The sequence below is a fragment of the Thermoclostridium stercorarium subsp. stercorarium DSM 8532 genome (genome assembly GCF_000331995.1).
In the GTDB taxonomy this organism is placed as follows: Bacteria; Bacillota; Clostridia; order DSM-8532; family DSM-8532; genus Thermoclostridium; species Thermoclostridium stercorarium.
Genome location: NC_020134.1, coordinates 1,555,261 through 1,670,603, shown reverse-complemented (window position 1 = coordinate 1,670,603; position 115,343 = coordinate 1,555,261). Strand labels below are relative to the sequence as shown.

At 42.0% G+C, this 115,343-nt stretch carries 98 protein-coding genes, 3 tRNA genes and 2 pseudogenes (2 of these 103 only partly in view); 84 read left to right on the top strand and 19 right to left on the bottom strand.

All coding sequences use genetic code 11. The features are described from left to right. From dprA to CST_RS07230, 9 genes are all read left to right on the top strand, one after another. A protein-coding gene (dprA, locus tag CST_RS07275; protein ID WP_015359213.1) for a DNA-processing protein DprA crosses the window boundary here: on the top strand, positions 1 to 89 show its 3' portion. 1,024 nt of this gene lie to the left of the window's left edge; only the last 89 of its 1,113 coding nucleotides appear in the window; its start codon lies beyond the left edge, outside the window; its stop codon occupies positions 87 to 89. Positions 90 to 223: 134 nt separating this feature from the next. Further along, a complete protein-coding gene (locus CST_RS07270) occupies positions 224 to 2,863 on the top strand; it encodes a hypothetical protein (RefSeq protein WP_015359212.1) in 2,640 nt (879 codons plus the stop codon). Further along, positions 2,863 to 3,798, top strand: a complete 936-nt coding sequence (locus tag CST_RS07265) for an ABC transporter ATP-binding protein (RefSeq protein WP_015485012.1) — start codon at positions 2,863 to 2,865, stop codon at positions 3,796 to 3,798. The genes CST_RS07270 and CST_RS07265 overlap by 1 nt, the downstream gene beginning before the upstream one ends. Before the next feature lie 248 nt (positions 3,799 to 4,046). After that, on the top strand, positions 4,047 to 4,673 hold the full coding sequence (locus CST_RS07255; protein WP_242823531.1) for a hypothetical protein: 627 nt from the start codon (positions 4,047 to 4,049) through the stop codon (positions 4,671 to 4,673). A 32-nt stretch (positions 4,674 to 4,705) separates the two neighbouring features. After that, a complete protein-coding gene (locus tag CST_RS07250) occupies positions 4,706 to 6,424 on the top strand; it encodes a reticulon family protein (protein ID WP_015359208.1) in 1,719 nt (572 codons plus the stop codon). Positions 6,425 to 6,450: 26 nt separating this feature from the next. After that, positions 6,451 to 7,437, top strand: a complete 987-nt coding sequence (locus CST_RS07245; RefSeq protein ID WP_015359207.1) for an AAA family ATPase — start codon at positions 6,451 to 6,453, stop codon at positions 7,435 to 7,437. After that, a complete protein-coding gene (locus CST_RS07240) occupies positions 7,434 to 8,297 on the top strand; it encodes a DUF58 domain-containing protein (protein ID WP_015359206.1) in 864 nt (287 codons plus the stop codon). Before CST_RS07245 ends, CST_RS07240 begins: the two co-directional genes overlap by 4 nt. Before the next feature lie 79 nt (positions 8,298 to 8,376). After that, positions 8,377 to 10,188, top strand: coding sequence for a VWA domain-containing protein (locus CST_RS07235; RefSeq protein WP_015485011.1), 1,812 nt, complete (start codon positions 8,377 to 8,379; stop codon positions 10,186 to 10,188). Beyond that, positions 10,166 to 12,979 (top strand): VWA domain-containing protein, encoded by a 2,814-nt coding sequence (locus CST_RS07230; protein ID WP_015359204.1) that lies wholly within the window; start codon positions 10,166 to 10,168, stop codon positions 12,977 to 12,979. The genes CST_RS07235 and CST_RS07230 overlap by 23 nt, the downstream gene beginning before the upstream one ends. Before the next feature lie 2 nt (positions 12,980 to 12,981). On the opposite strand, the gene CST_RS07225 is transcribed toward CST_RS07230, so the two are convergent. Continuing rightward, positions 12,982 to 14,352 (bottom strand): sn-glycerol-1-phosphate dehydrogenase, encoded by a 1,371-nt coding sequence (locus CST_RS07225; RefSeq protein ID WP_015359203.1) that lies wholly within the window; start codon positions 14,350 to 14,352, stop codon positions 12,982 to 12,984. 406 nt (positions 14,353 to 14,758) lie between these two features. On the opposite strand from CST_RS07225, the gene CST_RS07220 reads away from it, so the two are divergent. Both CST_RS07220 and CST_RS07215 read left to right on the top strand, forming a co-directional pair. Continuing rightward, on the top strand, positions 14,759 to 15,847 hold the full coding sequence (locus CST_RS07220; RefSeq protein WP_015359202.1) for a PRK06851 family protein: 1,089 nt from the start codon (positions 14,759 to 14,761) through the stop codon (positions 15,845 to 15,847). 132 nt (positions 15,848 to 15,979) lie between these two features. Further along, positions 15,980 to 17,911 (top strand): NAD(+) synthase, encoded by a 1,932-nt coding sequence (locus CST_RS07215; protein ID WP_015359201.1) that lies wholly within the window; start codon positions 15,980 to 15,982, stop codon positions 17,909 to 17,911. Positions 17,912 to 18,020: 109 nt separating this feature from the next. Here the strand turns inward: CST_RS07215 and CST_RS07210 are convergent, their stop codons facing one another. From CST_RS07210 to CST_RS07200, 3 genes are all read right to left on the bottom strand, one after another. Next, positions 18,021 to 19,319 (bottom strand): TldD/PmbA family protein, encoded by a 1,299-nt coding sequence (locus tag CST_RS07210; protein ID WP_015359200.1) that lies wholly within the window; start codon positions 19,317 to 19,319, stop codon positions 18,021 to 18,023. A gap of 14 nt (positions 19,320 to 19,333) precedes the next feature. Next, on the bottom strand, positions 19,334 to 20,713 hold the full coding sequence (locus CST_RS07205; protein ID WP_015359199.1) for a TldD/PmbA family protein: 1,380 nt from the start codon (positions 20,711 to 20,713) through the stop codon (positions 19,334 to 19,336). Positions 20,714 to 20,920: 207 nt separating this feature from the next. Next, entirely contained in the window at positions 20,921 to 21,316 is a 396-nt protein-coding gene (locus tag CST_RS07200) for a hypothetical protein (RefSeq protein WP_015359198.1), read from the bottom strand. Positions 21,317 to 21,845: 529 nt separating this feature from the next. Between CST_RS07200 and CST_RS07195 the strand changes: the two genes are divergently transcribed. From CST_RS07195 to CST_RS07180, 4 genes are read left to right on the top strand one after another with little or no spacing between them, the layout of a single operon-like run. After that, positions 21,846 to 23,426, top strand: a complete 1,581-nt coding sequence (locus tag CST_RS07195; RefSeq protein ID WP_015359196.1) for a type I restriction-modification system subunit M — start codon at positions 21,846 to 21,848, stop codon at positions 23,424 to 23,426. Next, the gene (locus CST_RS07190) at positions 23,419 to 24,732 is read left to right on the top strand and encodes a restriction endonuclease subunit S (RefSeq protein ID WP_015359195.1); all 1,314 of its coding nucleotides are present in this window, start codon (positions 23,419 to 23,421) and stop codon (positions 24,730 to 24,732) included. The genes CST_RS07195 and CST_RS07190 overlap by 8 nt, the downstream gene beginning before the upstream one ends. A 14-nt stretch (positions 24,733 to 24,746) precedes the next feature. Continuing rightward, positions 24,747 to 27,635 (top strand): type I restriction endonuclease subunit R, encoded by a 2,889-nt coding sequence (locus tag CST_RS07185; RefSeq protein ID WP_015359194.1) that lies wholly within the window; start codon positions 24,747 to 24,749, stop codon positions 27,633 to 27,635. After that, positions 27,632 to 27,943 carry a M48 metallopeptidase family protein gene (locus CST_RS07180; protein ID WP_015485010.1) on the top strand — a complete coding sequence of 104 codons (312 nt, stop codon included), beginning with the start codon at positions 27,632 to 27,634 and terminating at the stop codon, positions 27,941 to 27,943. Before CST_RS07185 ends, CST_RS07180 begins: the two co-directional genes overlap by 4 nt. 156 nt (positions 27,944 to 28,099) lie before the next feature. Here CST_RS07180 and CST_RS07175 read toward each other — a convergent pair whose 3' ends face one another. Next, positions 28,100 to 28,324 carry a DUF3892 domain-containing protein gene (locus tag CST_RS07175; protein WP_015485009.1) on the bottom strand — a complete coding sequence of 75 codons (225 nt, stop codon included), beginning with the start codon at positions 28,322 to 28,324 and terminating at the stop codon, positions 28,100 to 28,102. 282 nt (positions 28,325 to 28,606) lie between these two features. On the opposite strand from CST_RS07175, the gene CST_RS07170 reads away from it, so the two are divergent. Continuing rightward, positions 28,607 to 28,682: transfer RNA gene (locus CST_RS07170), tRNA-Trp, on the top strand. Between the two features lie 377 nt (positions 28,683 to 29,059). On the opposite strand, the gene CST_RS07165 is transcribed toward CST_RS07170, so the two are convergent. Together CST_RS07165 and trmB are read right to left on the bottom strand one after the other, a co-directional pair. Then, entirely contained in the window at positions 29,060 to 29,347 is a 288-nt protein-coding gene (locus CST_RS07165; RefSeq protein ID WP_015359191.1) for a hypothetical protein, read from the bottom strand. A 716-nt stretch (positions 29,348 to 30,063) separates the two neighbouring features. Continuing rightward, complete coding sequence (trmB, locus tag CST_RS07160; protein WP_015359189.1) at positions 30,064 to 30,726, bottom strand: tRNA (guanosine(46)-N7)-methyltransferase TrmB; 663 nt, start codon at positions 30,724 to 30,726, stop codon at positions 30,064 to 30,066. Between the two features lie 195 nt (positions 30,727 to 30,921). On the opposite strand from trmB, the gene CST_RS07155 reads away from it, so the two are divergent. From CST_RS07155 to CST_RS07115, 9 genes are all read left to right on the top strand, one after another. Next, positions 30,922 to 31,728: a Cof-type HAD-IIB family hydrolase gene (locus CST_RS07155; RefSeq protein ID WP_015359188.1), complete on the top strand. Its 807-nt coding sequence runs from the start codon at positions 30,922 to 30,924 to the stop codon at positions 31,726 to 31,728. Positions 31,729 to 31,857: 129 nt separating this feature from the next. After that, complete coding sequence (locus CST_RS07150) at positions 31,858 to 32,718, top strand: MurR/RpiR family transcriptional regulator (protein WP_015359187.1); 861 nt, start codon at positions 31,858 to 31,860, stop codon at positions 32,716 to 32,718. Between the two features lie 18 nt (positions 32,719 to 32,736). After that, entirely contained in the window at positions 32,737 to 33,963 is a 1,227-nt protein-coding gene (locus tag CST_RS07145) for a BaiN/RdsA family NAD(P)/FAD-dependent oxidoreductase (protein ID WP_015359186.1), read from the top strand. A 93-nt stretch (positions 33,964 to 34,056) separates the two neighbouring features. After that, complete coding sequence (locus CST_RS07140) at positions 34,057 to 34,497, top strand: hypothetical protein (protein WP_015359185.1); 441 nt, start codon at positions 34,057 to 34,059, stop codon at positions 34,495 to 34,497. A 129-nt stretch (positions 34,498 to 34,626) separates the two neighbouring features. Continuing rightward, a complete protein-coding gene (locus CST_RS07135; protein WP_015359184.1) occupies positions 34,627 to 35,052 on the top strand; it encodes a HutP family protein in 426 nt (141 codons plus the stop codon). A gap of 29 nt (positions 35,053 to 35,081) precedes the next feature. After that, positions 35,082 to 35,756 (top strand): (d)CMP kinase, encoded by a 675-nt coding sequence (gene cmk, locus CST_RS07130; RefSeq protein WP_015359183.1) that lies wholly within the window; start codon positions 35,082 to 35,084, stop codon positions 35,754 to 35,756. A 60-nt stretch (positions 35,757 to 35,816) separates the two neighbouring features. Beyond that, positions 35,817 to 36,344, top strand: a complete 528-nt coding sequence (locus tag CST_RS07125; RefSeq protein ID WP_242823530.1) for a lysophospholipid acyltransferase family protein — start codon at positions 35,817 to 35,819, stop codon at positions 36,342 to 36,344. Positions 36,345 to 36,371: 27 nt separating this feature from the next. After that, the gene (locus CST_RS07120; protein WP_015359181.1) at positions 36,372 to 38,408 is read left to right on the top strand and encodes a bifunctional 4-hydroxy-3-methylbut-2-enyl diphosphate reductase/30S ribosomal protein S1; all 2,037 of its coding nucleotides are present in this window, start codon (positions 36,372 to 36,374) and stop codon (positions 38,406 to 38,408) included. A gap of 98 nt (positions 38,409 to 38,506) precedes the next feature. Beyond that, positions 38,507 to 39,298 carry a CheR family methyltransferase gene (locus CST_RS07115; RefSeq protein ID WP_015359180.1) on the top strand — a complete coding sequence of 264 codons (792 nt, stop codon included), beginning with the start codon at positions 38,507 to 38,509 and terminating at the stop codon, positions 39,296 to 39,298. A 68-nt stretch (positions 39,299 to 39,366) separates the two neighbouring features. On the opposite strand, the gene CST_RS07110 is transcribed toward CST_RS07115, so the two are convergent. Further along, on the bottom strand, positions 39,367 to 40,638 hold the full coding sequence (locus CST_RS07110; RefSeq protein ID WP_015359179.1) for a M14 family metallopeptidase: 1,272 nt from the start codon (positions 40,636 to 40,638) through the stop codon (positions 39,367 to 39,369). A 290-nt stretch (positions 40,639 to 40,928) separates the two neighbouring features. Between CST_RS07110 and CST_RS07105 the strand changes: the two genes are divergently transcribed. The 24 genes from CST_RS07105 (at position 40,929) to CST_RS06995 (ending at position 66,837) form a co-directional block, all read left to right on the top strand. Continuing rightward, complete coding sequence (locus CST_RS07105; RefSeq protein WP_015359178.1) at positions 40,929 to 42,305, top strand: MATE family efflux transporter; 1,377 nt, start codon at positions 40,929 to 40,931, stop codon at positions 42,303 to 42,305. Between the two features lie 76 nt (positions 42,306 to 42,381). Further along, positions 42,382 to 42,468, top strand: a tRNA-Leu gene (locus CST_RS07100). A 208-nt stretch (positions 42,469 to 42,676) separates the two neighbouring features. Then, a complete protein-coding gene (locus CST_RS13815) occupies positions 42,677 to 42,811 on the top strand; it encodes a hypothetical protein (protein WP_015359177.1) in 135 nt (44 codons plus the stop codon). Positions 42,812 to 42,847: 36 nt separating this feature from the next. After that, positions 42,848 to 43,621: a tRNA threonylcarbamoyladenosine dehydratase gene (locus tag CST_RS07095; RefSeq protein ID WP_015359176.1), complete on the top strand. Its 774-nt coding sequence runs from the start codon at positions 42,848 to 42,850 to the stop codon at positions 43,619 to 43,621. 136 nt (positions 43,622 to 43,757) lie between these two features. Continuing rightward, positions 43,758 to 45,146 (top strand): UDP-N-acetylmuramoyl-L-alanine--D-glutamate ligase, encoded by a 1,389-nt coding sequence (gene murD, locus CST_RS07090; RefSeq protein ID WP_015359175.1) that lies wholly within the window; start codon positions 43,758 to 43,760, stop codon positions 45,144 to 45,146. A gap of 33 nt (positions 45,147 to 45,179) precedes the next feature. Continuing rightward, complete coding sequence (locus tag CST_RS07085) at positions 45,180 to 46,112, top strand: AAA family ATPase (RefSeq protein WP_015359174.1); 933 nt, start codon at positions 45,180 to 45,182, stop codon at positions 46,110 to 46,112. Between the two features lie 87 nt (positions 46,113 to 46,199). Further along, positions 46,200 to 47,435: a DUF58 domain-containing protein gene (locus CST_RS07080; protein ID WP_015359173.1), complete on the top strand. Its 1,236-nt coding sequence runs from the start codon at positions 46,200 to 46,202 to the stop codon at positions 47,433 to 47,435. Further along, positions 47,416 to 49,911, top strand: a complete 2,496-nt coding sequence (locus CST_RS07075) for a transglutaminase TgpA family protein (protein ID WP_015359172.1) — start codon at positions 47,416 to 47,418, stop codon at positions 49,909 to 49,911. Before CST_RS07080 ends, CST_RS07075 begins: the two co-directional genes overlap by 20 nt. Before the next feature lie 103 nt (positions 49,912 to 50,014). Beyond that, the gene (typA, locus tag CST_RS07070) at positions 50,015 to 51,847 is read left to right on the top strand and encodes a translational GTPase TypA (RefSeq protein WP_015359171.1); all 1,833 of its coding nucleotides are present in this window, start codon (positions 50,015 to 50,017) and stop codon (positions 51,845 to 51,847) included. A 20-nt stretch (positions 51,848 to 51,867) separates the two neighbouring features. Beyond that, positions 51,868 to 52,959, top strand: coding sequence for an endolytic transglycosylase MltG (gene mltG, locus CST_RS07065; protein WP_015359170.1), 1,092 nt, complete (start codon positions 51,868 to 51,870; stop codon positions 52,957 to 52,959). A gap of 62 nt (positions 52,960 to 53,021) precedes the next feature. Then, positions 53,022 to 53,678, top strand: coding sequence for an O-methyltransferase (locus CST_RS07060; protein WP_015359169.1), 657 nt, complete (start codon positions 53,022 to 53,024; stop codon positions 53,676 to 53,678). 59 nt (positions 53,679 to 53,737) lie between these two features. Beyond that, positions 53,738 to 54,958 (top strand): peptidase U32 family protein, encoded by a 1,221-nt coding sequence (locus tag CST_RS07055; protein WP_015359168.1) that lies wholly within the window; start codon positions 53,738 to 53,740, stop codon positions 54,956 to 54,958. A gap of 135 nt (positions 54,959 to 55,093) precedes the next feature. Continuing rightward, positions 55,094 to 55,432, top strand: coding sequence for a zinc ribbon domain-containing protein (locus tag CST_RS07050; protein ID WP_015359167.1), 339 nt, complete (start codon positions 55,094 to 55,096; stop codon positions 55,430 to 55,432). Positions 55,433 to 55,561: 129 nt separating this feature from the next. Then, complete coding sequence (locus tag CST_RS07045; RefSeq protein WP_015359166.1) at positions 55,562 to 56,122, top strand: 5-formyltetrahydrofolate cyclo-ligase; 561 nt, start codon at positions 55,562 to 55,564, stop codon at positions 56,120 to 56,122. 72 nt (positions 56,123 to 56,194) lie between these two features. Continuing rightward, positions 56,195 to 56,989, top strand: coding sequence for a polysaccharide deacetylase family protein (locus CST_RS07040; protein WP_015359165.1), 795 nt, complete (start codon positions 56,195 to 56,197; stop codon positions 56,987 to 56,989). A gap of 196 nt (positions 56,990 to 57,185) precedes the next feature. Next, the gene (locus CST_RS07035; protein WP_015359164.1) at positions 57,186 to 60,845 is read left to right on the top strand and encodes a DNA polymerase III subunit alpha; all 3,660 of its coding nucleotides are present in this window, start codon (positions 57,186 to 57,188) and stop codon (positions 60,843 to 60,845) included. 137 nt (positions 60,846 to 60,982) lie between these two features. Continuing rightward, entirely contained in the window at positions 60,983 to 61,177 is a 195-nt protein-coding gene (locus CST_RS07030; RefSeq protein WP_015359163.1) for a hypothetical protein, read from the top strand. A gap of 113 nt (positions 61,178 to 61,290) precedes the next feature. Next, on the top strand, positions 61,291 to 62,253 hold the full coding sequence (gene pfkA, locus CST_RS07025; protein ID WP_458379757.1) for a 6-phosphofructokinase: 963 nt from the start codon (positions 61,291 to 61,293) through the stop codon (positions 62,251 to 62,253). 31 nt (positions 62,254 to 62,284) lie between these two features. Beyond that, positions 62,285 to 62,713 (top strand): acyl-CoA thioesterase, encoded by a 429-nt coding sequence (locus CST_RS07020; RefSeq protein WP_015359161.1) that lies wholly within the window; start codon positions 62,285 to 62,287, stop codon positions 62,711 to 62,713. Continuing rightward, the gene (locus CST_RS07015; RefSeq protein ID WP_015359160.1) at positions 62,694 to 63,245 is read left to right on the top strand and encodes a CDP-alcohol phosphatidyltransferase family protein; all 552 of its coding nucleotides are present in this window, start codon (positions 62,694 to 62,696) and stop codon (positions 63,243 to 63,245) included. Before CST_RS07020 ends, CST_RS07015 begins: the two co-directional genes overlap by 20 nt. 593 nt (positions 63,246 to 63,838) lie before the next feature. Further along, the gene (locus CST_RS07010; protein WP_015359157.1) at positions 63,839 to 64,300 is read left to right on the top strand and encodes a TIGR04086 family membrane protein; all 462 of its coding nucleotides are present in this window, start codon (positions 63,839 to 63,841) and stop codon (positions 64,298 to 64,300) included. 175 nt (positions 64,301 to 64,475) lie between these two features. Then, a complete protein-coding gene (locus tag CST_RS07005) occupies positions 64,476 to 65,012 on the top strand; it encodes a cob(I)yrinic acid a,c-diamide adenosyltransferase (RefSeq protein WP_034838319.1) in 537 nt (178 codons plus the stop codon). Between the two features lie 20 nt (positions 65,013 to 65,032). Beyond that, a complete protein-coding gene (locus CST_RS07000) occupies positions 65,033 to 66,178 on the top strand; it encodes a polysaccharide deacetylase family protein (protein WP_015359155.1) in 1,146 nt (381 codons plus the stop codon). 341 nt (positions 66,179 to 66,519) lie between these two features. Continuing rightward, positions 66,520 to 66,837, top strand: a complete 318-nt coding sequence (locus CST_RS06995; protein ID WP_015359154.1) for a hypothetical protein — start codon at positions 66,520 to 66,522, stop codon at positions 66,835 to 66,837. A gap of 82 nt (positions 66,838 to 66,919) precedes the next feature. On the opposite strand, the gene argH is transcribed toward CST_RS06995, so the two are convergent. Beyond that, positions 66,920 to 68,296, bottom strand: a complete 1,377-nt coding sequence (gene argH / locus CST_RS06990) for an argininosuccinate lyase (protein WP_015359153.1) — start codon at positions 68,294 to 68,296, stop codon at positions 66,920 to 66,922. Beyond that, positions 68,293 to 69,516 (bottom strand): argininosuccinate synthase, encoded by a 1,224-nt coding sequence (locus tag CST_RS06985; protein ID WP_015359152.1) that lies wholly within the window; start codon positions 69,514 to 69,516, stop codon positions 68,293 to 68,295. The genes argH and CST_RS06985 overlap by 4 nt, the downstream gene beginning before the upstream one ends. Positions 69,517 to 69,698: 182 nt before the next feature. Here CST_RS06985 and ruvC point away from each other — a divergent pair, with 182 nt between their 5' ends. The 7 genes from ruvC (at position 69,699) to CST_RS06950 (ending at position 74,783) form a co-directional block, all read left to right on the top strand. Continuing rightward, positions 69,699 to 70,199: a crossover junction endodeoxyribonuclease RuvC gene (ruvC, locus tag CST_RS06980; RefSeq protein ID WP_015359151.1), complete on the top strand. Its 501-nt coding sequence runs from the start codon at positions 69,699 to 69,701 to the stop codon at positions 70,197 to 70,199. Between the two features lie 25 nt (positions 70,200 to 70,224). Beyond that, positions 70,225 to 70,824 carry a Holliday junction branch migration protein RuvA gene (gene ruvA / locus CST_RS06975; protein WP_015359150.1) on the top strand — a complete coding sequence of 200 codons (600 nt, stop codon included), beginning with the start codon at positions 70,225 to 70,227 and terminating at the stop codon, positions 70,822 to 70,824. A 24-nt stretch (positions 70,825 to 70,848) separates the two neighbouring features. Then, on the top strand, positions 70,849 to 71,868 hold the full coding sequence (gene ruvB / locus CST_RS06970; protein WP_015359149.1) for a Holliday junction branch migration DNA helicase RuvB: 1,020 nt from the start codon (positions 70,849 to 70,851) through the stop codon (positions 71,866 to 71,868). Positions 71,869 to 71,890: 22 nt separating this feature from the next. Next, the gene (proC, locus tag CST_RS06965) at positions 71,891 to 72,703 is read left to right on the top strand and encodes a pyrroline-5-carboxylate reductase (RefSeq protein ID WP_015359148.1); all 813 of its coding nucleotides are present in this window, start codon (positions 71,891 to 71,893) and stop codon (positions 72,701 to 72,703) included. After that, positions 72,700 to 73,155: a ribonuclease HI gene (rnhA, locus tag CST_RS06960; protein ID WP_015359147.1), complete on the top strand. Its 456-nt coding sequence runs from the start codon at positions 72,700 to 72,702 to the stop codon at positions 73,153 to 73,155. Before proC ends, rnhA begins: the two co-directional genes overlap by 4 nt. Then, positions 73,152 to 73,703 (top strand): NUDIX hydrolase, encoded by a 552-nt coding sequence (locus CST_RS06955; RefSeq protein ID WP_015359146.1) that lies wholly within the window; start codon positions 73,152 to 73,154, stop codon positions 73,701 to 73,703. The genes rnhA and CST_RS06955 overlap by 4 nt, the downstream gene beginning before the upstream one ends. Positions 73,704 to 73,931: 228 nt before the next feature. Next, positions 73,932 to 74,783, top strand: a complete 852-nt coding sequence (locus CST_RS06950; protein ID WP_015359145.1) for a tyrosine recombinase — start codon at positions 73,932 to 73,934, stop codon at positions 74,781 to 74,783. Between the two features lie 58 nt (positions 74,784 to 74,841). Here CST_RS06950 and CST_RS06945 read toward each other — a convergent pair whose 3' ends face one another. Further along, positions 74,842 to 75,312, bottom strand: coding sequence for a hypothetical protein (locus CST_RS06945; protein ID WP_015359144.1), 471 nt, complete (start codon positions 75,310 to 75,312; stop codon positions 74,842 to 74,844). 259 nt (positions 75,313 to 75,571) lie between these two features. On the opposite strand from CST_RS06945, the gene CST_RS06940 reads away from it, so the two are divergent. The 13 genes from CST_RS06940 (at position 75,572) to CST_RS06880 (ending at position 92,422) form a co-directional block, all read left to right on the top strand. Continuing rightward, positions 75,572 to 76,774, top strand: a complete 1,203-nt coding sequence (locus tag CST_RS06940; protein WP_015359143.1) for an AGE family epimerase/isomerase — start codon at positions 75,572 to 75,574, stop codon at positions 76,772 to 76,774. A 95-nt stretch (positions 76,775 to 76,869) separates the two neighbouring features. Further along, entirely contained in the window at positions 76,870 to 79,431 is a 2,562-nt protein-coding gene (locus CST_RS06935) for an FtsK/SpoIIIE family DNA translocase (RefSeq protein WP_015359142.1), read from the top strand. 45 nt (positions 79,432 to 79,476) lie between these two features. Further along, positions 79,477 to 81,252 carry a tetratricopeptide repeat protein gene (locus CST_RS06930; protein ID WP_015359141.1) on the top strand — a complete coding sequence of 592 codons (1,776 nt, stop codon included), beginning with the start codon at positions 79,477 to 79,479 and terminating at the stop codon, positions 81,250 to 81,252. A gap of 173 nt (positions 81,253 to 81,425) precedes the next feature. Further along, on the top strand, positions 81,426 to 81,737 hold the full coding sequence (locus CST_RS06925) for a hypothetical protein (RefSeq protein ID WP_015359139.1): 312 nt from the start codon (positions 81,426 to 81,428) through the stop codon (positions 81,735 to 81,737). 211 nt (positions 81,738 to 81,948) lie between these two features. Then, entirely contained in the window at positions 81,949 to 82,800 is an 852-nt protein-coding gene (gene folD, locus CST_RS06920) for a bifunctional methylenetetrahydrofolate dehydrogenase/methenyltetrahydrofolate cyclohydrolase FolD (protein WP_015359138.1), read from the top strand. 241 nt (positions 82,801 to 83,041) lie between these two features. Next, on the top strand, positions 83,042 to 84,625 hold the full coding sequence (gene rny, locus CST_RS06915) for a ribonuclease Y (protein WP_041746657.1): 1,584 nt from the start codon (positions 83,042 to 83,044) through the stop codon (positions 84,623 to 84,625). Positions 84,626 to 84,706: 81 nt separating this feature from the next. Beyond that, the gene (locus tag CST_RS06910; protein ID WP_015359136.1) at positions 84,707 to 85,489 is read left to right on the top strand and encodes a TIGR00282 family metallophosphoesterase; all 783 of its coding nucleotides are present in this window, start codon (positions 84,707 to 84,709) and stop codon (positions 85,487 to 85,489) included. 63 nt (positions 85,490 to 85,552) lie between these two features. Then, the gene (locus CST_RS06905) at positions 85,553 to 87,280 is read left to right on the top strand and encodes a phospho-sugar mutase (protein WP_015359135.1); all 1,728 of its coding nucleotides are present in this window, start codon (positions 85,553 to 85,555) and stop codon (positions 87,278 to 87,280) included. Positions 87,281 to 87,349: 69 nt separating this feature from the next. Beyond that, a complete protein-coding gene (locus CST_RS06900; RefSeq protein WP_015359134.1) occupies positions 87,350 to 87,745 on the top strand; it encodes a hypothetical protein in 396 nt (131 codons plus the stop codon). Between the two features lie 165 nt (positions 87,746 to 87,910). Further along, positions 87,911 to 88,975, top strand: a complete 1,065-nt coding sequence (locus CST_RS06895; protein ID WP_015359133.1) for an HD-GYP domain-containing protein — start codon at positions 87,911 to 87,913, stop codon at positions 88,973 to 88,975. A 17-nt stretch (positions 88,976 to 88,992) separates the two neighbouring features. Beyond that, positions 88,993 to 89,955 (top strand): 3'-5' exoribonuclease YhaM family protein, encoded by a 963-nt coding sequence (locus CST_RS06890; RefSeq protein ID WP_015359132.1) that lies wholly within the window; start codon positions 88,993 to 88,995, stop codon positions 89,953 to 89,955. Between the two features lie 216 nt (positions 89,956 to 90,171). Further along, on the top strand, positions 90,172 to 91,095 hold the full coding sequence (metA, locus tag CST_RS06885; protein WP_015359131.1) for a homoserine O-acetyltransferase MetA: 924 nt from the start codon (positions 90,172 to 90,174) through the stop codon (positions 91,093 to 91,095). 37 nt (positions 91,096 to 91,132) lie between these two features. After that, positions 91,133 to 92,422: a homocysteine synthase gene (locus CST_RS06880; RefSeq protein WP_015485003.1), complete on the top strand. Its 1,290-nt coding sequence runs from the start codon at positions 91,133 to 91,135 to the stop codon at positions 92,420 to 92,422. Between the two features lie 120 nt (positions 92,423 to 92,542). On the opposite strand, the gene CST_RS06875 is transcribed toward CST_RS06880, so the two are convergent. The 4 genes and pseudogenes from CST_RS06875 to CST_RS13230 form a co-directional block, all read right to left on the bottom strand. Next, positions 92,543 to 92,821, bottom strand: coding sequence for a spore coat protein (locus CST_RS06875; protein WP_015359129.1), 279 nt, complete (start codon positions 92,819 to 92,821; stop codon positions 92,543 to 92,545). A 12-nt stretch (positions 92,822 to 92,833) separates the two neighbouring features. Next, entirely contained in the window at positions 92,834 to 93,022 is a 189-nt protein-coding gene (locus CST_RS06870; RefSeq protein WP_015485002.1) for a hypothetical protein, read from the bottom strand. Between the two features lie 270 nt (positions 93,023 to 93,292). Then, positions 93,293 to 93,369, bottom strand: a tRNA-Pro gene (locus tag CST_RS06865). Between the two features lie 140 nt (positions 93,370 to 93,509). Beyond that, positions 93,510 to 93,710: pseudogene (locus tag CST_RS13230) on the bottom strand (IS30 family transposase); the annotation flags it as partial. Between the two features lie 59 nt (positions 93,711 to 93,769). Between CST_RS13230 and CST_RS06860 the strand changes: the two are divergent. Then, positions 93,770 to 94,996, top strand: coding sequence for an IS256 family transposase (locus tag CST_RS06860; protein WP_015358103.1), 1,227 nt, complete (start codon positions 93,770 to 93,772; stop codon positions 94,994 to 94,996). Here CST_RS06860 and CST_RS13390 read toward each other — a convergent pair. After that, positions 94,990 to 95,157: pseudogene (locus tag CST_RS13390) on the bottom strand (IS30-like element ISCth2 family transposase); the annotation flags it as partial. The gene CST_RS06860 and the pseudogene CST_RS13390 overlap by 7 nt on opposite strands. 155 nt (positions 95,158 to 95,312) lie before the next feature. Between CST_RS13390 and nifJ the strand changes: the two are divergent. Continuing rightward, positions 95,313 to 98,828, top strand: coding sequence for a pyruvate:ferredoxin (flavodoxin) oxidoreductase (gene nifJ, locus CST_RS06855; protein WP_015359128.1), 3,516 nt, complete (start codon positions 95,313 to 95,315; stop codon positions 98,826 to 98,828). 188 nt (positions 98,829 to 99,016) lie between these two features. Further along, complete coding sequence (locus tag CST_RS13515; RefSeq protein WP_015359127.1) at positions 99,017 to 99,190, top strand: hypothetical protein; 174 nt, start codon at positions 99,017 to 99,019, stop codon at positions 99,188 to 99,190. A gap of 129 nt (positions 99,191 to 99,319) precedes the next feature. Here CST_RS13515 and CST_RS13225 read toward each other — a convergent pair whose 3' ends face one another. Continuing rightward, positions 99,320 to 99,487, bottom strand: coding sequence for a CDIF630_02480 family spore surface protein (locus CST_RS13225; RefSeq protein WP_015359126.1), 168 nt, complete (start codon positions 99,485 to 99,487; stop codon positions 99,320 to 99,322). A 288-nt stretch (positions 99,488 to 99,775) separates the two neighbouring features. Here CST_RS13225 and CST_RS06850 point away from each other — a divergent pair, with 288 nt between their 5' ends. Together CST_RS06850 and CST_RS06845 are read left to right on the top strand one after the other, a co-directional pair. Beyond that, positions 99,776 to 100,645 carry a class I SAM-dependent methyltransferase gene (locus CST_RS06850; RefSeq protein WP_015359125.1) on the top strand — a complete coding sequence of 290 codons (870 nt, stop codon included), beginning with the start codon at positions 99,776 to 99,778 and terminating at the stop codon, positions 100,643 to 100,645. 189 nt (positions 100,646 to 100,834) lie between these two features. Next, positions 100,835 to 102,058, top strand: a complete 1,224-nt coding sequence (locus CST_RS06845) for a putative glycoside hydrolase (protein WP_015359124.1) — start codon at positions 100,835 to 100,837, stop codon at positions 102,056 to 102,058. Between the two features lie 91 nt (positions 102,059 to 102,149). Here CST_RS06845 and CST_RS13510 read toward each other — a convergent pair whose 3' ends face one another. Then, entirely contained in the window at positions 102,150 to 102,305 is a 156-nt protein-coding gene (locus CST_RS13510) for a hypothetical protein (protein WP_015359123.1), read from the bottom strand. A 210-nt stretch (positions 102,306 to 102,515) separates the two neighbouring features. On the opposite strand from CST_RS13510, the gene guaA reads away from it, so the two are divergent. After that, positions 102,516 to 104,054, top strand: coding sequence for a glutamine-hydrolyzing GMP synthase (guaA, locus tag CST_RS06840; protein WP_015485001.1), 1,539 nt, complete (start codon positions 102,516 to 102,518; stop codon positions 104,052 to 104,054). A gap of 423 nt (positions 104,055 to 104,477) precedes the next feature. On the opposite strand, the gene CST_RS06835 is transcribed toward guaA, so the two are convergent. Next, a complete protein-coding gene (locus CST_RS06835; RefSeq protein ID WP_015359120.1) occupies positions 104,478 to 105,692 on the bottom strand; it encodes a lysophospholipid acyltransferase family protein in 1,215 nt (404 codons plus the stop codon). A gap of 177 nt (positions 105,693 to 105,869) precedes the next feature. Between CST_RS06835 and CST_RS06830 the strand changes: the two genes are divergently transcribed. The 9 genes from CST_RS06830 to CST_RS06790 form a co-directional block, all read left to right on the top strand. Then, complete coding sequence (locus CST_RS06830) at positions 105,870 to 106,832, top strand: acetylxylan esterase (RefSeq protein ID WP_015359119.1); 963 nt, start codon at positions 105,870 to 105,872, stop codon at positions 106,830 to 106,832. A 103-nt stretch (positions 106,833 to 106,935) separates the two neighbouring features. Further along, entirely contained in the window at positions 106,936 to 107,493 is a 558-nt protein-coding gene (locus tag CST_RS06825; protein ID WP_015359118.1) for a DUF4342 domain-containing protein, read from the top strand. Between the two features lie 29 nt (positions 107,494 to 107,522). Continuing rightward, positions 107,523 to 108,209, top strand: coding sequence for a response regulator transcription factor (locus CST_RS06820; RefSeq protein ID WP_015359117.1), 687 nt, complete (start codon positions 107,523 to 107,525; stop codon positions 108,207 to 108,209). Continuing rightward, entirely contained in the window at positions 108,193 to 109,692 is a 1,500-nt protein-coding gene (locus tag CST_RS06815) for a sensor histidine kinase (RefSeq protein ID WP_015359116.1), read from the top strand. The genes CST_RS06820 and CST_RS06815 overlap by 17 nt, the downstream gene beginning before the upstream one ends. A 191-nt stretch (positions 109,693 to 109,883) precedes the next feature. Continuing rightward, entirely contained in the window at positions 109,884 to 110,657 is a 774-nt protein-coding gene (locus CST_RS06810; RefSeq protein WP_015359115.1) for a type II secretion system F family protein, read from the top strand. A gap of 68 nt (positions 110,658 to 110,725) precedes the next feature. Then, on the top strand, positions 110,726 to 111,547 hold the full coding sequence (locus CST_RS06805; protein WP_242823529.1) for a type II secretion system F family protein: 822 nt from the start codon (positions 110,726 to 110,728) through the stop codon (positions 111,545 to 111,547). 20 nt (positions 111,548 to 111,567) lie between these two features. After that, the gene (locus CST_RS06800) at positions 111,568 to 111,762 is read left to right on the top strand and encodes a Flp1 family type IVb pilin (protein WP_015359113.1); all 195 of its coding nucleotides are present in this window, start codon (positions 111,568 to 111,570) and stop codon (positions 111,760 to 111,762) included. Then, positions 111,759 to 112,436, top strand: coding sequence for a TadE/TadG family type IV pilus assembly protein (locus CST_RS06795; RefSeq protein ID WP_015359112.1), 678 nt, complete (start codon positions 111,759 to 111,761; stop codon positions 112,434 to 112,436). Before CST_RS06800 ends, CST_RS06795 begins: the two co-directional genes overlap by 4 nt. Continuing rightward, on the top strand, positions 112,433 to 115,343 hold the 5' portion of the coding sequence (locus tag CST_RS06790; protein WP_015359111.1) for a DUF5702 domain-containing protein. Its footprint extends 167 nt past the window's final position; only the first 2,911 of its 3,078 coding nucleotides appear in the window; the start codon lies at positions 112,433 to 112,435; the stop codon falls past the right edge of the window. Before CST_RS06795 ends, CST_RS06790 begins: the two co-directional genes overlap by 4 nt.

The following is a 115,343-nucleotide window of genomic DNA, read 5'->3' as shown; positions in this document are numbered from 1 at the left end:
TGCCTCTGCTGTACAGTATTCTCCTGAGCCTTGAAATGAAAGGACTTGTCAGACGCGAACCGGGTGGAAGGTATAGCATTGAAATTTGATTTACTAACATTACAGTAATTCTTTTTTATTTTTGAAACTTTTTTTTATTTATTACGTCAATTATATTTGAAATAAAAAGTCTTGTTGTAAAAATACGGATTCAAAAGAAAATCTTTTTAAGGGGTTGTTGTTCTTGCAGAAGATAAGACGCTTTTGTTTGATACTTGTGGTTTTAATTTGTGTTTTTGAATTAATATGGGCAAATTATACCGGAGTATATGCCAAACCCGCGGTGGACGATATTGTTATAGAAGCTGAGGGCGGATTTGGCGGTATTGCGAAATTGGGTGCATGGTCTCCGGTTACTGTCAGGGTTTCCTCAGCTAAAAGAAATATATCGGGGGAAATTGAGGTTGAGGTAAATACCTACCGGCAAAGGAGAGTAATTTTTTCAAAACCGGTTGAGCTTATTGCAGGCATTGAGCAGGAAGTAAGTTTTGAAGTTCCTGTGTTTACGGCAGACAGAGATATTGAGATAAGGCTTACTGAAAAGAACAGGGTGCTTGCAGAGACAACCTGCAGTTTTAAAAGACTTCTTTCGGCGAACGTTATGCAGATTGGGGTTTTGTCCGAGGACGGCGATGCCTTTAACTGGCTGAACGGGGACACTGTTCCGGTTGCTGTGGATAATGGCGTAATGGAGAAAATAAACCCGCCAATGCCGGCAGGAGTAACGTCAGTTTCGTCGTTGCCATTGACGCAGGATGACTATTACCAGAAACATGAAGCGGTGGTAGTTTCCCTTGATTACGGTTCTTTTCCGGACAGCAGTAAGATAATGAATGGTTTTAATATTTTTATAATAAGCAAATATGACACTTCCCTTTTAAATGATTTGCAAATTTCAGCCCTTGAAAAATGGGTTGAGGCAGGCGGGCTTTTAGTAATTGGTACGGGGATTTCATGGCAAAAGGTATACAACGGCCTTCCTGAAAGCCTTAAGCCCTTTTCAGTGACAGGAATTGAAGACGTTCAGACCTCTGATATTATTGAAAGGTTTACGGGAAGGGATGCAGACGGAATAGACCTTAAACTGGCAAAGGGAAAACTTATTTCTGAAAACAGTAAAACAGAGGTTAAGGATCCTTATGTGATCTTGGGAGATGATAATAATCCCGTTGCCGTAAAATACACGAAGGGAAAGGGAACAGTTGTTGTTCTGACCTTTGATCCCACTGTTGAGCCTTTCGCATCATGGCATTACAAGACCACATTAATGGAAAATATTTTCAAGTATACAGGAGCGGGTTTTACGTCGGTATACGGTAATGGCTATACCGGTAATTATACAAGTCAGAGCTTTAATATGCGGGAACTCACGGCCAATGTTCCGTTTGATAAAGTGCCTCCCTTCAAATTGATGTTCATAATACTGGGGGTATATGTTATCGTCGTAGGTCCTGTCCTGTATATCATCCTTAAAGTCAAGGACAAAAGGGATTGGGCATGGGGGCTTATTCCGCTGCTGTCGGTTCTGTTTCTTTCATTTATGTACCTGTTCGGTTATAAAACCCGGTATAATACCGCCGTTGTGAATACCGCATCGGTGATTGAAGCAGAGTCCGGTTCAAGTGAAGCCAGTGTGCTGTCTGCAATAGGGGTGTTTAATAACCGGAGGGGCACGCTGACAATTGAGTACAATGAAAACAACGGCATACAGCAGCCTTTTACCGAACAGGATAATGATCTGTATGCAGCAGGAAACGCAAATCAGGTTGTCGCCAAGTTTACAATTGGTGAAAATGTTAAACTGGAACAGTATGATGCTCCGCTTTGGACGCCCAAGGTTCTTTATGCGAAGAAAACCATACCGTTTGACGGGAATATCCTTAATGATATTACGATAAAAGACGGCAGACTCAGAGGACTTATTTCAAATTCCACCCCATACGATTTGCTTGATGCGGTGCTTGTCATAGGAAACAATTTCGTCCGTGTAGGTGACATTGTTGCGGGGGATTCCGTAACTTTGGACATACCTCTTGACGGGGAGAACGTATACAAACAGCCCGAAGAGTATCTCGATGCGATGTATGGGCATACATGGTACAGTACTCCGAAAGAATATCCTGAAAATTTTGCCGAACTTATCCAAAAACGGAATCTTTTTGAGCAATTTGTTTATTATGTATATAATAGCAATGTGGGAAGGCCTGATTTTACGCTGCTGGCAATGAATGAACAGGAATTTGATTATGGCCTGACCGTAAATAACGGAGAGCCGCAGAAATATAATAAAAATCTGTTTATAATTAAATCCTCGTTGAAGTTTGAGCCGGGGCAGGAAGTAGAAATACCTGCGGGAATAATAATTCCCAGTATGTACCAGGAAAATAACATTGCATGGGTTGGAAGCAATAACAGCGTGACTATAAACGGCGTTGGGGATCTGGTATTTGAGTTTGTGCTTCCGGAGAATATAACTGTAAATGAAATGCGCCTTCACACTGAAAAGCAAATACCACTGAGTATTAAATACCGCATGAGTCAGGATTCTACGGCGCGTATACAGGTTCTGACCAATAAATACGAGTTTTACCTGTACAATGTGTTGTCAAAAACATGGGAGGAAATAAAGTCCGATACCGATAATGACAGTATTTTCAGCAAAACAATAACCGTTAATGATATATCACGGTACATCGGTTTGGGTAACGAAGTACGGATGAAAATCAGTGTAACGGAACTGGGCAGGCCACAGGAAGGAGTATATTCATATTATGAAGAGGAGCTCACAATGCCCGAAATATATATAAAGGGGGTATCCCGATGATGGTGGTGGTTGAAAACCTTACGAAAAAATTCAACAGCACGGTTGCAGTGGACAGATTGTGCATGGAAATACCGAGAGGCGAAATTTACGGGTTCGTGGGCGCAAACGGTGCCGGAAAAACCACAACCATGCGTATAATTGCAGGGCTTCTTGCCCCCACATCGGGAAGGGTTTTAATTGACGGCATTGACACTGCAAAGGAACCTTTGAAGGTTAAGGAACGGATAGGCTATATGCCTGACTTTTTCGGCGTATATGATGACCTTAAGGTAACGGAATATATGGCTTTCTATGCCGGTTTGCAGGGAATCTACGGCGCAAAATGCAGGGAACTGACCGATTCGCTGTTGGAGCTTGTCCGTTTGTCCGATAAAAAGGAAGCTTATGTGGATACGCTGTCGAGGGGAATGAAGCAGAGACTGTGCCTTGCCAGGAGCCTTATTCACAACCCTGAATTCCTTATACTTGACGAACCGGCTTCAGGGCTTGATCCACGGGCAAGGGTTGAAATGAAAGAAATACTGAAAGAACTTCGTTCAATGGGCAAAACGGTTTTGATCAGCTCGCACATTCTGCCCGAATTGGCCGAGCTTTGTACATCTATTGGAATAATAGACTCCGGGCGCCTGGTTGCAAGCGGATCGGTGAAAGAAATAACCGAAAAACTGTCACAGGCGGGGGTAATTAAAATCCGGGTGGCGGACAGGGAGGAAGAAGCGGTAAAAATTCTTATGGAAATGCCTGAAGTTAAGGAAATCAGTTCTTTTGCAGATGAATTGGAAATAAAGGTGAACTGTGAAAAAGACGCTTACGCGGGAATTTTAAAGAAACTCGTAATGAATGAAATACCCGTTATTTCATTCCACCCGCAGGAAAGCTCCCTGGAATCGGTTTTCATGAAACTTACCGAAAGGGGTAACGGAGATGAGAATTAATCCTGTTTTGCAGAAAGATATGAAAACAAAACTGCGTGGGTGGAGGGCACCCGTTCTTATAAGCTGCTATATAATTCTGCTGTCTATTATAATGTTACTGTATTTTACCGCCTATGACATGTTTTACCCATATGGCATTGTTAATTACAGCCCGCGGATGGCGGTAAATGCATATAACATCCTGTTGGTATTTCAGTTTGCGTTGCTTTTTGTCACGGTACCTGCAATAACGGCAACGTCCATAAGCGGTGAGCGCGAAAGGCAAACCTTTGATGCTTGTAACCAAAACTCCGCCAAGAAAAATTGTCATTGGCAAAATTGTCATATCCATTGCTTATACAATGCTCCTGTTCATAGCGTCATTGCCTGTCCTGGGTGTGGTATTTTTCTTCGGCGGAATTGGGATTGAGGATATAGCGAAGCTTACCCTGTTTTATGTTTTAACGGCGTTTTTTGTTGCAAGCAGCGGCGTGTTTTTTTCAACTTTATTTAAAAGGAATATCACCGCCATTATATCAACATACCTGTTTTTGGGCACGGTGACCTTCGGCCCGTTTTTCCTGTACCTGCTGCATATGTCGATAAAGTACAGCGCAGGATACAGCTATGCTCCCACTTATACGGAGATTTTGTCAATTCTTTTTCCCTCACCGGTGTTTGGTTATACTTCATTCTATTTCGGCGGCGTCGATTACAGGGGGTTTGATCTGTGGGGACAAGCGGCTGCGTATATAGACGGTTATCTTGCCCAGGAAACGGGAATACTGAGATTTTTTAAACCATGGATTGCAAACGGGCTTTTCAGCATTATAGTGTCGGTTCTTCTTATAATTTTAAGTACGCTGATATTAAATCCGGTTAGGAGAAAAAAATAATTCTGCAAACCCGGGCATGGATTGGTGATTATATGGATGAGAAATTTATCCTGACGGCGTTAAGGCCGCTGAAAATAAAAATATATTTTTACAAAGCCGCAAAAATATTTTTATCGGCTTTTACAATCTCGGGGTTCATATCATTGCTTCTGGTTATTGTTTCCCGTTTTACGGTTATTCCCTTTGTGAGGCATAAAATGCTTGTAATACTGGGAATAAGCTTTTTTGCGGCAGTTTTAACGTCTTTGTTTTTTATGCCTTCTAAAAAACAGGTCATAATGACGGCTGACAGTCTCGGTTTGGAAGAAAGGGTTATCACCGCTTGGTACCTCCTGGATGATGATTCGGAAATAGCCGAGCTTCAAAGACAGGACACGAAAAGGGCGCTTGAAAACGTAAATCCTGCTTCCGCCTATAAAATAAAAATTGACAGGAAACTATATATAACCCCTGTTTGTATTATAGCTGCAGCGTTTTTGCTGACATTCGTTCCCGGAAAGACATTTAATGAGACAAGAGTGAGAGAGGCTTTGACCGAGCGGATGAATGAGGCAAAAAAGGCAATTGAGGATGAAATTGAGGAGCAGAAACAAAAAAACCCGAGTATAAGCGATGAACAGATGAAACAACTGGAGGAAGCCATAGAAAAGCTGGACGAAGAATTCAGCAAAGCAAAGTCTGAGGAGGATGCACTTAAAGCACTGACACAGATGGAGAATCAGCTGGAGAAACTTAAGAAACAGGAACCTCTAAAAGACTTGAATACGCTGGAAAACCTTCTTGGTAATATGCCGCTTACAAAGGATCTCGCGGAAGCGCTGAAAGATAAAGATGAAAAAGCGCTGAAGGAAGCAATTGACAGGCTGAAGCAGGAACTGGAGAATGAAGAGATTGTAAAGGAATTGAGCGAGATATTGGGGCAGGCTGCGATGAATATGGATGATGATTCAATGCTTGCAGAATCGCTTCAGAACCTTGTGTCGGAAGCAGAATCACAAAATATAAACGGAAGTGAATTAATCGAAAGTTTACTGGAGCTCATCCGGCAGGCCGAAAAAAATGCGCTGGGACAGGAAGGCTTTGAAAACACTCTTGACAATATCGGCGGAATCTTGAAAGATGCCCGGAAAGCAATATCTGCGGTTGACAGCAGGATAGCTTCAGGCAATACAACAGGTACGCAGGGCCAGGCAGGAGACGGAAACGCAAACGGCTCACGAAATGGGGGTATATCAGGTAACGGCGGCAGTAATCCTGATGCAGGCGTGAAAGGGGACAAAAGCGGCAGCGAAGGCAGGAACCCGGCAGAAAACAGAGAAAGGAATAATGCGGGCAGCGGTAACGGAAACAGAAACAAAAACCAGGGAGGAAGCGGAGACGGTTCGGGAGACGGCGAATCAGGAGCAGGCGCCGGTACTGGTTTATCAAGCTCGGACGCAGGGTATTCAGCGGCGGGGCAACAGGCATCAGGAAACAAAACCGAGCCGGGAAAAGTGGAAGAATATAAGATGATTTATGTTCCTGAACGGCTTGGCGGAGACGGAAATGAGATTACGGTTTCCGGGCGGAAGCTTGATTCGGGAAGCAGTACTTATACCGATTCATTCGGTCCCGTAAAAAATGGACAAATGATACCGTACCGGGAAGTATTGGGAAGATACAGGGAGAAAGCGGTTCAGACAATGGACCGGCTTGACATACCTGCGGGAATGAAGGAACTTGTAAAGTCTTATTTCAGTTCACTGGAATAAAATTTACATGTCAGGGAGGATTAAGAGTGCAGAACGAAAATGGTACATTTGAAAAGGTGATGGAAACGGTTTCAAAAATTGAATCGGAAGTTTCAAAGCATATAATAGGGCAGAAGGAAATTATCAGGCAGGTTTTAATGTGTATGCTGGCAGGGGGAAACGTACTCCTTGAAGGGATGCCCGGTCTTGGAAAAACAAGGCTTGTCAATGTACTCGGAAAAGTCATGGGGCTTAAGTTCTCGCGCATTCAGTTTACACCGGACCTTATGCCTGCCGATGTTACTGGAACAAACATTATCGACAGGGAAAGCGTGGAGGAAATGTTTCGGTTTCAGCCCGGCCCTATTTTCAGCAATATAGTGCTGGCAGATGAAATAAACCGTGCAACACCGAAAACACAAAGCGCGATGCTTCAGGCAATGCAGGAGAAAACCGTGACTGTGGCAAACACCACGTATAAACTTCCTGAACCGTTTTTTGTGCTTGCAACACAGAACCCAATAGAAATGGAAGGTACATATCCTTTACCTGAAGCGCAGATGGACAGGTTCCTTTTTAAACTTAACGTACCTTCGCCAGACTTTGGCGAGTTAAAGGACATTATTAAACTAACCACGACAAATCGGGAAGATAAGGTTGAAACAGTCACGAATGCGGAGGAAATAATTCTGATTCAGAAAGCCGCAAGGGAAATACCGATAGCAGAGCCCGTCCTTGATTACGCAATAAGGCTTGTTATTGCAACGCGGCCTGACGGGGAGGGTTCCCCCGAAATGGTTAAAAAGTATGTACGTTACGGTTCAAGCCCGCGTGGCGCCCAGGCAATTATCAGCACTGCACGGATAAGGGCCCTGTTATGCGGAAGGTATAATGTTTCGTTTGAAGACATAAAAAACGTGGCATACCCGTCGTTGCGGCACAGGATATTTGTGAATTTCGACGCTGTTTCTGACGGAATTTCGCCTGATATGATAATAGACGGAATAATAGGGGATGTGAAGATTTATCAGTGAAGATTCTGACAAATGAGGATTTAAGAAAGCTCCAGTCGCTTTCACTGCAGATTAACCTGCCCGTTTCCGGACAGGCGACAGGAAACAGAAAATCAAGAAACAAAGGCATATCTGCAGAGTTTTCAGATTACAGGGAATACACACCGGGCGACGATTTCCGGAGAATTGACTGGAATGCATACGGCCGTTTTAACAGGCTTTTTGTTAAGCTGTATATGGAAGAAAGGGAGGCACCTGTTCGGATTTTTACTGACGTAAGCCTGTCAATGGATTACGGCAGTCCGAGCAAGTTTGCAGCGGCATTGCGGCTTGCTGCCGCAATTTCTTATATAAGCCTGTTATCTTATGACAGTGTGTATATATGTCCATGGAATGAAAAAGTATTGGGGACATACGGGCCTTTCAGGAACCAGGCGGCCTATATTGAGGTTGATAGCTTGCTTTCGGGTTTAAAGGCCAGCGGAAAAAGCAATCTGTATAATGCCCTCAGGAGCATGGAATGGAAACCCGGACGGGGAATAAGTATTGTAATTACCGACGGACTTTTGCAGGGCGGTCTTGAAGAGGGGCTGAAATACCTGAAATATAAAAATCAGGACGTTTTTCTGTGTCTTATCCTTTCACCGGACGAGATGTCGCCGTCCGTTAATGGTGCTGTCGAGCTGATTGACAGTGAAACAGGAGAGAGGATGGAGATTACCGTTTCGGATGTATTGATTAAAAAATATGAAGAGGCAATGAAACGGCATCTGGCAAAAATCCGGGAGCAATGCAGAAAACTGGGAATTCAGCATACAGTACTGACTGCGGATATGCCTGTGGATTTAATGCTGAAAAACAGCGTCATACGGAACCTTTAGAATGTGAACCACGCCGGAATACGGATAAGGGCAACGGCATTTGTGCGGCCAAAAACCAAACGTTAAAGGAAGTGAGTTTTTGTCATTCGAAACACCCTTTGGTTTAATTGGACTTTTGTCAGTACCGTTAATAATACTGCTTTATGTTTTAAAGCAAAAAAGGGAAAAAGTCACTGTCTCAAGCCTTGCTCTGTGGAGCAAGGTTATTGATGACATGCAGGTAAATACACCGTGGCAGAAGCTCAGGAAAAATTTGCTGATGTTTCTCCAGATTGTTGCGGCAATCCTGATTGTGCTTGTACTGGCCGGTTTTTCACTAAAACTGAATACCGGGGAGGCCTTGTCGGTGATTATTGTAATTGACAACTCATTAAGTATGGCTTCTACGGATATAAAGCCGACACGGCTTGCTGCAGCGAAACAGGACGCGATTGAATATGTGGAGAATTTGCCGGGGAACAGCAGGGTAACGGTTGTCACAATCGGAGGAGAACCCGATGTGCTGATTTACGCTTCCACATCAAAGAATGAAGTCAGAAAAAGCATTGCGTCAATAAGCCAGTCATCGGGATATGTGGACGCGGAAATGGCCGGAGAACTGGTCCTGTTCCTTAAAGATCAGGAGAAGGATGCCCGGATTGTCCTGTTCTCGGATACTTTTTTCAGTTTTGGCAACGAAAAAGTAAAATTTTCGGAATACAAAAAACAGAACGATAATATTGCCGTTACAGGACTTACATATACAAAAACAGGCAATGGCATTACGGCAATGAGTATTATACGGAACCAGGGAGAAAAATCTGCCGAAATAACCGTTAGCCTTTATGGTGACGACGAGTTTATTGACTCAAAATGGGTAACAATACCCGGAAACCAGACAAAAACCATATGGTGGAATAAAATCCCAGATAATGTAAGAACTTTAAGGGTCAGCGTGGAAACAGAGGATATACTTCCCGATGACAATAACGGGTATGAAGTTGTTGTTACCGAAAAGGATGTAAAGATTCTGCTTGTCACCAACGGAAACATATTCCTTGAAAAAGCCCTTTCACTGATTGAAGGGGTGGAAGTCGCAAGAACGTCACCGGATGAAACTGTTTACGAAGGTTATGATTTGTATGTGTTTGACGGATTTATACCCGGTAAATTCCCAAAGGACGGAAATATGGTGATTTTTTCACCGACGCCCAACAGCCTGTTTTCTGTCGGTGACTGGATGGATAACCCGCTTGTCAGCCCGTCGGATCATCCTGTATTCAGGTACCTTGACAAATTATCCTTTGCAGTAGGAAGGACCCGGATTATCGGAAAACCCGAATGGGCAGAAGTGATAATGGAGTACAGCGGAAACCCGATTATTATGGAAGGTGTCCTTGACAATAAAAGAATTCTGATATTCGGATTTAACCTGTTTGAAACCGATCTCCCGTTAAGGGCCGAGTTTCCCATTCTGATTTCAAATATAGTTAATGAATACGCGCCATTACGGAGTACGGTGGTTGACCGGATATTTGCCGGGGACGCGGTGCGGTTCAGATTAAAGCCCGATACCGTTAAAGCCTATGTTCATACTCCTGACGGAAGACGCCTGGCAATTGAGCCCGCAGTGCTATCGGAACCCTTTACCGATACCGGCAAACCGGGAATTTATACTCTTGAACAGGTAAGCAGCAACGGCAGCGTAAGCACCTTTTTTGACGTAAATCTCCCTGACGAATGGGTAATGGAAAAAGCGTCTTATGACCGTTCTGATGCGGCGGTTGAATATAAAGCAACGGATATTGCCTTTCAGAAGCAGGCTGTTAAATTTTCATTGCCGGTCATTGCGTTTGTTATTTTGATACTTTTATTTGAATGGTGGTATTATGCAAACAGGAATTACGTTTGACAATCCATGGGCTTTGGCGCTTATTCCTGTGGTTGTTGTCTTTATAATATTAACAGGCCGAAATCTTAAATTTAAATCGGTTATAAGAAAACGAATGATAACAGCATTACGGATTATGCTGATGTTGTGCCTTGTTATTGCCCTTTCTTCACCTAACATAAAATCCACTTTAAACCAGACGGCTACCATATTTGTGGCAGACGTCTCTGACAGTCTTAGAAGAAGCAGGGGCAGAATACAGGAATTTATTCAGGACTCACTGGGTTATATCTCAGACAGAGACATCACAGGCGTTATATCTTTTGCTGATGAAGCGGCGGTTGTAAAAATGCCTGATAAAGCAAACAATGGGAATTTGTCTTTAAATACAAAGATAAAAACCGGCGGAACAAATATTGAAAAGGCATTGACACTGGCACAGTCTGTAATGCCTGAGAATGCCGCAAAAAGGCTGGTACTTTTAACCGACGGCAGAGAAACATCGGGAAATGCGGAGGAAAAAGCAAAAAAGCTTAGCAGGCTTGGATATACCGTTGACGTGGTAGCTTTTGAGGAAAGTATCGGCGATGAAGTTCAAATGGAAGAATTAAGTGTGCCTAAACAGGTGAATGCCGGGGAACGCTTTGATATATCGCTGAAAATAAAGAGTACGGCAAATACCAATGCGGTCATAAGGCTTTATCAGAACAGGACTCTTGCTCAGGAAAAAAGTGTTGAACTGTATGACGGTGATAACCTTTTTGTTTTTACCGACACAGCCGAAGAAACCGGGATGATTACGTATACCGCCGAGGTTGTCGCCGACAGCGACACTGTTATTCAGAACAATCAGCTCTCGGGTTTCACCCAGGTGCTGGACAAACCGAAAATACTGCTTGTGGAAAGGGGTAACAGCGGTGAAAACCTTGTGCGTTATATTGACGGATATGCGCAAATAACAAGGGTAAAGCCTGAAGAAGTACCCGTTACAATGCAGGAAATAATCAAATACGATGCTTTTGTGCTGACGGATATTAATTATGAATGGCTTAATGAAGATTTTGTGGTACTTTTGGAACAGGCTGTAAAGCACAACGGCAAAGGTCTTCTTGTAACCGGCGGAGAAAACAGTTACGCTCCGGGAGGATATAAAGGTACATTACTTGAAACTGTGCTGCCGGTAAATATGGATATAAACGAAAAGGAAGAAAAACCAAACCTTGGTCTGGTGCTTGTGATAGACAAATCATCAAGCATGTCGGGCGGAGAATATGGCATAACAAAGCTGGATCTGGCAAAGGAAGCGGCAATACGTACCGTCGAAGTGCTTGAGGATACCGACTGGCTTGGCGTGATTGCCTTTGACGAAACAGTACAATGGGTTATAAAAACAGAACAGCTTACAGACAAGAAAAAGGCGACTGATTTGATTGGCTCAATTAGACCCGGAGGAGGAACGCAAATAATTCCTCCCCTCAACGAGGCATGGAAGAACCTTCGTGAAAAGGACACGAAACTCAAGCATATAATTCTCTTAACAGACGGTCATGCAGAACAGTATGGCTATGATAGGGTTATCCGAAATATTAATTCGGACGGAATCACACTGTCGACGGTTGCTGTAGGTGAAGAAGCGGACGCTATGTTGCTGAAGGCCCTTGCCCGAGGCGGAAACGGAAGGTTTTACAAGACCGATGAATTTTCCGATATACCAAGCATTTTGGTGAAAGAAACTTTTCTTGCAGGGCAGAAATACCTGCAAAACCGCAGTTTTTATCCCGAACTTGTAAGTTCATCGGGAATTTTGAAAGGGATTGAGGAAATTCCGCCCCTTGACGGGTATGTGGCGACAAGCATAAAGTCCACCGCAAGTATGATATTTAAAAGCGATACCGATGACCCTGTTCTGGCGGTATGGCAGTACGGCCTTGGAAGGACTGCTGCGTGGACTTCGGACATTCAGGGAACCTGGACGTCCCAATGGTCGATATGGCATGACGCGCCGGTATTCTGGGGAAACCTGATAAGCTGGCTGATACAGAAGAATATGAATACCGAATATTCGGTTGACACGACGGTGAAAGACGGTAAAGGCATTATAACCGTAACCTTTGAGAACGAAATACCACAGAATGATACTTTGGAAGGAATACTTGTATCCCCTGACGGCACTACGTCTGATATAAAGCTTCATATAAAAAAGCCGGGAGTTTATGAAGGGGAGACGGATAAGATTTCGCCCGGAGCATATATAATAAACCTTAAATTTACAGGTGACGAGGACGGCGGTAACATAAGCGCCGGCTTTGTAATGCCTTATTCGGATGAATACAGGGTTTTGCGGGATACCGGAAACTTTCTTGAGAAAATTGCAAAAGCGGGCGGCGGAAGGGTTATAACAGCTCCCGAACAGGTTTTCAAAGGTAATGTGCAGAATACAGGCGGAACCAAAAATATAACCAATCCTTTTCTTATCATGTCGCTGCTGCTACTTCTTCTGGATATTGCGGCAAGAAAACTTAATGTTTCGCCGGGCAGGATAAGAGAATTTTACGGTCGGAAAATTGCCCCTGCTGCGGCGGAGGTTGCCGGCAATTTAATAATACGTACAAAAAACATGAAACCTGTGTTAAAAACAAATAATAACGGCGATTCTTCAGAATCCTCAGAAAATATTGATACCGGAATCAGCGCCGCTGCGGCGGAAGCAGACAAACAGGGGAAAATTAAAAAGGAGCCTGAAAGAAAGCTGGCTCCTGAAGAAATTGATCACATTACTGCTTTGCTTACCAGAAGGAAAAAATGGAAATGACATCAAAACCATTTCTGTTTTTCCTTCTGATAATCCTTAAGTGTCATGTCGGTGATTTCTTCAATAATACCAAGGATATTCATTACAAAGACAAAATCATACCTGTCTCTGTAAAAAGTGGAGTATGGCAGCGTATGTTTCAGCAGGTCATTCGGTATGCCGATGTCTTCGGCGTGAATGGGCTGCCGGAATTTTTTGTATATTTCTCTGTATTCGTCCCATGTGGGGAGGAAATCAAGAGCTTTGACAATCTTATCCCAGTTATTGACGATGGAATTATAATGACGCTCAAAGTCTTCTTCGTTAAGGTTAAGGCATTTATTTGATTTTTCAAGCACCGAAAGCCATTCTTCACCGAAACAATGAACAACCTTATTTCTGAAGGAATCCCGGTTCAGTATTCTGTTTTTTGCCTTTTCCTTGTCAAGATTTTTTATATTTATTTTTTTGAAATATTCATACATCCTGAGATAATACCCTGTAGAGCACCCTACGGCGGTACCATGCAAAGGATATGGTTTTCGGGCTTCAAGCATTCTTGTTTCCCAGATATGACCCTGATTATGCTCCACAGAAGCTACCGCACGGGTCTGACCGGTGGTAAAAATGGTTATTCCGGCAAGGATCAGTCCTTCAATAATCGCTTTAAGCCCTTCATCGGTGGCACTGCATATTTCTTCCACATTGCGGGTGAGCTTTTCCAATGCCTGGGTGATAAGGCCTAATGCCTGCCCGTCAACTTCTTCACCGGTTGTTATATTAGACAAAAGCCAGTCGGCCTTGGCTATAAATTTTCCGTAAACGTCGCCAAAACCGGCCATGGTAAGTTCTTTCGGAGCATTTTTCAGTATTTCGGTGTCAAGAACGAGGATTTTTGGAGCATTGCCGTGTCTGTGGACTTTTTTTCCGTTAAAAATCATTGGTGCCGTCACAGATGTGTACCCATCCATTGAAGCTGCCGTTCCAACACTTACAAAAGGCTTTTTTGCGGTATATGAAACAAACCGTGTTATATCGTTGATTACCCCCGAACCGCAGGCTATAAGAAAATCGGGCTCAGGTTCAAGGGACATCATTACCTGCCCGACAGAAAGTTCATCGGCTTCAATTCTTTCTTCTCCTCTGTCACGCAGCAGGCAGACATCGGCTGCAAAACCGTCATGTGCGAAATTTTCGGCGAGCGCTTTTCCTGCAGCAAGGTAGGTGTTGCCATCCGCAACAATCAGGCACCTTTTGCCCATGTTTCTTTTTTTAATATAGGATGAAGTGTTTTTCAGGATACCTTTTCCGATATATATATCTATATCAGAAATGGTATGTTCCGTTGAAATGCCTTCAAGTTTAAACATTTCATTTTCGTAATAGTAATTCATTCAAGCCACCTCCAGGGCACAGTTAATAAATTCGGGAACTATGCTAATTATACCACATAAACCATGACAGACAACCGGATGGCTGTTTTTAGCCGCTTTAAGTGGCCCATGCATTTAATATAAGCCCAATGATCCGGAAAGAAAACTTTTGATAACACAGGGCAGAAAAGTTATATAACTTTTCCTGTTCCGGTAAGTTAAAGCATAAAGCAGTCAGTCTGGAATATGAAAAACTACGCGGGACAGGTCTTAGTAGCTGAATTTTAGGTAAAAGCTCTGTAACGAAAGTAACCTTATATTTCGTTTGGCTATATCATATAATGAACGAATTGGGGCATATATATTGATGTTTAATACAGTGAAAGATTGGTATACGTAACAAAAAGCGTTACCGGGAGGTATTTGTATGTCAAAGTCAAAAGGCGGAAGCAGACGCATGTTTGCCGGAGGAAACACACCCAGAGGTTTTTTCAGTTATTTCGACAATATCCTTCCGCAAAACAGGGCAAAAAGGATTTTTATTCTTAAGGGCGGGCCCGGCACAGGGAAATCCACTTTTATGAAAGATATTGGGGAAGCTTTGTGCAGTGAAGGTTACGATATAGAATATTTTCACTGTTCAAGTGATCCGTCAAGTCTTGACGGGATTGTTATTCCTGAAAAAGGTATCGGAATAATAGACGGCACCGCTCCCCACATAGTGGATCCGAAAAATCCCGGTGCCGTGGACGAAATAGTAAATCTCGGTATGTTTTGGGATGGTGACCGACTGGCCCGAAACAGGGAAAGAATTTTAAAAACAAATGCCGAAATAAGCTCGCTTTTCCAAAGGGCTTACAGATATCTTCAGGCGGCATACAGCCTTTACAGGGACAATGAGGTAATATTCAGCAGAGCAATGGATCATGGAAAGGCCAATGTGGCAATATCCGAAATTACAGATAAAATTTTTAACGGAACCGGGGTTTCTGAAAAACAGGGTGAACAGAGGCATCTTTTCGCGTCGGCCGTTACCCCTGACGGATTGGTAAACTATTTGTCAACACTTGTTACAACCAAAGAGATAATTGTTTTAGAGGGAAAACCGGGTACGGGTACCGAGCGCCTTCTGGAAAGGGTAAGGGCCACAGCTGCGGAACGGGGGTTTTATACCGAGTCTTTTTACTGTGCGCTGAACCCTGAAAAACTTGAGCATCTTATTATTCCTGAACTGGACGTATCGATAACGACGTCAAATGAAGCGCACCATGCCGATGTTAAGGCGACATTGAAAATAGATTTCAACAGATTTCTGGATGCATCGGTGGTACAAAAATACGGCGAGGAAATAAAATTCAACCAGGACGGGTTTGAAATGCTTTTAAACAGGGCGATAGCCACAATAAAGCAGGCAAGGGAAAAACATGACGACCTTGAAAAATTCTATATTCCGAGCATGAGGTTTGAAGAAATCAGAAAGTGCCGGGATGAAATTCTTGAAAGGATTTTAAACTGAGAATTATTTTTCAGGCTTAATAAACGAGAATATGATATAATAATTTCTGATTATAAAGTTGTATTTATAAGAAATACGCGGTTTAATTAGGTTAAAAATAAATTTACGGTAAGAAGAAAACAGGTGATTGTTTTGATAAAGTACGGTTTTGTTCGTGTTGGCGCGGCAGTGCCCGAGGTGAAAGTTGCCGATACAGAATTTAATACACGGAAGATAATTGAAATAATGGATAAAGCCATAGAAAATGACGTGTATTTGACGGTATTTCCTGAGCTTTGCATAACGGGGTATACCTGCGGCGATCTTTTTCAGCAGCCACTGCTTCTGGACATGGCTTTGAAGTCTCTGAAAAAAATAGCCGATAAGTCATCGGGATGCAAAAATGTTTTCATAGTCGGGCTTCCGCTGATGATTAACCAGCAGCTTTACAACTGCGCTGCAGTAGTTCAGAACGGCAAAGTTCGCGGTATAGTGCCAAAACAGTATTTGCCAAATTATAACGAATTTTATGAAAAACGGTGGTTCAGCGAAGGAAGAAACCTTTCGGACGATTATGTGAATATTTTCGGACATGATGTTCCGTGCGGGAATAATTTGATTTTCCAGGACGAACTGACAGGGGAACTTAGCTTTGGCGTTGAAATCTGCGAGGATTTATGGATGCCTGTACCGCCGTCAAGCTTTCAGGCAAAAAACGGTGCGGTGATTCTGTGTAATCTTTCGGCAAGTAACGAAGTAATAGGTAAAAATGAATACCGCAGGATGCTGGTAAAGAGCCAGTCGGGAAGATGCATAGCAGCGTATGTTTATACTTCTTCAGGAGTCGGGGAATCAACCACCGATCTTGTATTCGGAGGGCAGGCTTTAATTGCCGAAAACGGAACCATATTGATTGAAAGCCGGCGTTTTGCAAGGGAATCCCAGCTGATCATGCAGGATGTTGATGTTAAAAGACTCTACTATGAGAGGGCCAACATATCTTCGTTTTCAGAGCCAGATCCGACCGTAGCAGGCCGGAGAGTGGTGTTGGAGCCTGTTTCCTTCGAACTTAAGGAGCTTTTAAGAAAAATAGACAAACATCCTTTCATCCCGGCGGACAGCGCTGAATGCAATGAGCGGTGCAGTGAAATATTCTCCATACAGACAGCAGGGCTTGCCAAGCGGCTGACGCATACCGGGCTGAAAAAGATGGTTGTTGGCATATCCGGAGGACTTGATTCCACTCTTGCGCTGCTGGTCGCGTGCCAGACTGCCGATATGCTGAATTTGCCCAGGAAAAACATAATTGCGGTTACCATGCCCGGTTTCGGAACAACGGGTAGAACTTATGAAAATGCGGTAAATCTTATGAAATCCATGGATGTAGACCTTCGGGAAATAGACATAAAAGCCGCTTGCCTGCAGCATTTCCATGATATCGGACATGATCCTGATGTTTATGATGTCACGTATGAAAACGTACAGGCGCGGGAACGTACGCAGATATTGATGGATATAGCCAACAGGGAAGGCGGACTTGTGGTGGGTACCGGAGATTTGTCGGAACTGGCGTTGGGATGGAGCACGTATAACGGAGACCATATGTCAATGTACGCGGTAAACTGCGGTGTGCCGAAAACCCTTGTTAAATACCTGGTTACATGGTATTCCGAAAACATAGCCACCGGGAAAACGGTAAGTATCCTTAAAAGCATAGCCGATACCCCGATATCTCCCGAACTTATGCCACCAAATGAGAACGGTGAAATTGAACAGAAGACCGAGGATATAATCGGGCCTTATGAGCTTCACGACTTTTTCCTGTACTATATGATACGCCACAGGGCGGATCCCGGGAAAATACTGTACCTTGCACGAATTGCGTTCAAAGATCAATATGATGAAAAGACAATAAAAAAATGGCTGAAGGTATTCTATAGAAGATTTTTCAGTCAGCAATTCAAAAGATCGTGCATTCCCGACGGACCTAAAGTCGGTACGGTAAGCCTTTCGCCGAGAGGTGACTGGAGAATGCCCAGTGACGCAAGCGCTGCGTTGTGGCTTTCCGAGCTTGAGGACGAATAGCCCCATAATGGTTTGGGTTTCAGTGGTGCCGCGGCGGCATAGCAGTATACAAAAGCCCGGGATTTGCGTTTTCCCGGGCTTTTTAAAGAGTAAACGTAGTATTAAACCTTTATTTCCCCGAAATTGTTATACCGTCAAACAGGATATAGGGAAGGACTGTAATGCCGTCACATACCGTTTCGGATGATATGCCTGCTATGTTTTTAAACATCTCGGCGAGATTTCCGCTTACCATTGTTTCACTCAACGCATGAGTTATTTCGCCGTTTTCGATCATGAAACTGTTTTTTGCCACACCTGAAAAATCCCCGTTTGTCGCCGGCTGACCACCGGAAAATCTGTTCATAATAATTCCGCGGTCCACCTTTTTAATAAGCTCATTCAGGCTTATATCACCGGGTTCCACGAATATGTTCTGGCTTAAATTAAGGGCCCTTGGAAAACCTGTTTTCCTTGATCCATAGTTAGAGAGCATAAAGTTTTTCAAGACGCCGTTTTTGATGATTTCCATGTTTTCACTCATAAAACCTTCGTTTGTAAACCTTTCCCCGCAGACAACTTTTTCGTTCAGGGGTTTGGTATAAACCGACAGCTTTTCTGACGCAACCTGCTTGCCAAGCATTGAAATCCACGGGCTTGTTTTGTCTATAATCGTGGAATCAGAAATAAAATTTCCAAAGGCGATTGATAACAAATCAATAAGACAGGAAGGCGTGATTATTACTTTTCCTACAATCTTCCCGGGAAACGGTTTGGTGTCTATTTGACGTTCACTTTCGGCAAAAAGCGTTCTCTGCATGCCAATGTCAATAAGCTTCCGGTCCAGGGAATCAAATTTTGCATAATAACCATTGAATGAAGAGGATTTTTCACCCTCATGGGCTGAAAACATTGTGCTTAAATCGTAATTCCCGCAGGTGTAGGTGAATTCAACTCCGTTGGTGTTCATAAAAACCGTTTCGTTATAGGCGTATTTGGTTACCAATTGTTCAAGAATTATTTTAGGGTAATCTGATTTCACATCAGCCACAAATTCCTTTACTCTTTCGAAAAATCCATCCCTGTCGGGTTCAAGGACCCCTGCGACAAAATTTTCATTTTTTATTTTCGGAGCAATGGACTCCGCATTGTCGCTTACCGACGATTGGGCGGCGGCGATACAATCCTGTACGGCTTTGTCGATGGATTCCTTATCCAGCCGGTTTGCCGATATAACCCCCTTTTTGCCGTCCTTTAAAGCCTTCATTGTTATTGAACTTTCAAACAGTGTTCTGAATAAACTGAATTCTCCGCCGTCAACATTGAATTCGTCCACTTTACCGGTGGATACAATGCACTGGGCGTGATCGGCCCCGGCCTTTTTCAGGGCATTAAGGGTATATTCTGCAATTTCTCTTATTTCCTTCATAAAGATTTACCTCCTTACCTTCCACCGATATTGACTTTGCACTTAATTGCAGGACCGCCCATACCCACTGGCATAGGCTGCTTTTTGCCGCAATACCCAGAGCTTAGCCAAACCATGTCGTCTGACAGCATATCAACTGTTTTAAGCATTTCAAAGGCAACGCCTGAAATGGTTGTATCACGAATGGCTCTGCCGAGTTTGCCATTCTTGATTTCATAACCCATACAAACACCAAACATGAACTCACCCGTCGTGTCGGCCTGACCGTTGTTTGTTTCGGTTAAATAGTAGCCGTCGTCAATTGCGGCAATCATGTCCTCGAGCTTGTCCTTGCCTGGAAGAATGGCCGTGTTTCTCATGCGTATTAAAGGTTCATCGGAAAAGAGGAAGGCACGGGCATTGCCCTGAGGTTTCATTCCAAAATGCTGAGCGGTTTCTCTGCTGTTCATATAACCAACTAAAATACCGTCCTTGATTAAAACCGCATCTTCAGCAGGTGTCCCCTCATCATCAACATAGACAGGCAGAGGGACAGGTTTCCCAAGTGCCGTATGGGCAAAATCCACCATTGTAATCAGTTCGCTTGCAACTTGCCTGCCGAGGTTATGTGCCGCTACTGAGCCACCAAGAACCAGGTCCGCTTCAACTGTATGTCCAACCGCTTCATGGGCGAGAATTCCTGCAAGATTCGGATGCATTACAACATCCTTATAACCTGCCTCGCAGTATACGCCTTCGGCTTTTTTCATCAGTTCGTTGTATACATTGTCTATGGCTTCATATAAATCGGCGGGATTGGTGAAGTTTTCGTCAAAATATCCGAAACCGCCTAACGGTTTGAACAGTTCAACCGTAGTGCCGTCGTTTGCCCAGGTTGACAGGAATATATAGATATAACTGCGCGGCATCAGAGAATGGGAATCCACTCCGTCGCTTACGACAAGCAGTTTTTCAATGCTTTCGGTAAATACCGATATGGTACGGCTTGCAAGAGCAGGGTATTTTTTGCTGATATATGCGTCAATTTCTTTTGCAAAATCAATGAATACTTTCTGCTCCACATCCCTGACGGCGTGCAGAAGTTCCTTTTTTCCTGTTCCTACTGACGGAAACCCGGGTTTGTTTTTCTTAACATGCATGTCCATAAATTTTGCATTTTCTTCAGCCGCGGCCAGTACAGCTTTTACTCTTTCATCGGTATATTCCGAACTTGATGCAAAACCATATACACCGCCTTTATAAACCCTGGCAGAAACTCCGCTTTCGTCGGAACGAATATTGCCTACAAGGTTTCCGTTAAGAAGCGTAACGCGTCTTCTTGTATTGACCTGTGCTCTTAACTCGGTGTGATCATGTAATAATGATTTAAATTTTGAAATTTTGTCTTCTAACACAGTTTTCCCTCCCTTTAAAAAATAAAAAAAAAGCTTATTCCATTATATCATACCAACATTTATCAAAATATTATAATATTTCATTATAAAAAATATCTATAAACCCTGGAAAGTCAATAAAAAAGAGACTTTAAGCGTTTTCGCCCTCACGGGCCGATTATTTTCACTGATATTGATTCTTCATGCGAAAGGTACAAAGATGCGGCGTTATCTTTTCCTTCCGCCTTCAAGAACCTCAAGTTTGGAATCATGGGTACTTACGGTAATGGAAAGGTTGTCCAGCTTAGAACCGATGTGAGCAAGGGATTTATCAAACTCATGGATTGTTTCGTATACTTGCTTATAGCCGTCAAAAAGAGCATTGAGTTTTTGCCCGTGTTCATTTTCAATACGGGTTATATGACCTTCGACTGTATTCAGCCTGTTTTCCACATTGCCAAGTCTGTTTTCCACTTTGTCCAATCGGTTTTCCACTTTATCCAGTCTGTTTTCCAAATTATCCAGTCTGTTTTCCAGTGTATCAAATCTGGAATTGGTTTCTTTCCTGAATTCCGAAAATTCAGCATAAATTTTTTCCAACAGGTCAAAAATTTTATCTTCCACGGTATCGCCTCCATGTTCCTGAAAAAAATTATATCATAATAAACCTGTAAAAAGAAACAGTTATTTATCAGTAGAGACTATAATATGAAAAAAGCCTGCAACCGATGTGTTTGCAGGCTTTTTGATTCTATTTCCGTGCTGTGGGCTGTGGCATGTTTATTAAAACGGGTAATAATAATTTATGCCGTTAAATTAACTCACTTTAAGTATTGACATAAATTTCGTTTACAGGCTGCGTGCGACGGTAAGGCTGAATTTTTGCTTTTCCATATTCTGTTTTAAGTAGACGGAAAAAAAAAGTCGGTGTAGAATAATGTAAGGTGTCTGGCTTGTTTCCCGTAAAGTCTTATATATTCCTGGAAAGCCGGGCAGCAACGAGAATTTTTTTGTGTTTTTGAACGGAATTGTCTGTGATTTTTGCAGTGAATGCCGACAATAATGATGTTTAAATTTTGAATATTATAGAGTTCCTTTACAGAATTTTGATATTTTCAAAAGTTTTATTGGCTAATTTTGAGGAGGTTCAGCTATGGCTGCAGAGACACTCGATCTTCCAACCCTTGAAAACTGGTTATGGGATGCAGCTTGCAGGATACGTGGACCGGTGGATGCGCCTAAATTCAAGGACTATATTCTGCCGTTGATTTTTCTCAAACGTCTTTCTGACGTTTTTGAGGATGAAGTGAATAACCTGGCCGAAGAGTTCGGAAGTGCGGAAATAGCATGGAAACTGGTTGAAGAAGCACATCATCACGGTCAGTCCATAGTGAGGTTTTACTTACCGCCTGAAGCGCGGTGGAATGTGATACGGCAAAAGACCGTCGGTATCGGCGAGTATCTTACCGACGTAATGCGTTCTGTTGCCCGGGAAAATCCGAAACTGCACGGCGTTATAGACGGAGTGGATTTTAACGCCACTGCGGCAGGGCAGCGTATAATTGATGACTCGCCGCTGGCTGAGTTAATCCAGGTACTCAGCAAATATCGTCTTGGGCTGAAGGACGTAGAGTCGGATATACTTGGGCGGGCTTATGAATATCTTCTTAGGAAGTTCGCGGAGGGACAGGGACAGAGCGCCGGCGAATTTTACACGCCACGAGAGGTTGCAATACTCATGGCCCGCATACTGGAGCCCGAACCGGGCATGACGGTCTATGATCCGTGCTGCGGATCAGGAGGGCTGCTTATAAAGTGTCATCTGCGGCTTCTGGAAACACACGGTGAAATTCAGAACGGCCAGCGCCGTTTACCGGCGCATGTGGCCCCTTTAAAATTATACGGGCAGGAAATAAACCCAACGACTTTTGCCATGGCAAGGATGAACGTTTTTATTCATGAGATGGAGGCTGATATAGCCATAGGGGACACCATGCGGAGACCTGCCTTTACCCAGAATGACGGCAGCCTGATGCAATTCCACCTGGTTACCGCAAATCCGATGTGGAATCAGAAATTCTCAACGGAGGTTTATGAACACGATCCCTTCGGAAGGTTTACGTTTTTTGGAATACCACCCGGCTCAAGCGCTGACTGGGGCTGGATTCAGCATATGTATACTTCATTGAACGAACGGGGCAAAATGGCAGTGGTTCTTGATACCGGTGCTGTCTCAAGGGGCAGCGGTAACCAGGGTTCTAACCGCGAAAGGGACATACGCAAGGCTTTTGTTGAGCAGGATCTGGTTGAAGCCGTTATTCAGCTGCCTGAAAATCTGTTTTATAATACCAATGCTCCGGGAATTATTCTGGTAATTAATAAAGTCAAGCGGCATCCGGGGGAAATTCTCCTTATAAATGCATCAAAGCTTTACAGCAAAGGACGTCCTAAAAACTATCTTACCGAAGAGCATGTTGAACACATATCATCCGTCTATGAAAGATGGGCTGCAGAGGAAGGACTTTCGGCCATTATCACCAACGAAGAAGCCGCGCACAATGATTACAACCTTTCTCCCGGACGCTATGTGGTTCAGAATGACGGTGAAGAAGTTTTGCCGCTGGAAGAAGCATTGGTACAGTTGCAGGAAGCGGAAGAAGAGCGCTCAGTTGCGGATCGTGAGCTGGAGGAAATCCTTAAGGTGCTGGGTTTGGGAGGAGTAACACATGACTGAAAACCGGAAAGCTGTCCGTGAAGAGATGAATGAATTACCTGAAGGTTTTAAAATGACTGAACTTGGGCCTATACCGAAAGAGTGGAAAATAGAACGGCTGGAAGAAATGGTTTCGGAAATCATGTCCGGAGAATGGGGAAAGGACGAAAACGCGCCAGGACTGGTGGCTTGTCGGGTACTGCGCGGTACCGATTTTGCCGAAGCTGAAAAATGCAATTTAAGCAAGGTTCCCGTCCGGTATGTCAAGGCTGCCGCCGTACAGAGACGCCAGTTGAAAGCAGGCGATCTGATAGTGGAGTTATCAGGAGGAAGCGAAGATCAGCCAACCGGCCGGATACTGCTTGTGGCCGATGAGCTGTTAAACAGGAATAAAATGCCGGTTTTATACAGTAATTTCACAAAGAGGATAAGAATTTCTTCTGATTATGTTCTTCCCGAGTATTTTGCCTATTACTGGCGGCATTTGTATAACCTTGGCGCTACGCGGCTTTATGAAAAACGCACCACCGGAATAAGGAATTTCAAGCTGGATGATTTTTTAAGAAGTGAAATGATCACCATTCCGCCCGTAAATGAGCAGAAGGCTATTTCACGTATCCTGTTTACCGTGCAGCAGGCAAGGGAAACCACAGAACGGGTAATACAGGCCACCAATGAGCTGAAAAAAAGCCTGATGCGTTATCTCTTCACTTATGGTCCGGTGCCTTTGGAAAAGGCCGAAAGGGTGCCGCTGAAGGAAATTGAAACCGGCTCTGTGCCGGAGCACTGGAGTACAGTGGATTTTGGCGCTGCTGTACTGAATATGCGTTTTCATGTCGGAAAAGTAAAGCAGAAAGAATATCTGAACTCAGGACGTTTTCCGGTTGTGGATCAGGGACAAAAGTTGATAGCAGGATACTGGAACAAACCGGAAGACGTTTATAATGGCCCTTTGCCGGTTATCATATTCGGGGATCATACGAGGGTGTTCAAATTTATTAATTTCCGTTTTGTATGCGGGGCAGACGGTACTAAAATTTTAATTCCGAATACTTCCAAATTTGATCCGGCATTTTTATATTATGCTTTAACAAGGCTGGAGATCCCAAACAGGGGCTATAACAGGCACTATGCTTTATTGAGGCAGCAACGCCTGATATGTCCGCCGCTTTCAGAACAAAAACGGATTGCCGATATTCTTGGTGCGGTAGACAAAAAACTTCGGGCTGAAGAGTTGAAAAAGCAGGCGCTGGAAACACTGTTCAAAACCCTCCTTTACAACCTCATGACCGGGAGAATATCTGTAAAGAACATAAATATAACTTAAATCAGGGAGTTGAAATGATGTCCGCTTTGAACGAACGCGAAACTGTCCAAAACCCGATTATCCGCTATGCTGTCGAAGCAGGATGGACTTATCTTCCGCCTGATGAAGTTCTTCGCATGCGGCGTGGCGAGTCAGGCATTGTTTTGCATGAAATATTGGAAAAACAACTGCAACGCCTTAATAACGGCATTGTGGATCATTTAAAGGCAGAAGAAATAGTGCGCAGATTGATATCGGTATACCCGAATATCGAAGGTAATTTCCAGGTCTGGGAATATCTCAACGGATTGAAAACGGTTTTCATTGAGGAAGAAAACAGGGAACGAAACGTGCAGTTACTGGATTTAAACTTTCCTGAGCGAAATTTATTCCATGTTACCGATGAATTTTATTTTGCGGGCTGCGCAAAACCCATCAGAGCCGATCTGGTTTTCTTTATCAACGGCATTCCCGTGATTATTACCGAAGCCAAATCGGCGACACGTATTGAGGGTATTGCCGAAGCCCTTGACCAGATACGCCGTTACCATCGGGAAGGGCCTGAACTTATGGCTGTTTTGCAGCTCTATGCCATTACACATCTTCTTAAATTTTATTACGGGGCTACATGGAATACTTCAAGAAAAGGGTTGTATAACTGGCGTGATGAACAGGCAGGAGACTTTGAGACACTTGTAAAGACTTTTTTTGCACCAAGGCGTATACTTAGGGTGCTGACCGAATTTACATTATTTGCCCGTAAAGACGGTGAACTTTCTAAAGTTGTGCTGCGTCCCCACCAGATAAGGGCAACGGAGCGTATAATAAAAAGGGCAAAAGATCCGGAAAAAAAGCATGGTTTGGTATGGCATACACAGGGATCGGGTAAAACATATACCATGATCACAGTGGCAAAGCGGCTCTTGGAAGATCCCGCTTTCAGCAATCCGACCGTACTCATGCTTGTAGACCGGAACGAGCTGGAACAGCAGCTTTTCAACAACCTGGAGGCCGTTGGCTTTGGACGGGTGCAGGTTACAGACAGCAGACGGCATTTATACGAGCTTCTCAGCAATGACTACAGAGGGCTTATAGTCTCAATGATACATAAGTTTGACAACATCCCTGCCAGTGTTAACATGAGGGATAATATATATGTTTTGGTGGATGAAGCGCACAGGACCACGGGTGGCAAGCTGGGAACCTATCTTATGGCCGCTCTTCCCAACGCTACATACATAGGTTTTACAGGTACACCTATTGACAAAACTTCCCATGGCAAAGGCACGTTCAAAGTATTCGGCACCGATGACCCGAAAGGATATCTTGATAAATACTCAATACGCGAATCAATTGAAGACGGCACCACCGTACCGCTGCATTATTCACTGGCGCCGAACCGGTTTCTGGTCGACCGTGCAACGCTGGAGAAGGAGTTTTTAAACCTTGTCGAAGCCGAAGGTGTAAGTGATGTTGAGGAACTTGACAGTGTTCTTGAAAAGGCGATAACTTTAAAAAACATGCTGAAAAATCGTGAGCGCATAGATAAAATAGCCGAGTTTGTCGCCAATCACTACAAAACGGTGGTTGAGCCTATGGGCTATAAAGCCTTTCTGGTCGCGGTTGACCGCGAAGCCTGCGCCCTTTACAAGGAGGCGCTGGATAAGTACCTGCCCGCGGAGTATTCATCGGTAGTGATCAGCAAAAACCACAATGATCCTCCTGAGCTTGTAAGATATCACCTTACGGATGAAAAAGAGGAACAGGTGAGAAAAGCGTTTCGAACCCCCGACTCAGTGCCAAAGATACTTATAGTTACCGAAAAGCTTCTGACGGGTTATGACGCCCCGATACTATACTGCATGTATATGGATAAACCTTTGCGCGATCATGTGCTGTTACAGGCAATTGCACGGGTTAATCGCCCTTATGAAGATAATGAAGGACGTCGTAAACGCAACGGGTTTATAATGGATTTTGTAGGGATATTCGACAATCTTGAAAAGGCTCTTGCTTTTGATTCCGAAGATGTGCAAAACGTTGTCGAAGGGATTGATGTATTAAAAAAGCGTTTCGATGTTCTGATGGAACAAGGACGGAAAGAATATCTTCCCTTAATGGAAGGAAAGACGGCAGATAAGGCGGCGGAAGCCATACTGGAGTTTTTCCGGGATAAGGAAAAGAGACATGAATTCTATCAATATTTCAAAGAAATTCAGGACATATATGAGATTATTTCCCCGGATCCTTTCCTGAGGCCGTTCATGAGCGATTACGGAAATCTGGCTCAAATGTACGGAATGCTTAGAGGAAATTACGAAGCCGGAATATCAATAGACCGCGAATTTTTGAGAAAAACCGCAAGACTTGTGCAGAAACATACAAGTGCTGTTTTTTATGATGAGCAGACCGAATTTTACACCCTGAATGAGGAAACTCTTGAAAAAATACTTGATAACAACCGGCCTGATACGGTTAAGGTCTTTAATCTGCTCAAAACAATAAGGAGTATTGTCGGGCAGGAAAGTCATCACTCGCCATATCTGATACCTATAGGGGAACGTGCTGAACAAATAGCCAGGGCATTTGAAGAAAGACAATTGACAACCAAAGAGACTCTTAAACAGTTGGAATTTTTGATCCGGGAGGGTATAGAAGGAAAGAATGCCGAAGCGGAGTCGGACTTATTGCCTGAAGGATTTGCAGTTTTCTGGCTTCTAAAGCGTGAAGGAATGGAAAAAGCCGAAACAGCGGCCCGTAAAGTCCAGGATGCCATAAAACAGTTCCCTTACTGGGAACGCAGCGCAGAGCAAAAAAGAGGTCTGCTGATTGCGGTTTACAAAGCATTAATTGAAGCAGGTACCGAACATGTGGCTGAATTTGCGGAAAAAATAATGAAAATGCTTGGGAGGAGAGCCAATTGAAAAAAAGTACCAAAACGGAATGGGTACCGTTGGAGGAGACAGTGCCTGCGGATGTGTTCAAGGCGGAGGTGAAAGCGTGGGCGGAAAGGATTGGGGTGGAACCTAAGGAGATACATATCCGTCCGATGAAGCGTAAATGGGCCAGCTGTTCACAGACGGGCAGGCTGACGTTTGATACCGAATTATTGCGTCAGCCTGCCGGTTTCAGGGCAGAGGTGATTGTTCATGAACTCCTGCATCTTAAAGTGCCAAACCATGGCCCTCTGTTTAAAGCCCTTCTGAAAGCGTATTTGGGTGAAAAAAATTAAGGTGAAAATTCGAGAATACCGGCTCCGTATTTGAAGGTGTTTATATAAATGAAAGAGGGCTTAACCTTTTGTGAAAGCGGAGCTTTAAAATTATCACAATAATACCCCGGCTTTCCGGAAGCAGCCGGGGTTACCGGAGCTCATTCAAAGTTTAAGTTACATAAGGGGCAGATTGTCCAGATTGTCATTCGGATTGCCGTTGGGCTGGCTTCTCAGATATTCGCGACCGTTCTTGGCGCGTCCGACAATTACACCCTCTATCTGTCCGTTTTTTGCCATCCTGATTGCTTCGTCAATGGCATATACATTTCCGTCGTCAAGCATGACGGCTGTAATGTCGCCGTCCTCATTTTTTTTGACTTTCTGAATTTTTGAGCCCATTTTTTTTCCTCCCCTGTTTGTTCGTATACATAAGTTTGCCTAAAAAAGCTTTTTTTATTCAGAGATAAATCTGGGTAAGCTGTTAAAAGTTACAGAACGTTATTATATTTTAAAACTCTGAAGGAGGGGATATCACTGAAAAAATGCTAATAGAGCAAAAACTCAAAGGAAGATATGCGGATAGCGCTTTTTTACCGCCGAAAGTACATAATCCGGTCCTATTCAGTAATTTAATATTGACATTTCCCTATTAATTATTGTATACTTTATTTTGTCATGCATAGGGGAGTAGCTCAGCTGGTAGAGCATCGGTCTCCAAAACCGACGGCCGCGGGTTCGAATCCTGTCTCCCCTGCCAGATTAAAAGCCTGTAACTTCAAAAGTTACAGGCTTTCTAATTTTTATTGTTGAAATTCATAATGTTTCTGAAAGAACAGGGGGATGCGAATAAAAATTGACCCACACCAAACCAACGACTTCCCATAAAGGTGTTACTTTAGTTTGGAATCAATGTCAAAAATTACACAATAAATAAATTTACATTGACCCCGGTAGCTTTATTACATAAATAAGGTGAAAAATGATAAAGTAGAAATCATTTTTCACCACTTGACAAGACACTATCAATTTTAGAGTTACAAAAGATTTTAGTTAGCAGTGTATTTAATTTAGAAGAATTTATGTATTTTAATGTATGAACATTCGGCTCGGACTTAAATGGGACGGGTTACATCGTTACTCGTAATTTTGTATAATTTCCTTTAAGTATTTAAATTCTTTTTCATTTAAACATATCTCATGAAGAGTATAAGTTCCATGCCTGAGAATGTGCCAGGCAGTTTTGACTCTGTTCTTCAAATTATTGAAAAATCCACTCTGTTCACTGTAATAAGAACTTATTGAAATTGAAATAAAGTATTCTTTAACGCCGTTTTCAAATTCCATTTTTTCTATACCTATTGACTCACAACCGCAATCACATTCAATGATAATTTTTCTGCAGTTTTTGTCAGCTAATACCATACAAATACCTACCTCGTTTTAAGAATAAATTAATCATTGCTTTATGTTACAAGGTATTATCAAATGTTGGCAAGGTTTTCATCTGAACTTATGAATTTTAAAGGTATTTTATCAACTATAATATATATTTTCTGTATGGCTGTAATTTTTCATTGAATACGCTTTTACAAAATCTTGAGTAAATCCATTCATTTAATCACCCGTTTTATTCTAACATAAAATTTTATTTACCAGCAAATATATGCAGGTAACTAATCAAAAAATCTTTTTGACTCATGTAAACATCTTTAACGACTTATAGTCAAAATGGACATTTCAGACTTTGGCTTAAGAAAATGAAAGTACTGCGAACATCCCATGGATTATTACGGGCAAAACAGTAAGTTTATTTGGCTGACGGCAAATAAAATAATGACAATGCAGAAGTGCCCACAAAGTTTACGAAAAAGTAAAGGTTTAATAAACCATGCCTTAAATTTTCTTAATTTTATATAGTTATTTGCTTATATGACGTCATCCCGTGCTGACACCATAACGATAGCAAGACAGAATAAACCTCAATTAATATATGATTGAAAAGATTTAAAGTACTTCCGCTAAAGTAAAATTGTTATGTAAACATAAATATACCCTTCTTTATCCGATAAAATAAGAAGGGCATATTGGTTTTAGGCTTATTTTATATTATCTTTCCTAATGCCTGAAAAATGTGTACATTAGCCGTTTGCACCCATATTTTCGGTTTTATGGGCGGATAGTCTGTATATAGGCTGGCCCAGGCTTAAAAATTTTTCTTCATATTCAGTGGTTACATTTCCCTCTGCGTAAGGGCTGTTGTGCAAATCGTAGGTTATACCCTGCAGCGAAAAGCCCGCAAGTTCAAATTGCTCAATGGAGTATTCAAAAAAGTCACGGTTATCGGTTTTAAATATAATGCAGCCGTTTTCTTTTAATATTTTTTTATACATTTCAAGAAATTTCGGGTTTGTCAGTCTGCGTTTTGTATGTCTTTTCTTTGGCCACGGATCTGAAAAATTGAGGAAAATAATTTCTATTTCCCCCTCACCGAAATATTCCGGAAGATTTTCGGCATCGGCGTTAAATACTGCAAGGTTGGGCAATCCTTCTTCCGGCAGTTTTTTTATCATTTTTCCCAAAATGGGCAGGTATTTTTCCATGGCAATATAATTGATGCTTGGGTTTTGAGTGGCATGGGTTATTATGAACTTACCCTTGCCACAGCCTATTTCCAGATATACCGGATTGGTGTTGTGAAAGTGTTCTTCGGCCCATTTGCCTGCAAAATTTTCAGGCTGGTTTACAAAATTCGGGTGACTGTATACAAAATCAAGGGATTTTGGAATATTTCTGAGCCTCAAAAGCTACGGCCTCCTTTAAAATTTTTGTAATACCAAAGCATGAGCAAAATCTATTATACTTGTTACAGTCTGTGTTGTAAACCGGAATAAATTCATGAAAGCAAGCGGCGAAGAATTTAAGTTGAAGGCGCTATGTTTTCTGTTATAATTAACTTATGAAATCAAAGCAGAACTATGGCCGGAAGGAAGATACTGATGAAATATAAACTGATTGCAGCGGATATTGACGGTACGCTTGTGAACAACAAGAGAGAAATTACTCCGAAAACAAAGGAAAAAATCCATGAAGCGATAAAAAAAGGTGCTGTTTTCACTATCTGCAGCGGAAGGCCTGTGCAGGGAGTACAGCTGATAATGAACCAGCTCGAGGCGGATATCCCGGTTATTACATACAACGGTGCGATGGTAATAACCGGAGAAAGCAGGAAAATTATATATTCGTGCACAATGAGAAAAGAGGATGCAATACAGGTTGAAAAACTTGGAAGGGAACGGAATACAACCATTGCCATATGGGCTGATAATAAACTTTATGTTAACCGTATGGATGAACGGGCTGAAAAATACAGCGATTTAAGCGGCACCGAGCCGATATTGTACGAAAATGTTGAAGAACTTATTGAAAAGGGAATAAACAAAATCCTGTGGTATGACGAAGTGGAGAAAATCAATACTTTTCTGAAGGAATTGCAGGGAAAACTGAACCCGACAATTAATTTCCACACGTCCCAGCCGTTTTTCCTTGAATTTGTCGATGTAAATGCTTCAAAGGCCATTGCCCTTGAAAAGTTGGGGGAATTTTACGGTATCAAAAGGGAGGAAATGATAGCAGTAGGTGACGGGTTTAATGATCTGTCAATGATAGAGTATGCGGGACTTGGAGTTGCAATGGAAAACGCGCCTGAAGAAATAAAAAAGGCTGCGGACTTTGTAACGCTGTCAAATGAAAATGACGGCGTGGCATATGTAATTGAGAAATTCATATTAAACAGTGAGCGGTAAGGTTTTGAATGCTCTTGATTTTAAAAATGCATAATAATATATTAAGATGTGAAATAATAAAAAAATTTCGGAATACCCTTAAGTAACCCAGAAAGGAACTGCTTAAGGGTATTTTAAGGAAGTATGATTATGGACGATTTGTTAAACCTCATAAAAGAAAAGTATCCTACGTTCAGTAAGGGTCATAAGGCAATTGCGTCGTATATTGTAAATCACTATGATAAAGCGGCGTTTATGACAGCAGCCCAGTTGGGAAAAGAGGTTGGAGTAAGTGAATCGACGGTTGTGCGGTTTCCGGCAGAACTGGGGTTTGACGGTTATCCCGAACTTCAGAAAAAACTGAAGGAAATCATAAAAAGCAAGCTGACCTCTGTGCAAAGACTTGAGGTTTCTTCCAGCAGGATTGACAAGGACAATGTTTTAAAAAGCGTCCTTCAGTCGGACATGAACAAGATAAAAATGACATTGGAAGAAATAGATGAAGATAATTTCAACACCATCGTGGAAACAATCCTTAACGCCAGACACATTTATATCCTTGGCGTAAGGAGTTCGGCATCGCTGGCAAGTTTCCTCGGATTTTATTTCAATCTCATTTTCCAGGATGTGAGGCTGGTACATACCACCAGTGTAAGTGAAATGTTTGAGCAGATTATAAACGCAAAGGAAGGAGATGTGGTTATCGGTATCAGTTTTCCCAGATATTCCAGAAGAACCACGAAAGCAATGCAGTTTGTGCAAAAACAGGGCGCGACAACTATTGCAATAACCGATAACCCGAGCTCGCCTTTGGTGAAGTATGCCAATTATTCTATTTTTGCAAGAAGCGATATGAATTCGTTCGTGGATTCTCTGGTGGCTCCTTTAAGTATTATTAACGCCATCATTGTGGCAATAGGTTTGAAAAGGAAGGAGCAGGTACAGTCAACACTGGAGAAACTTGAAAAAATATGGGATGAATATCAGGTGTATGAAAAGGGCGATTCCTGATTAGACGGTGTGGATGTGATGAAAGACATAGGAGTGGTTGGTGCAGGTGCGTCCGGTTTAATGGCAGCCGGGAGGGCGGCTGAACGGGGGCACCGTGTTTTTGTGTTCGAAAAGAACAAAATAGCAGGGAAAAAAATCCGTATCACGGGCAACGGGAGATGTAATCTCACCAATGCCTGTGACTGGGATACCCTTATTTCGAACATACCCGGGAACGGGAAATTTCTGTATTCGTCGTTAAGCCTTTTTTCTAATAAAGACATTATGGATTTTTTCATTAAAATGGGCCTTGATCTCAAAATTGAACGGGATAACCGCGTATTTCCGAAATCAGACAGGGCGAGAGATGTGGTTGACGCTCTTTTAAAATATGCGTCAATGCATAATGTAAGATTTTTATTTGAAAGCAGGGTGGAGGAAATACTGACAAAAAACGGTTGTGTGTCAGGTGTAAGGCTTTCGGACGGAACTGAAAAAAGCCTTGACGCGGTCATAGTTGCCACCGGGGGAGTTACATACCCCGGAACAGGGTCCACAGGTGACGGGCACAGTATGGTTCGGAAACTTGGGCATACTATAACGCCGTTAAGACCTTCTCTGGTTCCGCTGTTGGTTAAGGAAAGCTGGGTAAGAAAGTTACAGGGATTGTCGCTTAAAGATGTATCGGTTGAATTTTTGGACAGGAAAGGCAGCAGAATATATAATGCGCGGGGGGAAATGATGTTTACCCATTTTGGAGTAACGGGACCTGTAATTTTAAGTGCGAGCCGGCATATTCTGGAATACGGCTGCAGGGATATTTTCCTTCGGATGGATCTTTTTCCCGATTTGACAGAGGAAGGGCTTGATATAAGGATTCAGAATGATTTTCAGGAAAACCCCCGGAAAATGTTCAAGAATTCACTGAACAAACTGCTGCCCAGCCTGCTTGTGCCCGTTATTGCGGAACTGAGCGGAATTCTGCCTGAAAAAAGTGCAAATCAGGTAACAAGAAATGAGAGACAGCGCCTTGTTAATCTTCTGAAGAACCTGAAATGTGAAATTACCGGTTCCCGGTCATTTGACGAGGCTGTTGTAACCGCCGGAGGAGTCTGCGTAAAGGAAATTAATCCGAGAACAATGGAATCAAAATTAATAAAAGGTTTGTATTTTGCCGGTGAAATAATGGATGTGGACGCCTATACCGGAGGGTTTAACCTGACAATTGCGTTTTCAACCGGATATGTGGCAGGAAACAGTGTTTGACGGTTCAATGCTTTCAGCGGCCAACGTTTAAAACATAGACGTATGGAAAGAATATAATAAAGTATTTAAAATAACGGTAAGCCGTGTGAAAGCATGAAACTGGGATTTAATTGGGTTCTGATTTTTGTTTCGGTTATAATGGTGGTAATACTGATTGGGGTTCAGATAGTCAGGATTTACCCGTTAGGTGTGGAAATCCCGGCGGATCCGTATCAGGGTCAGCCGCTTTTGCCATATCAGTCGTTGATTAAACGAGGCAGCATTACCCTTGACGTAATAGGCCAATATAAGCCGTATTCCGTTATGATTTTCAAAAATGGCGACCGAATTCTTCTTGTTGAACAGTTTCCGGTTACGGTTAAAATAACCGACGGTGACGTGCTTGAATTATGGGTGCTTGAGGAACTTCCGGGGGCAGCCCTGATAACCGCGAAAACATCTGAAAACGTAAGGCTTAAATATTCCAGAACGTCAATACCGCTCGAAAAGGGATTGCATCGGATAGCAAAGGTATTTGTAAACGGCATGTATTAGACATGTACTCAGAAAGTTTCCATGCCGGCAGGTTCTCCTTGTATTCCGCGGTCTGGTTTTATATAATGATAAATGTTGGTACAAATGCTTAATGAAACTTTCCCTGTTGTTGAATAGCGGAGGATTAATATGTTTGACGGTAACTTGGAATTCGGAAGCAAGGACGTTGTAAGAGCCGCAATATACATGGCTTTGTCCGCGACACGTGATGAGGAGAAACTTCTGAAGCATCAGTACGCCGAAAAGGGTATAAAATGCTGTGCTGTTGACTACGGTGGAGATTTTGTAACTTCAATTGTAAAAATAATTGAAAGGGCCGTGGTTTCCGCTAAACGTGAAGGCGTTATTGTTGAGAGCCATGCTGAAGAGGGAGCGGTTGCAGGTGCCACAAGAGAGGCTTTGAACCAAATTGCAAACAAAGCCATCGGCCTGAACGTCGGCGGAAAAATCGGAGTGGCAAGGTACCATGATCACGTCGCTGTCTGTGTATTTTTCGGCGTGGGGCTTCTTCATCTGAATGAAATATCAATCGGCGTGGGACACAGAGTGGTTTAAAACCAAATAAACACGACGGAGGAATTCATGTGAGAAAACATATACAAATAGCAATAGACGGCCCTTCGGGAGCCGGAAAAAGTACAATGGCGAAGATTGTTGCCAAAAAATTGGGTATCATGTACCTGGATACCGGGGCGATGTACCGTGCGGTGGCGCTGAAAGCGATAAAGTCGGGAATTGATACAAAAGACGGCGATGCTTTGGCCGAAATGGTAAAGGATATAGATCTCAGGATTGTTTATGAAAACGGGGCTCAGAAAGTACTGCTTGACGGAGAAGATGTTACCGAAGAAATACGCACGCCGGCTGTTACGGTAGGGTCGTCCAATGTAGCCGTTAATCCCGCAGTCAGGGAAAAAATGGTTGAACTGCAGCAGAAAATTGCAAAAGAAAACAGTGTTGTAATGGACGGCAGGGATATAGGAACACATGTGCTGCCGAATGCCGATGTAAAAATATTCCTTACCGCTTCAATAGAAGAAAGGGCAAAAAGAAGGTATGAGGAACTAAGGGAAAAGGGTATGCTGAAACAGACTTTTGAAGAACTAAAAAAAGAAATGGAATACAGGGACATAAACGACAGCACCAGGTCACATTCACCTCTGAAAAAAGCCGATGACGCAATTTTACTGGATACGACCGGGTTTTCTTTGGAAGAAGCGGCAAAAGTGGTTCTTAATATTATAAAATCGAGGCTGTGAAATATGTTCTACAATTTTTTGGCGTTTTTATGCAGGATTTTTTTCTCTGTTTTTTTCAGGGTGGAATATAAGGGGCTTGAAAATGTACCTGAAAACGGGCCGTTAATAGTATGCTGTAATCATATAAGTCTTCTGGACATGTTTTTGTTTGCCCACCGAATGCCGAGAAAAATTTATTTTATGGCCAAAAAAGAGCTGTTCAGAATTCCGGTGTTAAATTCCATAATTAAGGCCCTCGGTGCATTTCCGGTAAACCGCGGGCACGGCGATGTTAATGCGGCAAAGACAACCCTCAATCTTTTAAGTGAAGGCAAGGCGGTGGGAATATTCCCGGAAGGAACGAGATATAAGAAGGTTAAAAAAAGAGTAAGGCCGAAAAACGGCGCAGTGCTGTTTGCGCTTGAATCAGGTGCACTCATTCTTCCTGTCGGTATATTCGGAAATTACAGAATATTTTCAAAAATGAAAGTGGTGTATGGAAAACCGTATAAAGTTCAATGGAACAGAGAAGGAAAACCAACTAAGGAGGATTTGCAGAATATGGCTGATGCGCTTATGGAAAAAATATATTCGCTGGAAAATGAATAAAGGCATTGTTTTTGGAGGAACCTGCAAATGGCTGAATTTATAGTGGCAAAAACCGCGGGATTTTGTTTTGGTGTTGACAACGCCGTGAAACTTGCATTTCGGATATCGGAAGAGAATCCGGGAAACACAAGCACGTTGGGAGAAATAATTCACAACAGACAGGTAATGGAAGAGCTTGCGCAAAGGGGCGTAAAGGTTGTCGAAAGTCCGGACGAACTGAAGGAAGGCGAGCATGTAATTATACGCGCCCACGGCATTGGTGAGGCCGTATACAATGAGTTAAAAAAAAGAAATGTTATTATACATGATGCCACTTGTCCATATGTGAAAAGAATACATAAACTGGTCAGGCAAAAACATGCGGAGGGTTGCACAATCATAATAGTCGGAGACAGAAATCATCCGGAAATAATAGGCGTCAACGGATGGTGCGACAACAGGGCGTACGTGGTTTCCAGTATTGAGGAAGTGGATTTGTTACCTGACATTTCCGGTCCTATATGTGTTTTTGCCCAGACCACAATGAAACAGGAAAAGTTTGACGGGATTTATGAAGCTGTAAAGAAAAAGTTTGCAAATACCCAGAAATTTGATACAATATGTAATGCGACTGAAGTGCGGCAACGGGAAGCTCGCGAAATCTCCGGAACGGTTGACATGATGATTGTTATTGGCGGCAAAAACAGCTCCAATACGCAAAAACTGTTTGAAATATGTTCAGAGAACTGCCCGTTGACCTTTAAGATCGAAACAGTGGCGGATTTACCCCCATTGGATATAAAGAATATCAACACTATTGGGATTACCGCGGGGGCTTCTACGCCTGACTGGGTAATCAGGGAGGTTATTGAAACAATGGAAGAAAATTTGAGGAATCAGGAACAGGAAATGTCTTTCAAAGAGGCTTTTGAGGCCTATGAATCGGAGACAGGCGATCTGCGGGCAGGTGAAATTGTCAAAGGTCGCATAATTGGTTACAATACCAGTGAGGTTTTCGTTGACCTTGGGTATAAGTCGGACGGAACAATACCGCTGGAAGAATTCCTGGATGATCCCGATTTTGACCCTGAAAAGGATTTGAAAGAAGGGGACGAAATCCTCGTATATATAACCCGTGTAAACGATATGGAAGGAACTGTGTCTCTTTCAAAGAGAAAAGTTGACCTTATTTACGGGATGGAAGAGATTGAGAAAGCCTATAATGAAAAAAAGCCTCTTGAAGCGGTTGTAAAAGAAGTGGTAAACGGCGGTGTGGTGGCCAATTATAAAGGTATCCGTGTGTTTATACCCGCTTCGCAGATTTCCGATCAGTACGTAAAGGATTTGAATCAGTTCCTGAATAAAAAAGTGAAATTTGAAGTACTGGAGTTGTCGAAAAATAAACGCAGAGTAGTCGGTTCCCGTAAAAACGTTCTGGAAAAAGAAAAGGCACAAAAACTTGAAGAGTTCTGGAATAATATAGAAATAGGAAAAGAATATACAGGAACGGTTAAAAGCCTTACCAATTTCGGCGCTTTTATTGATCTCGGTGCTGTTGACGGGTTGGTCCATATTTCTGAATTATCATGGAAAAAGGTAAATAAACCATCCGATATACTGAAAGTCGGTCAGACCGTTAAAGCCAGGGTTATAGGCTTTGACAAGGAAAAGCAGAAGGTATCCCTAAGCTTAAAGCGGCCCGAAGATAATCCGTGGTACAATATTGAGAAGAAATATTCGGTTGGAGATGTGGTGGAAGGGAAAATAATCCGTCTTGTACCCTTTGGTGCTTTTGTTGAGCTGGAAGAGGGTGTTGAGGGCCTGGTTCACATCTCACAAATTTCCAATGTGCATTTGGCAAAACCCGATGAAGTGCTTTCGGTTGGTCAGGTTGTAAAAATGAAAGTTCTTGAGGTAAATCCCGAATTAAAGAAAATCAGTCTCAGCATTCGGGAAGTAGAGCCTCTGGATCCGAAACGGGCAGGCGGAAATAACAATGAGGCCGCTGCCGAAAATACCGAAGATATTCCCACTTCTCACGTTGAGGAATTGAAAACCACCATCGCAGATTTTATAAAAGAATAGTCGATTTTTGTCGATATAGTTAATAAGACCGGATTATCCGGTCTTATTTGTTTACTTTCAGTTTCGGATGATTAGAAATATAGCTTAAGGTGATGCCGTTGTTCGACTATGAAGAGTTTAAGAAAGCTTTTTATGAGCACTCGGGGATAGATCTGAACTTATACAAGGAAAAGCAGATGAAAAGGCGACTGACATCCCTTGTTGAAAGAAACGGTTTTTCCAGTTTTATGGATTTCTTCAGGACAACGTTGAAGGATCATAAGTTATATCAGTCGTTTATAAACTATCTCACCATTAACGTGTCTGAATTTTACAGGAATCCAAATCAGTGGGAAATACTGAAGAATATTATAATTCCGGATTTGGTTAAAAAAAAGGGTTCAATTGAGAATATAAGAATATGGAGTTCCGCATGTTCAACTGGTGAGGAACCGTATACAATTGTAATGATCCTGAGTAATTTTTTCCCTCTGTCGAAGATTAGAATACTTGCCACTGATATTGATTTGGACGCAATTGAAAAAGCAAAGCAGGGAATATATCTTTCAAGAAGCGTTAAGGATTTGCCTGCTGAATATCTGAAAAAGTATTTTGTCCGTGTCGGCGAAGAGACATATAAAATTTCAGACGATATAAAAAAATGTGTGGAATTCAGGCAGTTAAACCTTCTCAGGGATCCGTATCCGAAGAGAATGGATCTGATTGTCTGCCGCAATGTGCTGATATATTTCACCGAGGAGGCAAAGTCGCAGATATATATCGATTTCAACCGTGCGCTTGCTGACGACGGAATACTGTTTTTGGGCAGTACCGAGCAAATAATCGGGGCAAACAAATATGGTTTCAAACCAATTTATACGTTTTTCTATAAAAAAGTTCAGAGTATATAAATAAAAAAATAAAAATAGAAAAAGGATTTCAATAAACGAAGGTGAATAGCGGATATTTGAATAAAGGTTTATATTATAGGAGCAAGGAGCATGATTTCCTCGTTATTGCTATAAATTGAATTAAACTGGGAAATTGGCAGCGGGTTTCTTCCCAGGCCCACTTCGATGGTGTAGCCGGGGCGGCGGAATTCCTCAATGAACCAGTCTTTGTAACCGGCATAAGCCGCTTCATAAGGTGTTTCCGACAGAGTGTAGCCGCTTGCACGGGCAAAAATTTCACCTATTTCTCTGGCACGCGGAATTTGCATGTTTTTATAAAGCCAGTAAATCACTTCTCCCTGGCTGTGGTATGCAATTACAAGCTTGAAATTGTGCTGTCTTGTAAAATTTACCATTGCCTGGGTTTCAGGCTCGGAAAGAGGGGAAGGTCCTCCATATCGGGTGGGCCCGGGGCCGAAAATCCCGAAGGCTTCCTCCTGAGCCTTGGCATCCTGCCAGCTGGCAGGGTAATTTCTGTTTAAGTCGGTTCCCCTGATATTTGCCTGCCATACCTGTGAAAAGGGCAAACCTGTCCTGTTCCACTGAAGAAGCTGCTCGTAATACGGATTGTCGGGCTTAAGTCCTTCAAGCACGAGATCAACTCCGTCGGGATTTACCATCGGGACAATATAAATGCTGCTGCGGTTCCATATTTCCCTCACATTATATCCCCTTATGGAATAACCTGAAGCATAGGCGCGACAGAAATTTTCGGCAAACTTCATCAGAAGCGGCGCAGTTATCCATTCAAGGGCATGATGTGCCCCGTTATAATGCACTTCAACGGGACCCGTTCCAAGCCTGATGTAATACAGGTTTTTTCCCAGTACGCTTTTTCCGATAATTCCGGTTTCAATAAACGGGTATCTTGCTTCAAGGCCTTCTATGTCCATTTCCAGGATTTCATATGTATAGTCAATGTCGGTAAACACCACCTCTATGCCGTAGGGGACGGTGATTATCTGCCCGACTCGTAGATACAGCGGATTTATGCCGGGGTTTGCGGTAAGTATTGCATTTACGGTTGTATAATACCTTTGCGCAATTCTGTACAGAGTATCACCGGGACGGATGGTGTATGTGTCGTAACCGCGGAGAAAACTTTGAAAGTAATTCCATGTGACAGGGCCGACTATCCCGTCGGGAGTAAGACCGTTATTCCTTTGAAAAGCCGTTACTGCACGTTGGGTGTTGATCCCGTATATACCGTCCACTGGCCCGGGGTTGTAACCAATTCTGGCAAGCAGGCTCTGAACAAGTTTCACATACGGACCCCTCGAGCCCGGTCTTAAGGTTTCCATAATATAACCACCCCTGAAAAATACTGCTATAACATCATATTAAATTGGCCTTATTTTGTTACATGGGAATAGTATAAAAAATGTAATATGATAAAATATGTGAACTGGTGATGTGGATAAATTAAACATTTTAAAACTTTTAGTGCCTGTTAAGTTATGGCTAAATATGACAATGCCCTAAATCACTGTGAAATTTTCCACTTGAAATTTAATTAAAAAAAATATATGATACTCTAAGTTTTTATTTTTGTCGAAACCTGAAATAAATTTATCTAAGAGGGTGCAATAGCTTGCGTAGGAAAAATTACGAAATTGACATGTGTAACGGGCCTCTGCTCGGAAAAATTATTATTTTTTCAATTCCAATGATTTTATCAGGGATTCTGCAGCTGTTATATAACGCAGCCGATGTCATAGTAGTGGGGCGTTTTACCGGAAGTACCGCTCTTGCTGCGGTGGGGTCCACAGGTTCGCTTACAAATTTGATAGTCAACCTTTTTATGGGCCTGTCGGTGGGAACAAGCGTTACCGTGGCGCAGTATTACGGCGCCGGAGATTGGAAAAACGTAAGCCGTGCCGTACATACGTCGATAGCCACCAGTATTATCAGCGGCATTTTGGTGGGCGTATTTGGATTTTGTACCGCAAAAAGGCTTTTGATGGCCATGGATACTCCGGCGGACGTCCTGGATCAGGCGGCATTGTATATGCGCATATATTTTGTCGGTATTCCGGCTTCGATGGTATATAATTTCGGAAGCTCGATCCTTAGGGCTGTAGGAGACACAAGAAGGCCTTTTATATTCCTGTCTGTTTCAGGGTTAATCAACGTAGTACTTAATCTTTTTTTTGTGATTGTCTTTCATATGGGAGTTGCGGGAGTTGCATGGGCGACGGTTATTTCTCAGGTTATTTCGGCAGTATTGATAATCATAAGCCTTATTCAGTTCAACGGACCGTGCAGGCTTTTCCTGAAAGACATAAAAGTCTACCGTGACATGCTTTGGGAAATGGTAAAAATAGGTATTCCTGCGGGTCTTCAGGGTACAATATTTTCCATTTCCAACGTATTGATTCAGTCTTCGGTAAATTCATTCGGTTCGGATGTTATGGCAGGAAATTCCGCGGCTTCCAACATTGAGGGCTTTATATATGCCGCAATGAATTCCATTTACAACACGGCACTTACATTTACAGGCCAGAATGTAGGAGCAAAGAAATACAACCGTATAAACAGAATTCTTGGGATATGCCTTTTGACTGTTTTCACCATCGGATTTGGAATGGGAATGGTGGCGCTGCTTTTTGGCAGGCAGCTTTTGGGCATATATGTCCCGCATGATGATGAAGTTATAAAATACGGCCTTATAAGGCTGAATATAATTACAAAAACCTATTTTCTTTGCGGAATGATGGATGTTATGGTGGGGATGATAAGAGGAATGGGAAAATCGTTTATGCCGATGCTGGTATCGATAATAGGGGTATGCGGTATAAGGATTTCATGGATATTCCTCGTTTTTGCGAAGAATCGTGACCTTGCAATGCTTTATATTTCTTATCCTGTATCGTGGCTTGTTACATTTGCAATTCACTTCTTGACGTACTTTTTTATAAAAAAACGTGTCGCGGAAAAGGAAAATGCATTGGAAATTCAGCCGGTTTAATTTTATATAAAGTTGCATTTCACTATTGACAAAATGCCATAATTCATTTTATAATAATCCTTGTCGCAAGGAACGTGCGAAAGTGGTGGAATTGGCAGACTCGCTAGATTCAGGTTCTAGTGCCCGCAAGGGCGTGTGGGTTCAAGTCCCACCTTTCGCACCAAAAAAAAAGGCTTTCAGGTTTTCTGAAAGCCTTTTTTGCATTAATTAAATTAAAATAAATTTACGTTTTTTTGCAGAACAACATTATGTATTCAGCATTTAAACCGTTTATGGTAAGATAAAATTAACAGTGAAAGTGCTGATAAAATTTTTGCCGCGATCGGTTGTAAGGTGTTTTTAGGGTCATATAACAAAAGGATGGTGGATTTATGAATCACGGTAAAGTCAAGTGGTGGAAAATAGTTTTAATAGTGCTTTCGATTCTCATTCCGGCAGCGGCGGTTACAGCAGCTTTGATTTACCTGAGAAAGGATTCGGGTAAGGATTTTAAAGTGTCTTTATGAATTTTGATTAAAATTATGCATAGAAGGGTCTGACATATGCTTCACGAGTTTTCCAGGACTGAACTTCTGATTGGAAAGGATGCATTAAACAAACTTAAAAACAGTAAGGTTGCCATATTCGGAATCGGCGGAGTGGGTTCTTTTGTCGCCGAAGGGCTTGTAAGGGCGGGTGTCGGCAGGTTTGTTCTTGTCGATGACGATTTGATTTGTCTTACGAACATAAACCGGCAGATTCATGCGACAAGAAAAACAATTGGCAGACCAAAGGTTGAAGTAATGCGCGACAGAATCCTTGAAATAAATCCTAAAGCCGAAGTGGTGGCAATACAGAAATTCTACATGCCCGGTTGTGCAGAGGAAATTCTGCAGGGAGACGAGGATTACATCGTTGATGCAGTTGATACCGTTACAGCGAAAATAGATTTGGTTGTCAGCGCGAAAAAAATGAACATTCCGATTATTAGCGCGATGGGAGCGGGAAATAAACTTGATCCCACAAGATTTGAAGTCACCGATATATACAAAACTTCGATATGCCCGCTGGCAAAAGTTATGAGGAGAGAACTGAGAAAGCGAGGAATTGATTCATTGAAAGTGGTTTATTCGAAGGAAGTACCGGTAACTCCCCATGAGACAGAAGAAAACAGCTGCAGAACCGGCTGTGTATGTCCGAAAGGAACTGCGCGCAAGTGTACAATACGCAGGCAGGTACCGGGAAGTATTTCTTTTGTCCCGTCGGTAGCAGGACTTATTATTGCCGGTGAAGTGGTAAAGGATTTGATTGGCCAAACCGGCGCTCAAAACGGATGATGTCACGAATTTCTTTTATTTTTTTTATACAGATATGTTTTCTTAAGATAAATTATTATATAATGGAATTATGAAATCTGAGGGTTTGTGATGGATTGGACAACGGACCGTTTTTTTAGTGGCAGGTGAAATATTTTTGAATAAGGAACTGGAATCTTTTAAGAAGAAAATTAAAGGTAAAAAAGCGGCAGTGCTTGGTTTTGGTGTCAGCAACAGACCTCTTGCCAAAACAATAGTAAAGTGGGGAGCCGATGTAACTGTTTTTGACAGAAAAAGCGAAGAGAATTTCCCGATGATTTCAGAATACAGGGAAATGGGAATTAAATTTTCCCTTGGCGAAGGATACCTTGAAAATCTTAAGGGTTTTGACATTATATTCAGAACACCGGGAATGAGGTTTGATATTCCGGAAATTCAGAGAGAACTGGCAAACGGAGCCGAACTTACGTCCGAAATGGAAGTTTTTATGGAAGTATGCCCTGCAAAAACCTATGCGGTTACCGGAAGCGACGGAAAGACCACTACAACAACGCTTATTTACGAAATGTTGAAACAAGAGGGGTATAGATGTTTTCTTGGCGGAAACATAGGAACACCGCTAATTGACAGGATCGAAGAGATAGACGGTGATGACAGGGTTGTTCTGGAACTCTCAAGTTTCCAGCTTATGACAATGAAAAACAGCCCGAATGTGGCCGTAATAACCAACATTACCCCCAATCATCTTGATGTACATAAATCAATGGAAGAATATATTGATGCAAAAAAGAACATATTCAGGTATCAGACCGAAAGCGACAGAGTTGTGCTTAATTATGACAACGCGATAACCAGGAGCTTCATACCCGAAGTCAACGGAAAGCTCCTTCTTTTCAGCATAAAGGAAGAATGCACCAGCGGAGCGTTTCTCAAAGGAAACCGTATTTTCTACCGTGAAGACAATACCGAAACCGAAATTCTTCCCATCGAAGAGATTAAACTTCCGGGAATGCATAACGTTGAAAACTGCCTTGCGGCTATATCGGCTGTAATGCCTGAAGTAAGCAGGGAATCCATTATACATGTGGCAAAAACCTTCTCAGGTGTTGAACACAGAATTGAATTTGTCCGCACGGTGAACGGTGTTTCCTTTTATAATGATTCCATTGGTTCAAGCCCCACTCGTACGGCTGCCACATTGAAGTCTTTTAAGGACAGGGTTATTTTAATAGCCGGAGGGTATGATAAAAAGCTATCTTATGATGAACTTGCCGAAACAATACATGCGAAGGTCAAATGCATGGTACTGATGGGCGATACGGCAGACAAAATTGAAACGGCATACAGGAACTTTGCAAGAAAGGAAAACATTGAACCAGTCCCGGTTATCAGGGTGAAAAATATGGAAGAAGCGGTGAATGCAGCTTATGGGATCGCACGGAGCGGGGATATTGTTGTTTTGTCCCCGGCCAGTGCAAGTTTTGATATGTATGCGAACTTCATGGAAAGGGGTAACCACTTTAAGGAAATAGTCCGACATTTATAAAAAGTGCTGAAGCCGGAAAATGGGGGTTTTGCGATGGAGAAAAAAAACATAATGCAGGGCATAGCAGAAAATATAGGAAAAGTGATGGTTGGGCAGAGCGGGGCTGCAAAGTTAATGGTGGTATGCCTTGCAGCAGGCGGTCATGTGTTGATAGAGGATGTTCCCGGGATTGGAAAAACCACCATGGCTAATGCTCTGGCGAAATCCATAGGTGTGTCTTTTAACAGGATACAGTTTACGCCGGATATTTTGCCGTCGGATATTACAGGTTTTTCGATGTACAATCCCAAAACAGGCGAATTTGAATACAAGCAGGGCAGCATAATGAGCAATATTATACTGGCCGACGAAATTAACCGCACTTCTCCGAAAACACAGGCCAGCATGCTGGAGGTAATGGAGGAAAGGCACGTAACGGTGGACGGTGTAACTTACAGTGTCCCCGAACCTTTTATGGTGATAGCCACGCAAAACCCGGTGGAATATATGGGCACTTACCCCCTTCCTGAAGCCCAGCTTGACAGGTTTTTAATGAGAATTACAATGGGTTATCCCAGCAGTGAGGATGAAGTTGATATTCTTTACCGTTTTAAAAACGAAAATCCGCTGAATAATCTTGAACCCGTGGCAGACGGAGAGCAGGTTAAAGAGCTTCAGAGGCAGGTAAGGGATGTCCATGTGGACAGGTCGGTCGGGGAATATATTGTTGAAATAGTGCAAAGTACAAGACGAGTGGAACATGTTGCGCTGGGATGCAGCCCGAGGGCATCCCTTTATCTGATGAGGGCGGCTCAGGCCCTTGCGCTTTACAACGGAAGGGACTATGTTATTCCTGATGATGTCAAAAGTCTTGTGATACCTGTTCTTGCCCACCGCATGGTGCTGAAACAGGAAGCCAAAATAAGAAAGCTGACTGCCGAGAGCATACTTTCGGATTTACTTAAAGACGTCAGGGTTCCGGTTTGAACGGGCGTAAAAAACCGTTACAGGATATTTTGCCCATATCCTGTGTATATAAAAATACATAAAAATACAGAAGGAATTACCGGTATTATGAAAAGAAGCAGAATAACTTATTTGATACTGTTTGTCCTGTCCTTAGTATACATATATTTTGACGGAGGATTCCTTCCCTACACCCTTCTTTACATTGTTTTGCTTCTCCCGGTAATGTCCGTGATTTATCTTCTTATTGTTTTCAACACGTTTAAATATACCGAGAGAATTGAAAAACGTGAATATCAGAAGGGCGAAACTCTGGATTATACTCTGAGAATATATAATAATACGCCGTTTTACATTGCTTACTTTACCGTGTATATGCACATGGAAGGGCAGATGCTGATAAAAGGAATGAAAAACGAGTATCTTACTCTCAGGCCCTTCAGCGTGCATGAGTTTAAATTCAATGTCCCGATTCTGTACAGAGGAAAATATAAAATTGGAATATCACACATAGAAATAAGGGATTTCCTTAACCTGTTCTCGGTAAAATATTATCCGTCGGAAACAAAGCAGATCCGTGTTTTTCCCAGAATTCTTCCCGTGGAGGACCTGGATGTTCCGTATGTAAGAGTGTCGGAAAGGGAGTACCTGTCGCAGAATAAGGATGTCGGCCATACTGAAATCAAGGACATCAGGGATTACATGTACGGAGACAGTTTAAAAAAAATTCACTGGAAACTGTCTTCGAAATTCAGTAAATGGATGATAAAGGAAACAAATGCCTCTTCGGAAAAGGAAGTGTGGGTTCTTCTGAATCTTTCCGCAATGTCCGGCGATGCCGAGGAGGTTTTGAAGACCGAAGACAGAACGGTGGAATTTCTTATTTCTGTCGCAAGGGTACTGCTCAGTTCGGGGTTTAATATAAAACTCTGTTTTTACAGGAATGAACAGATATGTCTTACATATTCAGGCGATAACGGATTTATGCAGCTTTATGAATTTATGGCCTTTATGCGTTTCGATCAGATGGCTGATTTCAGTGATATTATGGCCATGTTTATTGACAGTATTCCCGAAAGGCAAAGCGTTATGATTTTTTCACCGCTTGTTGATGAAAAGCAGCTTGATGCTTTGCAGAAAATGACCGCGAACGGTCATGATGTTTCGCTGTTTTACTGCGAGGTGGAGGAAAGCCCGATAAAAGATGACATAAAAAGGACCCTGGAAAAAGAACTGCCGGAGCTTGGCATAAAGACTGTCAATTTGCTGAAAACTCCTTCAGTTGCGGCCAAGTTCGGACGATATGAACGGGAAGGGACCATTCATGAAGAAACGGTATTATGATTTCTTATCCCTTGCATTAACCGCTGTTCTGTATATTTTTTCGGTTATAAGGGCGACAATTGTTCCTATGCATGTTCCGGTCGGGTCTTGGCAGCTGATTTTTTATGCGGCGGGAACCGTTCTTTTTTATTCTCTCATAAGTACAAAACCGGGGAAAGCGGTTTTTCTTACATCGGCAGGCTTAGGCGCTTGTTATGCGATTTTTCTTGTTATCAGGAACGGAATTTCAAACCTTTCGGAAATTTTTGCGCCTGCTGCAGTGCTGATTAACGTAATAATTCAGGTTGGAACGGGTTATTATGACAATACAGTGTCTGATACATTTCTCATGGTGGCGCTGGTATTGTATTCCTTAATTGTAGGTTTGCCTGTTTATCTGTTTTTAGTAAGAAAATTCAGGTTTTATAAGGCGTTTATACCTGGTCTTGCCTTTTTCATGGTTGTATGGGGACTTAACAGGGACGTGGACAGGCTGTCGTTTTTTATTTTTGCCACTGTTGCGGTAATATGTTACATAAAGCACGTTTATCTGATGAATCTTAAAAGAAGCCGGATAAACGATGAAACAGTGCGGGATGAAATTTTTGTTTACTTTATTCCCGTTGCGGTCATAACCGTTCTTCTGGCGTTTTTAATTCCCGTAAGCCCAAAACCGATAGAATGGCCATGGCTTGACAGAAAGATATACAATCTCTGGTGGGATATGCAAAGAAAACTGACTGTGGACAGATATGATGAGTTTTCGCTGTCCGAAACGGGTTTTGGAAATCCGTCCCGCCTGGGCGGACCTGTATATGCCAATGATATACCCGTTTTACGCGTAGAAGCACCGACAAGGGTTTATTTGCGGGGAGCGGTTTATGATGTTTACACCGGCACCGGCTGGGAGAAATCCGGAAGGGACGGAGAAAATTTATCAGAAGACAGGGTTTACGATCACACGGAACTGTCTTATGGATGGAAGGCAACTGCGACGGATTTGGGAATTGTGTCGTCGGAAGAATACGATGAGTTTTTGCTTAACCTGAAACTGCCGTTAAAAAGGGACACTCTTCCGGCCGAAGAATACGTTGAGTTTCTGAAAACAAGAACAAGGCCGAAGGTTCTGGCAAAACTTTTCCCTGAAGAAAAAGTCGCCGTACAGCATCTGCAGGTGCGAACAAAGACACTGTTTACGCCTCTGAAATTATTCGTACCAATTACCGGGCTTCCGGACGGAGCCTACAATCTGAATGAAACGCCTGAAGGCATATTTATGTCGGACAGAAGGCTTCGCGGCGGGAGTTCTTATTATTTTTCCTACCTACAGCCTGCTTACGGAATGAAGGAGCTGGAAAATTATTTCAATCTCAGCAGGCCGGGTTTATACAGTGACTTCATTGAATACCTGAAAAAGTTTATTAACGAAAACGGGGAAATGGACGAACAGGTGATGCAGCAGCTGTCAGGCATGCTTGAAACATACAAAGAACTTGAAAGTTACAGTGAGAAAGTATACCGTATTTATACACGTTTGCCCGACGAAATACCCGAAAGGGTAATTAAGCTTGCTGAGAACATTACCCGCTCGTGTACTACAACTTATGCAAAGGTCAAAAGCCTTGAAAAATATTTAAGGGAAAATTACAATTACACCCTTACGCCGTCATATCCTCCGGAAGATCGGGATTTTGTAGATTATTTTCTGTTTGACGGGAAAGAGGGATATTGCTCGTACTTTGCCAGTGCTCTATGTGTTATGACAAGGGCGGCGGGGATACCTTCAAGGTACGTTGAAGGGTTTTTATTGCCCGAAAAACCCCCGACCGAACGGTTTTATAACGTTACAAACCGGAATGCCCATGCCTGGGTTGAGGTATATCTGGAAGGAGTGGGATGGGTCACGTTTGAGCCCACACCGCCAATGGCAAATGCACAGAATTATTATGTAAATTTAAGAGAAGCGACAACAGGCAGTGAGGGATATGTTCCCGGGATATTTGAAGAGTATGAGGAAGACACCACTGTGCCGAATATTGTAATTCCTGATGAGAAAACCGAAGTTTCGGATACTCCCGCAATGACGGGAAAAATTGTTCTTATCGCTGTATTTGCGCTTGTGCTCCTCATATTTCTGGCGAATTTATTGTTCATTTTCTTCAGAGGGATAATACTCCGCCTGATTCCCTCCCGAAAAAAGGCGCAAGTGTTATATCGCATGATTATTTCATATCTTTCGCAGGCAGGAAGCACCATACAGCCGGGACAGACTGCTAAAGAATTTGCAACGGCGGTTGACAGGCGATATAATTTCAAATCCATGAATATGTCTGAAATGACCGAACTTTATTACGGTGTGCGTTTTGGCTTGCGTGACGTGGATAAAGAGACAGTGAAACGAATTTTTTCCTTTGCTTCGGAAGTGAAAAAAGAAACAGGCCGAAGCATGTATTTTGCAAAAAAGGTTTTAATAAGGTATATATTGTTTAAAGGTTAAACAATATCTGGGCGAAAAAGGCAATATTCGGCCACTTTTTTGTTGACTTTTCCTTATACATTGACTTAGAATGGGAAAAGTAATTAAGGAGTGAGGCAATACAATGAATAAGGTGCGCAGTGATATAAGGAATATTGCCATTATAGCCCATGTCGATCACGGTAAGACAACACTGGTTGATGCTATGCTTAAGCAGAGCGGTATTTTCCGCGTGAACGAAAAGGTTCAGGAACGGGTTTTGGATTCAAACGAACTTGAACGAGAAAAAGGAATTACAATAATGTCGAAAAATACCGCCATTTCATACAACGGAGTGCGTATAAACATAGTCGACACTCCGGGGCATGCGGATTTCGGCGGGGAAGTGGAACGAATCCTGAAGATGGTTGACGGCGTGCTTTTGCTGGTTGACGCTTATGAAGGGCCTATGCCGCAGACACGCTTTGTATTGAGAAAGGCGCTTGGTATGAATTTAAAACCGATTGTCGTTATAAACAAGATAGACCGAAAGGAAGCACGGCCAAACGAGGTTATTGATGAAATTTTCGACCTTTTTATTGAACTTGAAGCAAGTGACGAGCAGCTGGATTTCCCCGTGGTTTATGCCTCAGGGCGCGAAGGGGTTGCGTACTATAACCTCGGTGATGATTCAAAGGATTTAAGGCCGCTTTTTGAGACAATTCTTAATTATATACCCGCCCCGCAGGGAGATGCCGATGCGCCTTTTCAGCTTCTTATATCCAGCATAGATTACGATGATTACGTGGGAAGAATTGCAATAGGAAAAATTGAACGCGGAACGATATCCGAAGGCGACAGAGTGGTGGTATGCAGAAAAGACGGCAGGATAGAGCCCGTTAAAATCAGCTCAATTCAGGTTTTCCGCGGTTTAAAAAGGCTGAATGTTGAAAAGGCGGAAGTTGGGGAAATAGTATGCATTACAGGATGTGAAGATATAACAATAGGAGATACCGTTTGTGATGCAGAGCATCCTGAACCGCTGCCCTTTGTGGATATAGAAGAACCCACTATATCCATGCAGTTCCTTGTCAATAACAGTCCTTTTGCAGGCAAGGAAGGCGCGTATGTTACGTCAAGGCATTTGAGGGAACGGCTTTTTAAGGAATTGGAAACAAACCTGAGCCTCAGGGTTGAAGAAACCGATTCACCGGATAATTTCAAAGTATCAGGCAGGGGTGAACTGCACCTTTCCATTCTCATCGAAACCATGCGCAGGGAAGGATATGAATTCCAGGTTTCAAAGCCTGAGGTTATCACCAAATATATTGACGGAGTGCTGTGTGAGCCTGTAGAGTACGTTGTTATTGATGTGCCTGAGGAGTACATGGGGCCGGTAATGGAAGAACTGGGAGCAAGGAAGGGTGAAATTGTAAATATTCATCCACCCAATCAGGGTGTTGTCAGACTTGAATTCAGAGTGCCGTCACGGGGTCTGATTGGCTTCCGTTCCAGGTTTTTGACGACAACCAGGGGAAATGGTATAATGAATCATGTTTTTGATGGGTATGAACCATATAAGGGAGAAATAAGAAGCCGGGATCGCGGTTCACTGATTGCGTCGGAAACAGGCGAGGCAGTGCCTTACGGATTATATAACGCTCAGGAGCGTGGCACTTTGTTTATTGGACCGGGTGAGATGGTTTATGAAGGTATGGTTGTTGGGGAAAGCAACAGGGTGGATGACATAGTTGTAAATGTATGCAGGAAAAAGCATGTTACCAACATGCGTGCCGCGGGTTCGGACGAGGCTTTAAGGCTTACTCCGCCGAAAGTTTTAAGCCTTGAGGAATGTCTTGAATTTATTGCTGATGACGAACTGATTGAAGTAACTCCGCAACACATCAGGCTGAGGAAGAAGATTCTTAACGCCGAGTTAAGGGCAAAAGAAAAGAAAAAGGACAAAATGAATACTTAATGGCAGGGAAGGTGAAACCTGTGGTGAAACAGGTTGAGAAAAAAAAGAGAAGGTTTCTCAGGTTTTTGATATTTGTTGTAATATGCATGACACTGTTTTTCTCATCGGCTTATATATCATACAGTTATCTGACAAAGTACGGAATTGAGTATGCTACCACGGGGAAGATACAGATACCTAAAGAAGAACAGATTGAAATAGTAATTCCTGAAGGTTATGGAACGGCCGATATTGCGGAATTACTGCATAAAGAGGGGCTTGTGGAGTATCCGTGGCTGTTCCGGTTCCTTTCAAAATTGAACGGTTATGACGGAAAGTACAAGGCAGGTAAGCATATTGTCAGCAAGAAACTTAACTATGAAGGTTTGATGATTATATTAACAAGCGATCCCGAACCGGAACCCACTGTAAACTTAAGAATTCCTGAAGGGTTTACTGTAGCCGAACTTATTGATTACCTGTCGGAAAGAGGGTATGTGGACAGGGAGAGGTTTGAAACTCTGTGCAAAACAAAAATGGGGAATTACAAATTTCTCGAGAATGTGCCTGATCGGACGTATCCGCTGGAAGGATACCTGTATCCGGATACTTATAAGATTGAAGAGGACTGGAAAGAGGAGGAAATTATTGACCGGCTCCTCCGGGAATTTGACACTATTTTTAAGCCTGAATATTATGAACGCGCGGAAGAATTGGGCATGACGGTTGACCAGGTTGTGACCCTTGCATCGATAATTGAAATGGAAGCCAAATATCACTCAGATTATAAGAAAATATCCAGTGTACTTCATAACAGGTTGAACAGTGAAATGTATCCGTATCTGCAGGTGGACGTAACTCTCCAGTATGCAAGAATCATGGCCGGGCTTGGCAGAATACAGATTTTAACGAACAAAGACAAGGAAATTGACAGCCCATATAACACGTACAAATATAAAGGTCTCCCTCCGGGACCCATCTGTTCGCCTCGGGTGGAAGCAATAGAGGCGGCGTTGTATCCTGAAGACACCGATTATTTCTTCTTTTTTGCAACACCCGACGGTACGGTTATATACAATAAAACCCTTGAAGGGCATAACAGGGATCTTGCCGCTCATGGCATGTTGAACTGAAACATGTCTGTCAATGGATTTTGACTGTTAAATAAAGGTAGTAAGTTTGGGAGTGTATATTATTGGAAAATGAGATTACTTATCCGCATATAAACAGCTTTCTGGCTGAAATTTTTGAACAGGCCGATCCGCTGTTGAAAGAAATGGAAGAACTTGCGCATAAGAATTACATTCCCATAATCCAACCCGAATCGGCGCAGCTTCTTAAAATTCTGTGTTATATTTCGAAACCCGAAAGGATTCTGGAAATCGGGACGGCAATTGGTTATTCCACAATTATACTTGCGCGCTCGATGGCTGAAAACGGGATAGTTGATACGGTCGAAATAAACGAGGATATGATTGAAAAAGCATGTGGTTATATTAAAAGGGCGGGGCTGGAGGACAAAATACGGATTTTGAACGGTGACGCAGAGGAGGTATTGCAGTGCCTCGGCACCCCGTATGATTTCATTTTCCTTGATGCGGCAAAAGGACAGTACATCGATTTTTTGCCACATTGCCTGAGACTTCTTAAACCCGGCGGAGTTTTCGTAACCGATAATGTGCTTTACAGGGGCATGGTGGCAAAAAAAGGTTTCATAGAACACAAACACCGGACAATAACGGTAAAGCTGAAAGAGTACATTAACCTGTTGTGCCGCAACGAAGAACTGATTACGAGCATAGTACCCGCCGGCGACGGAATTGCGGTGTGTGTGAAAAAGCGAAAAAGTTAAGATATTCGTACGAGGTTTAGGTTACAGGTTTTGGCGTTTATTTTAAAGGAGAGAGTTGTATGAATATAGAACTTCTTGCTCCGGCAGGTAACTTGGAAAAACTGAGAATGGCGGTTATATACGGAGCTGATGCGGTATACCTTGCAGGCCCGCGATACGGGCTGAGGGCCGGTGCAGGCAATTTTACCTTTGATGAAATGAAAGAAGGTATACGTTTTGCACATGAAAGAAACAGGAAAGTTTATGTGACAATGAACATTTTGCCTCATAATGAGGATTTTGACGGTATGGAAGAATATGTAGCCCGCATTTCCGATATCGGTGCCGACGCGGTTATAGTGTCTGATTTGGGAGTTTTGTCGGTGGTAAAAGAGGTAAACCCGGCCATACCTGTCCATATAAGCACACAGGCAAATGTCACAAACTACAGAAGCGCTATGAAATATAAAGAACTTGGAGCGTCAAGGATTATTGCCGCAAGGGAACTGTCACTGGCCGAACTTGCGCTTATACACCAGAAAGTTCCCGACATAGAACTGGAAGCGTTTGTCCACGGTTCTATGTGCATTTCCTATTCAGGAAGGTGCCTCCTGAGCAGTTTTATGTGCGGAAGGGATGCTAACCGTGGTGACTGCGCCCAGTCATGCCGGTGGAAATATTACCTGATGGAGGAAAAACGGCCGGGGGAATATTTTCCTGTTGTCGAGGACGAACGGGGAACGTTTATCCTGAACTCGAAAGATTTGTGCATGATTGAGCATATTCCCGAGCTTGTTAAAGCAGGTATTACGAGTTTTAAGATCGAAGGACGGATGAAAAGCTCATTTTATGTTTCAACGGTGGTGCGCGCTTATAGGATGGCTCTGGATGCATATTTAAGCGATCCTGGAAATTATGCGTTCCGGCAGGAATGGCTTGAGGAGGTATCAAAAGTAAGTCACCGCAGCTTTACAACGGGTTTTTTCTTTAACAAGCCCGGACATGAAAGCCAGAATTACGGAACCAGCAGTTATATTCAGACGCACGAATTCGCCGGGATTGTGCTGGAATACAATGAAAGGGAAAAGACTGTGCTGATTGAGCAACGCAACAGGATTTTCGCCGGAGACGAAATTGAAATAATGCAGCCTGACGGTAAAGACATACGCTTCAGAATTAATGATATGTGGGACATGGAAGGTAATGCAATTAACAGTACGCCGCATCCGCAAATGAAATATTTTGCAAAGGTACCTGAGCCCGTTATGCCCAATTCAATACTCAGAAAAAAGATTGGATAAAAAAACGGAGGAATGAACCTGTCCGAAAAATCATAGAATTGTAAAAAGAAGCCGTGTAGGATGCTGAAATCTTGATTTTAAAAAAATTTAGTTATATGCTGATATTAAGGAATACATTACGGAGGTGTTTCGGTCATGGCATTAATAGATGATTTGAAGAAAGCTACAAAAAACATTGCGCAGAAAACCGGCGAGTTGGTGGAGATTTCCAAACTCAATCTGAGCATTTCCCAGGAGAAGGACAAGGTGGAAAAGCTTTATGCCGAAATCGGAAAAGCTGTGTACGAACAGTATAAGGCAGGAAATGACGTCGGCTTTTCTGACAAATGTGCCGCTATAGCGGAAATTGAAAATAAAATAGAAGAATTGCAGCAGAAGATCCGTGAACTGAGAAACGTTAAAAAATGCCCTTCATGCGGTGCGGAAGTTGAAGCGGACACCGTATACTGCCCTAAGTGCGGAACAAAACAATAATGTTTTAATATATTCTTCAGTATTAAATTGTTAGATTAATTATCTTGCTTTACATAAGCGGGTCTTTAGGGTTATTCCTAAAGTACCTTCTTTTAATTTATAAAAACTATCTGATTTTGGGTAGGGTAAATGACTAAGAAAGAGCTGAGAAAAAAAGCAAAGGAACTTCGTAATTCGATTGCACCCGAAGAAGTAAAAAGGTTAAGTGAATTAATTCATAAAAGGTTATTTGAGCATCCGTGGTTTGTAAACAGTAATACGGTTTTTGTTTACGTATCCACCGGAAACGAAGTGAAGACTGCAGAAATAATCGAAAAAGCCCTTAATGACGGTAAGACGGTCTGTGTTCCGAGGGTTATACCCCATGTTAAAATGGAGGCAGTACCCATTGACGGCTTGGATGATCTCCGGACGGGTTTTTTTAATATAATGGAGCCAAAGCCGGATTTACTGCCTTTAAGCGAAAATAAAATAGATTTGGTGATCGTTCCAGGGCTTCTTTTCGATATGCACGGTTTTCGTGTCGGATACGGCGGCGGATACTACGACAGGTTTTTAGCCAGGATACCCTCAGATTGCAGGACCTTGGGGCTTGCTTTTGATTTTCAGATAGTAGATGAACTTCCTGCGGAAGATCATGACATGAAAATAATGGCAGTCATTACCGATAAACGGGTTATTGTATTCTGAGCCTGACCGGGCTCAGATTTTATTTGCGTTATTACAGAAAAATTTACTCAGGAATACAGGGGGTATAAACAGATGAAAGTTTACTTATGTTTTCCGGGAGGTAAACACAAGGCGCTTACAATGAGCTATGACGACGGAAGGGTTCAGGACAGAAAACTTATCAGTATTTTTAACAAATACGGAATTAAAGGCACTTTTCATCTTAATTCTGCATTACTGGATCAGCCCGAGCGTATACCGGCAGACGAAATCAGGGAGTTGTACAAGGGACATGAAGTTGCCGCGCATACATGTACTCATCCGACAATAGCCAGGTGCCCAAAAGAACAGATAGTGCAGGAACTGTTCAATGATCGCGTAAATCTTGAAAACATTGTGGGTTATCCCGTTCGGGGTCTTTCTTATCCAAACGGCTCACATAACAAACAAATCAGAGAGCTTTTACCCGGCCTTGGTTACGAATATGCCCGCACTGTTGAGGAAACAGGGGATTTTGGGCTGCCTGAGGATTTTTTCCGCTGGAAGGCCACATGCCATCACAATCACCGTCTTCTTGAGCTGGGCGAAAAATTTATTAATCTTTATAAAACCCAGTATCTGTATTTGATGTACGTATGGGGACACAGTTATGAATTTGACAATGACAATAACTGGGACTTAATTGAGAATTTCTGTAAAATGGTGGGTAACAGGGATGACATATGGTATGCAACAAACATTGAAATAGTGGATTATCTGAAGAGTTATGAAATGCTGCAGTTTTCGGCTTCAATGAAGTTTGTTATCAATCCTCTTGCGCATTCGGTATGGTTGAATGTTGACGGTGAAATAGTGGAAGTCAAGGGAGGCACACGCGTGGATTTTTAATCCCGAGCTCTGCTTTTCAGGCAGTTTTTGCAGCAGAAATCAGAATACCATTCAGACTTTGCTTCACAGGGCACACGAAGCCGGAGCAATTACTTGCGTGATTGTTTCGGTTACTGTAATATTTTTATATAAAATTTTTTGAATTAGGAAGAAAAAGGGTATATTTAAAACAAATCCTGTAAAAATGGGGAATGATATGGGTTCTTTTGTTCATTTGCATGTACATACCGAATACAGCCTTCTCGACGGTGCAAACCGGATTGAGCCTCTTGTTAAAAGAGTCAGGGAACTGGGAATGGACAGTGTCGCGATAACCGATCACGGCGCAATGTACGGCGTTATTGACTTTTTCAAGGCCTGCAGGAAAGAAGGCATAAAGCCTATTTTGGGGTGCGAGGTGTATACCGCCGCCCGAACAAGATTTGACAGGGAAGCTGGGATTGATTCAGAGCAGGGGCATCTTGTACTGCTGGCTAAGGACAACAAAGGCTATAAAAATCTGATGAAACTGGTTTCAGCGGCATTTACCGAGGGCTTTTACTATAAGCCGAGAATAGACATGGAACTGCTGAACAGGTATCACGAGGGGCTGATTGGTTTAAGTGCATGCCTCGCAGGGGATATACCCGCTGCAATTCTGAACAATAATTACGAAAAAGCAAGGAAGCTTGCCCTCCAGTTCGAGGAAATATTCGGGAGGGGAAATTTCTACCTTGAGCTCCAGCATAACGGTATAGAAGAGCAGAAGCTTGTAAACGAAGGGCTTATAAGGCTGTCAAGAGAAACAGGAATTCCGCTTGTGGCGACAAATGACGTCCATTATCTGCGGAAAGAGGATGCAAGAGCCCATGAAATTCTGATGTGCGTGCAGACTGCGACGACCATTGAAGATGAAGAGCATATGCAGTTCAGGACCGACGAACTGTACCTGAAACCGCCCGAAATAATGCAGAAGCAGTTCAGTTACTGCCCGGAGGCAATCGAAAACACTGTTAAAATTGCAGAAATGTGCAATGTGGAGCTTGAATTCGGCAAACTGCATTTGCCGAAATTTGACGTTCCGGGCAATGAGGATGCCTATGAATTTCTAAAAAAACAATGCATAAAGGGTTTTGAAAGGAAATACCGGAATCATCAGGATAAAGATAAACTCCTTGAGCGACTTAACTATGAACTGTCGGTAATTAAAAACATGGGATATGTGGATTATTTCCTGATAGTATGGGATTTCATACGCTTTGCAAAGGAAAACCACATAATGGTAGGCCCGGGAAGAGGTTCGGCTGCAGGAAGCATGGTCGCTTACTGCCTGGACATTACAAATGTGGATCCGATACGTTATGATCTCATCTTTGAACGTTTTTTGAACCCTGAGCGTATCAGTATGCCCGATATTGATGTGGATTTTTGTTTTGAACGCCGTGGTGAAGTGATCGATTATGTCGTCAACAAGTATGGAAAGGACCGGGTGGCTCAGATTATAACCTTTGGTACACTGGCGGCGCGTGCTGCAATAAGGGATGTGGGACGTGCCCTTGCCATTCCGTATGCTGAAGTTGACAGAGTGGCGAAAATGATTCCGATGCAACTGGGGATGACAATAGAAAAGGCTCTGGAAATCAACAGTGAGCTTAAAAATGCTTACGAAAACGAGCCGCGCGTGCATGAACTTATAAGCACCGCAATGATCCTGGAAGGCATGCCGCGGCATGCGTCAACTCATGCTGCTGGTGTTGTGATTTCCAGCGAGCCTATAACGGAATATGTGCCTTTGTACCAAAGCGAGGGAAACGTATGTACCCAGTTCCCCATGACAACCCTGGAGGAACTCGGCCTTTTAAAAATGGATTTTCTGGGTTTAAGGACTCTAACAGTAATCCGGGATACCGTTAAAATGGTTGAAGAAAATCATGGGGTGAAAATAGACATCGACAAAATTGATTTAAATGATGCCGAGGTCTATCAGATGATCAGCCGCGGTGAAACGGCCGGAGTATTCCAGCTTGAAAGTCCGGGCATGACTCAGTTTATGACCGAACTTAAGCCGTCATGCATAGAAGACATCATAGCGGGTATTTCTCTTTACAGGCCCGGCCCGATGGATCAGATACCTAAATATATTCGAAACAAGAGAAATCCTGAAAATATTAAATATGCCCATCCGCTTCTCGAACCGATACTGAACGTTACTTACGGATGCATGGTGTACCAGGAACAGGTAATGCAGATAGTCCGTAGTCTTGCGGGTTATTCTCTCGGACGGGCCGATCTGGTGCGCCGGGCAATGGCAAAAAAGAAAAAGGAGATAATGGAAGAAGAGCGGCAGAGGTTTGTTTACGGTGAGACCGACGCCGACGGAAACGTCCTTATACCGGGAGCAATACGCAACGGTGTGGATGAAAAAACCGCCAACGAAATTTTTGATGAAATGATGGACTTTGCAAGTTATGCATTTAACAAGTCCCATGCGGCGGGATATGCCATTATTGCTTTCCAAACCGCTTATCTTAAGCATTATTACCCGGTTGAATTCATGGCTGCGCTTCTGAACAGCTTTTTAGGCTCGCCTAATAAAATATCCCAGTATGTACTGGAATGCAAAAGAATGGGCATTCAGGTACTGCCTCCGGACATAAACGAAAGCGGAGAAAGGTTTACGGTGCATAACGGGAAAATCCGTTTCGGCCTGACTGCGGTTAAAAACGTCGGCAGCAGTGTGGTTAAGCAGATAATCGCCGAGAGGAGCAAAAACGGCCCTTACAAGAGTTTTATAGATCTCTGTGAAAGGGTTGACAGCAGGGATTTGAACAAAAGGTGCATTGAAAGCCTTATTAAAAGTGGAGCTTTTGATTCCTTCGGCGTGTATCGCTCCAGGCTTATGAATTCTTATGAAAAGATCATCGAGGATATATCAAATGAACGAAAAGAAAAGATAGACGGGCAGATGTCACTGTTTGATATTGCGTCGGGCGCGGAAATATCGAAAGTACATGAAATACCGTATCCGGACATGGAAGAATATGATTTCAGGCTTCTTCTCGCGATGGAAAAAGAAGTGCTGGGCCTGTATGTTTCAGGGCATCCTTTAAGTGAGTTCGAGGAGGAAATCAGAAAGGGCGTTACGCTGTATTCTTCTGATTTAATAATTGAGGAGAATAATGCGGAGCACATCAACAGTAAATTCGCCGACGGTTCTTTTGCCCGTATAGCCGGAATCATTGCCGATGTTAAGACAATTACGACAAAAAGCAATCAGCTGATGGCTTTTGTTACGGTCGAGGACCTTACCGGACAGATGGAAGTTATTGTTTTCCCAAGTATTCTTGAAAAATACGGCGAACTTATAAAACCCGAATTGCCTGTTTGGATAGAAGGGAAACTGAGCATACGTGAAGACGAACAGCCAAAAATAATTGTGGAAACGATAAAACTGCTGGTAAAAGGCAGCAGTTTTCCAAATGCCCCCGGAAAAAACAAAGACGGGGCATCGGATGTTCAGGCCGGTGGGAATGATAAATTTGACAATACCAAGACTTTAGTTGCCGACGAAAACGTGTATGAAGATCATGAAAATGAAAACCGAAACGGTTTGACAAAAGGCTCAGATATTGAAAAATATCAGACCTATACAGAACTGGTTAAAGTGCGTATACCCGACGATACAGACAGAAAAATTATCAGCGCAATTTGCTCCCTTCTTAAGTATTTTGAAGGGACAAGTCCGGTTTACCTGTATTACAGGGGTATGATAAACAAAAAATATCATGTTTGGATTTGTGATACGTTATTGAACGAGCTTAAAAATTTCGTAGGCGAGCAAAACGTCAAACATGAAAAACGTATACTGCAACCGTAGGGTTTCTCACTTGCGTTTTAAAGGAAAATAATATATATTTAAGATCAGATGACTGAAAATACTAAGGAAACAGACTGATGATCTGCGGTTGGCCCTTGGAACCCTGTTTAACCTGAATTTTCAGGGGGGAATTAATAATGTGGACAGTTGTATATATGGCTCAAAACAAGGAAATAGCGGAAAAATTAAAACAAGTGCTGGAAAACGAGGGTATACTGGTGAAGGTGAATCCCGTAAGCCAGAAGGAAAAGAACGACAATTGTTTTGAAATTTCGGTTCCTGAAGGTGAAGTTGAAGAGGCTCACAGTATAATCATTGAGAAAGGGTTTTAAAGTTGTTGCTATAAATATGCACTTGTAACAAACCCGTGTTAAAATACACGGGTTTTAATTACAGTTCTATCAAAAATTTTATACTAAAAAGCAAGGGTGAGAGAATGAGTGAAATAAAAACAATTGGTGTCTTGACCAGCGGCGGGGATGCCCCCGGTATGAATGCGGCAGTCCGTGCAGTTGTGAGAACTGGTATTTATTATGGCTTGAAGGTAATGGGAATCCGAAAGGGTTATGCAGGTCTTTTAAACGGTGATATGGAGGAAATGACCCTACGGTCGGTGGGAGATATAATTCACCGCGGCGGAACAATACTTCAGACCGCCAGATCTGCAGAATTCAACAGTGAAGCGGGTGTAAAAAAGGCAATTTCAATTGCAAAGGTTTTTGGACTGGATGCGCTGATAGTTATCGGCGGCGACGGTTCTTACCGCGGAGCCAGGGATTTGGCAAATCAAGGATTCCCGGTCATATGCATACCAGGGACCATTGATAACGACATTGCTTCAACGGAATATACAATTGGTTTTGACACTGCGTTGAATACCGTTCAGGATGCCATCGACAAGATCAGGGATACGGCTTATTCCCATGAACGCTGCAGTGTGCTTGAGGTTATGGGAAGGCATGCAGGATATATCGCACTGAACGTGGCCATATCCGGAGGTGCGGAAGCGGTTATCCTGCCGGAGAAAGAGTTTGACATTGACAGAGATATAATTAAGCCTATTATTGAAGGCAGAAACAGGGGTAAAAAACATTATTTGGTAATAATTGCTGAAGGAGTCGGCGGTGCTGTAGAAATTGCAAAATACATTGAAGAGAAGACCGATATTAAAACAAGAGCAACGATATTGGGGCATATTCAGCGCGGAGGCAGTCCAACTGTTTATGACCGTGTTATGGCAAGCCGTATGGGCGCATATGCGGTTAAACTGCTGAAAGAGGGAAAGATCAACCGGGTTATTGCACTGCAAAAAGGGGTTATTACCGATTTTGACATCAATGAAGCACTTCAGATGAAGAAAACAATAGATGAGGAAATGGTGGAGCTTAACAAAATTCTGGCTCTGTAGGTACGTTTGAAATGATGGAAGAGGAAGGTATATGATTTCTAAAACAAAGCTGATAGTTCGATATCAGGAAACAGACCAGATGGGAATTGTTCATCATTCGGTTTACCCTATTTGGTTTGAATGCGGAAGGACGGATTTTATAAAAAAAGCGGGCTTGTCATACAGCCAGATGGAAAAAGAGGGGGTAAAGCTTCCCCTCAGAAGCCTTAGATGCAATTATTACCATCCGTCATATTTCGAGGATGAAATTGTTATAAAAACCGGGATTTCATATTTAACACCGACAAGAATAGTGTTCTCATACGAAGTGTACAGAAAAGGCTTTTTAAAGCCTATTGTTACCGGAGAGACTGAACACGTATGGGTTAATAAGGATTTAAAGCCGGTTAACATGAAGAAGTACAGACCTGAGTTGTATAATTTGATAAGTGCCATTTTCAATGAGGAAGGATGTGTTTGATATAAACAGCAGTAACAAATGGAAGTACTTGCCTAATATTTTGACAATACTCAGACTTTTGGTCATACCTGTAATGGCATATCTGATGATTTTGGGAAAGTGGGTTCCTGGGCTGATAGTATTTCTTCTCGCCGGCTTAACCGATATACTGGACGGTTATATTGCCCGCAAATTCAATGTTATATCAAATTTTGGAAAACTGGCTGATCCGCTTGCGGACAAACTTCTGCAACTTACGGCACTGCTGCTTCTTGCAAGGGGCGGCAGGCTACCCAGATATTTTTTCTACATTCTATGTGCAAAGGAACTTGCAATGATCATAGGTTCGCTGTTTTTCCTGCAGAAAGATGTTGTCGTGTATTCCAACTGGGTTGGCAAGACTGCTTCAGCCATTCTCTTTTCAGGAATAGTGCTGTCCTTTCTGAATATGCTGGTATCGGTTTATTTGCTTTGGATAGGCGTTGTTGTTTCTTTTACTGCAGGTGTAAACTACCTTATAAAATTCCTGAAGAAAATTAATGAAAACGGATAAAAAAAGCGGTTCTGGCAGAACCGCTTTTTTAGGGTAGTGGCCGCTTTTTTTATTTCAGCGGTAAAGCAGTCTTTAGCATTTGTCACAGCTGCCGTAATAACCTCTGTTATAGAACAGGCACAGGAAAATAAGGATGAAGAACAATACTTCACTGTTGTTCCAGCCTCCGAAAATTCCGTCTGACATCCGTTTTCCCTCCTTTGCTTCATACTTATGATAATCCTGCGGTTTTCAGAAATGAATTTAAACAGAAAGCCTGCCGCAGACTGGCTATCCGTATTTATCCCTCATAGAAGTAGAATTGATAACTTCTTTAAAAAATTTAGTCATAATCATAGCATCCGTTGTCCCAGAACAGGAGCAGGAACAGAATGATAAAAAACAATACTTCGCTGTTTTCGCTGAAGAATCCCCGTCTGCCTCCCATGCTTTTAACCCCCTCCTTTCATATTACAGTACCAGTTTATTCAAGTTGACGTAATGATGTTACATTTTACTTTTCAAATAACTGGCAATTAACTTGTTACCGGTCTTGTTCTAAAAAATGTTTACGATGCATAAATTGAAGCGAAGGGAATTTTTGGAGGGACATTATGCCTGAAAAATCAGGTTTAAAAAGCGTTACGGTACGATCAGGATTTGGATTCTTGCATGCTTTGCTGACGGCATATGCAATAACGATACCGGCCATGTTCATACTTGCCGCTGTTCTTACGTTTACCGATTTCCCTGAGAAATACGTAACTGCGGCAGTATTGATTGCAACTCTTTCCGCATTGTTTGTTGCAGGTTTTAAGGCGGGAATTCATAATGAGAAAAACGGTGCAGTTAAAGGCGCATTGACAGGTTTGGTGTACATGCTCATACTGTATCTTGCGAGCAGCGTCGTTTATAACGATTTTATGCTGAACAAGCGTTCGGTGATAATGATCATTTCAGGAATTCTTGCCGGTGCGGTTGGCGGTATCATGGGAATAAACAGAAAGGCAAGGCCTGTAAGCAGACCGAACGTGTTAAGGAAGCGGGATGATATTTTGAAAAAATACCGGAAATGAATAAATTTTTATCAGCGTAGAAATAATCTTTCCTCTGGCAGGATTATAAAAATAACAATTCAATAAAAACCAGCTATTCCATGTTCTTGATGTTGGTGGAAATATGATTTATAATATTACCATGCCGTTTGTCTTTATTACCTCGCAATTAGGTATTTTTTATGAGGAAACCGGTATGGAAAGAAAAGGTATGATACACCTGTATATTGGAAACGGAAAGGGTAAAACCACTGCTGCAACGGGGCTGGCAATAAGGGCTGTTGGTTGGGATTTAAGGGTCTTGTTTGCCCAGTTTCTGAAAAATTCCTGTACAGGGGAGAAAAATATACTTGAGAGTTTTTCCGGCAGAGTTTTGTTTTTCAGACCGGCCCAGCGGCATAAGAAATTCCTCTGGGATATGACCGGGGAGGAACTTGCCGAAACAAAAGAGGATATTTTCAATGCATGGGAAAAATTGCGGATCCACATTCAGTCGGGGGAGTTTGATGTTGTAATACTCGACGAAATACTCGACTGTATTCAGAATAATTTGATAGATCCTAAGGTTGTTCTGAAGGACATTACTGAAAGACCAGCCGGTGTTGAAATTGTTTGTACCGGCAGGGATGCTCCGAAGTCATTTTATGATGCTGCTGATTACATTACAGTAATGAATTCGGTGAAGCATCCGTATGAAAGAGGTATTAAGGCAAGATACGGCATAGAATACTAAATTGTGGGAGTGTACAGAAGATGAGGAACTTTAAGTTTATTGCGTTTTTTTTACTGGTTTTGGCAATTTTGTTCAATACGGGCTGTGGCAGGAATGGAGTAAAGTCGGGAGTAATAACACCTGTACCGACGCCTGCGGAAGCTGAAACAGCGCCGACCACTGAACCGACCGGAGAGGCTGAAGGAACCGAGCCGACGGAACCGCAGGAAAAGCAGGATGAACCCGGTGAGCCTGCCGACTATTCTGTTATTCAGCCAAATGAGGCGGGGGAAATTCCCATTGTGATGTTTCATAATTTCGTGGAGGATTTGTCCACCGTTACAGATGATAAATACACAACTTCGTTCGCTGCTTTTGAAGAACTGCTTGAAACACTTTACAATGAGGGTTACAGGCTTATAAGCATGCGCGATTTCATAGATCATAACATAGATGTACCTGCCGGAACGAAACCTATGGTATTTACCTTTGATGACGGAACGCCCGGGCAGTTCAGCCTGATCGAGGAAAACGGAAAACTTGTTGTAAATCCGAAATCTGCAGTGGGGATAATGATCAAGTTCAATGAAAAACATCCGGATTTCGGGCTGAAAGGCATATTTTATCTGAACATGAGTAACGGAGACAAAACCTTTGAAGGTGCGGGAACCCTTAAGGAAAGACTTGAGATTCTTTTAAGTTATGGTTTTGAGCTTGGAAACCATACATGGGATCATTTTAACTTCACTAACGCGAAAGACAGGCAGCAAATATATGAAACAATCGGGAAAAATGAAAAGAGCCTGAGGGAAATAATAAGCAGCGCGAGTTTTTATTCCCTTGCTCTTCCTTTCGGAAGCAGGCCTGAGGAGAATATGCGCGATGCGCTGGTATCGGGCGCTTATGACGGAGTGGAGTATTACAACGAAACAATTATGGCTGTAGGTGCGCAACCGGCCAAGCCGTCCATTCACGTGGACTATAATCCGAACTATGTGGCTCGTATCCGGGCGCAGGGCAAAGTTCAGGAAGATTATGACTTAACGTTCTGGCTCCCCAAAATGACTAATGACAGAATGTATGTCAGCGACGGTGATCCCGGTACGGTAGTTGTTCCTGAAGGTATGGAAAATAAAATAAATATGGAAAAACTGAACGGAAAGAAATTAATTACGTATAAAAAATAATATTGCAAATCATACACTCAATTTACAGGATAAGTAAAGAATAGTTTGCTTTTTTGCGAATACTAAGGTATAATATGGTTAGCCGATATATATTATTTATATGGGTTAGCCACTTGTTATTTTTTATATTTTTACGCCTCTTAAAAAAACCTTTTTTGATTAAGTCTGCGGGAACTGAATATTATAGAAGAGAGAAAGAATACCTGAGTTTTATTTCTTAAGGTATGGCTGCAACAGGGAAGGGTCTGATTTTATATTTCATATAAGTGAATTGCCTGGGGATGATTTCAGTTTTATTTTTATTTATCTAATATTGAAGAAAAAAGAAAGGAGTATTGGTGATGAACACCAAGACAGAGAAAAAAGAAAAACAATTAACTGATGCTGACGTAAAAAGAAAGGCGGTAAAACTTGTAGTTGCGCATTTAAAAAGAAAGGCCAATACTGAATTCATGGGGATGGAGTACCTTCAGGCATGGCTTGAGGATATGGAGGCGCTGCTGGAGAAAGAGGAATTTGACATTAAAGAGTACCATAGAATGCGCAGACAGTTCAATGACGTAATTGAAAGCACGCTGGATGAAAATATGAGAAAAAAGCTTCGGGATTCCTGGTACAGTATGGGTAAGGCGCTTGAAAAGAAGGCAAAACCTTATTAAAAAACTCCGGAGTTTGACCGGAGTTTATAATTTATTGATGAAAATAAGCTGATAATATTGAATAACCACCGGAAACGGTGGTTTATTTTATATTAAAAATCTCTTTTGTTTTTTGTATTGAAGCAGCTACCGTTTCGTATGAGGGCCCTCCCGGAAGTTTACGTTGTTTTACACATGTCTCGGGTGAGATTACAGTGTAAACATCTTCGGCTATTTTTTCCGAAAACTTTCTGAATTCATCCAGTGTCAGATCATCAAGATTCTTTCCTTTTTCTATTGAGTAAGCAACAAGTCTGCCAACAATATTATGGGAGTCCCTGAACGGTACGCCTTTTTTCACCAGATAATCTGCCAGGTCGGTTGCATTGATGAATCCTTTTTTAACAGCCTCATACATTTTATTCTTGCGTACGGTCATTGTTTCAATCATTTTAGTAAAAATGGGCAGGCAGGCTTTCACAGTATCTATTGAATCAAATATTGCTTCCTTATCTTCCTGCATATCCTTGTTGTATGCAAGGGGAAGGCCTTTCATAACTGTCAGGATGGACAGAAGATTTCCGTAAACCCTGCCTGTTTTCCCGCGAACAAGTTCGGCAACATCGGGGTTTTTTTTCTGAGGCATTATACTGCTTCCGGTACAGTAAGCATCGTCAAGCTCAATAAATGAAAATTCATGGGAGCACCAGAGTACAATTTCTTCGCAAAAACGGCTCAAATGCATCATCAGTATTGACAGATCGGCATTGAGTTCAATTATGAAATCCCGGTCTGAAACAGCGTCAATACTGTTTTCAGTGATTGAATCAAATCCCAGTTCGGATGCAACGAAATATCTGTCAAGGTTATAGGTTGTTCCTGCAAGGGCGCCCGAGCCAAGGGGCATGACATTGACCCTTTTATAACAGTCGGATAAACGGTCATAATCCCTGCGGAACATCTGAACATAAGCCATAAAGTGGTGAGCAAGGGTAACGGGCTGGGCACGCTGCATATGGGTGTAACCGGGCATTATAGTATCAAGATTTTCTTCGGCTTTTTTTACCAGAACGCCGATTAAATCCACAATCATAGCTTTAATGCTGTCAATTTCATCCTTCAAATACATGCGCATGTCAAGGGCAACCTGGTCGTTGCGGCTCCGTCCGGTATGAAGTTTTTTTCCGGTATCACCAATTCTGGATATTAATATTTTTTCAATGTTCATGTGAATGTCTTCGGCTTCGGTGTCAAATTCAACAAGCCCGTTTTCTATATCCCGCAATATTTCTTCAAGGGTCCGGCATATGAGGCTTGCCTCTTCCTCTGAAATAATTCCGCATTTGCCCAGCATTTTTGCGTGGGCGATACTGCCCAGTATATCATGTTTATAAAGGCGGCAGTCAAACCTTATGGATGAGTTGAAATCATCGGTTATTTTTGCGGTATTTTTTGAAAAACGACCACCCCATAATTTCATTTGCTTTCCTCCGTATTTCTTCTTTCCATCAGTGCTCTTACCTTGACAGGCAGACCAAACAGGTTTATGAAGCCTTCGGCATCCTTCTGATTGTACACTTCGTCCCTTCCGAAGGTGCATAATTCCTCATCAAACAATGAATATGGCGACGTACAGCCGGCAGGTATGATATTTCCTTTATACAATTTAAGCCTTACCGTGCCGGTAACCGTTTTCTGCGTAACATCTACGAAAGCTGAAATGGCCTCACGGAGAGGAGTGAACCATTGTCCGTAATAAACAAGTTCGGCAAAACGCTGAGCCACCAAATCCTTATAATGCAGTGTATCCCTATCCAGGCACAACAGTTCGAGTTCGCGGTGGGCTGCATACAAAATCGCGCCGCCCGGAGTTTCATATACGCCGCGGGATTTCATTCCGACAAGCCTGTTTTCTACCAGATCAACTATCCCTATTCCGTTTTCGCCGCCTATTTTGTTCAGTTGCATAATTAAATCAACAGGATTGAGCTTTTCACCGTTTAATGAAACAGGTATGCCCTGTTCAAAGCCAATTTCAACATATGTCGGCTTGTCCGGCGCTTTTTCGGGAGGAACTGTAAGCTTCAGAATTTTATCGTAATTGGGTTCATTGGCGGGATTCTCAAGATCCAGTCCTTCATGGCTCAGGTGCCACAGGTTTCTGTCATGGCTGTAATTTGTCTCTTTCGTGACGGGAATTGGGATATTTTTTTTCTGAGCATATTCTATTGCGTCTTCTCTTGAACGAATATCCCAGATTCGCCATGGAGCAATGATTTTCAGCTCAGGTGCAAGGGCTTTGACTGCCAGTTCGAAACGAACCTGATCGTTTCCTTTTCCCGTGCACCCGTGGGCGACGGCCACAGCCCCCTCCTTTTTAGCTATTTCGACCAGTCTTTTTGCTATTACAGGTCTGGCAAAAGAAGTACCCAGAAGGTATTTTCCTTCATATACCGCACCTGCTTTAAGGGTGGGGAAAATATATTCGGTAACGAATTCTTCCTTTAAGTCTTCTATGTATATTTTTGATGCTCCTGTTTTTAATGCCTTTTCGCGGAGTAAATCCAATTCCTCGCCCTGACCGACGTCGGCTGCCATTGCAATTACCTCATAATTATAGTTTTCTATCAGCCAGGGTATAATTATGGAAGTGTCGAGACCGCCGGAATAGGCAAGTACAACTTTTTCCTTTTTACCCATACAAAATCTCTCCATTCTATGTTAGAATAATACCGGATTTAATATAAAATGTTATTTATAATTATACAAATAGTTGCATAAATATGCAATAGTTTTTTTGTTTTGATTTTCCGATAAATATATTGGAAAATATCGGGCAAATGTGATTTACCTAACAGATAACGTGCAAAGGAGAAATTAAATTGATTATTCTTGGGATTGATCCTGGTTTTGCGATAACAGGATACGGAATAATAAGTTATAATGGAAACCGGTTCGGAGTACTGGATTATGGAGTAATAACCACAACGGCGGAGATTCCTCATCCTCAAAGGCTTCTTTTGCTTGAGGAAAAGCTTTTAAGAGTCATAAATGAATACAAACCCGAATTTGTATCGGTGGAAGAACTTTTTTTCAACAATAATGCAAAAACGGCGCTGCAGGTAGGAGAGGGAAGGGGTGTTGCGCTTCTGTGCGCCGCCCGTGCCGGAATACCTGTTTATGAATATACTCCCCTGCAGGTAAAACAGGGAGTTACGGGTTATGGAAGGGCTGATAAGGCTCAGGTTCAGCAGATGATTAAAGTATTGCTCGGCCTGCCGAAAATCCCAAAACCTGATGATGCCGCGGATGCCCTTGCCGTTGCGATATGTCATGCTCACACGTACCGAAGTATAAGCAGAGTTCTGAATTCGGGTTTATAAAACTTGGAGGGGAAAGGGGATACCAATGCTGGCTTATATCAAAGGCATTCTGCGGGCAAAGTACAGCGATTCGGTAGTAGTTGAAACAGCAGGTTTGGGGTTCAGTGTTAATGTACCGCTAACGACTCTTGAAAAACTTCCTGAGACAGGCGGGGAGGTAAAGCTGTATACTTATGCCCATATCCGCGAGGATGGCTGGACTTTGTATGGTTTTCTGAACGATGACGAATTGAAAATGTTTGAACAGCTTATTAAGGTTAGCGGAGTGGGGCCGAAGGCCGCCGTTTCACTAATTTCATATATAACACCGTCCCAGTTTAGTCTTGCAGTGTTAACCGATGATGTGGACACATTTGTCAAAGTCCCGGGAATAGGCAAGAAAACAGCCCTGCGTATTATTCTTGAACTGAAAGATAAATTCAAAAAAGAGCAGGGAAAGGAAGTTAAAAGCCTTACACTGGATACCGGCGAAAAGCCTGAAAACAAAATCCATGATGCGGTCAGTGCGCTTATAATGCTCGGCTATACGAACCAGCAGGCAAATGCGGCAGTTGCTGCGGTTTACAATGCCGAAAAGGACCTGGAGACAATTATCCGGGATGCACTGAAAAGCCTGGCCGGCTAATAAATAGATTTGGAGGCGTTTATTTTGGACGAAAGACTTGTGGGCTGCGAATTCCGCAGGGATGATTCAGAAGAGTTAAACCTGCGGCCAAGATCATTTGATGAATATATCGGGCAGGATAAGGTAAAAGAGAATCTTATGGTTTTCATTGAAGCCGCAAAACAGCGAAACGAAGCCCTCGATCATGTGCTTTTATACGGACCGCCGGGTTTGGGGAAAACGACCCTGTCTGCGATAATAGCAAGGGAACTGGGTGTTAATTTCAAGGTAACCTCAGGGCCTGCAATTGAAAAACCCGGGGATCTGGCGGCTATATTAACCAACCTGAGTCCTTATGATGTGTTGTTCATTGATGAAATACACCGGTTAAATCGCACGGTTGAAGAAATACTTTATCCTGCAATGGAGGATTATGCGCTGGATATTATTATAGGAAAAGGCCCGAGTGCCCGTTCAATACGGCTGGAGCTTTCAAAGTTCACGCTTATAGGCGCAACTACAAGGGCCGGGCTTTTAACCTCCCCTTTAAGAGACAGGTTTGGAATTATATGCCGGCTGGAACTGTATACTCACGAAGAGCTGAAGAAAATAGTCAAACGTTCGGCAGGCATATTAAACATAGAGATTGACGATGATGCGGCAATGGAAATAGCCTCCAGATCAAGGGGAACACCAAGAGTGGCTAACAGGCTTTTGCGAAGAATCAGGGATTTTGCTCAGGTGCATTCCAACGGGAAAATTGATCTGGAAATTGCAAGGTATGCCCTGAATGCGCTTGAAGTGGACGAGATGGGGCTGGACCGTACCGACAGAAATTTATTGTTATGCATAATCGAAAAATTCGGAGGAGGGCCGGTAGGCCTCGAAACGCTTGCGGCAGCCACCGGCGAGGAAGCGGACACGATTGAGGATGTTTATGAGCCGTACCTTATGCAGATAGGTTTCATACAAAAAACGCCAAGAGGCAGAAAAGCGACACGGCTGGCTTATAAGCATCTAAATATTGAACCCGAACAGGGGGATCAGCTTAGTATGATTTATTAGCCTGCAATGAGGAGGAAGAAGCATGGGTGTAAAAGTAGGGGTAATAGGTACAGGTAACATGGGAGGTGCAATAATTAAGGGACTTCTCAGCAACCATACGAAATATGAAGTTTATGCCTTTGATATAAATAAGCAGTTAACAGAAAGGTTGAGCGGCGAATATCCCGTTACCGCGATGCCGTCGATTCAAGCGCTGGCAGAAAAAAGCGATGTAGTTATCGCTGCAGTAAAACCGCAGAATATGGAAAGTGTGCTGAAAGAATGCAGCAAGACTCTTAATCGGTCCACTTTATTTGTGTCGGTGGCGGTAGGGCTGCCGATAGCATATTATTCGAAAATACTTGGCAGCGATAAAAAAATAGTAAGAACTATGCCAAATACGCCGGCACTTGTTCGTGAAGGCGTTACCGTAATTTCTTTCGGAAACAATGTCACCTCTGAAGAAAAACAGCTGGTTAAGGAAATTTTCAGTTGTATAGGTATTGTGGAAGAACTGGACGAATCTTTAATGAGTGAGGTTACGGCGCTTACTTCGAGCAGTCCTGCATATGTTTTCATGATGATTGAAGCCATGGCTGATGCGGCGGTCCAGTCGGGGATTCCGCGAAGCCTAAGTTACAGGCTTGCAGCTCAGGCAGTGTTGGGTTCGGCCAAAATGGTTCTTGAGACTAAAAAACATCCTGCGGAACTGAAAGACATGGTCTGCTCACCTGCCGGTACAACGATAGAGGCCGTTTTCAAACTTGAAGAAAAGGGATTCAGAAATGCGATTATGGCTGCTATGAAGGAATGTACAAAAAGAGCGATTGAAATAGGTCGGGGAATGATGGAATGAAGGAAGTTGAAATTTATACCGATGGAGCGTGTTCAGGCAACCCCGGTAAAGGGGGATGGGGCGTGATTCTTATTTATAAGGGAAAAGAAAAAGTATTATCAGGCTATGAGGAACAAACAACGAACAACAGAATGGAACTCAGGGCGGTAATTGAAGGTCTAAAAGCACTGAAAGAGCCGTGCGTCGTCAAACTTTACAGCGACAGTGCCTATGTTATTAATGCCTTTCAGAACGGCTGGGTTGAAGAATGGAAAAAAAACGGCTGGTCAAGGGGACCTAAAAAGGAAGAACTTAAAAATGCCGATTTATGGCAGGAACTGGACAGTTTGGTTCAGAAGCACAGAGTGCAATGGATAAAAGTGAAGGGGCATTCGGATAACGAATACAACAACCGCTGCGACAAACTTGCAACGGGTGAAATTACCAAGGCGAAAAAGGGTGATGAAAAATGAACTATTACGAAAAAACAATCAAGGAAGAAAGAAAATATACCGGGAATATAATAAATGTTGACAGAGTCACTGTAATACTTCCAAACGGCAAAGAAAGCACAAGGGATGTTGTACGGCATCCCGGTGCAGCTGTTATACTGCCGATAACAGAAAACTGGGAAATACTTATGGTTGAACAGTACAGGAAGCCATGTGAAATGATATCCCTTGAATTGCCTGCTGGCAAGCTTGATTCAGGTGAACCTCCTGAAGAATGTGCAAAAAGGGAGTTACAAGAAGAAACAGGCTTTGTTGCAGGAAAACTTACAAAAGTGCTGACAATTCATTCAACGCCCGGTTTTTCCGACGAAGTGCTGCACATGTTTGTTGCCACCGATCTTGTTGAGAAAAAAGCAAATCCCGATGAAGATGAATTCATTTCCTGTAAAAAGTATAAAATTCCCGAATTGATTTCAATGATTGAAAAGGGCGAAATTACCGATGCCAAAACAATAATCGGTATTTTTCTTGCCGACAGAATCAAAAAAGGTGAGTATAAAATAAGTTAAGTTTGCATAAAAATGAATTAAGTGGTAAATTATATATATATCAGAACTTCGTTGGTCACATCAGAGTGTACTTGCCGGAAACTTGAATAAACTGCTTTAATAATAGCCCCTATGCCCGTTTGAAACTTTTTTACAATTAATGGGTCGTTAGGTCTTGACTAAATTTTTGGTGCCAGGTTATGCTTGTACTGGAAAAGCAAGTAAAGATAGTTTAGGGGTGATAAATAAATGGAGAATCTGGTAAAAGCGTTTATTCAGTATCTGCGGGATGAAAAGAAGCTTTCACCGAATACACTGATGTCATACCAAAGGGATATTGAGCAATACATTATGTTTTTACAGGAAATGAATGTTCAGAATATCCAGCAAAGCACGAAGACAACAATTGCAAATTACATGAAATATCAGAACAGTCAGGGAAGAGCGTTAACCACGATTTCAAGAAGCCTTGCGTCAATCCGTGCGTTTTACAGGTTTCTGATATCCCATGATTTCATACAGGGAAATCCTACAATAGGTGTTGAATCTCCGAAAGTTGAGAAAAAAATTCCTCAAATACTTTCGGTTGAAGAAGTGGAGATCCTGTTGAATCAGCCAAAAAAGATGGGATTTAAGGGTATACGCGACAGAGCAATGCTTGAGCTGCTGTATGCCACGGGAATACGGGTCTCGGAACTTATTTCGCTGGATTTGTCCGATCTGGATTTACAGCAATGCACGTTAAGGTGCAGGAATAGCAATAGAGAACGTGTAATACCGGTATCAAAAAAATGTATCGATGTTGTTAGGGAGTACATTGAAAATGTAAGGCCCTTTATGCTGAAAGATAAAAGCGAACAGGCACTGTTTGTCAACACAAACGGAAAAAGGCTCACAAGGCAGGGATTTTGGAAAATAGTAAAATATTATACATCAAAGGCCAATATAAACAAAGACATCACTCCCCATACGCTGAGGCATTCATTTGCGGCCCATCTGCTGCAGAAAGGCCGCAATCTCAAAGATATTCAGATGATACTCGGCCATTCTGACATATCGTCAACACAGGTCTACCTTCAGATCGTCAGCGGAAACGGATAATAATTATATGTGAGGGATCCGCTGCTGACGGATCCCCAAGGAGATGATAGAGATATTTTTAATTTTTCACCGGGCATTTGTGATGCTTTTTGAAGCCGGGCGGTTTTCCCGTTCCGTCCCATTGTTTTACCTTGTTTTCATAATCCTTCAGAAGTTCTTCGGCTTTTTCCCGGGTAATTATTCCTTTTTTAACCAGTTTTTCCGTGAAACTTTTGAAATTTTCAATCAGCATTTCCTTTTTCTTTTCCAGGGGTAATTTGTTAAACTCCTCAATCTGTTTTATTCTTTCATCAATTGATTTTATTTTTTTCTCTGCTTCCTCTCTTGTGATTTTTCCTTCATCAAGAAGTTTTTTTATTTTTTCCTTCTTGGCCCGGAGTTCTGTTACCGGATCCTGTTCTTTCTTAATATTTTCAGATTGGTAGCCGGAAGCCGGTTCGGGTTGCCCGGTCAAATCCGGTAAGCCTGATAAAGCACCGGATGAAAGAAATACTGCCATCAAAAATACAGAGATTGCTTTGTGAATCAATTTATCATCTCCTTTCTTTATCTATTATTTCTGAAGCTTCTGTTTTTTATATGCCGATTAATTATATCAATTTATGTTATTTCATATTGTTTTATTTAAAATGGTGTTATAAAATTAGTAATATATAGAAATATTGCCTGGAATGCGGATTTGAGGAAACAAATTTTATGCAGATCCAAACTTTTGCCAGGCGGCGGATTTAAAAAAGGTTAAAATAGCTTTTTAATCTGATTGTTCAGAAATTCCGGGAGTGATTAACGTGAAGGAAGCGTTGTTGAAGTTGAGGGAGCAGATAGCCAATGAACTGGAGAATGACATCCTGCCGTTCTGGGTAGCCTTGGCTGATAAAGCCCATGGCGGTTTTTACGGGAATGTAACAAATGATTTAAAGATCGACAGGATGGCCGAAAAGGGATGCGTTCTTAATTCGAGAATACTTTGGACATTTTCAAAGGCTTTTGAAATGTATGGAAAAAAAGAATACAGGGAAGCTGCCGAACACGCATATTCATTTTTAAAAAGAGCTTTTTGGGATTATGGTAACTCAGGTCTTTACTGGATGGTTGATTTCTGCGGAAATCCGATTAACAAAAGAAAACATATTTATAACATCGCTTTCGGAATTTACGCTTTAAGTGAATATCACAAGGTTTTCAACGATCCTGACAGCCTGAACATGGCAATAACATTGTATAATCTTGTGGAAAAATACAGTTACGAACCGGAGTACGGCGGTTATATAGATGCTTTTACCGAAGACTGGAAACCGGTTGCCGACATGAGGTTGAGTCCGGCCGATCTTAATGCACCAAAAACCATGAATACTCATCTTCATTTGCTTGAGGCTTATGCAAATCTGTACCGAGTGTGGAAAAACAGTGAACTTAAAAAGAAACTTAATGACTTAATAACATTGTTTATTGAAAAAATAATAGATCCCAAAACATTTCATTTAAAACTGTTCTTTACAGAAAAATGGGAATCAATGTCCGATATTGTATCATACGGTCACGATATTGAATGCAGCTGGTTATTGTGTGAAGCAGCGGATGTGGCCGCAGATAGTGAACTGCGGGTAATGGCAAGAAATATAGCTGTAAGTATAGCGGATAAAGTTATTGAGGAAGGTTATGACAAGGTATTCGGTGGCTTATACGATCACGCAGATTCCACAGGCAAGAGTTTCCGGAAGGAATGGTGGCCGCAGGCCGAAATGATTGTCGGAATGATGAATGCCCTTGAAATTACGGGCAATGATCGGTATATAACACCTCTTACAAAGACATGGGAGTTTATTTACATGAACATTATTGACCACCGCTATGGTGAATGGTTCCACACTGTAGAAAGAAACGGAAGAACGGTTGAAAATATTCCCAAGGTGGAGCAATGGAAATGTCCGTATCATAACGCCAGGGCATGCATGGAATTTATCCAGCGCTGTGACAGAATGTTAAAATGAACGAAAATACTTCCGGTACGGCTTATTTGCAGTTTCCCGGTTAAATATGGTATATTAATAATACGACATAAGATATTTGATTTGGAGGGAACAGCTTGCCGGAAAGAGTACAAAGGAAAAAAACGGCTGCAAAATCAGCCGGAGCTAAAAAAAATGTAAAAAAAAGAAATACTAAAGGGAAAACAGGTAAAGTAAAAAAAGTGAGAAGCCGTAATGAAATTTCCGGTGTTTTTACGATAGCATTCGGTATATTGTTTGCATTGAGTATATACCATAAAAATCTGACAGGACTGTTCGGAGAAATAATTCAGCATGTGTCCACCGGAATGTTTGGTTTTATAGCCTATCTTTTGCCGCCGTTTGTAATAATTTATGGGATTTTACTGATTTTTTACCCTTATAACCGGCAAATCAGGAGAAAGCTGCACCTGATTTTTTTGTTACTGGTGGTGATAGGCGCAATTTTCACGGCTGGTAACTTTAATAAATCCGAATATGTGAATATGACGTTTTTTCAGTACCTGAAACATTTTTACAAAATGGGAAGGAATGTTTCAAAAATCCCGTATACACTGAACGGCGGAGTTGTCGGCGGCCTTATCAGCGTGCCTCTGTGCCTCGTTTTTCAGAAAACGGGAACCATAGTTTTGCTTGGTGCGTTCAGCATTGTTGTAGCCATGCTGATAACAGAAATCTCATTGAAGAAGATGGCTTCGGACACGGCTGATAAGGTCAGAAGAATAAGGGAAAACAGGGCTGACATGGTTGAGTTCATTGACGAAGAGGATGAGGATGAACCGATATTCATAAAAGAACTGGATGAGCCTGTAAATGTTAAAATGAGAAAGAAAGACTCCGAAACAGCTAAGATTATAGACTTTCCTCTTATAAGAAACAAATCCGGAAAGAAATCTGACGGAAACGCCGATAACCAGGCTCATGAAATATCCGTTAAGGATGAAGATGACGTTTCGGTTAACGAAATCCCCATCCAGGTAAAGGACAAAAAGACAGAAACAGTGCAGGATATACCTGCAATGGCTGATAATGAAAAACCGCAGGCAGCGGTATTAGAAATTCCCGTGCAGATGAAAGATGAAAAAGCGGGAACGGTGCGGGAAATACCTTTGGAAATGAAAGAAGAAAAAAGTAAACAAGAAAGTGAAAATGAAAACGTGAGCGGAAAAGAGCAGGAAAAAATACCTGTGCAGAGCGCGGAATACCGTTTTCCGCCGTTTTCATGCCTGAATGCTCCCGAAGACGGAGGAATGAACACAAAAAAATTGAAGCAGAATGCTCTTGAAAATGCCAAAAAGCTTGAGGATACACTTACAAGTTTTGGCATCGGCGCTCAGATTGTAAATATAGCAGTCGGGCCTGCATTTACAAGATTTGAAGTGCAACCCAGTCCTGGAGTTAAGGTAAGCAGAATTGTAAATTTAACCGATGATATAGCCCTCAGCCTTGCGGCACAGGGAATACGTATTGAAGCACCAATTCCCGGAAAGTCGGCAGTCGGAATAGAGGTGCCAAATCCGGAAGTTGCACCGATAATGCTTCGTGAAGTAATTGAAACACCGGAGTTTGTGAAATTTAAATCCAAGCTTGCCGTAGGTTTGGGAAAAGATATTTCCGGAGAAAATGTAATTATTGATTTGGCCAAAATGCCACACCTGCTTATTGCGGGTGCCACCGGTTCGGGTAAAAGTGTGTGTATAAACACTATTATAATCAGTTTGCTTTATAAGGCTACGCCCGACGAAGTGAAATTGCTGATGATAGACCCGAAGGTAGTTGAGCTTGGGGTTTATAACGGCATTCCTCATTTGCTTATACCGGTGGTAACCGATCCTTCTAAGGCAGCGGGAGCGCTTCAGTGGGCGGTACAGGAAATGATGACGCGTTACAAGCTTTTTGCCGACAAGGGAGTGCGCGATCTTAACGGCTATAACAGGGCAATTGAAGAAGAAGGGGAAGGTTTTAAACTGCCGCAGATAGTTATAATAATTGATGAGCTGGCAGACCTGATGATGGTTGCTCCACATGACGTGGAGGATTCAATTTGCCGTTTGGCGCAAATGGCCCGTGCGGCAGGAATGCATCTGGTAATCGCCACTCAGCGTCCGTCGGTAAATGTAATAACCGGTGTTATTAAGGCGAATATTCCGTCGAGGATAGCTTTTGCAGTTTCTTCACAGGTGGATTCAAGAACCATCCTGGACATGAGCGGAGCTGAAAAGCTGCTTGGAAAAGGTGACATGCTTTATTACCCTGTAGGTATGCCGAAACCCATCCGTGTTAAGGGTTGCTTTATTTCGGACAAGGAAATTGAAAGGGTTGTTGAATTTGTTAAGAATCAGTTCCCTGCCGAATACGACGAGGATATTATAGATCAAATTACCAAAAAGAACGACGATACCGATAATCCCGAACTTGATGCTGATGAACTGTTGCCTCAGGCGATAGAACTGGTTGTTGAGTGCGGGCAGGCGTCTGTTTCCCTTATACAGCGGAGATTCAGAGTGGGCTATGCCCGCGCGGGAAGAATTATAGATCAAATGGCTGAAAGAGGTATTATCAGCGGTTTTGAAGGCAGTAAGCCAAGGAGGGTTTTAATTACAAAAGAACAGTGGGAAGAGATGAAGATGAATATGTGAACCTGGGGTGTTGCTAATTTACATAATTAATCCGGAGGAAACGAAATGAATATATCGTTAGTTTTTGTCGCATTTGTTGTTTCTTTTTTAACAATCTATATGATGCACCGGTTTGTTAAAAGGCCGGGAGTGTTTTTGGTTTTCGTTTTGATTATCCAGTTCCTTTCAGCCACTGTTGTCATATTCTCATTGTTGGAAGACGTTTTTACCATTCCGGAAGTGGAACTGGCGGTTATTGTCGGCGGTGTTTTGCTACCGTCTTTAATTGTGGTTTATGATCATGCAATAATGATTCGCAAAATAAGGAAAACGGGGATTGATATCCGTTTAATTGAGTCCAGAAAGAAAAATAATACGCAGCAGCTTGATTATTTGTATTTTCTGGAAAACGCCGAACTCTACGGAAACGAGATTGAAGCCCCTGTGGTTTTTAAGTCCCTTGAAATAAGTGACGGGAAACTTTCAAAAAATATAAAGAAGCAGCTTTTAACCGCTGGCAGGCTAATAAAATTTCATAAATTAGAGGCTGCAGCTTCGCAATATCGGCTGCTTTTTTCGATTTTCCCGGACTCTGTGTATATTGCATATAATTTGGGTTATCTTTATTGCCTGACCGGCAAATACCGTCAGGCGTGCAAAACCTTGCGGAAGGCCATGTTTCTTGTAAAGAATAATGCACGGGCGAAAAATAACAACAGCACAACGGTACCATATGACAGACTGGAAGCATTGATTGACTTCAATCTGGGCTATGCCTTTTATCGCCTGGGCAAATTTGAATTTGCAATAAAATATTTTGAAAAGGTTCTGGATATTGCCCCCGATCTGACCGCGGCCTATAAAAATATAGCACGGGCTTATCTGGCGTTGGGACTTGAAGACAGCGCCGTAACATACCTTGAAAAAGGAAGGGCCGATGCCGGAGACACGCTGTTACGCACTGTTTTGGGGATTATCTACTATAAAAAGGGCGAAACCGGCAAGGCTTATGAAGTTTTGGACGAGGTGGTGGTAAATGAGGCAAGGCGTCTGGAAGCATTAAAATATAAAGGCAAGGCTGCGTTAAAGGAAAAAATGTTTGAAAAAGCCGAAGGATGTTTTAAAAAACTAATCGAGTTTGAACCGGAAGAGCCGCTGAATTATTACCACCTTGCCTTGGCGCAGCGCGAGCTGAAACGCAATCATGATGCATTGAGAACATATCAGAAGGGAATATCAGTAAGTCCGAATAACAGCATGCTGTTATATAATGCCGCAACCCTGCTTGATGAAATGGGCGACAAAGAAAGAGCAATACATTACCTTTACCGAGCCCTTGAAGGAGACGAACAAAGCGAAGATGTATATAATTACCTTGGGGTATTGCTTGGACGGATGGGGAGATATGCTGAAGCCGTTCAGGTATTTGACAAAGGTATAAAATTATATGAAAAATCATACAGGCTTTATTTTAACCGTGGAGTCGTACTGGAATTGTCAAGAAGGTTTGAGGATGCTGAGTATTCTTTTGAAAAAGCTTATGAACTCAATAAACGTGATCAGGAACTGATATACCATTATGCAGCAGTTCTAATTAAACTACGCAGGTTTGATAAGGCACTGAAAATATACAAAGCTTCGCTTTCAAGTTTTCCGGATGACGTTGAGCTATATTACGGTCTTTCAACAGTATATGCCCATATGGGAGAGAAAGATCTGGCGGTGGATTTACTCAGAAAAGTTTTGGAAGCCGATCCTTCATATAAAACAAGGATTTTAAATGACAGCAGCTTCAAAGTATTATCCCGGCATGAGGACTTTAAATCCCTGACTGCGTCGTAATGGTGGAGCCGTATTGTATGCGGTTATTCCGGAAATGGCGTTTTTCATGCATGGAAGCAAAAATTTCATTGCACTGCCTTCCTTAAACGACCGGTGGAAACGTATAAACGTTTCACAATGGCGTAATGTTGTAAAAGAGAATAAATAAACAGTAAATGGATTGGAGGCCGATTATGATTAAAATTTATGGGATGGACACCTGCCCTGATTGCGCTTATATTAAGGAACAGATTGAAAATAACCCGAATTTCGAATATATGGACATTGGATCCCATGTTCGGGTTTTAAAAGAATTTCTGAAAATCAGGGATAATTCGGAAATTTTCCTGCACGTTAAAGAAAACGGACAGATTGGTATTCCGTGTTTTGTTCTGGAAGACGGAAGGATCACTTTGGATGCCAAAGAGGCAGGCCTGAAAAACCGTCCGGATGAAAATCCGGCTTTTTGTTCGCTTGGTGCTAATTCAGAAGGAAAAAGATGCTGAGAACTAATTTAGTGACATGGTTTTTGCAATGGTTTTTGCAAGTGTACATTTGCTTTTCGATACCGGTATAAATATTCCGTATGCTGTAACGGCTGCTTCATGCCGCATTAAGTCCTTAAATGGATATTTTTAAACGGTGCAACCGGTTGACAAATTATGTGAAAGGCCATAAAATCATTTTGAAAAAATTTATAAAAGAGGAGATAAAAAAATGGGTGCAATCATTTTAAACGGAAAAGAAATTTCGCAGGAGATTAGGAAGGACCTAAAGGCAAAAGTGGATGAATTAAAACAAAATGGTTTGCATCCCGGTCTTGCAGTAGTTCTTGTTGGAAATGATCCTGCCTCGCGTATTTATGTGAATAATAAGAAAAAAGCTTGTGAAGAAATAGGGATACGTTCTTTTGAATATATACTTCCTGAAAAAACAACTGAAGAAGAATTAATTCAGCTGGTGGAAACTTTGAACAAGGATAATTCGGTACACGGGATCCTTGTACAGTTACCTCTTCCGAAGCATATTGACGCTGAAAATGTACTTCTTAGAATTTCCCCTGACAAAGATGTGGATTCTTTCCATCCTTTTAACATGGGCAGGGTTATGATAGGCGATTACTACTTCCTTCCGTGCACTCCGGCGGGAATTATGGAATTGCTGATCCGGTCCGGAATTAATCTTGTAGGAAAAGAATGTGTGGTAGTAGGTCGAAGCAATATCGTAGGCAAGCCTATAGCAATGCTGTTACTGCACAGTAATGCCACAGTTACGATATGCCATTCCAAAACCAGAAATCTGAAAGAAATCTGCAGACGGGCCGATGTTTTGGTTGTTGCGGTAGGTAAACCCAAGTTCATTAATGCCGATTACGTCAAAGACGGCGCAGTTGTTATTGATGTTGGAATAAACAGACTTGAAGACGGCAAAATCTGCGGGGATGTGGATTTTGACAGTGTTTCGGAAAAAGCTTCATATATAACACCTGTTCCCGGCGGAGTCGGGCCTATGACGATTACAATGCTTCTTAAAAATACAATCATGTCTGCTGAGCTTTCAAGACAATAAATTTATGCATTCTTACCAAATTCATTTGCTGTTTCTTGACACTTTTTTTAAATAAGTTTAAAATACTTATAATGGTATGGGCATTTTTACGCTCATACCAGTTATACTAATGCTTTTTTGTATTAACCGAAAAAGGTAATCCACGAAAGAAAAGAAGTATACTTGCATATTTCCTGATAACGGCGAAATATATTTTAAAAGAAATCGCGTTATTACGGGAGATAAAAATTTGCAAGGTACTATGGACAAGGAGGTGAGGGAGATCGATTATGTTTCATTATTGATAGGTCTGGGGATTGGCATTGTAATTGCAGTAATCAGTTCACTTATTATGTTCCGTAAAGGAATTGAGCATAGAAAACGTATTGCAGAGGCGGAAATAGGCAGCGCAGAACTGGAAAGCCAGCGAATTATAAGTGAAGCTGAAAAGATGGCCGAAAGAAAGAAAAGAGAAGCACTTTTCGAGGCCAAGGAAGAGATCCATAAAAGCAGGGTTGAGTTCGAAAAAGAAGTAAAAGAGCGAAGAATGGAGATCCAACGCTTAGAGCGCAGACTCCAGCAGAAGGAAGAAACCCTTGAAAAGAAAATGGATTCTCTTGAGAAAAAAGAAGAGGGCTTAAACAGGCAGATTAAGGAAATCGAGCAAAGGCAGCAGGAAATAGAGAACCTGTACCAGCAGCAGCTTGAAAAACTTGAAAGTATTTCAGGATTGTCGGTAGAAGAAGCAAAGGAATATCTTCTGAATAAGGTAGAAGATGAAGTAAAACATGACGCTGCAATACTTGTAAAGGAAGTTTACGAAAAAGCCAAGGAAGAAGCCAACCGGAAAGCAAAGGAGGTTCTGGCAACCGCCATTCAGAAATGTGCGGTGGATCATACTTCGGAAATTACTGTTTCGGTTGTGTCCCTTCCAAATGATGAGATGAAGGGAAGGATTATCGGGCGAGAAGGAAGAAATATACGTACGCTTGAAACTCTTACAGGGATTGACCTGATTATCGATGATACACCTGAAGCGGTGATATTGTCGGGTTTTGATCCCATTCGCAGGGAGATTGCAAGGATTGCCCTTGAAAAATTAATCCTGGATGGCAGAATTCATCCTGCCCGTATTGAAGAGATGGTGGAAAAAGCCAGGAAAGAAGTTGAGAACACCATCCGTGAAGAGGGTGACCGTGCTACTTTTGAAACAGGTGTTTACGGGTTACATCCTGAACTTGTCAAATTACTTGGTAAGCTCAGTTTCAGAACCAGTTACGGGCAAAATGTGCTGAACCATTCGATAGAAGTGGCTCATCTTGCAGGTCTGCTGGCGGCAGAGTTGGGCGAAGACGTCGCTCTTGCTAAACGGGCAGGATTGTTACATGATATAGGGAAAGCCGTTGACCATGAAATGGAAGGCTCTCATGTGTCGATAGGCGCGGAACTGTGCAGGAAATATCATGAGAGCGAAGTTGTGATTGATGCCATATTGTCTCATCATGGTGATGAAGAGCCAAAGTCAATTATTGCGGTATTGGTTCAGGCAGCCGATTCAATTTCAGCCTCCCGTCCCGGTGCAAGGAGGGAGACTCTTGAATCTTATATCAAAAGGCTGCAGAAGCTTGAAGAAATTGCCAACTCCTTTGACGGAGTTGAGAAGTCATTTGCCATCCAGGCCGGACGTGAAATACGTATTATGGTTAAGCCCGAAGATGTATCTGATGAAGATATGATCCTTATTGCCAGAGAAATTGTAAAACGCATTGAAAGTGAACTTGATTATCCCGGACAGATTAAAGTGCATGTTATAAGAGAAACGCGTGCGGTTGAGTATGCGAAGTAATTGAACTGATCAAAATGAAAATTTTATTCGGATGCAAGAAGCGTATTTTACGCTTCTTGCATTTTGAGAGGAAGAATTTTTTTGAAACTGTTATTTATCGGAGATATTTTTGCAAAAGCCGGCAGGCGGGTACTGGAAAATCATCTGGAAAAGCTTAAAAGCATCTATAAATGGGACGTATGTATAGCAAATGCTGAAAACGCTGCCGGCGGCAAGGGGATTAATTACAATACTGCTCAGGAAATATTCAAATGCGGTGTTGACACAATAACTCTTGGAAATCATACATGGGCAAGAAGAGAAGTACTGAATTTTATTGACAGCTGTGAAAAAATAGTCAGACCTTCCAATTATTCAAGGGGTTTGCCTGGAAAAGGGAGAATAATTATAGAAAAAAACGGTGTTAAGATCGGAGTTATAAATTTAATCGGACGGGTTTATATGGATTCTTTTGCAGAATGCCCGTTTCAGACTGCGGATCGCGATATATCGGTTTTGAGACAGCAATGTAAAGTCATCATTGTTGATTTTCATGCAGAAGCGACAAGTGAAAAACTGGCTTTGGCATATTATCTTGACGGCCGTGTCAGTGCTGTGGTAGGAACTCATACTCATGTCCAGACGGCAGATGAAAAAATTTTGGAAAACAAAACGGCGTATATCTCAGATGTGGGGATGACTGGGCCGGCGGACGGTGTAATAGGGGTGGACAGGAATCAGGTCATAAGGAAATTCATCACAGGACTTCCGGTATATTTTGAACCGGCCGGCGGTAGAACGTGTCTTAACGCCGTATTGATAGACATTGATGAACAAACGGGGCATGCACGTGATATATTAAGGATTTCGGAAATATACGATTAGAATTAAAAATATACGTTAACATATCGGGAATAATTTCAATATAGTAGTATGGGAGTGATTAACTTGAGTTATATTGAAAGGTACAATAATTGGGTAAACAGTCCGTATTTCGATGAAGAAACAAAAGCCGAATTATTGTCCATTTCCGATAATGAAAAGGAAATCGAGGAAAGATTCTACCGTGACCTTGAATTTGGAACCGGAGGTTTAAGGGGGATTATAGGCGCAGGTACCAACCGTATGAATCGTTATGTGGTAAGAAGGGCATCCCAGGGGCTGGCCAATTTTCTGCTTAAGGTAAGCAGATATCCTTCGGTTGTAATTGCCTACGATTCAAGGTTTAAGTCCCGTGAATTTGCCGAAGAAAGTGCCCGGGTGTTTGCAAAGAACGGAATAAAAACTTTCCTGTTTGATGAGTTAAGACCGACACCTGAGTTGTCATTTGCTGTTAGATATTTGAAATGCGATGCCGGTGTGGTAATAACCGCAAGCCATAATCCAAAGGAATATAACGGATATAAGGTTTATGGCAAGGACGGAGGTCAAATTCCGCCTGACATTGCCAATGCGGTATTGGAGGAAATAAATGCTATAACCGACATTACTTCTGTGGAAGTAATGGATTTTAACGAGGCGGTGAAAAAAGGCTTAATTGAAATAATCGGAAAGGACGTCGATGATGCGTATATCGGCGTCTTAAAGTCATTGTCGGTTAACAGGCTTCCTTCGGAGATTCTTGACAAATGCAGTATAATTTACACACCGCTGCATGGTTCGGGAAATAAACCTGTAAGGCGGATATTAAAGGAAACCGGCTTTAACAATGTGTATGTGGTACCTGAGCAGGAAAACCCCGATCCTAATTTCAGTACGGTGAAATATCCAAACCCGGAAGAAAAGTCGGCTTTCGAACTGGCAATCAAAATGGCAAAGGAAAAGGATGTGGAGTTGATTATAGGTACGGATCCTGACTGTGACAGGGTTGGAATCGTAGTCAGGGATAAAAAAGGAGAATACATTACTTTAACGGGTAACCAGACAGGATGCCTTTTAATGGAATATATCCTGGCCGGCCTTACAGAACAGGGCAGAATGCCTGAAAAACCTTTTGCGGTAAAAACCATTGTTTCAACCGAACTGGCAAGGAAGATAGCCAGCGCTTATAATGTAAAACTTTACGAAGTTTTAACGGGGTTCAAGTTTATAGGTGAGCAAATTCTTTTAAGGGATGAGAACGGCGATGAGAATTTCGTTTTTGGCTTTGAAGAAAGTTACGGATATCTGACAGGTACCTTTGTGCGCGACAAGGACGCGGTAGTTGCGTCAATGCTCATTGCCGAAATGTTTGCATGGTATAAGTCTAAAGGATTAACCCTGTATGATGCACTGATTAACCTTTACGAGAAATACGGCTATGCAAAGGAAACACTGGACTCTTTTACCTTGACCGGAAAAGAAGGACTGGAAAAGATACAGAATGCAATGTCGGTTTTACGCAGTGAAAAGACTGTAAGATTCGGAGATACCGTCATTAAAGCAATACGCGACTATAAAACCGGTATTAGAACAGATATAAAGACAGGGAAGGAAGAAACTCTTACACTACCCAAGTCCAATGTGCTGTATTATGAAACAGAAGAAGATTTCTGGTTCTGTATAAGACCTTCGGGAACAGAACCGAAAATTAAAATTTATTACGGTGTTTCGGGCAATACCGACGATGCGTCTGAAAAAGCTCTTAAGCGTCTGAGAGAAGACGTTCTGTCGAAAATAAAGCCATTGTTGGAATAGAATGGCACTAAGCTGCATAATTAGTTTTTTTCCTCCAGGGAAATAATAAGTTCCGAAAGGAGGGAAAGCATGAGCGAGGAACAGAGAAGTGCGGAAAAGGCCATTGACGGTAAGGAAGAACTGAAAATGGCCAATGAAAGAAGGATTGAAGAGCTGTTAAATATTAATAACCGTTACGTGCGGACAGAAAGACATCTGGAACAGCATGCTGACATAGCCGATCCTGAAAACGTAAGACACAGCGAAAAAGTTCAGCAGGAAAGGCTTAAGCAGATGGAAAACCTGAAAAATATCATAGTATATGGCAAACATGAGCAGGAAGATCAAGTTGAGAATCTGAAAAAAAGAATTGAATATACAGACGGTTATTTAAGAAACAATGCGGATAAAATGGACGAGGAAACTTTGGAAAATACTCTGGAAAAACAGGAACATCGCAGGGAACAGCTTGATTTTCTAAGTTAAAATTATGGACTGTCTCATGGTTTGGCCTGAGACAGTCCTAATTTTTTATGAAAAAGTAAATAATTTTATATTTCCTTCTGTATTTGCTAAATTCAGACAGATTTTAACCCGATATTTAATTATGGGTTTATTTTTACCTGGTGTGAGTTGGGAGGGCAACCGTAGGTGCGCAGGGTCAGCCTGGATAAAATACAATCCGGGGCAATACTTGCAAAGACTATCGTGACATTGGAAGGTAAAGTATTACTCGCTTCCGGAGTGGAAATTACTGAAGAATTCAAAAAGAGGCTTTTAGCCAACGGTATAACCGAAGTTTACATTGAGGACGAAATATCGAAGGACATACAAATTCATGGCGTGGTGCATGAAGATATTGTTACCGAAGCTAAACGCCGGGTTAAGCTGATGATGACCAACCCTTCCTTGAAAACCAGTATTGATGGTTATCAGATTATGCAGATTGTTGATAAAATAATATCCGATATCCTTTCAAACAGGGATATCGTTGCGACTCTTTCAGACATAAGGTCTGTTGATGATTATACTTTTTCCCACAGCGTTAATGTTTGCATTCTTTCGCTGATTATCGGAATCGGTTTTGGTTATGGTAGTGATAAACTGCGGGAATTGGGCGTTGGTTCTATTCTTCACGATATAGGGAAAATGATGATCCCTCAGGAAATTCTTAAAAAACCCGTTCAACTGACCAATGATGAGTTTGAGGAAATAAAAAAGCATACCATTTACGGACATGAGCTTTTGAAAAAAATCAGGGGCATTTCAATGATGGCGTCCTACATAATTCTTGGACACCATGAACGCATGGACGGAAGCGGGTATCCTTATCATCTGAAAGGTGAAAACATACATAAAGCGGCGCGTATCGTTGCAGTTGCCGATGTATACGATGCCCTTACAACCGACAGGGTTTACAGAAAAAAACTCATGCCTCATGAAGTAATTGATTACATAACCTCTCTCGGCTCGCAGCATTTTGATCAGGATGTGGTGGATGTTTTCATCAGGTACATTGCATATTATCCTGTCGGCACAGGTGTGATTTTGAACACCGGGGAAAGAGGTATAGTGAAAAAATATAACAAAAAGTATCCGACACGGCCTGTTGTGAGGGTAGTAACGGACGCTTCAGGGAAAATGCTTCAGAAACAGAAGGAAGTGGATTTGACCAGTGAGCTGCAATATCGTATAGTAGATATATGGGATATATGAAATAAAAGGAGTCCGAAATGAGGTTTGTTGGAGTAGCAATAAAAGATTTGAAGCTGGGAGAGACAATTAACGGGATATACATACTTCGTAAGAAGGAACTTAAAGAGGCATCAAACAAAAAACCGTTTATTGATGTGGTTTTTTCTGACAATACCGGTGAAATTCCGGCAAAGATCTGGGATGCCGGCGAAGATGTTTATAATAAACTGCAACTGAACATGCTTTATTATGTCAATGCAAAAGTTGACTGTTTCAAAGACATGATGCAGCTTACAATAAATAAAATGCGTATAGCTGATCCCGAGGACCAGAAAGAGATAGACAAGTTCGTGCCCTCGGCACCAATTCCCGCCGGCGATATGCTGAATGAAATATATGAGTATGCATACAGAATTACAAACGAAGAGATTCGAAAACTGGTATTGAAACTTTTGAAAGACAAGGAAGAAAAACTTGTTTATTATCCGGCTGCAAAATCATTGCATCATTCAATCCGCAGCGGGCTTTTGTATCATATTCTCAGAATGCTTCGCCTGTCGGAAAAATTGAAGGAAATATACGAGGAAATAAACCTTGACTTACTGTATGCAGGTGTTTTAATTCATGACCTTGCCAAAATAGGAGAACTGGAAGCCAATGAATTGGGAATTTCGGAATATTCTAAGGAAGGTCAGCTTCTGGGCCATATAGTAATGGGAATTTGCGAAATAGAACGGGCCGGAAATGAACTGGGCATTTCTCCCGAAGTGATGTTGCTCCTGAAGCATATGGTTTTAAGCCATCACTATGAAGCCGAGTATGGAAGTCCGAAAAGACCGATGTTCCTTGAAGCGGAGTTGCTGCATTTCATTGATATGATAGATGCGAGGGTTTATGATTATGTAAATAATCTGAAAAACGTTGAGGAAGGCGGTTTTTCCGATCCTGTATGGTCTCTTGACAGAAGAAGATTGTATAAACCACAATTGCACAAAGAATAATTCCCGGTTATCATGAATAATACGAAAGGTGCATTCCGTAAACGAAAAATACAGGCGGGTACTTTAGTTTTGTCGGAAGAAGATGCTAAAGTATCCGCTTTTTTATTGAAAATAAACTCTTGCAATGTAATGCGAATTTGCTATAATCTATACCAAATTATTTATCTGCGATTATATATTATTTATATATGAATAATATATAAGGAGTAGTGGAATATGCCAATAAATATACCAGACAACCTTCCGGCTTATGAAATACTGACAAGCGAAAATATTTTCGTGATGACTGAAGAAAGGGCCATACATCAGGATATAAGGCCCCTGAGAATTGCCATTTTTAATATAATGCCCACAAAGATTGTAACAGAGACGCAGCTGCTAAGATTAATAGGGAATACTCCGCTGCAGGTTGACGTTGTGCTTCTGCATCCTGGAACCTATAAATCGAAGCATACTCCCGATGAACATTTAAGGACCTTTTACAAAACCTTCGAGGATGTTAAGCACGAAAAGTTTGACGGTATGATTATTACCGGCGCTCCTGTTGAACACATGCCATTTGAAGAAGTGGATTACTGGGAAGAACTTACAAGGATAATGGACTGGAGCAAGAAAAACGTCTATTCGGTAATGTATATCTGCTGGGCAGCAATGGCGGCCCTTTACCATTTCTATAAAATACCGAAGTATCCATTGCCTGAAAAGCTGTTCGGCGTGTTTGAACATACTGTTACCGTTAAAAACGTGAAACTCCTGAGAGGTTTTGATGACGTGTTCTATGTACCTCATTCAAGACATTCCGAAGTACGCAGGGAAGATATTGAGAAGGTTCCTGACCTGGAAATTCTTTCAGAGTCGCCTGAAGCAGGTGTTTATATAGTTCGGTCCAGGGATGACAGACAGATTTTTGTTACCGGGCATTCGGAATATGATCCGCTGACTCTCAAAACAGAATATGAAAGAGATCTTAAAAAAGGACTAAATATTAAAATACCCAAGAATTATTTTCCTAATGATGATCCCTCAAAAATGCCTGTAACACGTTGGAGAGCGCATGCTAACCTTTTGTTCTACAACTGGCTGAACTACTACGTATATCAGGAGACGCCGTATAACCTGGATGAACTGAATGGATATTGATATAAAATCAAATTTAACGGCAAAGGGGAGAATTTATATGAGCGAAAGGAAATACAGGTTTGACACTCTGCAGGTTCACGCCGGACAAATACCTGATCCGACGACGGGTGCAAGGGCTGTGCCGATTTATCAGACAACATCCTATGTCTTTAACGATACCGAACATGCGGCCAACCTTTTTGCACTGAAAGAGGCAGGTAATATATACACAAGAATTATGAACCCGACCGTGGATGTTTTTGAAAAGCGCATGGCTGCACTTGAGGGTGGTGTTGGTGCACTGGCGGTGTCATCCGGTTCTGCGGCTATTACGTACGCCGTCTTGAACATAGCCGAATGTGGCGACAATATAGTTGCAGCCAGTACTTTGTACGGCGGTACATATAACCTGTTTTCCGTTACTCTTCCGAAATTTGGAATAAAAACAATTTTTGTAAATCCCGACGACCCCGAAAACTTCAGAAAAGCAATCAATGAACACACAAAAGCCATTTTTATTGAAACAATAGGAAATCCGGGAATCAATCTGATTGATATTGAGAAAGTGGCAGAGATTGCTCATGAAAACAAAATCCCTTTGATTGTTGACAATACCTTCGGCACACCCTACTTAATCAGGCCTTTTGAATACGGGGCTGATATTGTTGTCCATTCCGCAACTAAATATATCGGTGGGCATGGTACTTCTATCGGCGGCGTTATCGTGGATTCAGGCAAGTTTGACTGGACGGCAAGCGGAAAATTCCCCGGTCTTACAGAACCCGATCCAAGCTATCATGGGCTAAAATACACCGAAGTCTTTGGAAATGCGGCATATATTGTAAAAGTACGTGTACAGCTTTTACGCGATACCGGAGCATGCATGAGTCCGTTTAATGCTTTTCTGCTTTTGCAGGGGCTTGAAACTCTTTCACTCAGGGTTGAGAAGCATCTTTCGAATACAAAACGTGTTGTGGAGTTTTTGAGTCAGCACCCGAAAGTAGGCTGGGTAAACTATCCGTCACTTCCGGGGAATAAATATTACAACCTGGCTCAGAAATATTTCCCGAAAGGTGCAGGTTCGATTTTTACTTTCGGAATAAAGGGCGGAAGGGAAGCAGGCATCCGTTTCATAGAAAACCTGAAGCTTTTCTCATTGCTTGCCAATGTGGCAGATGCCAAGTCACTGGTTATACATCCCGCCAGCACGACCCACGCCCAGCTTTCAGAAGAAGAACAGCTGGCAGCAGGGGTAACGCCCGACATGATAAGGCTTTCCATCGGCATTGAGGATCCCGAAGACCTGATTGAAGATCTTGCGCAGGCTCTTGACAAAGCAACTCCGTGAAATTATATGAAACAATTTTGGCAAAGCATTTTCATATTAAAACAGCATTACCGTATAAACCTGAAAAGGCAGGAAGGGAATCCTGCCTTTTCAGATTTGAGTGTCAGTGTGCTAAAAATATTAATGCATGCTTTGCTGTTGTTGCTGGCCACCACCCTGTAACTGATTGTAAACCTGCTGTATCTGGTTTGGCTGTGCGGGCTGTGCAGGCTGATAATATCCTTTTTGAATGGCATATTGGGCAAGTCTCATCTGACGTTCTTCATCCTGATCTCTCATTTGTTTTAACGTATTTCTCAACTGAGGATTGCTGCATTCGGATATTGCGGTGGTATAAACGGTTAAGCTGCTTTTTAAAGAGCTCAGGTAATCATTTACCATATCCTTTTCAGTTAACATGAAACTTCCTCCTTACTGCAAAAATGACATAAGTTTCTGTTTGTTTGCCTTCGCGTCGTTTGCATCTTTTTCGAACATTTGTTTGAGCGTTGGATCCTGGCATTGCTGTGCATAAGTCTCCAGCTTCTTTATACATGTATCATGGGATCCAATCATATGGCGCAGATTCTGCAATTCCAGTTCATTAATCTGTTGTGGCATACACGCTCTCCTTTCCGTAATTTCTTTTCAACGCTATATAGTTTTTATAAAATTACAGATATTATTCATGATGTGAAAAATTAGAATTTTTAAAGCTTTATGGAGAGCTTTTATTTGAAGAACATTAATGATGTGAAGGTAATTAATTTTTAGAAGAAAAACAGCTGACTGAAAGTTACATAAAAATCCATTCCGTTGCTATGAATGACAAACTGTCATAAAAATATAAAAAAACAGCGGATTACATTTCTATATAATCCGCTGTTTTTCTGGTCGGAGTGACTGGACTCGAACCAGCGACCTCTTGCACCCCAAGCAAGCACTCATACCACCTGAGCTACACCCCGACAGCGACATTATGTATTATAAGGCATAATCAAAAAAATCTCAAGAGGTTTTTGAACAAAAAATTTAATATATAAATTGCAATATTAAATGCCGTGAAAAATTTGGTAAATCCATTGCTTACTGGAATAAATTCTATACATCATACCGCCATTTCTATGGCTGACCTATAACCAAACATTCTTCTTGGATATTCATTAATCCATCTCTCTATACTTTTTATTTTTGCTTTACTTACTTTTGATATATCTGTTCCTTTTGGTATAAATCTTCTTATCAGTTTATTAATATTTTCGTTCGTTCCTCTTTCCCAAGAACTATAAGGATGAGCATAATACACTTTGGGTGTTAAAATAAAATTGTGTCTGGTGTATAATAAAATCACAAAGGAGGCTGGTAATTATGGATAAAAATACCTATTATGAAACAGTCAAAAATATGGCGGTTGAAAAAGTATTAAACCAGTATTGCTCTGATTCAGATCCATCACGCCCTGCCCTCAAAAAGTTGCTGGAGGATTTGCTCGACTGGTTTATGTTGTCTGAACGCCAAATCTATCTCTTGAAAAACGAGAACGACAAAGGCAACGGCTTTTATGATAGAAAACTTGGTACACCTATGGGTAACCTGGACATCTCTGTCCCAAGAACTCGCACTGGCGATTTCAGACCCCACATCCTACCTGAACCGTATAAAAGGGTGGATGAATCCTATACAGACCTTCTTATGTCCCTTGTTGTCAACGGTTATTCAGAATCTTCTCTCTTAAATACCCTCAAAAGCCTCAACCTTCCTTACTCTGATGATGAACTCAACAAAATCAAAGATGACCTAAAAAGTGAATTAGACCTTTTCAAACAACGGGAATTACCCGAATCGGTGTTTGCTTTATTAATCGATGCTTATCATTGTGAGATAAAAGACGGCTCAAAAGTGAAGAAAGCCGCATGCTACATAATCCTTGGCGTTGATATGGAAGGTAAGAAAGACATCTTTGGCCTTTACACCTTCTTCGGCAAAGAAAACAGAGCCGATTGGAACAAGGTCTTTGAAGACTTGATAAACCGCGGTCTTAAACGAGTTTTAGTGGTTGTAAGTGATGATTTCCCAGGTATTATCGAGACCGTCAAAGCTGTATATCCATATGCTGATCATCAGCTCTGTTTTGTACACCTTCAGAGAAATATCCGCAAATACATGACCAAAGCTGATGCCGCAGAATTCAATAAAGAACTCGATAAAATAAAATTTGCTTCTTCCTTTGATGAAGCTGTTCAAAAGTTTTATGACCTTTGCAGTAAATTTAAGAGTAAATATAGCCGATATATGAACATTCTCATGGAGAAAGCAGAACATTATATGGCTTTCATTAAATACCCCGAATCCTTGAGGAAGCATGTTTATACTACCAACAGTGTAGAGAGTATCAACAGTCTAGTTGAAAAAATTCGGATAAGATCGGGTGGTTACTTTAACTCTGTCGAAGTATTGGAAATTAACATATATTTACAGAGGGAGAACTTGAGGCGGACAAAATGGAAAAAAGCGGTACCAATGATAAATGCTCACATTTATGAAATACAACAAATTTTCCAGTTACGTTACTTTAATCAGACACAAAATTCTTGACAACTCTCCTTTTCTTTTAGGTACAACTCTATGGCGTATCTTTCTCTTTCATTTAGGTGTTTGTTTTTTCTTGTTTCTGTGTTATTATTCATATATAACTCATGGTACTCCTTTGCTAATGTTTTTCTTTGGTTATTAAACATTTTACAATGGATTACCATGAGTTTTCTATATATTACGGCATTTTATTTTACAACTTCCCACAAAAAATTTAATATATTGCCCGTCGTATTTATCAATTTGGCATATTTCATGACTAAAACCAAAATAAGGAGAGCAATATATACATGAAAAAACTTTCGGAGGATGATGAAATATGCCAAAGACGATGAAAACAATGGACGGGAATACAGCTGCGGCGTATATATCATATTTCTTCACCGAGGTTGCGGGCATATACCCCATAACACCGTCCTCTCCAATGGCCGAACTGGTGGATGAGTGGTCAGCTCATGGAAAAAAGAATATGTTTGATCAGCCGGTAAAGGTCATTGAAATGCAGTCCGAGGCGGGTGCTGCCGGAGTAGTGCACGGTTCGCTTGCCGCGGGAGCTTTAACCACGACCTATACCGCATCCCAGGGACTTCTTTTGATGATACCCAATATGTATAAAATTGCCGGAGAATTACTCCCCGGTGTGTTTCATGTCTCTGCCCGTGCAGTTGCGAGCCATGCGCTGTCGATCTTCGGTGATCATCAGGATGTTATGGCATGCCGGCAGACAGGCTTTGCGCTCCTTGCATCATCAAACGTTCAGGAAGTTATGGATCTTGGAGCCATAGCTCATCTTTCGGCAGTCAAGTCACGAGTGCCTTTTCTGCACTTTTTTGACGGGTTCAGAACGTCTCATGAACAACAGAAAATAGAAGTTCTGGACTATGAAGAACTCAGAAAACTCGTGGATTTCGATGCAATTCAGAAATTTCGGGAGAGGGCTTTAAACCCGTCACACCCGGTTGTAAGGGGAACTGCACAGAATCCGGACATATTCTTTCAAAACAGGGAAGCTTCAAACCCGTTTTATAATGCCGTACCCGACATTGTTGATTATTACATGCAGGAGATCAACAAAATTACCGGAAAGAACTATAAACCTTTCAATTATTATGGTGCTCCCGATGCTGAATATGTAATTGTGGCGATGGGATCGGTCTGCGACTGCATCGATGAAGTGGTGGATTACCTTACCGAAAAGGGTGAACGGGTAGGTTCGGTAAGGGTGCATTTATACAGACCTTTCTCTCATAAGCACCTTCTGGACGTACTTCCCAAAACCGTGCGGAAAATCACAGTCCTTGACAGGACGAAAGAACCCGGTGCTCCCGGCGAACCGCTGTATCTGGACATTGTTAATTTCGTTTTTAAAAACAATCTGGAGATCCAGGTGGTTGGCGGGCGATATGGATTGGGTTCAAAAGACACAAGGCCTTCGCAGATAATTGCTGTTTTTGAGAATTTGAAAAAGGAAAAGCCGAAAGACAGATTTACAATTGGTATTGTCGACGATGTAACATATACATCTCTTGAAGAAGGCGAGATTGTTGATACAACGCCGAAAGGAACTATAAGCTGCAAATTCTGGGGACTTGGTTCCGACGGCACGGTAGGGGCAAACAAGACGGCAATCAAGATAATAGGGGATAAAACCAATTTGTACGCCCAGGGGTATTTTTCATACGACAGTAAAAAGTCGGGCGGTTCCACGATATCCCATCTCAGGTTCGGCCCTAAACCGATACGTTCGCCTTATCTTGTATATACCGCCGACTATATTGCATGCCATAACCCGTCTTTTGTAAACCATTTTGACCTCCTCAAGGGGCTTAAGAAAAACGGAATTTTCGTTCTTAACTGCCAGTGGAGCGAAGAAGAACTGGATGAGAAACTCCCGGCATCTATGAAAAGATATATCGCAAACAACAACATAAACTTCTATATCATTAACGCAATTAAGATTGCCCGGGAAGTGGGGCTTGGGAACCGCATCAATATGGTTATGCAGAGTGTGTTTTTCAAGCTCGCCGGAATAATTCCCGTAAATGACGCAATTCACTATCTTAAGGAATCGGTGGAAACCGCCTACGGTAAAAAGGGTCAGAAAATTGTTGATATGAACAAGGAAGCAATAGACAGATCACTTGAGGCTTTGATAAGGGTAAATGTTCCTGAGGAATGGAAAAACGCCGTTGACGAAAATGCGCCAATAAAGGATGAGCCCGAATTTGTGAAGAAAATTCAAAGGCCGATGGCAAGGCATGAAGGAGACGAACTTCCCGTCAGCGTCTTTGTCGGCATGGAAGACGGCAGTTTCCCAGTAGGAACTACAAAATACGAAAAACGCGGAATTGCGGTTTTGATACCTGAATGGCATATCGACAAATGCATTCAGTGCAACCAGTGTTCGTTTGTATGCCCGCATGCGGTAATCAGGCCTGTTCTTCTTGACGGTGAAGAAGAAAAACGGGCGCCCGATACGTTTAAAACGCTACAGGCTAAGGGAAAAGGGCTTGAACAATACAAGTTCAGGATTCAGGTAAGCCCCATGGATTGCACAGGCTGTGGCGTATGCGCTGAGGTATGTCCTGCGCCCGGCAAGGCGCTGATAATGAAAGATGCTGAACAGGAAATAATGATGGAATCCGAAAACTATGAATTTAGTTTGACGGTGACAGAAAAAGAAGCAATGGATAAAAAGACGCTTAAGGGAAGCCAGTTCATCCGTCCGCTGTTTGAGTTTAACGGGGCCTGCCCCGGCTGTGGAGAAACTCCGTATGTGAAGCTTCTTACACAGTTGTTCGGCGACAGAATGCTCATTGCAAATGCAACGGGTTGCTCGTCTATTTACAGCGCCAGCGCTCCGTCAATTCCATATACAACAAATGCCTACGGCAGAGGTCCTGCATGGGGTAACTCGCTGTTTGAGGATAACGCCGAATATGGGTACGGGATGTTCCTTGCCGTGAAACAACTGCGGGAGAAAATAGCCGAGCTGATGAAAGAAGCAATGAGAACCGACATATCCGACAAAGCGAAGGATGTATTCCGGAAATGGCTGGACGCTTTCGACGACGGTGAAGAATCGAAAAGGGTATCAGCGGAAGTAATGGAAGTCCTGAATGAAAACCCCGAAAATCCTCAATTTAAACAAATCCTTGATCTTAAGGATTATCTTATAAAACCGTCCCAGTGGATTATAGGAGGTGACGGCTGGGCTTACGACATAGGATTCGGAGGCCTGGATCAGGTTATTTCCACCGGTGATGACGTGAATATACTGGTTCTGGATACCGAAGTGTATTCAAATACGGGAGGACAGTCTTCAAAGTCAACGCCAACTGCAGCCGTTGCAAAGTTCGCCGCGGCAGGAAAGAGAATCAGAAAAAAAGACCTTGGTCTGATGGCGATAAGTTATGGCTACGTGTATGTGGCCCAGATCGCAATGGGCGCAAACATGAACCAGACCGTAAAGGCGCTGGTTGAGGCTGAAAGTTATAAAGGGCCGTCTCTTATAATAGCGTATTCCCCGTGTATCAATCACGGTATAAAAACCGGCATGGGAACAAGTATTGCGGAAGAAAAGAAAGCCGTTGAGTGCGGTTACTGGCATCTGTACCGCTATAACCCGATGCTTAAGGAGCAGGGAAAGAACCCGTTTATACTTGACTCCAGGGAACCGACAAAGGATTTCAGGGAGTTTCTGCTTGGCGAAGTGCGTTATTCACAGCTGGCGACGGTATTCCCTGAAATTGCCGAGGATTTGTTCAAGCAGGCAGAAAGGCATGCGAAGGAAAGGTATCAATGGTACAAACGTCTGGCGGAAATCTCCAGCTGACAGGATTAAGGCGTCTTTTCCCAAAAGACGCCTTTAAATTTGTTATACGGGCTGAAATACGGTACAGACAGAGCTGAAAAAATCAGGAATGGCTGTTTCGGCATACAGCAAAATTATCGGCGGTTCTCTGAAAGATGAGCAGTCTACAGGTATTATATTTGAACTTAAGTGTGATCTAAATGATGTAAATGAATACTCAAAGAACCGTTTACGAGTATCCCGATGCCGGTATGATAGTTTTTGATGAGATACTGGTTGACCAAAATATCGTGATTTTTACGTTCAATAGCGGCAATAAAGGCTATTTCGACTTATTGTCAGGTACAGCAGTATTCGAGGAATATAACAGAAAACAGCAATGATTTCATTTATGACGGAACAATTAGTCTTTCCGGTAAAGCTGACCCCCGGTCAGCTTTACCGGTTTGATAGTGAAAAAAGTTTTTTCGATTTCTTTTCGTCCTAAAACTTGTTAAACCAAAGAAAAATGTCTATTTTTGGTTTTGGTCCACGTATTCCTTGGCATTAATAACACCGGATTCCTTAGGTATTATCACTCCTGTTTCCGGTTCGAGCTGCTCAATGTCAGCCCATGAAGCGGTATCATGCCTTTCGATTGGTTTTTGCATAAACATCTGTTTTTTTTTGTTATCACTCATAATGTATAAACCTCCTTTTTGTATTTAACAATACACTGCATTTTTTTATTATTCCCTATAGCGTAAATATTTCAGCTTGTGGAATGAATTTATTTAATATTTCACCAAAGACAAAGCAAAAATAGATTTGCAGAACTATGTATGTTAATTCATCAAGATTGAAATAAAGAATATCTTACCTCGGAAGATGTGAATGTTTGCCTGTAAGGACTGACAATAACATGAGTTGATATTGTACGGCTTACTGTGGTAAAATTAGGCGAAAATTAATCGGAGGTTATCAGCCATATGTTGCTTGCTGACAAATGGGTGGATTATGAACTTATTGATACGGGAAACGGTGAAAAACTTGAAAGATGGGGAAAATTCATTCTGAGAAGACCGGACCCGCAGGCCATCTGGCCGCATACCGCGGATGATGAAGTATGGGAAAGGGTGGATGCCCATTATCACAGGAGCAGAAGCGGGGGAGGAAGCTGGGAATATAAAAGAAAACTTCCCGAAAGATGGACTATAAGCTATAGAAACCTTTTGTTTTATATAGAGCCGACAGGATTCAAGCATACTGGTTTATTCCCTGAACAGGCCGTAAACTGGGACTGGATGATTGAGAAGATAAAATCGGCGAAAAAACCCGTTCGTGTACTTAACCTTTTTGCATACACCGGCGGGGCCACCGTGGCATGTGCCTATGCCGGAGCCGAGGTCTGCCATGTGGACGCGGCAAAAGGTATGGTTACAAGGGCGAAGGAAAATCTTGCATTGTCCGGACTGAGCGACCGTCCGGTAAGGTTTATCGTCGACGATGTGGTGAAATTCGTGCGCAGGGAAAAACGACGCGGGAAAATGTACGAAGCAATAATTATGGATCCGCCTTCTTACGGAAGAGGCCCGAACGGAGAGCTGTGGAAAATAGAAGACGAGCTTTTCGGGCTGGTGGAACTTTGTATGGACATTTTAAGCCCGGAACCTCTTTTTTTCCTGATCAATTCATACACAACAGGCCTTGCCCCGAGCGTTCTGACAAATGTTTTGTCCATGTCGGTGGCAAAAAGGTTCGGGGGTAATGTTTACAGTGATGAAATCGGCTTGCCTGTTTCAGCCTCCGGATTGGTTTTGCCCTGTGGAGCAACGGGAAGATGGGAAAGTGTGGAATAAATATGAAAGCCTGTGCAGGAATTTCCGTCAGGGAAGGTCCTGGGACAGAAAAATGGCAGTAATTTTTGTACCATTATCTATTTTTGTTGTAGTATAATATATTATGTAAACATAGTGGATAAACTCCCGAAAAATATTATGTTTTCGGGAAAAGGAGATTTCACACAAGAAAAAATCAGGAGGCTTATGATGAGAAGGTACAAAAGCTTGGTGCTGCCGTTTTTTTGCGTTCTATTTGTTTTTCTTGTTACCGGATGCAAATTTGAAAATTCCGGAAAAACTTCCCTGACTGATCAAAGTAAACAGGTGTTTGTAACGCCGGAACCGGAACATGAAATGGTTTTCAATACTCCTACCCCGACACCAACGCCTGAACCGACGGCCGTGCCGACTCCCTCTGCCGTTAAGAAGGATGTAAAGGTAAAAGGTCTGTATCTTACGGGATGGTCGGCGGGAAACAAGGAAAGAATGGATTATTACATAAAGCTTATAGAAGAGACGGAGCTTAATGCTCTTGTGATAGACATCAAAAACGATGACGGCATAGTAAGCTATGAATCAAAGGTTCCTGCGGTAGTGGAAGCCGGTACATACCTTAAAAAATATGACGCGAAAAAACTTCTTGAAACCCTTCATGCAAAAGATATTTATGTTATAGGGAGAATAGTATGCTTCAGGGACCCGGCTTATTCGAAAAAATACCCTGAACGGGCAGTCAAGCATGTCGACGGGGGGTTATGGCGCGAGAATAAAAAGGATAAGGAAATAACATGGCTGAATCCTTGTGATGAACGAAATTGGAAATATATTGTGGACATTGCAAGGGAAGCCGTGGAACTGGGGTTTGACGAAATTCAGTTTGATTATGTGCGTTTCCCTGACGGGGACAGGAGTAAAATGAATTTTGGGCAAACCGGTTTTGTAAAGCATGAGGTAATTAATAATTTTCTCGCATATGCAAGAAAAGAGTTGCCTGATGTGACTTTGTCAGCCGATATTTTCGGAATTGTGTGTGTAAGCCCTGAAGATCGGGAGGACATAGGACAGTATCTTGAATTAATAGGCAAGGAACTGGACTATATCTCGCCTATGACTTATCCTTCACTGTATGCAAGAGGGCAGATTGTAAACGGAATTAAATTTCCAAACCCCGATCTTGAACCATATGCGGTTGTTTACAATACGCTTCTGATGGCGCGGGAAAGGCTGTCAAAGGTTGAAAATTACAAAGCCGATATTCGGCCCTATCTGCAGGCTTACACTGCCAGCTGGCTCCCGGAAGGATCGTACCAGAAATATACCGCAGAGCAGTACAGGCAGCAAATACAGGCTGTTTACGATGCAGGGTATGAACAGTGGATTTTCTGGGACGCAAATAATAAATACGATCCCGATGCATTTTTAAAAGAGTGAAACCTGTTTGCATTGGATAAGAAATAAGGCTCCTTCACGGTTTTCGTCCGAAATGGCAAATGCGTGAAGAGAGCCTTTTTATTTATTGGTTTTAATTTTTCGTTTCCTTTCCTTCGTGATGAGCAAAAATTATAGGCCTTTTTTCAGCGGTCGCCACCCTGCGGTCGAACTCTTTCTGTTTTTCTTTGTTAGGCGTAAAACAGTAGGGATGTTTTTCAAGAAATTCCTTAAACTCGGTATACTTCAAACAGTGTTCATCTCCTTTAATTGATTTTTCAATAATAATATATGAAACAAGCTGTAAAAGGTTAAATAAATTTTCGTTGCGCGCAAAAATATTTTAAACTATAATATAGAAATATTGAATTACATAGCATAATACATACCGAAATAAAGAAAAGGCGCGGAAAAGAACCGGTGAAATTTGTTTTTTCAAACCCGAAAGGAGGGCTTTTTGTTGAATCATGATACAATAATAATTCTTGATTTTGGAGGGCAGTACAATCAGCTTATTGCAAGAAGAGTACGTGATGCCAGTGTATACTGCGAGGTACTGCCATATAATACACCTTTGGACAAAATTCTTGCGAAAAATCCGAAAGGTATTATTTTTACCGGGGGTCCTGCTTCAGTACTGAATGAAGGCGCTCCAAAATGCGATCCTGAAATTTTCGGTGCTGGTGTGCCAATTCTCGGCATCTGCTACGGAATGCAGTTGATGGCCGCCGAACTTGGAGGTACTGTTGGAAAGGCCTCAAGCGGCGAATACGGCAGAGTTGAAATTGCTCTTGAAGCCGATAATGATTTGTTTTCAAATATAGATACCGAAACCAGTTGCTGGATGAGCCACACATTCCAGGTTGAAAAAATGCCTCCGGGTTTTGAAGTTTTGGCAAGAACACGCAATTGTCCCGTCGCTGCAATGGGGAACAGGGAAAAGAAACTTTACGGTGTTCAGTTCCATCCCGAAGTTCTTCATACTCCGTATGGACAGGAAATAATCAAAAATTTTCTGTTTAATGTCTGTGGTTGCCGGCCGGATTGGAAAATGTCTTCGTTTATAGAAAGCACTGTTGAAAAAATAAGGGCAAAGGTAGGAAATAAAAAAGTATTGTGTGCATTATCCGGAGGGGTTGATTCCGCAGTTGCAGCGGCTTTGGTATATAAAGCGGTGGGAAAGCAGCTTACATGTATCCTGGTTGATCACGGCCTGATGAGAAAAAATGAAGCTCAACAGGTGGAGGATGTTTTCAGGCGCCAGTTTGCTGATATGAATTTCATAAGGGTTAACGCCCAGGAGCGTTTTTTAAAGCGCCTTGCAGGAGTAACCGATCCTGAACGTAAAAGAAAAATAGTCGGTGAAGAATTTATACGCGTGTTCGAGGAAGAGGCCAGAAAACTTGGAAAAGTTGATTTCCTTGTCCAGGGAACAATTTATCCGGACGTTATTGAAAGCGGGATCGGAGACGCGGCAGTAATAAAAAGCCATCACAACGTGGGCGGGCTCCCTGAACATATAGATTTTGAAGAAATAATAGAACCGCTCAGGGATCTTTTCAAGGACGAGGTGCGTAAGGTAGGCCTTGAACTGGGGCTGCCCGAGCACATGGTCTGGAGACAGCCTTTCCCCGGACCAGGCCTGGCTATCAGGGTAATCGGCGAAGTTACTTTTGAAAAACTGGAAATATTAAGGGAAGCGGATCAGATATTCAGGGATGAAATTGAAAAAGCGGGCCTGAACAAGACAATAAACCAGTATTTTGCGGTACTGACAAGCATGAGAAGTGTCGGTGTAATGGGCGATGAAAGGACTTATGACTATACCGTTGCACTCAGAGCCGTTACAACCACCGACTTTATGACTGCAGACTGGGCAAAAATACCTTATTCGGTTCTTGAAAGGGTATCCAGCAGAATTGTAAATGAGGTAAAAAGCGTTAACCGTGTAGTATATGATATAACGACAAAACCGCCTGCTACAATCGAATGGGAATGAGTGTCCGGAATTTATCGGCACATTTTAATTTACACATGATAAAGAAACTCCTTTCTGGCTGGATTGGCAGCAATGAACCAGAAGGGAGTTTTTTTATACATAAATCCTTTTATTGAAAAGGTAATTGAGACCAGGTAAATGGAACATATTAATAATATAGATAATGGCAAAATAACCATATATAATTATGCTTGAAGCAGTGTCCTGAACCGGAAATTTAAAGGTGTGTCCAAATGTAGCCGGCGTCTGCATTCTTCACCGCTGAACAGAGCGGGCCTCACAATACTATAACAGGTATAACGGTAAAGTTTATATAACGGTGGGCCTGGCTAAGAGTTGGCTGACATATCCAGCCGCCGTACTGGCAGTACATAAACGTGTAAACACATTGCTTCCGGAACTGTTAATGGGACAGAAGCATAATCAGTTTGCCGGAATACCGGTTTTGATTTTGTTAATAATGTTAATGGCCAGCTCATACTTGTAAACCGATTTATGCTGCGTGGTAAATCTAAAACGGTAAAGAACATTATTGTGATAAAACTCAAATTTGTTATTGTTCTGAATATTCATGCCGGAAATCTCATCCAACGGAAAGGAATACCTGTCTCCTTTTTCAGGAATGAAATCAAACCTGTCAAAATATAATTCCACTTTTCCCATCCATTTGTATTTTCTTAGTTTTCCTCTGCGTTTACCGGTGAACAGTTTTGCGTTTGTATCGGTAAACAGAGGAACTTTGCAGGTTACGTATTCGTCTTTTGAAAACAGTTCGTAAAGATAGTTATTTTGCCATTCGCTCCAGGACTGCGGTGAATCGAAATATTTTTCATCGTTGGTTTTTAAAAAACCATATTCGTTGTACTCTACCGAATAACTGCAATTTTTGCAGGTAAAAAAGTTGCCGTGGCTGTGCAGGGAACACAGGGATTTGCAGCGTGGGCACACTACCAGAAACAAATCAAGATACTCCGCAAGATTTTTGCCACGAAAGGGGATCATGTTTTTTTTCTGCCAAACGTATTCATTAAATTTAATTCCGTCCACCACTTTGTTGTAAATTTCGTCCACATCCATTTTTTTTATTTCTTCAGGAGTCAACAGAACGTCATAGTTCAGGTTTATTATGCCTGTTCTTGAACTTCTTGCCCATCTTGGTCTTGTGAGACCTGCCCCCTGCATCAACGTGGTTATAACAGGAATTTTGAGGTTTTTTATCAGCTTGGCGGTGGAATAAATAACAGGCACATTTTTCAGATCCCAGTTGCGTGCACCTTCAGGGTACAGACCGATCACGCCGTTTCGCTTTGTTATGGACAATATAGCGCGGACAGTTCCGGAATCGGCAAGCATTTTGGATTTGGGTATCCCGCCGACAAGTTTCAGAAGCTGTCTCAGCCAAAAATTCCTGAAATAAGAATCCGAAATAACAAAATAAATGGGTTCCGGTATCCCAATGGACATTAAAAAAGGATCCCAAAGTCCTACATGATTTCCGATAACCAGATACGGGGGTTTTATGTTCAGAATTTTGCTGTTGAATATCCTTACATTAAAACGCTTAATGAGATATAACCCAAAAGTGGATTTTAAGAATTTGTTAAACCATTTGCTGTAGTGATACTGCCCTGCTTTCATTCCATCCTCCTGAATGAGAAAAAAAAATAAAGATATCCGGAGATCACTCTGTCCTTTTTATTTTACCAAACAGGGCAGTCATTGTCCACATCGCCGATTCCATGTCCATTTTAAATAAATTATTGTTGATGTAAAAAATTAACGTTATAATTCTGATTAGGAAAAGGAGGATGCAATATGGCTGTTTTTGAAATGCCTCTTGAGCAGCTGAAAAATTACACGGGGACCAATCCAAAACCAAAGGATTTTGATGAATACTGGCAAAGAGCCTTGGATGAAATGAACGCCACAGATCCCAATGTGGAGATTATACCGGCGGATTTTAAAAGCCCCGTTGCTGAATGCTACCATTTGTACTTTACCGGGGTAAAGGGGGCGCGAATTTACGCCAAACTGATGAAACCCAGGAACAATGACGGACCTATGCCGGCAATTCTAAACTTCCACGGTTATTCAGGTAACAGCGGTGATTGGTATAATTATCTCGGGTATGTTGCATCAGGCTTTACCATTGCGGCAATGGACTGCCGTGGACAGGGCGGACTGTCCGAGGACAGGGGAGGAGTATTGGGCAATACGCTTCAGGGGCATATAATCCGCGGCCTTGACGATCCCGATCCTGACAACCTGCTTTTCAGGAATATATTCCTTGACACGGCAATGCTGGCAAAAATTGTAATGAATTTGCCTTATGTGGACAGAAACAGGATCGGGGCAACCGGCGGTTCCCAGGGCGGAGGCTTGACAATCGCGTGCGCGGCACTGGTACCCGAAATAAAAAGACTTGTGCCCGTATATCCTTTCCTCAGTGATTATAAAAGAGTATGGGACATGGATTTAGCGAAGGATGCCTATCTGGAGCTGTCTCAGTATTTCAGGAGATTTGATCCGCTGCATTTACGAGAGGAAGATATTTTTACAAAACTGGGATACATTGATATTCAACACCTTGCGGACAGAATCCAGGGAGAAGTGCTGATGGCCACCGGGCTTATGGATACCGTATGCCCGCCTTCCACTCAGTTTGCTGTGTATAACAAAATAAAATCCAAAAAGGATATTGTAATATATCCTGATTACGGACATGAATATTTGCCGGGTTTTGAAGACATAAAATACCAGTTTATGCTCGGTTTATAGAAATTTTAATAAAGCGGTGTGACAAGTTCACCCGCTTTATTTTTAGTATTTCTAATGAAATTTTAATTAATCGTAAAGCTACCGTTAATGTTTCGGTAATACAATGTCCGGTGTAGAAATATTTGCGATTTCGGAGGTGCTTGGAATGATTACACTGGAACAGGTGGATCAGATGCGAAAAAGGACGAACTGCAGTTACGAAGAGGCTAAATTTTTTCTGGAAAAACATAACGGTGATTTGCTTGAGGCCATTGTAGATTTTGAAAAAAACAAAAACGGAACGAAAACGCAAAGTTTCATTTCGGGAAAGAATGCCGGTGATTTCTGGCAAAGTGTATCAAAACTTATAAAACAGGGCTTTGTAACAAGGGTGATAATTGAAGATAATGAGAGGAATGTTATTATAAACGTACCGGTTAACATAATGCTTCTGTTTGTAATTTTTGCTTCGTATATAGTGATTCCCATCCTGCTGATACTGCTGTTGCTTGGATATAAACTGAGCATCAGAAATACGGGGAGGGAAGAGACAGGGGTTTCGTCGGCTGTACGGGATATTACTGCTGTAATGGAGAGTAATGATTTGCCGCAAAACCAGCAGGGAAGTCAGTTAAATGACGAAAACATAAAAGATAATTACAGTGAAATCATTATTGAGTAATGAATGATATTAAATTCCAGGGTGAAAAAATGGCTGAGAAAATACTGATAATCGAAGATGATACAAGGCTGGCCAGGTTTCTTGAGCTGGAACTCAGGCACGAGGGGTACGAAGTTGAAATAGCCTACGACGGGCGAAGCGGTCTTGAAAAAGCCTTGAGTAATAATCCCGACCTGGTAATTCTTGATCTGATGCTTCCTCTTCTAAGCGGGATTGAGGTTTTACGGCGTATCAGGAAAGTGTCGGACATGCCCGTTATCATGCTAACTGCAAAGGATGACGTATCTGATAAGGTGGTAGGTCTTGACAGCGGGGCGGATGATTATGTCACAAAACCATTTGCGATAGAAGAACTGCTGGCGAGAATAAGGGTTGCCCTTAAAAGGCGAGACAACTCCGCCAAAAGGGAAAGTGACATTATCAGGGCCGGGGATCTTGTTCTGAATAAGGCAAAGCACACTGTAATGTATAAAGATGAAGAAATAACGCTTTCCAAAAAGGAATATGATCTTCTTGAATACCTTATGGAAAACAGGGGTATTGTCCTAACACGCGAGCAGATTCTGGAAAAGGTATGGGGTTATGATTATTTTGGAGATACCAATGTAACCGACGTATACATAAGATATCTCAGAGCAAAAATTGATCAGAAATACAACCTTTCTTACATAAAAACGGTGCGTGGAGTGGGGTATATTTTTGAAGACGGAGAATAGTACCGACAATTTAAAACATGATAAAAAAGTATCCGCTGCAGCGGGGAAACAGAAAGGCAAAATGAAATATAAAAACAATGGTCCTGCGCCGGGAAATGCTTCGGGAAAGAGCGGTAGAGCTTCATACAAAACCAATTTTTCGATGAGCCGCAGGATATCTGTTTCATATACCCAGATTCTAATCGATACTTTTTTGTCATGCCTTATATTGGTCATGATTGTTTATACCGGTTTTAATCTTATCTTACTTGGAAGCGACACAAAGAAGGTTATTGAAGAACTGATGGTGTCGGATGATCTGTCCGAAAGCATTTACGAAATAGCCGTTCAGAAGGATACGGAGATAGCCCTGGCCGATTTGAGCGGAGAATTAATAATCAATACCTTTGGTGATTTTGCAGTTTCCTATAGCCAAATACCAATTTGGTTTTTTCAAAAAGAACGTTCGATATATATAATGTTTAAGTCGGATTTATCAGTGAACGAAAAAACTTTCACAGTATACGTTTTCAGAAACATAACACGAACTGTATATGAAATGTTATTAATATTCGGTTTTTCTGCAGTTTTGTACATCACCGTTACCCTTATAATTTTTTTCAGGGGTAATGCCATCACCAAAAATGTTTTGAACCCAATAGCCGAAATGACAAAAATGGCCAGGGAAATTACAGCCCAAAATCTTAATCTGAGGCTTAATGTTACCAATGCAAAAGACGAACTTAAAGAACTTATTGTTACCTTCAATGAAATGATGGACCGTATCGAAGCCGCATATAACAAACAGAACCAGTTCGTATCCGATGCTTCTCATGAATTAAGGACCCCCATTTCCGTTATACAGGGATATGCCAGAATGCTGGAACGCTGGGGAAAAGACGATCCGGAAGTACTGAATGAAGCCATTGAAGCTATTGAGCAAGAAGCCGAAAACATGAAAGAACTTGTTGACAAGCTTCTGTTTATTGCAAGAAACGACAAGGATACCCTTGTGCTGGAAGAGAAGCTGTTTTCTTTAAGCGAGATGATGGAGGAACTGGTTAAGGAAACAAGGATGGTGGACAAGGATCACATTATCGAGGATTCAATTGAAACGGGGATTGAAATTGTAGGTGACAGAAACCGATTGAAACAGGCCATGCGTATTTTCGTGGACAATGCACAGAAATATACCGAACCGGGGAAAAAGATTGAAATAAGCTTAAAAAAAGAAAATAACACAGCGGTACTTTCGGTAAAGGATTCAGGCTGCGGAATTGACAGCAGGGATATCCAGAGCATTTTTGATCGGTTTTACCGTGCCGACAGGTCAAGGGACAGGAACAAAGGCGGCCACGGCCTTGGGCTTTCAATTGCCAGAATTATAATACTCAGGCATGGAGGGAAAATCCATGTCAAAAGCAAATTGGGAGAAGGCAGCGTTTTTTCGGTAATTTTAAAACTTGAAAGGAACAATTCCTGCGAAGGCATTTCGGACAACTAAAACTGAAGGCATTATTTCAAAGTTTTTTTCTTTTTTTATGTTTCCTGATTGCATGAATTGATTAGTTTATTGCATGAATGGCATAAGCGGGCATTTTATGCCCGGAAAACGGCTTTTTATGCCAATATTATTGACTTCTTCTTACAATTTCTGTACGATCTATGACAAATAATCAAAAGTTGGTGTTTTCTGTGAGTCAAACCCGAACAGAAGAATTTTACATTGAAAATTATGATAAATACAACTACAAAATTCATGAGTGGATTATTTATTCAGCTGTTGGTGTTCTGGTAATGGCAGTAATCGGATGGATATTTTACAGAAAAATTATACCGGTGGCGTTTATTTCGGCATTAGGCTTATTTTATCCGAAAATCAGGAAGAGGCAGCTTATCGAGACCCGCAGGAATATTTTAAGGTTGCAGTTTAAAGATATGCTGTATTACATTGGAGCCGCACTGTCTGCCGGAAAATCCGTCGAACAGGCTTTTGTGTATGCACACGGAATACTCAGAAATTTATATCCCGGTAAGAAAGCATACATTGTAAATGAGACAGAGCTGATTATAAAAAGGTTACAGATGAATGAAAACATTGAAAACATACTTAAGGATTTTGCAGCGCGGTCGGGTGTGGAAGAAATACAACATTTTTCAGACGTGTTTTCGGTATGTAAAAGGACGGGCGGAAACCTTGTGGAGGTTATCCGCACCACTTCGGGGATGATTGGCGAACGGATTGAGATTAAGCAGGAAATTGAAATCGGCCTTGCCGCCAAAAAGCAGGAACAGCGTATTCTTTCATTATCTTCGGTAATGATGGTGCTTTTCATATCTCTAATGAGCGGTGAATTTATGGAACCAATGTTTGCAACGTCTTCAGGAAGAATTATTATGACTTTTTCTTTGATACTGCTTGGTGTGGGGATTTTTGTCTCCAACAGGATTATGAATATAAGGTTTTAAGGGCGGGATAGGATTTGAATACCGCATATGCCGTAATTATGATATCTACCTTTTTGTTCTACGTTATTATGAACCAATTCGCCAGACAAAAGTTTTCCGATGAACTGAAAATACTTGACGTAAAGGAATATCCATACAGGGATTTTCTGGCTTTCGGTATGTGGCTCTACAATAAACTGAACATACCTAAATCCGGTTCTTACCATGTTTTTCTGTATCAACGCATAGTTATGGTTTATGGGACAAGGTATGCAGGTTATTATCTGAGAATATACTGGGGTGAAAAATTCATGTATTCCTTTTTGGGAATTATTGTTGCGTGTTTTGTTGGCGCCGCATCGGGTGCCGGTGCAAAATTTGTTATAGCAGTACCTGCTGCGGGAACGCTTCTGTTTTTTCTTGCAGACCGAAATCTCGATGATAGGGCGGAAAAGAGAAAACTCCAGCTGATGATTGATTTTCCGGCGTTTGTCAGTAAGCTGGCATTACTGATGAATGCGGGAATGCATCTCCGGCAGGCCTTGGTAAAAATTTATGATGACTCGGACAAAACCAAACCGTTGTATGAAGAATTAGGGACGGTTCTTGCAGACTTGGAAGCGGGCATCGGTGAGAGCCAGGCATGGCAGGAATTCTCGGAAAGATGCAAAGTGAGGGAAATAACCTCCTTTGCAAGCATGATAGTGCAAAATTCAAAGCTCGGTGGAAAACAGATGGTGAATGAATTAAAAAGAATGTCCCATGAAGCTTGGGAAATGCGGAAAAATGCCGCGAGACAACTGGGTGAAACGGCTTCGGCAAAACTCGTGTTTCCAATGATGCTTATGCTTGTGGCGATTCTGATTATTGCATTGGCCCCGGCCATAATGCAGTTTTCAATAAATTATTAAATTTTCCGGGAGGGTTGATTATGAAAATAATGTTAAGAAAGCTTGTTTCAGATGAAAAAGGTATCAATACCGTTGAAATTGTCGTTCTTGTGGCAATCGCCCTTGGGCTTGCATTAATTTTCAGGGAACAGATTTTTTCTTTCGTAAAAAATTTGCTGGGAGAGGTCTTAAATCCCGGAATGTACGGTTTACCTTCAATAACGCCTGCGCCATGAGTAAAAGATTTTTAAAGCAGGATTTTGTAAAAAAACAGTGCCGTGGAGCCGTTACGGTTGAATATGCCGTTATATTTCCTATTGTCATCGTATGCATATTTATAATTATTCACATAGGGATGCTTTACTATCAGCATTGTTTAATGCAGACGGTGGCAAGCAAGTGTGTGCGCAGCATGGCCCTTTTATGGGGATACGATCCTGATGAAATAAATATTGAAACCGGAATAACGGACAGGAATGCATACGTCAGTGAGGCCCTTTACTGGCAGCTTATCACCGATAAAAACAAAAGAGGTGAAAAAGCAGCTCAGGCCGTTCTCAATGAACTGATGTCGAAAAGTGTTATAAAGCCTTCGGGCGGTTTTGACGTAGAAATGACCTACAACAATTACATAATTTTTAAAAAGATTGGATTGTGCATCAGAGCCGATTATGTACTGCCTTTCGGAGATTTGCTTGAACTTGTGGGGTTACCGGGTCGTACCAGAATGGAAGTGTACAGTGAAACAATGGTACATGATACTCAGGATTTTATCCAAAATACCGATTATTTACTTCAAATTTATGAAGAATCAGGAGCCAGAAACTGGGTTGAGGAAAAAGTTGAACCCCTGCTGAATTCCCTTAAGAATATAAAAAAATATTTTAAATTGCAGGAGAATGGACAATGAAATTACGGGGCAGTGTAACGGTTTTTGTCAGTATAATATTGTCTGCTTTAATACTGTTTTCAGGTACGGTGATTGATTTGGCCCGGTTCCGGGCAGGAGAAACGCATGCCCGTGCTGCCGTTCAATTGGCGGTTCAGTCGGCGCTGGCCCGGTATTTTTCACCGCTGAAGGAGAATTACGGGCTGTGGGCCAGCGCACACAGTAAGGAAGAACTTGAAATGCTGATATACGACCTTATTGAAAAAAACTTGGGTACCGAAAATACGTTTATACCAGGTATTACCGATCTTTTCGGTTTTTCGGTGGACAGTGTCACGGTATATCCTGTGTTTAACCTGACCGATGCCCAGGTACTGGAAAAGGAAATTGCCGACTTTATGAAATACAGGGCTCCGGTGAATACTGCAGGTCTTTTTCTTGAAAAACTTAAAGCATTTAATCTTTTTCTGGCTCAGTCAGGGCTTTTGAACAAAAGAATGGAGCTGGAAGACAATCTGCAGAAAATCCGTGAGAAACAGGTTTACCTGAGTCTGATTCTCTCTGAGAGGATTCCCCGTTTTGTAAACGGCCAAAAGCCTGAAAAGGGGATAAATGACAGCCTGTTACATATATCTTCATTACTATATGAAATAAACGATATGGAAAAACAAAACGGAGTACTCGACAGGGCTTATCTTTCCATACCTTCGTCAATTGAAGAAATAAATGAAGCAGAAAACGAGATAGAGAATATTGAAGAGGAAATATCCGATCTGGAGAAGGAAATAGAATACCTTGAGGACAGGCTGAAAGACTGCGAGGATGAAGCAGAAATTGCGGGAATTACTGATGAAATACAGAAAATTGAGAGAAAAATTTCACAAAAAAGCGATGAAAAGGCTGAAGCCAAAAAAGTGCTTGAATCTGCGAAAAGAAAGCTCAAGTCAGAAATTGACACATGTGTGGGACTGCTTAACGAAATAGCGGTCAAAACCGAAAGGGTACAGGAAAAAATAACACAAATTAAAAACAGTGTGGGCAAATTTGTCAAATACCATGAGGAATCGGTAAAACTCTCCTCGGATATATTGAAACAGTGCTACGAAATAAAACATTTGTCTGAAGAAATTAATACCGAAATAAAAAGACAAGCCGAAAAGTCGGATAATGCATTTCTGGTTAAAATCAAGTCGGACATGAAGCAGCTGGTGCTTACCGCAGATCCTGAAGCGGTGTCTTCAATAAAAACAGATTTGGAGGTAAATCTGACTGCGTTGAACGAGACTTATTCCGTATTGTCTCACGCCGCCAGTCGGCTTGAAGAAATTCTGGATGAAATATTACGCTTTATATACAGCACCGAACGAATATATGTGACACTGGAATATACTGAGAGAAAGGTGTTCGGCACCGGGATTGAGCAGTGTGTCAAAGAGCTGGAAAGTAAAATAAATTCGGCGGTTTCGGGGTATAAAGTAAGATCCCTTCAACTGGAACCCGATATTAACGCGAAAGAAAAAAATGAGTTTTACAGATGGTGCAACAAAGTTTTTGATGAGAAAAATGAAACAGAGAACAAGGATAAAGGTTACGAGAAAAAACTGAGGAACAATATCAAAAAGGCTGATGAAAGCGGGAAGAAAGAAAATGAAATGTCATTTAACGGCAAAGACAAAAAACTTTCGAGCAAAGAACTGGAAGAACTGTTTAAATCACTGCCGTCAAAAAAGAATAATGAAACCGGCGGCGCATTAACGGAGAATTATGAAAATACAGAGCCCGAAGAAAAATATAAGAAGTCGCTGAACAGTAACGCAGACATTTCCTTTAAGATTGGAAGTATTTTGGATAATCTGGGTGAATCGGTACTTAAATCCCTTTATATTAATGAGTATATAGTCAGCGCATTTAAAAACGCAAACATTGACAAGGTATCCGCCCCGAGAATAAACATTCACGGTGGTCCTGCAAAAACTTTTTTTGAAAAAGCGGAGGTTGAGTACATTATATTCGGAAACAAAAAAGAGAAGACAAATGCCGATCTGGCACAGGCGTCGATATTCGGCATAAGAATGGGTCTTAACCTTCTTCATGTGTACATGGATTCCAAAAAAGTCTCCGCTGCAATGTCGGCTGCTGTATCCATTGCAGGCTGGTCAGGCTTCGGAGTCCCCATAGTCAAAAATCTTATTCTGCTTGGGTGGGCCGCCGGCGAATCTTATCTCGATTTAAAGGATATAAACGACGGCAAGGATGTGGCCGTGTACAAAACAGAAAACACATGGAAACTAAGCCTTGCCTCGCTGTTTTCGGATATTACAGGGAAGTTCCTTGAGGATACATCTGTATGGCTGAAAAAGACAAAGGATGAATGGGTTGACAAAGCAGATGATGCGGTAAAAACGTTAATTCGCGAACTGGTAACCGGTAAGGTTAATGAAGTTTTTGCCCCTATTGAGCAGGCTGTAACCGAGGCAGGTGATGAAGAGGATAATGCTGGCGATGTGAAATTTGCTGTTTCCCTCCCATTGGATGACGTAAGTAATGTGGATGATTTAAAGGAATGGGTTGTAAAAGTATGCCAGGACCAGTACCGGCAAGCGAAGAACAGTGTTACGCACTGGACCGGAGCCAGGCTTGAACATTTTAAGAAAAAAGCAATAGATGAGATTACAAATTTCATAATAAACAGTCCTGCCTATGAGAATATTTTTTCGACAGTTAAAAAAGGTCTTAACAATATAATCGACGGAAGCCTTGACATGCTTTCCGAAAGCCTGCAGCAAATCGGAAACCAGATAGGCGATCCCGGGATGCAAAGCCAACTGGTCGGAACGGTTGTGTCCTTTGATTATGTGGATTATTTAAGGCTCCTTCTTGTCGCCGTGCCCAATAAAACCAAGTTGTTAAGGGCCGCTGATATAATAC

What these genes read in the sequence shown, in the direction of transcription:
- CST_RS07265 (WP_015485012.1), top strand. Translation starts at nt 2,863, where the DNA reads ATGGTGGTGGTTGAAAACCTTACGAAAAAATTCAACAGCACGGTTGCA.
- CST_RS07250 (WP_015359208.1), top strand. Translation starts at nt 4,706, where the DNA reads ATGGATGAGAAATTTATCCTGACGGCGTTAAGGCCGCTGAAAATAAAA.
- CST_RS07230 (WP_015359204.1), top strand. Translation starts at nt 10,166, where the DNA reads ATGCAAACAGGAATTACGTTTGACAATCCATGGGCTTTGGCGCTTATT.
- CST_RS07225 (WP_015359203.1), bottom strand. Translation starts at nt 14,352, where the DNA reads ATGAATTACTATTACGAAAATGAAATGTTTAAACTTGAAGGCATTTCA.
- CST_RS07220 (WP_015359202.1), top strand. Translation starts at nt 14,759, where the DNA reads ATGTCAAAGTCAAAAGGCGGAAGCAGACGCATGTTTGCCGGAGGAAAC.
- CST_RS07210 (WP_015359200.1), bottom strand. Translation starts at nt 19,319, where the DNA reads ATGAAGGAAATAAGAGAAATTGCAGAATATACCCTTAATGCCCTGAAA.
- CST_RS07195 (WP_015359196.1), top strand. Translation starts at nt 21,846, where the DNA reads ATGGCTGCAGAGACACTCGATCTTCCAACCCTTGAAAACTGGTTATGG.
- CST_RS07190 (WP_015359195.1), top strand. Translation starts at nt 23,419, where the DNA reads ATGACTGAAAACCGGAAAGCTGTCCGTGAAGAGATGAATGAATTACCT.
- CST_RS07185 (WP_015359194.1), top strand. Translation starts at nt 24,747, where the DNA reads ATGATGTCCGCTTTGAACGAACGCGAAACTGTCCAAAACCCGATTATC.
- CST_RS07175 (WP_015485009.1), bottom strand. Translation starts at nt 28,324, where the DNA reads ATGGGCTCAAAAATTCAGAAAGTCAAAAAAAATGAGGACGGCGACATT.
- CST_RS07165 (WP_015359191.1), bottom strand. Translation starts at nt 29,347, where the DNA reads ATGGTATTAGCTGACAAAAACTGCAGAAAAATTATCATTGAATGTGAT.
- CST_RS07155 (WP_015359188.1), top strand. Translation starts at nt 30,922, where the DNA reads ATGAAATATAAACTGATTGCAGCGGATATTGACGGTACGCTTGTGAAC.
- CST_RS07150 (WP_015359187.1), top strand. Translation starts at nt 31,858, where the DNA reads ATGGACGATTTGTTAAACCTCATAAAAGAAAAGTATCCTACGTTCAGT.
- CST_RS07145 (WP_015359186.1), top strand. Translation starts at nt 32,737, where the DNA reads ATGAAAGACATAGGAGTGGTTGGTGCAGGTGCGTCCGGTTTAATGGCA.
- CST_RS07140 (WP_015359185.1), top strand. Translation starts at nt 34,057, where the DNA reads ATGAAACTGGGATTTAATTGGGTTCTGATTTTTGTTTCGGTTATAATG.
- CST_RS07135 (WP_015359184.1), top strand. Translation starts at nt 34,627, where the DNA reads ATGTTTGACGGTAACTTGGAATTCGGAAGCAAGGACGTTGTAAGAGCC.
- CST_RS07120 (WP_015359181.1), top strand. Translation starts at nt 36,372, where the DNA reads ATGGCTGAATTTATAGTGGCAAAAACCGCGGGATTTTGTTTTGGTGTT.
- CST_RS07110 (WP_015359179.1), bottom strand. Translation starts at nt 40,638, where the DNA reads ATGGAAACCTTAAGACCGGGCTCGAGGGGTCCGTATGTGAAACTTGTT.
- CST_RS13815 (WP_015359177.1), top strand. Translation starts at nt 42,677, where the DNA reads ATGAATCACGGTAAAGTCAAGTGGTGGAAAATAGTTTTAATAGTGCTT.
- CST_RS07095 (WP_015359176.1), top strand. Translation starts at nt 42,848, where the DNA reads ATGCTTCACGAGTTTTCCAGGACTGAACTTCTGATTGGAAAGGATGCA.
- CST_RS07085 (WP_015359174.1), top strand. Translation starts at nt 45,180, where the DNA reads ATGGAGAAAAAAAACATAATGCAGGGCATAGCAGAAAATATAGGAAAA.
- CST_RS07080 (WP_015359173.1), top strand. Translation starts at nt 46,200, where the DNA reads ATGAAAAGAAGCAGAATAACTTATTTGATACTGTTTGTCCTGTCCTTA.
- CST_RS07075 (WP_015359172.1), top strand. Translation starts at nt 47,416, where the DNA reads ATGAAGAAACGGTATTATGATTTCTTATCCCTTGCATTAACCGCTGTT.
- typA (WP_015359171.1), top strand. Translation starts at nt 50,015, where the DNA reads ATGAATAAGGTGCGCAGTGATATAAGGAATATTGCCATTATAGCCCAT.
- CST_RS07055 (WP_015359168.1), top strand. Translation starts at nt 53,738, where the DNA reads ATGAATATAGAACTTCTTGCTCCGGCAGGTAACTTGGAAAAACTGAGA.
- CST_RS07050 (WP_015359167.1), top strand. Translation starts at nt 55,094, where the DNA reads ATGGCATTAATAGATGATTTGAAGAAAGCTACAAAAAACATTGCGCAG.
- CST_RS07045 (WP_015359166.1), top strand. Translation starts at nt 55,562, where the DNA reads ATGACTAAGAAAGAGCTGAGAAAAAAAGCAAAGGAACTTCGTAATTCG.
- CST_RS07040 (WP_015359165.1), top strand. Translation starts at nt 56,195, where the DNA reads ATGAAAGTTTACTTATGTTTTCCGGGAGGTAAACACAAGGCGCTTACA.
- CST_RS07035 (WP_015359164.1), top strand. Translation starts at nt 57,186, where the DNA reads ATGGGTTCTTTTGTTCATTTGCATGTACATACCGAATACAGCCTTCTC.
- CST_RS07030 (WP_015359163.1), top strand. Translation starts at nt 60,983, where the DNA reads ATGTGGACAGTTGTATATATGGCTCAAAACAAGGAAATAGCGGAAAAA.
- CST_RS07020 (WP_015359161.1), top strand. Translation starts at nt 62,285, where the DNA reads ATGATTTCTAAAACAAAGCTGATAGTTCGATATCAGGAAACAGACCAG.
- CST_RS07015 (WP_015359160.1), top strand. Translation starts at nt 62,694, where the DNA reads ATGAGGAAGGATGTGTTTGATATAAACAGCAGTAACAAATGGAAGTAC.
- CST_RS07010 (WP_015359157.1), top strand. Translation starts at nt 63,839, where the DNA reads ATGCCTGAAAAATCAGGTTTAAAAAGCGTTACGGTACGATCAGGATTT.
- CST_RS07005 (WP_034838319.1), top strand. Translation starts at nt 64,476, where the DNA reads ATGGAAAGAAAAGGTATGATACACCTGTATATTGGAAACGGAAAGGGT.
- CST_RS07000 (WP_015359155.1), top strand. Translation starts at nt 65,033, where the DNA reads ATGAGGAACTTTAAGTTTATTGCGTTTTTTTTACTGGTTTTGGCAATT.
- CST_RS06995 (WP_015359154.1), top strand. Translation starts at nt 66,520, where the DNA reads ATGAACACCAAGACAGAGAAAAAAGAAAAACAATTAACTGATGCTGAC.
- argH (WP_015359153.1), bottom strand. Translation starts at nt 68,296, where the DNA reads ATGAAATTATGGGGTGGTCGTTTTTCAAAAAATACCGCAAAAATAACC.
- CST_RS06985 (WP_015359152.1), bottom strand. Translation starts at nt 69,516, where the DNA reads ATGGGTAAAAAGGAAAAAGTTGTACTTGCCTATTCCGGCGGTCTCGAC.
- ruvA (WP_015359150.1), top strand. Translation starts at nt 70,225, where the DNA reads ATGCTGGCTTATATCAAAGGCATTCTGCGGGCAAAGTACAGCGATTCG.
- proC (WP_015359148.1), top strand. Translation starts at nt 71,891, where the DNA reads ATGGGTGTAAAAGTAGGGGTAATAGGTACAGGTAACATGGGAGGTGCA.
- rnhA (WP_015359147.1), top strand. Translation starts at nt 72,700, where the DNA reads ATGAAGGAAGTTGAAATTTATACCGATGGAGCGTGTTCAGGCAACCCC.
- CST_RS06955 (WP_015359146.1), top strand. Translation starts at nt 73,152, where the DNA reads ATGAACTATTACGAAAAAACAATCAAGGAAGAAAGAAAATATACCGGG.
- CST_RS06950 (WP_015359145.1), top strand. Translation starts at nt 73,932, where the DNA reads ATGGAGAATCTGGTAAAAGCGTTTATTCAGTATCTGCGGGATGAAAAG.
- CST_RS06930 (WP_015359141.1), top strand. Translation starts at nt 79,477, where the DNA reads ATGAATATATCGTTAGTTTTTGTCGCATTTGTTGTTTCTTTTTTAACA.
- CST_RS06925 (WP_015359139.1), top strand. Translation starts at nt 81,426, where the DNA reads ATGATTAAAATTTATGGGATGGACACCTGCCCTGATTGCGCTTATATT.
- folD (WP_015359138.1), top strand. Translation starts at nt 81,949, where the DNA reads ATGGGTGCAATCATTTTAAACGGAAAAGAAATTTCGCAGGAGATTAGG.
- rny (WP_041746657.1), top strand. Translation starts at nt 83,042, where the DNA reads ATGGACAAGGAGGTGAGGGAGATCGATTATGTTTCATTATTGATAGGT.
- CST_RS06900 (WP_015359134.1), top strand. Translation starts at nt 87,350, where the DNA reads ATGAGCGAGGAACAGAGAAGTGCGGAAAAGGCCATTGACGGTAAGGAA.
- CST_RS06890 (WP_015359132.1), top strand. Translation starts at nt 88,993, where the DNA reads ATGAGGTTTGTTGGAGTAGCAATAAAAGATTTGAAGCTGGGAGAGACA.
- metA (WP_015359131.1), top strand. Translation starts at nt 90,172, where the DNA reads ATGCCAATAAATATACCAGACAACCTTCCGGCTTATGAAATACTGACA.
- CST_RS06880 (WP_015485003.1), top strand. Translation starts at nt 91,133, where the DNA reads ATGAGCGAAAGGAAATACAGGTTTGACACTCTGCAGGTTCACGCCGGA.
- CST_RS06875 (WP_015359129.1), bottom strand. Translation starts at nt 92,821, where the DNA reads ATGTTAACTGAAAAGGATATGGTAAATGATTACCTGAGCTCTTTAAAA.
- CST_RS06870 (WP_015485002.1), bottom strand. Translation starts at nt 93,022, where the DNA reads ATGCCACAACAGATTAATGAACTGGAATTGCAGAATCTGCGCCATATG.
- CST_RS06860 (WP_015358103.1), top strand. Translation starts at nt 93,770, where the DNA reads ATGGATAAAAATACCTATTATGAAACAGTCAAAAATATGGCGGTTGAA.
- nifJ (WP_015359128.1), top strand. Translation starts at nt 95,313, where the DNA reads ATGCCAAAGACGATGAAAACAATGGACGGGAATACAGCTGCGGCGTAT.
- CST_RS13515 (WP_015359127.1), top strand. Translation starts at nt 99,017, where the DNA reads ATGAATACTCAAAGAACCGTTTACGAGTATCCCGATGCCGGTATGATA.
- CST_RS13225 (WP_015359126.1), bottom strand. Translation starts at nt 99,487, where the DNA reads ATGAGTGATAACAAAAAAAAACAGATGTTTATGCAAAAACCAATCGAA.
- CST_RS06850 (WP_015359125.1), top strand. Translation starts at nt 99,776, where the DNA reads ATGTTGCTTGCTGACAAATGGGTGGATTATGAACTTATTGATACGGGA.
- CST_RS06845 (WP_015359124.1), top strand. Translation starts at nt 100,835, where the DNA reads ATGAGAAGGTACAAAAGCTTGGTGCTGCCGTTTTTTTGCGTTCTATTT.
- CST_RS06835 (WP_015359120.1), bottom strand. Translation starts at nt 105,692, where the DNA reads ATGAAAGCAGGGCAGTATCACTACAGCAAATGGTTTAACAAATTCTTA.
- CST_RS06830 (WP_015359119.1), top strand. Translation starts at nt 105,870, where the DNA reads ATGGCTGTTTTTGAAATGCCTCTTGAGCAGCTGAAAAATTACACGGGG.
- CST_RS06825 (WP_015359118.1), top strand. Translation starts at nt 106,936, where the DNA reads ATGTCCGGTGTAGAAATATTTGCGATTTCGGAGGTGCTTGGAATGATT.
- CST_RS06820 (WP_015359117.1), top strand. Translation starts at nt 107,523, where the DNA reads ATGGCTGAGAAAATACTGATAATCGAAGATGATACAAGGCTGGCCAGG.
- CST_RS06805 (WP_242823529.1), top strand. Translation starts at nt 110,726, where the DNA reads ATGAACCAATTCGCCAGACAAAAGTTTTCCGATGAACTGAAAATACTT.
- CST_RS06800 (WP_015359113.1), top strand. Translation starts at nt 111,568, where the DNA reads ATGAAAATAATGTTAAGAAAGCTTGTTTCAGATGAAAAAGGTATCAAT.
- CST_RS06795 (WP_015359112.1), top strand. Translation starts at nt 111,759, where the DNA reads ATGAGTAAAAGATTTTTAAAGCAGGATTTTGTAAAAAAACAGTGCCGT.